This is a genomic window from Brucella sp. IR068 (genome assembly GCF_049065885.1).
In the GTDB taxonomy this organism is placed as follows: Bacteria; Pseudomonadota; Alphaproteobacteria; order Rhizobiales; family Rhizobiaceae; genus Brucella; species Brucella intermedia.
In genome coordinates this window covers 114546-226889 of sequence record NZ_JBAKHE010000007.1, presented here as the reverse complement: position 1 = coordinate 226889, position 112344 = coordinate 114546, and the positions used below count along the sequence as shown (strand labels likewise).

Genomic DNA, 112344 nt, shown 5'->3' with positions numbered 1-112344 from the left:
CTCGCATTCCCGTCGCTGCTGCTGGCGCTGGTTCTGGTGGCGATCCTTGGGCCCGGCCTGATCAATGCCGTTCTGGCGATCACGCTGGTCCTGCTGCCGCACTTCTCGCGTCTCACCCGCGCTGCCGTGATGGCGGAAAAGGAACGCGAATATGTGACCGCGGCCAAGCTTGCCGGTGCAAGCAAGCTGCGCCTGATGTTCAAGACCATTTTGCCGAACTGTCTTGCCCCGCTCGTGGTGCAGGCAACGATGTCGTTCTCCAACGCCATTCTCGATGTTGCAGCTTTGGGCTTTCTGGGCATGGGCGCGCAGCCGCCCACACCCGAATGGGGCACGATGCTTGCATCCGCACGTGAGTTTATCACGAGCGCCTGGTGGATCGTCACGTTCCCCGGCCTTGCGATCCTGATTACTGTTCTCGCCATCAATCTGATCGGCGACGGTCTGCGCGATGCGCTCGACCCGAAGCTCAAGAGGAGCTGACCGATGGCGCTGTTAGAAATCAAGAATCTATCGGTTTCTTTTGACACCTCGACCGGTCCCTTCAAGGCGGTCGACGGGATCGACATTACGGTGGACAAGGGCGAAGTGCTGGCGATTGTCGGCGAATCCGGTTCGGGCAAGTCTGTCGGAATGCTCGCCGTCATGGGCCTCCTGCCCAAGTCAGCGACCGTTACCGCAGATGTCATGACCTTCGACGGTCAGGACTTGCAGGCGATGTCCGACAAGGAACGCCGGAAGATCATCGGCCGCGACATTTCGATGATTTTCCAGGAACCGGTCGCAAGCCTCAATCCCTGCTTCACGGTCGGGTATCAGCTTGAGGAAGTGCTGAAGCAGCATATGGGCATGAACGGCTCGGCAAGCCGTGCCCGCGCCATTGAGCTTCTGGAACTCGTCGGCATTCGCGATGCGGCGGAACGCCTGAAAAGCTTCCCGCATCAGATGTCGGGCGGCCAGTGCCAGCGCGTCATGATCGCGATTGCGATTGCGTGCAATCCCAAGCTCCTCATCGCAGACGAACCGACGACGGCTCTCGACGTGACGATCCAGAAGCAGATTCTCGATCTGCTGATGCGGCTTCAGGTGGAGCACGGCATGGGTCTGATCATGATCACCCACGACATGGGTGTGGTTGCCGAAACGGCGGACCGCGTGATCGTGCAGTACAAGGGCCACAAGATGGAGGATGCCGACGTGCTGTCGCTGTTCTCCGCGCCCAAGCATCCATATACCCGTGCGCTGCTGTCGGCCCTGCCGGAGAATGCGACGGGCGACCGTCTTCCGACGGTGTCCGATTTCGTCTTTGAAAATAATGGTGCGGGAGAAGCGTGATGAGCGAGATTGTTCTCGAGGCGCGCGATATCAAGCGCGATTATCATGTCGGCGGCGGGCTGTTCGGCAAGCCAAAAGTGGTTCATGCCGTCAAGGGCGTGAGCTTCAAGGTCGAGAAGGGCAAGACGCTGGCGATCGTCGGTGAATCGGGTTGCGGCAAGTCCACGCTGGCCCGCATTCTCACCATGATCGATCCACAGACCTCCGGCGAACTGAAGATCGGCGGCAAGGATGTGAACATCGCTCGCGATGGCCTGACGCCCGAAATGCGCCAGAAGGTGCAGATCGTGTTCCAGAACCCCTACGGTTCGCTCAATCCGCGCCAGAAGATCGGCGACGTTCTGGCGGAACCGCTGTTGCTGAACACCAATATGTCTGCGGAAGAGCGCCGTTCCAAGGCCATGCAGATGCTGTTGAAGGTCGGCCTCGGTCGCGAGCACTTCAACCGCTATCCGCATATGTTCTCCGGCGGCCAGCGCCAGCGTATCGCCATTGCGCGCGCGCTGATGCTTAACCCGAAGCTGCTCATTCTGGATGAGCCGGTTTCCGCACTCGACCTTTCGGTGCAGGCCCAGGTCCTCAACCTGCTGGCCGATCTGCAGGAAGAGTTCGGCCTTACCTATGTCTTCATCAGCCATGACCTTTCGGTCGTGCGCTATATCGCCGATGAGGTGATGGTGATGTATTTCGGTGAGGTGGTTGAATACGGCTCGCGCGACGACGTGTTCAACAATCCGCAGCACGATTATACGAAGAAGCTCTTCGCCGCGACGCCGCGTGCGGATGTGGATGCCATCAAGGCACGCGTGGAAGCGCGCGCTGCTGCAAGACAGGCCGCCCATAGCTGACGCGCATCCTGCGCAGCCTGAAATTCGAAAGCCGCACATGAGAATGTGCGGCTTTTTTGTTCACGAAGAGGTTCCGCGCTGCTGATGCCAGGCCAGCGCACGCACAATGTCGTCTGCCGCAATCTTGCCGACCACAGCGCCATTCTCGACGATGCCGACATCGCCGCTGCTGTCCGCCACGGCATTCATCAGTTCGCGCACCAGCGTTTCGCGCCGTGCGGTAGCCGCAAAAGGACGCGGTGCCGCATTGCGATCGAAAGGCACCATGATGTCTCCGGCGCGAAGCACGCCGAGCGGGTTCATATGCGCAACGAAGTCGGCGACATATGCATCGGCGGGCTGCAGAAGAATTTCCTGCGGCGTGCCGCACTGGACGATACGCCCGCCTTCCATGATGGCGATGCGATTGCCGATCTTCATGGCTTCATCGAGATCGTGGCTGACGAAGACGATGGTCTTTTTCAGGCGCGACTGGAAAGCCAGCAATTCGTCCTGCAACCGCGTGCGGATCAGCGGATCGAGGGCCGAGAAAGGCTCGTCCATCAGCAGGATCGGTGCGCCGGTCGCAAAGGCGCGGGCAAGTCCGACGCGCTGCTGCATGCCGCCGGAAAGCTCCCCGACCTTGCGCTTGGCCCAGTCCTGCAAGCCGACGAGTTCGAGCTGGTCGCGGGCCTTGGCGAGGCGCTCGTCCTTGCCCATCCCGGAAATTTCCAGTCCGAAGGCGACGTTTTCCTCGACCGTGCGCCATGGCAGCAGGCCGAACTGCTGGAACACCATGGAAACGAGCTCGGTGCGCAGATGGCGGAGTGTCGCCCGGTCAGCCTTGCCGACATCGATGGCGCGGTCGCCTTCACGCACGAGAACGCGGCCGCGCGAAATCGGATTAAGCCGGTTGATTGCACGAAGAAGGGTCGATTTGCCCGAGCCGGACAGTCCCATGAGAACGAGGATTTCGCCTTCCTCGATGTTGAGCGTGCAATTGTGGACGCCCAGGACGAGATTGGTTTCCGCCTGGATCTGCGAGCGGGTTGCGCCGCGATCCGCCAGCGCCAGCGCGTCGCCGACATTGCTGCCGAAAATGATGCAGACGTCTTCGAGTGCGATGATGGTCATCCGCTTGTTCCTATTTCTCGTTCCCAGCGCGGAAGATGCGATCAAGTATGATTGCAACCACGACGATGATAAAACCTGCTTCGAAGCCGAGAGAAATGTTGACGGAGTTCAGCCCGCGCACCACCGGCACGCCGAGGCCGTCGGCGCCGACAAGCGCGGCGATGACCACCATCGAAAGCGAAAGCATGATCGTCTGGGTCAGGCCCGCGAGGATTTGCGGCATCGCATAGGGCAGTTCGACCTTCCAGAGAAGTTGCGAGCGTGACGCGCCAAAGGCTTCACCCGCCTCGATGAGCGAGGACGGTGTGGAGGAAATGCCGAGCTGCGTCAGGCGGATGGGGGCGGGGATCACGAAGATGACGGTGGCAAGCAGGCCCGGCACCATGCCGATGCCGAAGAAAACAATCGCCGGGATCAGGTAGACGAATGTCGGCAAGGTCTGCATCAGGTCGAGAACCGGACGCATCGCGGCGTAAAGTGCCGGACGATGGGCCGCAGCAATGCCGAGCGGCACGCCGATCGCCATGCAGACAAAACACGATGACAGGACGAGCGTCAGTGTCTTGAGGGTCGGTTCCCAGTATCCCTGATTGATGATGAAGAGGAAACCCAGAACGGTGAGCAGGACGACTGAGATACGACGCTGGATCAGCCAGGCAATGATTGCGAAGATGGCGATCAGCAGCAGTGGATGCGGCAGTTGCAAGAGATACAACAAGCCGTCAATCAGGCCCTGCATGACCGCCGCCAAAGTGTCGAAGAAAAGCCCCAGATGGGTCGTCAGCCAGTCCACCACAGATTTGGCGGTTGGTCCGACAGGAATCTTGTAGTCCGTCAGCCAGTTCAACGATCAAGTCTCCTGCTGCGTGCTTGTGATGAAGGTGCTGGAATGTGCCGGGCCGCGTTTGTCGCAGCCCGGCGGCATAGGAGAATCAAAGGCCGAGCGCCGCCTTGACGGCCGGCAGGCCTTCCTTGCCGTCGACGGTCGTCACGCCTGCGAGCCACTGGTCGAGAACGCCGGGATTGGCCTTGAGCCAGTCCTGTGCGGCTTTCGACGGTTCCTGGCCGTCATCGAGAATCTTGCCCATGATCTCGTTTTCGATATCGAGCTTGAATTCCAGATTGGTGAGGAACTTGCCGACGTTCGGGCATTCCTGCGTGTAGCCGGTGCGCACATTGGTTTCGACCTTGGCGCCGCCGAGATTGGGGCCGAAGAAATCGTCGCCGCCAGTGAGGTAGGCGATTTCGAAACGCTTGTTCATGGGATGCGGTTCCCATGCCAGGAACACGACCGGGTCCTTGCTCTTGATGCTGCGCGCGACCTGCGCCAGCATTCCCTGCTCGGAGGATTCCGCCAGTTCGAAGGATTTGAGACCAAAGGCGTCCTTGTTGATCATGTCGAGGATCAGGCGGTTGCCGTCATTGCCCGGTTCGATGCCGTAGATCTTGCCGCCCAGCTTGTCCTTGAACTTTGCAATGTCCTTGAAGTCCTTGAGGCCTTCGTCATAGGCGTATTTCGGCACGGCGAGGGTGTATTTCGCGCCCGTCAGATTGGTGCGCAGCGTCTCGACGGTCTTGTCGTCCAGATAGGGCTGGAGGTCGGCGCTCATGGACGGGTTCCAGTAGCCGAGGAAGACGTCGATGTCCTTCTTGCTCAGCGACGCATAGGTCACCGGCACGGAGAGAACCTTGATGTCGGTCTTGTAGCCGAGACCTTTGAGGATTTCCGTCGCCACCGCCGTCGTGGAGGTGATGTCGGTCCAGCCGACATCCGAGAAGCGGACGGTCGAGCAGCTTTCGGGTTCGGCGGCGACGGCGTTTGCAGGCGCGCTCAGCATTGCCGTTCCCGTGGCAAGCCCACCCAAGGCAAGCGTAAGCATAAGGGTCGATACGGACTTCATTGTTCTCTCCATTTACCGGGCCGTTTTTACGGATTGATTGTTTTTCCGGTTCCAGCTTTAGCAAACACCAAAGATTTCGCCATTCAAGTACCATAGCGGCGAAAATGTTCTTGATTGCGACGTTGACCGCAGTTTCCGGCGAAAAACCGTTTCGCACCTGATTTGAAACCGCCTTGAAGCTGTTTGTCGCTCATCATTTTCCGGAACCGTCGGCCAGGGGAGGCGGGCAGGATTGCCACGCACTTGGCCGAAGCGGGTTGGCGCCATGTTACGGATCGGCTCCCGGGATTCAACCCTGTCAGCGGAAATTGACGGATAAAATCAGTTGGATGAGTGTTCGAGTGGATTGAATTTGACGTTTGATATCCGTCCGATATAAACCTCGTTTCAAACGTCAAATTCGAAAAATCCACGCGATTCATAAAGTTACCAGTGGTCTGATTCCGACATTTGCTCAGCGCTCATATCCGCGGGACGCAAATGTCGGAATCAGACCATTGGGTTGTCGAAAAGATGAGCACACTCTATTTGAGAACCAGTGGCTTTTTCAGGCTTGGCTGCTTGCGAACGGGACTTGCGATGCATAGGTCCGCGTGCGGTGCAGACGCGGTGCGAAGCCCCGGTTTATGGGGCAAAAGGAAGGATATTTTACAGTGTGGAATGCAGTAAAGGGCGTTTTTTCCTTCCTCGGACGTTTCATCGCGGCGCTTGCCCGCCTGATTGCCATTCCGCTTGGCGGTTTGTGGCGGCTTTTCCTGCGGCTCGGAATTTTGTGGAAAGTTGTAAGCGCGGTCCTCGTGATCGGTCTTGGCGGGCTTTACCTCTATTTCATCTGGCAGACTCAAGCCTGGACGAATTTCGATCCCGATTATCCGGCCAAATACAGCTATCAGAACGCGACAACGCCCGGCGAAGAGGTGAAAGCGGAGGCCGCGCCAGCCGAAGTTCCGTCCACTGCCGCACCGGCAGAACAGCCCGCCACTGCGCCATCAACCGGCCAGAACGGCGATGCCGCAACGGCGAATCAACCGGTTCAGGCGGCGCAATTGCCGTCGTCGGCGCGCAAATGTTCGCGTTCGGCCATTGCTGAAGTTGCTGCCGATCTCACCGATTTCAACGTCAACCAGAATGCATGGATTTCTTCCATGCTGCTCTACAAGCTCGGCTTTTTCGGGCTGGATTGGGACCGCACGCCGTTCCTCGACAACAAGGCTTCGTTCCAGCGCGGCATCAATGCAGCCGTGCGCCGCACGGCAATTGAACTCGTTGATAATATCGGACGCCTCAGAGGCACATCGCAGATCGATGGCGATCTGCAAAAGGCGCGCGGCAATCTGCAGTTTGCCGAAGATTCCTGGTATTTCGGCCTGAGTCCCTTTGGCCCTAAAACGCCGACGCCGAGCTATTACCGTTCGGCGATCAAGGATCTGCGTGCCTTCAACGGGCGGCTGGAAAACTGTCAGGCAACATTCGATGCCCGCGCCGACAATCTGATCCAGTTCGTGGACCGTATCGCGAGCGACCTCGGTTCGACTTCGGCCATCCTCAAGGACCGTGCCGAGAACTACCATGCCGGCTGGTTCGACACGCGCGCGGATGATCGTTTCTGGTTCGCCTATGGCCAGCTTTATGCCTATTACGGCCTGCTGCGTGCAGCACATTCGGATTTCCGCGGCGTTCTGGCCGAAAAGCACCTCGACGGTGTGTGGGACGAGATGGAAAAGCAGATGCGCGCGGCGCTCGACATGCAGCCTTTCATCGTTTCCAACGGCAGCCCCGATGCCTGGTTCACGCCGTCGCATCTGACCACGATGGGCTTCTACATCCTGCGTGTCCGTTCGAACCTCGTCGATGTGAAGCAGGTTCTGGAGCGCTGACGGGCGATGGAACTGCCAGCTACCTTGCGACAGGCGGTGGATGCCGCGCTTGAGGGCGTGGCTCTGGCCGACCTGAAGCGCGCATCCGAAATGCTTTCGCGCCGTTACCGGGCCGAGACGCGCGACGGGCGCATGCATATTTCCGACGATCTTGCCGCGAAAGCCTATCTGGCGGCGCGGCTGCCTGCGACCTATGCGGCGGTCCGCGCCAGTCTGGATAGTGCAGCTGAGGTCTGTCCCGATTTCGCGCCGCAAACCATGCTGGATGTGGGCGCAGGGCCGGGAACGGCGCTTTGGGCGGCCAGGCAGCGCTGGCCCATGCTTCAATCCGCAACCATGATCGAGGCAAGCCCTGCAATCCGTGCAGTGGGAAGCGGCCTTTCGCAAAATAGCGGACTGCCCGATCTTGATTGGCGGGCGGGGGATGTGGTGCGGGAAAAGCTCGATTTTCCACAGGCCGATCTCGTGACCATTGCCTATGTGCTGGACGAGCTTGCGCCTGAAAAGCGGCAGACGCTGATCTCGCGCCTGTGGGCAGCGGCAAAACAGATGCTGGTTATCGTGGAGCCGGGTACACCGGCGGGCTGGCAGCGCATCCTCGATGCACGCCACACGCTCATCGCCGAAGGCGCAATCATTGCGGCGCCCTGTCCGCACCAGCTCGATTGCCCGCTGGCCGCGCCCGACTGGTGCCATTTCTCGCGCCGGGTCGCGCGCTCTCGCATTCATCGTCTGACCAAGGACGCGGAAGTGCCGTGGGAGGATGAGAAATTCATCTATCTTGCTGCGGTGCGCGAGACGGTCAATGATGTGAAGGCGCGAGTGATCGCGCCGACCCGGGTTGGCGGCGGCAAGGTTTCGGTTAAACTGTGCAAGGATGACGGCAGGGCCGAAGAACGTCTCCTGACCAAGCGCGAGGGTGATCTGTTCCGTTGGGCGCGCCGCGCCGACTGGGGCGATGCTTTGATTGAAGAGTGAGCCGGAACCAAAACGATGAAGATCAGTCTGGTCCAGTTACGTCTGCTTGAAGCTGTTGCGGAAACCGGCAGCGTCGGCGCCGCCGCGCGCCGCCTGCGCCTGACGCAATCGGGCGCAAGTCAGGCGATTGCGACACTGGAAAAGATACTCGGGGTCGAGGTGCTGGCACGAAAGCGCGACGGCGCTGCGCTGACGGCATTCGGACAATCGATCCTTGCCGACGCCAAGGCGGCGCTTCAGGCCATCGACCGGATAGAGGTGCAGGCACGGTGTCGTGCTTCAGGCGCGCCCGAACGGCTGCGCGTTGCGGCAATCCCGAGCCAGCTCCAATATGTCCTGCCCGGTCTGCGAAAGACGTTTCAGCGGCTTTATCCCGGCATCGAGTTCAGCGCTTTCGAGGGTGGGCACGATGATGTCAGCCTGTGGGTGCGGGACGGCATTGCTGATCTCGGCATCACCTCGCTGCCGACGCCCGAGCTTGAGGCTCGCGAGGTTGGACGCGAAGAACTGGTCGTGGTGGGCAGACGCGACGATCCCTTCATGCGCAACGACACCGTTGCCGCGGAGGAGCTGCGCAACCGCCAGCTGATCGCGGCTGCGGGCTGCGAGATGATCATCGACCGGATTATCCATGGCGATGGCGAAACGCGCAGCGAGCAGGTGCGCACGCGAGACGTCGCCACGGTGCTGGAAATGGTGCGGCATGGCATCGGCACCACGCTTCTGTCGGAAATCAGCCTGCCGGACGCCGATCTGCACGGATTGCGCGCGCGCCGCCTCAATCCGCCGACCTTCCGCACTGTCTATATCGTCTTTCGGGCCGACAGCCCGGTCAGGCATCTGATCGATCGGTTCTGCGATGTGGCCCTGCAAGCCAGAACCCGGGCGGCATAAGAAATTCTAATATCTCATATCTCGCTTATCCGTGGCGCTCGTCGCGGCCAGGAATGCAATAGTCCGGCGCTATTCCTTTTTCCTGCTGCGAGCGAAAATGACGGCCATCACCGACACCCATCCGACGAGTTCGACTTCCAATACCATACGCGGTCTGGCCTGGGGGCTGTCCGGGGTGCTGGTGTGGTCCGGTTCCTTCGTCCTGACCCGGTTCGGGTTCAAGACCGCCTTGACGCCATTCGACATCATTGCCCTGCGCTTCGGCGTGGCAGGGCTGGTGCTGCTGCCGGTCGTTCTGATGAAAGGGTTCGGCCTTCGCCAGCTTGGCCCGCTCGGCTTCGTGCTTCTGGCTTCCGGTGCAGGCGTTCCCTATGCGCTGCTGACCACCTGCGGCCTGCAATATGCCCCGGCGTCCCATGCGGCGGCGCTTATTCCGGGGCTGATGACTGCGATGGTTGCCATTCTGGGAATGGCGCTTCTGAAGGAACATCTTGCACCGTCGCGGTGGTCCGGGGTCGTGCTGATCGTGATCGGGGCCATGCTGATCGCCGGTCTGTCGCAACTGGGCGGGCCGGAAATGCTCGGGCACCTGTTCTTTTTCGTCGCGGCACTGGTTTGGGCGATCTATGTCATGGTGTTTCGCAAGAAGGGGATGGACGGGCTGCATGCGACCGCCATCGCCGCCGTCACCTCGGCAATCGTCTATCTGCCGATCTACATGATCTTCCTGCCCAAGGGGATGGGCGCGACACCCTGGGGCGATATTGCCCTGCAGGGGTTTTATCAGGGCGTTCTGACCTCGGCCTTCGGCGTATTCGCCTTCAACCGTGCCGTTGTCCTGCTGGGAACGGCTGCGGGGGCAGCGCTATCGGCGCTGATCCCCGTCATTACTCTGGTTCTGGCGCTTGTCCTGCTTGGCGAAGTGCCGGGCTGGACCGACACGCTCGCCGCCTTCCTGATCAGCCTCGGCGTGCTGGCCCTGAACAGGAAGGGCAAGAAACCTGCCGCCTCATGATGCCTGCAAGGCGGGCCTTGCGGCAGGGCGGTTGATGATGAAGACCATGGCAGCGGCGGCAAAGCACATTGCGCCTGCAAGGATCAGGGCCGGGGTGTAGCTGTCATAGTCGGTGCGCACGAGCCCCGCGAAGGCGGCTGCGGCCGCTGCACCGATCTGGTGGCCGGTGAACACCCAGCCAAAGACCAGTCCGGCCTTTTCCGGGCCGAAACGTTCGGCGGCAAGCTTGACCGTCGGCGGCACGGTCGCCACCCAGTCCAGCCCGTAGAAAACGGCGAACAATGCCAGTTCGTAGACGGTGAAGTCGGTAAAGGTCAGGTAGATCAGCGACAGGCCGCGCAGCGCATAGAACCAGAACAGAAGCCAGCGATTGTCGAACCGGTCGGAGAGCCAGCCGGACATGATCGTGCCGATGAGGTCGAAGGCGCCGATCACGGCAAGGATGCCCGCAGCCCCCACCGGAGCGATGCCGAAATCGCCGCAAAGCGTGATCCAGTGCGTCTGAATCAGGCCGTTGGTGGAAAAGCCGCAGACGAAGAAGGTCAGGAACAGGACCCAGAAGGTCGGGGTCGACGATGCTTCGCGCAAGGTGACGAGCGGCGAGGCCAGCATGGCGCCGAAGCTCTTGCGGGGTTCGGGCGCGGGCAGCGGCGCGGTTCGGCCGAACGGTTTCAGGCCGATATCCGCCGGGTGGTCCCGCATAAGGGCGAGAACCAGCACAAGGGCTGCAACAAGGAAACAGATGACGATGGTGAGCGATGTGCGCCAGCCGATCGTCTGGCTGACGCTGGCAAGGATCGGCATGAAGACCAGCTGGCCGGTGGCGTTGCTGGCGGTCATGAGGCCGACGACGAGGCCGCGCCGCTTTTCGAACCAGCGGGCCGCGACGGTTGCGCCAAGCACAAGCGCGGTCATGCCGGTGCCGAGGCCGATCACGATGCCCCAGAGCCCTACCATCTGCCATTCCTCGGTCATGAAAATCGAGCCGACAAGCCCCAGCGAAATCATGATGAGAGCGGCGGCAACCACGCGGCGCAGGCCGAATTGGTTCATGAAGGCAGCGGCGAATGGCCCCATGAGGCCGAAAAGAACGAGGCGAAGCGCCATTGCGAAGGAGATATTCGCGTTGGTCCAGCCGAATTCACGCTGGAGCGGTTCGATCAATATGCCCGCCGATCCCATGGCGGCGGCCGTCGCCAGCATGGTCAGGAAGGTAATGGCGGCGACGATCCATCCGTAATGGATGTTCCTCTGGGCGAGAAAGCTGGCAAGGCGGGCAGAAATCATCTTTGGCGCTTTCGGGTTCAAGCTGGCTCTCGACCAGCCTTGCGTTTGATGGCGAAGCCATTCGCCCTGATCTTTGGTTTCGACGCATCGTGCTTTGCGAAAATCGTCACCGATTTCGGGCCGATGCTGTAGCGGGCGCATGGCTTCAGGTCATTGTTTTCAGTCAAAAGGCGTTTGGTTTTCAGTCAAAAGGCGTTTGGCTTAGCCGAGCGCGCGGAGCAGATGCTGCAATTGCTCCACGCCGTCCTCTCCCAGCCGGGTTTCGATTTCCTCCTGCGCCTGATCCCAGAGCGGGCCGCCGCGCTCAACCAGATCGCGGCCATCAGCCGTGAGCGTGACGCTGGTCTCGCGATGGTCGTCGCTGGCGGCGGGCTCGATCAGGCCCATTCGCTGCAGAACCTTCACATTGCGGCCCATGGTCGAACGGTCCAGCTCCGACAGATGGGCGAGTTCCGTCACCGAGATGGAGCCCGCGCGCCGGATTTTCCGCAGGGTGCTGAACTGGGCGACATTGATGCCAAGCGGAGCCAGCGCGTTGTCGTAAACGCTCGACGTCTTGCGGGCTGCCTGGCGCAGAAGAATGCAGAAACACGGATGTGACATGTTGCGGGTATATACCCGTAAATAATTGTGCGCAAGTTCGAAGTGCGGAACAGGGCATTCGTTGCTTCCATACTGCTGACAGCAACGACGTGTTCAGGAAGGGCTTGTCGCCTACTCAGACGGCGATATAGGCGGTTTCCTTCACTTCCTCCATCACGGCATAGGTGTGCGATTCCCGCACGCCGGGGAGGGAAAGAAGCGCTTCCGAAAGGAAGCGCCGGTAGTGATCCATGTCGGATACGCGGGCCTTGACGAGATAGTCGAAGCCACCCGCAACCATGTGGCATTCCAGGATGTCCGGATTGTTGCGGGTGAAGGTCGAGAAGGTTTCAAAGACTTCCGGCGTGGTGCGGTCGAGCTTGATCTCGATGAAGACCAGCATGGCCCGGTCGAGCATCTTGGGCGAAAGCCGCGCCGAATAGCCTAGAATATACCCTTCGCGGGTCAGTCGCTTGACGCGTTCGGCGGTGGCCGTCTGCGAGAGATTTATGCGATCAGCCAGTTCGGTATTGGTCAGGCGTCCATTCTCCTGAAGGGCGCGCAAAATACTCCTGTCCATCGCATCGAGATTCTTCATCAGTTGTCCCCAATGGCCGTTTATGTGTGACGGCTCTATTCTTGATTTTTGCATATGTGTTTGAGTTGCCACGGAAATGAATCCGAAATCGATCCCCGACGCAAGACGAAACTTGTTGGGTGGTCCTACAAATTTTCGAACTGTTTCGATGAATTGGCCTCAAATGTAAGCATACGTGCAAATAACAATCACAGGTTGCATAATAATCGCGGCTTGTGATAAGGATAAATGTGCATACTGAAAGTCATATTGCACCTGGAAATTTTGGCATGGGGTAAGGGGGGCCGGACTGGGGGAATCGTCGCTTTCCTTCCGTCCCGTTCATCCCCGGTTCTGAGGAAGTCCGGACAGCCCCAAACTGTCCGGATTTCTTTGTGGTGGTTGCTGAACGTGGCGAAGGCTGTGTCGGCGGCGAGCTGGACGGCGCTTTGCGGCCCGATGGCGCGCCCGAATTTTCCGGTTGCAAGGAAACGGATTGAACGCTAACAGTAGCTCCATGAACATTTCGCGCAATATCGTCATCAACGGTTGGTGGTGGGCCCGCTAAAAGCGGCCACGCAGGCATTTGTGCATTTGCGTTCAGGAAACAGGCCGCTGGGATTATCCGGGCGGCCTTTTTGTTTGGCTGTTTGTATAAGACCGGCGGGAGAAACCGGTTTCCGGGAATGTTTGGGAACAGTTGGAGCATGTCCCCGGAAGCGGGAGCCGTTTCTTGGGATCGAGACATGCGTCAAAAACAAATAGATAGAGCATTTTAAACCGGAAATGCTCTCGTTTTGGGATAGCCGATCATGAATGCGAAGATTGCGGATAGCGAGATATTCCAGCACGAGACGGCGGGCGGCATCGTCGTCGAGCGCGTGCGCCACCTCACAGCCTATAAGGGCGCGATCGAGACCTATATCGATGCGCTGAACGAACGGCGCGGTGCGGTGTTCTCGTCCAACTACGAATATCCGGGCCGCTATACGCGATGGGATACGGCCATCGTCGATCCTCCGGTGGTCATCACCTCGCGCGCCCGCACCATGCGCATCGAAGCGCTGAATGCTCGCGGCGTCATTCTGCTTCGTCCCATTCTGGACACGGTAAAGGCGCTGGCCGAAGTGACGGTCGACAAGGCGGAAGAAAACCGCATCGAGCTGACGATTGCCGAGCCGAGCGGCACCTTTACCGAGGAAGAGCGCTCGCGCATGCCTTCGGTCTTCACGGTCCTGCGCGCCATTGTCGGCCTGTTCTTCTCCGAGGAAGACGCCAATCTCGGTCTTTACGGCGCCTTCGGTTACGATCTGGCGTTCCAGTTCGATCCGATCCAGTACAAGCTGAAGCGCCCCGACGATCAGCGCGATCTGGTGCTGTTCATCCCGGACGAAATCTTCGTGGCCGATCATTATGCGGCACGCGCCTGGGTGGATCGTTACGAATTCACCTGCGGCGGTTCTTCCACGCACGGTCTCGCACGTGCGACGCCTGCACGCGCCTTCAAGCCATCGGACGCCAAGCTTGCGCGGGGCGACCACAATCCGGGCGAATATGCGAAGCTGGTCGAGCGCGCCAAGGAGAGCTTCAAGCGCGGCGACCTGTTTGAAGTGGTCCCGGGGCAGACCTTCTACGAGCGCTGCCACACCGCGCCATCGGAGATTTTCCGCCGGTTGAAGACGATCAACCCGTCGCCCTATTCCTTCTTCATCAATCTGGGCGAGAATGAATATCTGGTCGGCGCGTCGCCGGAAATGTTCGTGCGGGTGAACGGCAGGCGTATCGAAACCTGCCCGATTTCAGGCACGATCAAGCGCGGCGAAGACGCGATTTCGGATTCGGAACAGATACTGAAACTGCTGAACTCCAAGAAAGACGAGTCCGAGCTGACCATGTGCTCGGATGTGGATCGCAACGACAAGAGTCGCGTCTGCGAGCCAGGATCGGTGCGCGTCATCGGCCGCCGCCAGATCGAGATGTATTCACGCCTGATCCACACGGTCGATCACATCGAAGGACGGCTTCGCGACGGCATGGATGCCTTTGACGGCTTCCTCAGCCATGCATGGGCCGTGACCGTAACCGGCGCGCCGAAGCTGTGGGCGATGCGCTTTCTGGAGGAAAACGAACGCAGCCCGCGCGCATGGTATGGCGGCGCGATCGGCATGATGCACTTCAACGGCGACATGAATACCGGCCTGACGCTGCGCACCATCCGTGTGAAGGATGGCGTGGCGGAAATCCGCGCGGGTGCAACGCTTCTGTTCGATTCCAATCCGGAAGAGGAAGAGGCCGAAACCGAATTGAAGGCTTCGGCCATGATCGCTGCGGTGCGCGAGGCGCAGAAGAGCAATCATGTCGCCGAGGAGCGCGTAGCGGCGAAGGTGGGAGAGGGCATCTCCATCCTGCTCGTGGATCACGAGGATTCCTTCGTGCACACGCTCGCCAACTATTTCCGCCAGACGGGGGCGACGGTTTCCACCGTGCGCTCGCCAGTGGCGGAAGAGGTGTTCGACAGGATCAAGCCGGACCTCGTGGTCCTGTCGCCCGGACCGGGCACGCCGCAGGACTTCGATTGCAAGGCCACCATCACCAAGGCGCGCAAGCGCGAACTGCCGATCTTTGGTGTCTGCCTTGGTTTGCAGGCGCTCGCCGAAGCCTATGGCGGCACGCTGCGCCAGTTGCGCATTCCGATGCACGGCAAGCCGTCGCGCATCCGCGTGTCGAAGCCGGAGCGGATATTCTCTGGCCTGCCGAAGGAGGTGACGGTCGGGCGCTACCATTCGATCTTCGCCGATCCGGAGCGTCTGCCGGATGATTTTCTGGTGACGGCGGAAACGGAAGATGGTGTCATCATGGCTTTCGAGCACAAGCACGAGCCGGTTGCCGCCGTTCAGTTCCATCCGGAATCGATCATGACGCTTGGCCACAATGCCGGAATGCGCATGATCGAGAATGTGGTGACGCATCTGGCGGGCAAGAACAAGGCTCGCCGCACCAACTACTGACCGAACGCTTCGCGTCGTGATTTCAAGCCAGCCGCGGCCCGCACCGCGGCTGGTTTTTTATGACCTGCCGGCGCTTGCTCATTGCCTGCTCTGGCAACTCATTTGCAACTGTAATGCCTTGCATTTGCAGGAGAAAATTAAATGCCGGAACTGAAAAAACAGGGTACGAAGATTTGCTTTTCTGGGGTATAGAGCGGCGGTGAATTGCTGCCGCATATGCCAGAGGCGTTGTGGATGTGTCCCGGCGCTGGCGCGCATCCGAAAAGTGTGAAACGGTTTCGGATAAGATGTGCGGTTCATGACAAGCAGTTGGAGCGCCGGTCTGTTTCAACCGGATCGAACCGCGCTCCAAGAGTTTTATAGTCGCATTATCCTACGCAAAGCCGCTTCGCACTTTTGCTGGAAATGCTCTGGATCAAGATAATCAAAGGTTCATCATGGACGCGAGTGCAAAGGTTCGGCGGCTTGCCGCTTGGTCTATTCCCATTGCTTTCGGTGTGATGGGCCTGAAATATCTGGCCTATGCGCTGACCGGTTCCGTGGCGCTTTATTCGGATGCACTGGAATCCATCGTCAATGTGATTGCGGCCATCGGCGCATGGTGGGCAATCCGCATGAGCTACAAGCCCGCGGATGGCAATCACCCTTTCGGGCATCACAAGGCCGAATATATTTCGGCTGTCGTGGAAGGCGTCCTGATTACCGTCGCCGCACTCCTGATCTTCCGCGAGGCGTGGTTTGCGCTGGAAACCCCGCGCAAGCTCGATGAACCCTGGCTTGGCCTTGCTATCAACACCGCTGCGGCCGTCATAAACGGCCTGTGGGCGACCTTGCTGATTCGCACCGGCCGCAAGTTCCGCTCGCCCGCGCTGGAAGCCGACGGCAAGCACATCATGACCGATGTTTTCACCTCGGCTGGCGTTCTGGTCGGCCTTGTCGGCGCGGTGGTGACGGGCTGGGCCATACTCGATCCGCTGCTTGCCATACTGGTCGCCATCAACATTCTCTGGCAGGGCTGGCATGTCATCAATTCCTCGGTGCAGGGGCTGATGGATATCGCCGTCGAACCGACCGAGGAAATGCGCATCCGCGACGTGATTTCCGCCAATGCGGGGGGCGCCATCGAAGTTCACGACCTCAAGACGCGCATTGCCGGCCGGGTCACCTTCATCGAGTTTCACCTGGTCGTTGCCGCCGATATGAGCGTCGGCGATGCCCATGTGATTTGCGACCGTATCGAAGATGCCCTGAAGAAGGAGATCGACAGCGCGCGCGTGGTGATCCATGTGGAGCCGGAGGACGAGGCAAAGCTGCCGCCGGGAACCAGCGCTGTGCCATTTGCCTGACTGAAATACTGTCTTGCATGGCGGATAGTGCGCGTGTAAAAGCTTTCCCCATGACGATCAAAAACGCAACATCCATGGAACATTCCGCAGCCGCCTTCGGCGCGCGCGTTGATGTTTGCGTTCTAAACTCGCTTCTTACCCTCGGCCTTAGCGGCGATCGCCGGGCTCGCTGAAAGGAGCGTCCGGCGGTCGATCCCCGGTCGCAGGCCTGTGCTCCTTTCCAGAAAACCCTTATAATTGATCAGTATTATCCGTGCTTGACGGCTTGAATCCGTCGACAGCCGGGAGGAAACGAACATGAATCAATCCGTCACCACGCCGCAATCGAAGTCCGTCTCCGAGCGCAAAGGCATGCCGATTGCAGGCAGCAAATATTCACCTTTCCCGGTTCCGCAGCTCGATGACCGCACCTGGCCATCCAGGCGCATCGAAAAGGCGCCGATCTGGTGTTCGGTCGACCTGCGCGACGGCAATCAGGCCTTGATCGACCCGATGGGCCACGACCGCAAGGAGCGCATGTTCCGCCTGCTGGTCGATATGGGTTTTCCGGAAATCGAAATCGGCTTTCCGTCCGCTTCGCAGACTGATTTCGACTTCTGCCGCTGGGCCATCGAGCATGGCAATGTGCCGGACGAAGTGGACTTGCAGGTGCTGGTGCAGTGCCGTCCCGAACTGATCACGCGGACTTTCGAGGCGCTGGAAGGCGCGAAGTCGCCGATCATCCATTTCTACAATTCCACCAGTGAATTGCAGCGCCGCGTGGTCTTCGCCAAGGATGTAGGCGGTATCAAGCAGATCGCGACCGACGCCGCCAAGATGATCATGGACATGGCTGCCAAGGCAGCCAATTCTACAGATGGCGGTTATCGCTTCCAGTATTCACCGGAAAGCTTCACCGGCACCGAGCTGGATGTGGCGCTGGAAATCTGCAATGCCGTCATCGAGATCGTGAAGCCGACGGTGGACAACAAGCTGATCGTCAATCTGCCCTCGACCGTGGAGATGAACACGCCGAACGTCTATGCCGACCAGATCGAATGGATGTGTCGCAATCTCGACAATCGCGAGAACCTGATCGTCTCGCTGCACCCGCATAATGATCGCGGCACGGGCATCGCCGCCACGGAACTCGGCCTGATGGCGGGTGCCGACCGCGTTGAAGGCACGCTGTTCGGCAATGGCGAACGCACCGGCAATGTGGATGTGGTGACGCTGGCGCTGAACATGTACACGCAGGGCGTGGACCCGGAACTGGACTGCACCGACATCAACCGGATGAAGGAAGTCTATGAATATTCGAACCAGTTGAAGATCGCCGAGCGCCACCCTTATGTCGGCGAACTGGTCTATACGGCTTTCTCAGGCTCGCATCAGGATGCGATCAACAAGGGCATGAAGGCGCGCCGTTCGGCCAATTCGCCTATCTGGGAAGTGCCTTATCTGCCGATCGATCCGCAGGATGTGGGCCGCTCCTACGAAGCGATCATCCGCATCAATTCGCAGTCGGGCAAGGGCGGCATCGCCTATATCCTGCAAGCGGATTACGGCCTGAACCTGCCGCGCAACCTGCAGGTCGAATTCCGCGAGATCATCCAGAACATTACCGATGAAGAAGGCAAGGAACTGCCGTCGAAGCGCATTCACGACGAGTTCCAGAAGCTCTACGTCACGCAGCCCGGCGCACGCATCAAGTTCGTGGATCATCACACCATGCCCGATCCCGAGCAGAAGGGCCGTCGCATTCTCACCGCCGAAATCACCGATAACGGCGTGACCAGGAATATCGAGGGCAAGGGAACCGGCCCCATCGACGGTTTTGTCGATGCGCTGTCCAAATATCTCGGCGTAAAGATGTCGGTCGTCGACTATTCCGAACATTCGCTACAGCAGGGTTCGGACGCTTCGGCCATCTCCTACGTTGAAATGGCTCATCCGGGCGGCAAGCTGTTCGGCGCCGGTATCAACGACAATATCGTCAGTGCTTCACTGGAAGCAATCGTCTCGGCGGCCAACCGGGTGATTGGCCGTTAAGCGAAAACACATAGATTAGAGCGCCGGTCTGATTCAATCAGATGGGCGCTCTATCTCTTTGTTTCGACGCGCATCTTTTCCGATCGAAGCAGAATCAGAAATCAGTCCAGCGGACTGATTTCCCTGCGTAGGCGTTTCAGACTTTTCGGGATGTGCTCCAAACGGCGCCAAGGCGCCGTTTTGTTTTGAAATCAATAAAGAACGCGCTCGTTGAGCTTCGTTATTTTCTCGCTGGCATCGGAAACGCCGTGTTCTTCCATGAGGCAGGACCAGCCGCCCTCAGGCCGCCTGTCGATGCTGAATATGTTGTAGCGGGCGGCGGGTTTGTGACCGCCGAAGTTCTGGCTTGCAGACGGCACGCTGACGACGGGGACCTTGCCGTTCGGTCCGTCTATCTCGTAATGCGTGACAAGATGCGTGTGGCCGTGGAGAACCAGTTCCGCACCATGCTTGCGTATGATCTTCTGGAAACGGCGGATGCCGTAAAGACGTTTGTGCGCGGGCGTCGCGCCATGGATCGGCGGGTGATGGATCATCACGATGCGAAAGAGCCCGCGTGCTCCGGCTTCGTCCAGCATCGCCGCCAGACGCTTGCCTTGCGCAGACCGGAAATCGCCGCTTGCCATGAAAGGGGCCGTCGCACGCGCCGAGGAAACACCGATCAGCGCCACCGGGCCGCGCACGCGCAGATAGGGAAATTGCGGGCGGTTGCCGCTGTTGTCGATGCCGTCGCCGCGCATCCACGGTTCCCATTTCCGGCATGACTTGTCGAGCGCGCCGGGAACATAGGCGTCATGATTGCCGGGGACGACCGAGACATCGTTCGGGTTGCCCAGCCTGGTGAGCCAGTCATGGGCAATATCGATTTCGAGATTGAGCGCCAGATTGACGAGATCGCCCGTCACCGCAATATGATCCGGGGATTGCGCCTGCATGTCGGCAATGAGACTGTCGAGTACGGTTCCGTGCATCGCATTTTTGCGATTGCGCAGCCAGTTTATGTAACCGGTAATGCGCTTCGATGCCAATTCGCGGTATCGCACGCGCGGCAGCGGTGAAAGGTGAATATCGGATATGTGGGCGAGACGGAACATAAGGCCCCGTTTACTGGATAATGTTTAAAATCAAAACCTGTTTAGCGACTTTTTGTTGATGACATTGATGCATTAATACGAAGTAGATTGCTTCGCGGAGAGACGGCATGCGCTTTCGACATTTTATATTTCATACATATTTTTTATTAAGACGCCCAATGACATTAGGAGTAAGGGCCATTGTTTTTGATGAAAAAAAGAATTCGGTTTTCCTGGTAAAACATACCTATGTGCCCGGATGGCAGTTGCCGGGCGGAGGCGTCGAGCGCGGCGAGACTTTTATCGAGACGCTGGAAAAGGAACTGCGCGAGGAATGCAATATCGTGCTGAAAGGCTCCCCCCGGCTTTTCGCGCTTTACAAGAACGCCCATGCATCGCCGCGCGATCATGTGGCACTCTATGTGTGCAGGCAATTCGAGCAGACAGCGCCGCGTTTGCCTGACCGCGAAATTGCCGAATGCGGGTTTTTTCCGCTCGACAATCTGCCGGAGGGAACCACGCCCTCGACGAAACGGCGCCTGCAGGAAGCACTTCACGACCTGGAGCCGCTGCCGATCTGGTGAAGGTGCATCCGCCGCACCCTCACCGTGGCGTGTGGAGTTTTAGAAGCGGTAGGTGATACCCGTGCCGATCAGCCATGGATTGAGCTTGGCCTTGCCGGTCACTTCCGTGCCGCCGATCAGGGTAGCGTCGAATTTCGGCTCCAGGAACAGCTTCTTGACGTCGAAGTTCACGCCCCAATGCTCGTTGAGCATGTAGTCGAAGCCGATCTGCAACGCGCCGCCGAATGCGTTCTTGACCTTCAGATATTCGACGCCGGTCGCATCCTGATTGTAGAACACGGTATAGTTCACGCCTGCACCGACATAAGGCTTGAAGGCGCCGAAATTGGTGAAGTGATATTGCAGCGTTAGCGTGGGCGGCAGAATCCAGGCCTTGCCGATCTTGCCCAGCCCGTCGATCGAACCGGCGCCGTTGATATTGGCATAGGTCGTGCCGAGAATGAGTTCGGCGGCGAAATTGTCGGTGAAGTAGTAGGTGATGTCGAGTTCGGGCGTGATCGACTTGGAATAGTCGAGATCCGAACCTGAAACGCCATTCACATAGCCGGAATTCTGCGGAACGACGCCGAGTGCGCGCACACGAATCTGCCATGGCGACAGGGCTTCCGGCACGGCCTGAATTTCGGACGCGGGCTGGGCTACGATGGCATCTGCGGCAAACGCCGCCGGTGCGGCCAGGGTAAGGGCGATAGCGGCCAGCAATCCTCTTGCGAAGCGGTTCATCTCTCTCTCCTTAAGTCGTGGTCAGTCTTTGAAGTCCTGGGGGAGGTAGTAGTGATGCGTGCAATCTGGACCGCGCAACGAAACGCCCCATTGATCGAAATCAATGGGGCGCGAGAGATTTAAGAGATTGCTGATGTTCTCCCCGGCACTGTTGCAGGAAAAGCGCAGTTGGTCCGGTCGGGCTTTAAAGCCGCTTCACGCTCTTGCTGGAAGTGCTGAGGGGAAGCGATCCCGGTCATGCGGGGCAGCGAAGTCGATTTCCGGTCCAAGCGGCACAACGCCGGTCGGATTGATCGTCTTGTGGCTGCGATAATAATGGCCCTTGATGTGTTCCATGTTCACGGTCGGGGCGACGCCCGGCACCTGATAAAGCTCGCGCGTGTAGTTCCAGAGGTTTGGATAATCGGCAAGGCGACGCAGATTGCACTTGAAATGGCCAACATAGACCGGATCGAAACGCAACAGCGTCGTGAACAGCCGCCAGTCGGCTTCCGTCAGGCGGTCGCCGGTCAGATAGCGCTGGCGGGAAAGTCGTTCCTCAAGCGCATCCAGTGCGGCGAAGAGCTGCCCGAACGCTTCCTCATAGGCTTCCTGCGTGGTGGCGAAACCGGCGCGATAAACCCCGTTGTTGATGTTGGGGTAGATGAAATCGTTGAGCGCATCGATCTCGCCGCGCAGCGCTTCCGGGTAGAAGTCGAGCGAGGCATCGCCGAATTCGTTGAAGGCGGTGTTCAGCATGCGGATGATTTCCGACGATTCGTTGGAGACGATCGTCTGGCGCTCTTTGTCCCACAGGACCGGCACGGTGACGCGGCCGGAATAGTTCGGATCGGCGCGGGTGTAGATCTCGTAAAGACGCTTCGCGCCATAGAGCGCGTCGCCGGTGCTGCCGGTGGCGCCGTGGAAGGTCCAGCCTTCTTCGGCCATCAGAAAATCCACCACGGAAACCGAAATCACGTCTTCCAGCCGTTTCAGCGCGCGGAAAATCAGTGTGCGATGCGCCCATGGGCAGGCATAGGAAACATAGAGGTGATAACGGCCCGGTTCGGCCTTGAAGCCGCCTTCGCCGGTCGGGCCGGCGCTGCCGTCAGCGATCACCCAGTTGCGGAATTGCGATTTTGAACGTTCAAAGCGGCCTTTCGTGCTCTCGGTGTCATACCAGACATCATGCCACTTGCCATCGACCAGAAGTCCCATGCGATTTCTCCTTTTGGCAAGAGAATAGGGCGACAGCCGCCATTTTGCAGCATTACAAGCCGTGAACAGTGCGTAACGGTTCCAAAAAGAACAGTCGAAGCCGCCATTTTGAAAAAAATGGTTTTACCTCTGTCCATTTTGGTGTAATGCAACTTCCAAATTGCGGTCATCCCAATTCCGGCCGCACAGGAGAACGATGTAATGGAAATGCTTTTCATCCGACGATGAAACTTGGACCGCGCCCAAGCGCGGAGTGCATTCCATTGACCTGACGGTCCCCGACTTCTCCTATTGCGATCTTAAGCCCATGCAGCAGCTTGAACTGACCTATGCGCAGGAATGCCCGGCGCACGACATTGAAATCGAAGCCATCAATGCCGAAGCTTTCGGACCGGGACGTTTCACACGTGCCGCGCATTTCATCCGCGAGGGTGGTCCGCACGCGCTCGATCTTTCCTTCGTGGCGCTGATGGGCGGCATCGTGGTCGGCTCGGTGCGGCAGACGCCGGTTGTCGTCGGCAAGACGCCCGCGCTCCTGCTCGGACCGCTTGCCGTCAGGCCTGAATGGAAGAAGCGGGGCATCGGCGGCAGGCTGATGCGCATGTCGCTGGAAGCCGCCGAAAAGGCAGGCCACAAGCTCGTCATTCTCGTCGGCGATGAGCCTTACTACGGTCCGTTCGGCTTCAAGATGGTCGCGCCGGGCTCCATGATCATGCCGGCACCGGTCGATCCGCGCCGGATGCTCGCCTGCGAACTCGCGCCGGGCGCCGTGAATGGCGTCGGCGGCATCGTGCGCCACGCCAACCGGGTGAAATAGAGCATTTCATTAGAAATGCTCTATCTGCTTGTTTTATCGCATGTCTTTAACCCGAAACCGGTTCCCACTTTCGGGAAACATGCTCTAGTTAAAAAGAGGGGAAAGCGAGGGGCGGTTTACCGCCCTTCGCGATACCACATGCTGCCGAAGACCAGAAGCAGGGCAGACAGCGCCAGGAAGCCGGAGAACAGCGGCAGGCGATTGACGCTTTTCAATTGCGTGTCCGAAGTCTCACGCAGGCCGATCCAGTCATTGCCGCTGGCGGCGCGGTTGCCGCTGATGGCCGTGATCGCGGGCACACGGACTGCACTGTCTCCGCTTGCATGGACGCGATGGACCGAGCCGCCCGTTGCCTCGGCAAGCGGTTTCAGGCGATCCGCCGTCGAAATGCTGTCGGCAAATTCCGGCGCATCGATGGGTCCCACATGGGCCAGCGCTTCCAGATCGCCATTCTTCACCCGGAAAATCCCGATCTCTTCCGTCTGCAACGAGCCTTCGAACAGGCCCGGCTTGCTTTGCGCAAGATTGACCTGCAATTCCTTGCCGGAAGGGGTTGTAACGGTTGCCGCACCCGGATTGTCGCCCATGGTCTGGCGACGGATGGAAAGGGCGCGCCCGTTGCCGGAAGCTGTCAGCGCTTCTTCTTCCAGTTCGGGCTCCTGCATCAGCCAGTGGGCGATGCGGCGGTAGAGCGAGGCATAGGGGCCGCCGCCCTCGAAACCGCGCGCCCAAAGCCAGCCCTGATCGGAGAGGAACATGCCGACGCGGCCCTTTCCGACGCGGCTCAACACCAGCAGTGGCTTGTTGTCCGCGCCGCTCATCACCGTTTCGCCCTGCGGCGCGGTAATGTCGATGGTGCGGAACCAGCGGCTCCAGTGCGGCGGCTCCTGATCGCTGCCGTCGAGGCCGCGCGTGACCGGGTGGCGTTTGCCGAGGTCGGTGAGGCGGGGATAGAAGGCCTTTTCCGTCACCGCGCCGGTCGGCATGGCGGGCAGGGCGCTATAGAGCGGCGTGCGGGCAATGGACATTTCGCCTGCATATTCCGGCCCGGCGGCCACCAGAAGCGCGCCGCCATTCTCCACATATTGCGCGATATAATCGTAATAGAGGAGCGGCAGCACATCGCGGTGCTGGTAGCGGTCGAGAATGATGAGATCGAACTCGTTGACCTTGTCCACGAAGAGTTCGCGCGTCGGGAAAGCGATCAGCGACAATTCGTTGATCGGCGTGCCGTCCTGCTTTTCAGGCGGGCGCAGAATGGTGAAGTGGACGAGATCGACGGCGGCATCGGATTTGAGCAGGTTGCGCCATGTGCGCTCGCCATTGTGCGGCTCGCCGGAGACGAGCAGCACGCGCAGGTTTTCGCGAACGCCGTCCACGGTTGCGACGGCGCGATTGTTGGCGTCGGTCACTTCACCGGGAAGGGCTGGCGTGGCGATTTCGACAATGTTCACACCGGCGCGCGGCAGGGTGATGGTCACGGGCGTTTCCTGCCCGACCCGCGCTTCCTCCTCGCTGACGGTTTCGCCATTGACGCGGACCTGAACCGGCGCGGGGCTGCCGAGGCTCTTGCCCTCATCGATCACCGTGAACGACATTTCCAGCGGCTTGCCGCTGATGCCATAGCGCGGCGCCTTGTTGAAGCGGATGCGGCGGTCGAACTCGTCCGGCTTGCCGGTCACAAGCCCATGCAGCGGCGCATCGAAGCCGAGCGCATTCTTGTTGGCGGGAATATCATGCACCTGACCGTCGGTAATCAGAACAGCGCCCGCGACGCGGGAAGGCGGCACGTCGAGAAGCGAACGCGCCAGCGGCCCGAAAAGCCGGGTGGCGTAACCGTCTTCATTCTCGCCGGGCTTGCCCGCCTCCACCACGCGGGTTTCAAACTGCGGCATGGCTGCAAGCTGGTCCTGCACCGCCTTCAAGGCCGCATCCGTGTCGGCACGGCGGCTGCCGAGTTCCTGGCTCTGGCTGCGATCCACCACCACCGAAACCACGCTTTTCAGCGGTTCGCGTTCTTCATTGATAATGACGGGATTGAAAAGAGCGAGTGCAAGCGCTGCCGCAGCCAGAAGGCGGATCAGCCCGCCACGCATCCGCAACGCAATCGTGGCCAGAACCAGCAACGCCAGCGGCACGAGAACGGCAATCAGCCAGGGCGTGGAGAGAAACGGTTCGAATTCGATGTTCATTCTCACCTCCTACCGCCGTTCGCGTTCACGATCAGGGGAAAAGAGAAGCGGGATTGGGCGATGACGTGGCTGCAAAGCATTATGCTAGTTTCCCAGCCGCTCAATGAGGTCCTTGGCGTGGACCTGATCGGACTTGTAGTTGCCGGTCAGCATATACATCACGATGTTCACACCGCCGCGAATGGCATAGATGCGCTGCATCGGGTCGTTCGGCACGGTCGGCAGAAGCGGATTGCCTTGCTCGTCCACGGCCCATGCACCTGCGAAATCATTGGCGGTGATCATGATCGGCGTCACGCCGTCGCCGGTGCGCACGGGGCGCTCGCGGGGCGAGGCATTCGGTGTCGAGGCCTCGACCCACAACGGGCTGCCTTCATAGCGACCGGGGAAATCCGGCATGATGAAGAAGGATTTGGTCAGCACATGATCGTCGGGCACGGGTTCCAGTGGCGGAACATTCATGCCGTCGAGAATGGCGCGCAGGCGCTGGTTGGCGGGTGAGGCGGACGCATCGAGGCTGGCTCCGGCCTGCAACTGGTCGCGCGTGTCGAAAAGCACGGTGCCGCCCTGCTGCATATAGGCATCGACCCTGGCAATCGCTTCCGGGCTTGGCATCGGCGCTTGCGGGTCTATAGGCCAGTAGATCAGCGGATAAAAGGCCAGCTCATCCTTGGCGGGATCGACGCCGACAGGGTCGCCCGGTTCAAGCGCGGTCTTGTCCATCAGCGCGAAGCTTAAACCGCGCAGCCCGGCCTTGCTGATGTCGTCGGTCTGGGCGCTGCCGGTGATGACATAGGCAAGATGCGTCTGCGAGACCGAGTTGACTATCGCCTCGTCTCCCGGCTTGCTGTCGTCATGCACCTGTTGCTGTGTCTTGGACTGGGATTGAGATTGAGATGGGGATGGGGTCTGGGCTTGTGCTTCGCCCATTCCGGACGGAAGAAGGTTGAAGGCAAGCGAACCAGCCAGCAGCACGGCGATGCCTGCGGCCTTGGCGCGCACTTTCATGCGGCGACGGAAGGCACCGCGCAGCCACAGCATCAAAAGCGTATCGAGTGCGAGAAGCATTGCGGCGACCGCAAAGAACGGTCCCGCCAGTGAAATCGACTGGTCGGACGTGTAGGAAGCGGGCACTATTCCGACGGAAAATGCGGGTTGTGCAATCGGTTGCAGCTTGATGTCGGCACCTTCAAAGATGTTGAGCGCTTTCAATCCGTCCTCATTGCCATAGAAACCGGGCGGCGTGTTGATGCTGACGCTCGCCTGCCTGTTCTTCTCGACGATCAGCGGCTTGGCTTCGGATGTGGGCGGGGTCAGCGCGCCGGAAGCCGACAGGAGCTGGTATGGCGGAAGCGAGACCGAGGCCTGCGTGTCCTGCGCGCCGGTCCTCTGTGACAGCGAGACGATGCGGCGCAGCATTTCCACGAACGAACCCGAAATGGGCAGGCTCGACCAGCTTGCATCGGGCGAGATGTGGAACAGGACGATATTGCCGCGCCCGCGCTGTTCACCGGTTACAAGCGGCGTTCCATCCTGAAGAACGGCGTAAGCCTTATCGTTGAGATCGAATGACGGTTCGGCAAGGACCTGTCTTGTGACGGTCACGTCATCGGGAACGGCAAGACCGGCAAAAGGCCCCTTGTCAGGGAAAGCGCGTAATTTCTGCGGCTCCGACCAGGACAGCGTGCCGCCCAGTGCGCGTTCGCCCTTGCGCAGTTTCACTGGCAGAAGCGGGTCGTTATCGCTGGCGCCGGCAAGGCGCGGGCCTGCGAACCGCACCAGCGTGCCGCCATCCTCGATCCATTTGGAAAGCTGTTCGGTGACCGGCTGCGGCAGCGTGCCGATATCGGCCATGATGAGGATCGACGGCTTTGCATCCAGCACTTCCGGCACGGATTGCAGCAAGTCCGCCGAGCGTGGCTCGATCAGATTGACATAGGGCGAAAGCGCCCGGGAAATATAGTGCAGCGGCGAGAGCAGCGGCTGCGCCAGATCACCGTCGCCGCTGGCGATCAGGCCGACAGTGCGCCGTTCCGATCCCGCATCGATCAGCCTTGTCGCGCCTGCCTGTTCGATGCCATCGACACGGATCAGGCGGAAATCGTTGCGAAGCTCCACCGGCAGGTTGAAACGCGCCGTGCCTTCCGCGCTTCCAGGCGTGAAGGAAAGCGGCGCTTCGGCGATGCGGCGTCCCTTGTCGTCATAGGCGGCTGCGGTGAGCGTGCGCGGAGCCGATACGCCTTGCGGGCGGATGGCGATCGCTTCCAGACTGTCAGCCTTGTTGTCGATGCCGGTCAGCGCGAAAATGCGGCTGAGGCCCGCACCATACCAGAGAACGGAGGCGAGATGGCCGGACTTGTCCAGTTCCGCGAAGGTTTGCGCATCGTTTGGCGTAGCCAGCCCGTCGCTCATGAAGGCAAGGCGAAGTTTTGCACCGGCAGGCACGGTTGATGAGAGCCGCTCCAGCGCTGCCTTGCGGTCGACGGGAATAGGGCGCGGTTCCAGCGCCTGCAGGCGTTCTGCGGCGCGCTTGCCGTCATAGGGGCCGATTTCCGCATTGGCCGGTTCCGCCGTGCCTGCGATATAGATCGGCGCGTCGTTGCCTTCCGCATCGGAAATGAGCTTTTCGGCGGCATTAACGCGCTGCTGCCAGTCCTCGGCGGAAGCCCAGCCATTATCGATGACGACGGCGAGCGGCTCATTGCCCGCAAGCGCCACGGGGCGCGGATTCCAGACCGGCGAGGCAAGCGCGAGAATGACGAGCGCGGCGATGAGCAGCCGCAGCAGCGTCATCCACCATGGGCTTTTCGACGGCACTTCCTCGCGCTTGAAGACCTGCGCCAGAATGCGTAGCGGCGGAAAGGTTTCTTCCTGCGGACGCGGCGGCGTCATGCGCAAAAGCCACCAGATGACCGGCAGGGCGATCAATCCTGCAAGGATGAGCGGCGAACCGAAGGCGAGCGGCAGGAAATTCATGTGCTGCTTCCCTTGGTGCTGCTCCCTGTTGCGCTCAGGGCATCGTGAAGACGCGCCAGCGCCTCGGCCGTCGGCCTGTCGGTGCGGTGAACCGTATAGCTCCAGTCAAGCCGCTTGCAGTAATCGATGAGGGTTTCGCGCCGCGCGGTGTAGAGGCGGCGATAGTCCTCCGCATAGGTTTCGGCCCGACCGGCGACGAGCGTCGCGCCGGTTTCGGGATCGCGGAACTCGGTGCGGCCAGAATAGGGAAATGTCTCTTCCGCCGGATCGGCCACTTCCACCAGATGCGCGCGGACGCCGCGTCTGGCGAGGCGGTCGAGAAGATCGCTCAGTTCGTCGAATGGATGCAGGAAGTCTGAAACCAGCACGACTTCCGAAAAGCGGCGTATCTGGCCGATATCCGGCAGCGCCGAAGCGGGCGCGTCGTGCATCAGCGCAGCTGCAAGCCTCTCGGCACCATTGCGGGCCGAAAAGGGTTGGATCAGCTCCGGAAAGGCGATGCGTTCGCCCGAACGCGACAGAAGTTCGGCAAGCGCCAGCGTCAGCACCAGCGAACGCGCTTCCTTGGAAACCGGCGCCATCTGCGAGCGATAGAGCATCGAAGGCGAAAAATCGCACCACAGCCAGACAGTGTGAGCGGATTCCCATTCGCGGTCGCGGACATAGGTATGGTCGTCGCGGGCCGAGCGCCGCCAGTCGATGCGGGCGAGGGATTCGCCCTCGACATAGGGACGGAACTGCCAGAAATTTTCACCCGGGCCGCGTTTGCGCCGTCCGTGCCAGCCATTCATGACGGTATTGACCACGCGCTGCGCTTCCACCAGCAGATCGGGGATAGCAGCGGCCCGCGCGCGGGCGCGGGCAAGCGTCTCCTTGCGATCTGCGGTGGAAACTTCTGCGCCGATCACCATCAGACAGCAGCCTTTACCAGATTGGCGATGACGTCACGAATATGCATGCCATCGGCGCGCGCGGCGAAATTAAGCGCCATGCGGTGCTGTAATACCGGCTCGGCCAGTGCCTTCACGTCGTCAACCGAGGGGGCGAGGCGGCCTTCATAAAGCGCGCGCGCCCTAGCACAGAGCATGAGCGCCTGACTGGCGCGGGGGCCGGGACCCCAGGCGATATGCTTCTTCGCATGGTCGTTGTCGGCGTCAGGTCTTGCGGAGCGCACCAGCTTGAGGATCGCTTCCACGACGCTTTCCGACACGGGCATGCGCCGCACTAGGGTCTGCATTTCGATCAGCCGCTCGGCATTGATGATCTCATAGGCCCTGGCTTCGGAAACGCCGGTCGTCTCCAAGAGAATGCGCCGTTCCGCATCCAGTTCGGGATAGAGAATGTCGACCTGCATCAGGAAGCGGTCGAGCTGGGCTTCCGGCAGCGGATAGGTGCCTTCCTGCTCCAGCGGGTTCTGCGTTGCCAGAACGTGGAATGGCGCTGGCAGGTCGTAGCGCTGGCCCGCGACCGTCACATGATATTCCTGCATGGCCTGCAAAAGGGCGGACTGCGTGCGGGGCGAGGCGCGGTTGATTTCATCGGCCATCAGGAGCTGCGCGAAGATCGGCCCCTTGAGATAGCGGAAGGAGCGCCGCCCGTCGGCATCCTGTTCCATGACTTCCGAGCCGATGATGTCGGAAGGCATCAGGTCGGGCGTGAACTGGATGCGCTGGCCGGAAAGGCCAAGCACGGTTCCAAGCGTTTCGACCAGCTTGGTCTTGGCGAGGCCCGGCACGCCGACGAGGAGCGCATGGCCACCGGCAAGCACGGCGACAAGGGTGCGCTCGATCACGTTTTCCTGACCGAAGATCACGGTGCCGACACTTGCCTTGATGCGGGCGATATCTGCGAGCGCCCGTTCGGCCTCCGCGACGATTTGTTCGGGATTGGCGGTTTCAGGCGTAACGGCAACGCTCATATGGACCTCGCAATGCTCTGGCGGAACTGCTTCTTAAATCGCTATATAATACTGACAAGCCGCGAAAGGGTGACTATTTCATGGCTTTGGGTCTATTTGCGCAGGAATAACCGAGTCGGATGATAAAAAGCACCCCTGAAGGCAAAGACGCGCCGCAAGAATCCATGCGGGACACCGGGACCGCCGGCGGGCTGGAAGCCCTGATCGCGCGCGCCCATGCCGATGCGCAGAGCGGTCCTTCGACCAGGGAGCGCGGAATCCCGCCGGTCGAGCGATGGAATCCGGAATTCTGCGGCGATCTCGACATGGAAATAAAGGCGGACGGCACATGGTTCTACATGGGCACGCCGATCGGCCGCAAACAGCTCGTCAGGCTGTTCTCGACCGTGCTGCGCAAGGATGAGGACGGAAAGACCTATCTGGTCACGCCGGTGGAAAAGGTCGGTATCCGCGTCGAGGACGCGCATTTCATTGCCGTCGAGATGGAGGTTTCCGGCGAAGGAGAGAGGCAGGCGCTCACCTTCCGCACCAATGTCGGCGATGTGGTGACAGCCGATGCGCAGCATCCCTTGCGCTTCGTGGTCGAGCCGGAAAGCGGCGGCCTCAAGCCTTATGTGCTCGTTCGCGGACGGCTGGAGGCGCTGATTGCCCGTTCGGTCATGTATGATCTGGTGGAGCTGGGCGAGGAAATCGAAATCGACGGGGTGCAGACATTTGCGGTCCGCTCCGGCGGCGTGGTCTTTCCGATCATGGCTTCCGATGCGCTGGAGGCAGCATTGCAATGAACGGCTTTCCTGACTTTTCCGCCGGTGATTTTGCCGAGCGGGTCCGGCAGTGGCACCCGGACCACGATGCGGTAACGGGCGATCATTCGCTCAATCCCGATTTCACGCAGGCCATGGTGACGTCGAAGATGCGCGACGCGGCCGTGCTGGTGCCGGTGGTGGATCGCGGATCGGAAGCCACGCTGCTTTTGACGCAGCGCACCGACACATTGCGCAAGCATTCGGGCCAGATCGCCTTTCCGGGCGGGGCAATCGACCCGGAAGACGGCACGGCGGAACGGGCGGCACTGCGCGAGGCCAATGAGGAAATCGGGCTTGCTGCGGATCGCGCCGAGATCATCGGCAATCTGCCGCGCTATCTCACCGGCAGCGGATTTTCGATCACGCCCATCCTCGCGGTGGTGAAAACGCCGTTCGACGTGCATCCCAACCCGGACGAAGTGGCCGATATTTTCGAGGTTCCGCTTTCCTTCCTGATGAATCCGCAGAACCACCGGCGGGAAAGCAGGATGTTCAACGGCAAGGAACGCTTTTATTACGCCATGCCCTATCACGAGCGATTCATCTGGGGGGCAACCGCCGGCATTATTCGCGGACTTTATGAAAGGCTCTACGTTTGAGTATCAATATTTCCGGGAAGGCGGACTGGCTTAAGACAAAGCCGTTGCAGGCCCTGTTCAAGGCGCTGAACCGTGATGGCGGCGAGGTGCGCGTCGTCGGCGGCGCAGTGCGCAACACGCTGCTTGGCACCGGGGTGAGTGACGTGGATCTGGCGACGACGCATGTGCCGGACGAGACCGTCAGGTTGGCGACCGAGGCCGGTTTCAAGCCGGTGCCGACCGGCATCGAGCACGGCACGATAACTGTTGTCGTACAGGGGCATCCGTTCGAGGTGACGACGCTGCGGCAGGACATCGAAACCAATGGCCGTCACGCCAAGGTTGCGTTTGGAACCGACTGGAAGGCCGATGCCGAGCGGCGCGACTTCACCATCAACGCGCTCTATGCGACCGCTGACGGCACGATCATCGATGATGTCGGCGGCCTTGCCGACATAGAAAGCCGGACGCTGCGCTTCATCGGCGATGCGGAGCAGCGCATTCGCGAGGATTACCTGCGCATCCTGCGCTTCTTCCGCTTCTTCGCCTGGTACGGTTCGGGTCGGCCCGAGGCTGAAGGATTGCGCGCCAGCGCGCGGCTGAAGGACGGGCTTTCACAGCTTTCCGCCGAACGGGTCTGGTCGGAACTGAAGAAGCTTCTGTCTGCTCCCGATCCCTCGCGCGCGCTTTTGTGGATGCGCCAGGGCGGCGTGCTGAACCTCATTTTGCCGGAAAGCGAGAAATGGGGCATCGACGCCATTCACGGACTGGTGCGCACCGAGGCCGATCTTGGCTGGCAGGCCGATCCGCTGCTGCGGCTTGAAAGCATCATCCCGCCCGACAGCGTGCGGATGGAAGAGATGGGCAAGCGGCTGAAAATGTCCAATGCCGAAAGGGCGCGGCTCGAAGCCTGGGCGCGCGCCGATGCAGTCAAGCCGGAACTTTCCGAACAGGCGTTGAAGAAGACCATCTATCGCGGCAGCAAGCAGGCCGTGCTCGACCGCATTCGTCTGGCCTATGCCGCGGCGCGGGCCGAGGCCGCAGGCAGCGACGAAGCGATGGTCCGCGCCGGTGGTTTCGCGCGTCTTCTCGAAACTGCCGAACGTTACGATGCGCCGGTCTTTCCCGTCACGGGGGGCGATCTTCTGGCCCTCGGCATCCAGAAGGGGCCGGGGCTGGGCGAGGCCTTGCGGTCGCTTGAAACTTTCTGGATAGACTCCGGTTTTAGCCTTGACCGCACCGCGCTTCTGGACAAACTTGATCGTAGTTAGGGTGCTTCTGCCCTGACTATTCTTTCTCCGGCATTTCCGAACACAAAACCGTGTCTCACTTTTGTTGGAAATGCCGCGAAAATGAACAGCTGACCTCTTGTCGGCAAATTTTCGCTATAGTTTCATTCATTTATGGCTGGGAAGTTTTCAGCGTCATTCTGAAAGAGCGTGAGATGTCCAATCCCGATACATCGATACAAGACAAGGCAGCGGCCGATCCGAAGCAGAAGTTTGGCACCGAGGGCATCGCCGCCATGGACCGGCCGAGCCGCATCACCCGTTTCTTCATGGGGATCGTATCCTGGGCCGAAGGTCTCAACCTGAAATATGCCAGGCTTGGCAATCCGCCGGTCTATGACAACGCGACCTTTCCGTGGGCTGCGGAGATCGAGAAGGAATGGCCGGCCATCCGCAAGGAACTGGACACGATTCTCCTGCGCCAGAGCGAACTGCCTTCCTTTCAGGATATTTCGACCGACGTGAAGACGATCTCGACCGACAATCGCTGGAAGACGTTCTTCCTGCTCGGTTTCGGCGTGAAGTCGGAACAGAACATCAAGGCCTGCCCGGAAACCTGGCGCATCGTCAACAAGATCCCGGGCCTCACGACGGCGATGTTCTCCATCTTCGAGCCGGGCAAGCACCTGCCGCCGCATCGCGGTCCTTATAATGGCGTGCTGCGTCTGCATCTCGGCCTCATCGTGCCGGAGCCGAACGACAAGCTTGCCATCCGCGTGGACAAACAGGTCTGTCACTGGCAGGAAGGCAAGGTGCTGATTTTCGACGATGCCTATGAGCATGAGGCATGGAACCACACGGACAAGACGCGGGTCGTGCTGTTCGTCGATTTCGTGAAACCGCTGAAGTTCCCGGCCCGGTTCGTCAACTGGTGCCTGATGAATCTCGCCATCTTCACGCCCTTCATCAAGGAAGGGCTCGATAACCACAATGAGTGGGAAAAGAAGTTCTACGCGGAAGCCGAAAAGCTTCGTAACCAGCCCAATACCAAGTCTCGTTGAGTCTAGCTCATGGGGAATTGGTTAAGCCCGTGCGGCGATTGAGCATTTTCAGGGCGCGATGCGTCGGCATGCTGGTGCCTGCCATGGAGCCTGAACGGTTTGACACGGGCGCGCGGCGCTTATAAATGAGCAGGAGGGGCTATTGCCCTCCTGTCCTTTGGGCCTCTGAAAGAGGAATTGTTGATGCTGGAGATTGTCGGAAGCCTTTGAGCGTTCCGGACGAAACTGCAAGTAGCGGGCGCTGAAAGCGCCTGACATGCAGGTCCAGGAGCGGAAACGGCATTGGCCGTGGATGGTTCACCATCCGCGAAGGCTGATGCTTGTCATGGTTTCCATCCAGGCATTAACGACAATGAATATCTCACGCATGGAACAGCGCGTGTTGCACGTGCTGGCGCAGGGCGGCTACATCCGCCATCTGCGCGAAGACGGACGCATCTGCGATATCGAATGCTATACCCGGGAAGGCTATCTGCTTTCCGACTGCACGATGGCGGTTTTCCAGCAATTGCGCCGCAAGCGGCTGATCGAATCGCGCATGGGCAGTCCTTATCGCATCTCCTTGAAGGGCCGCGAGAATGTCCGCGCCCAGGCAAACAACCGGTGAAGGAGAGGGACATGCATATTCGCAACGAAACGCCCCAAGACGCCGCAGAAATCCGTCGCCTGACGGATGAGGCATTCTGCAACGCTGCCCATAGCAGCGGGAAGGAAGGGGATATCGTCGATGCGCTGCGCGCCGCAGATGCGCTCACCCTGTCGCTGGTTGCGGAAGAGGACGGGCAGGTTCTGGGTCACGTCGCTTTCTCGCCGGTTCTGGTCGGCGGCGAGGACAAGGGCTGGCATGGGCTTGGTCCCGTTTCGGTCCGCCCGGACCGGCAGGGCGAGGGGATTGGCGGCAAGCTTATCCGCGAGGGCCTTGCGCAGTTGCGCAGCCTCGGCGCTGAAGGCTGCGTCCTTCTGGGTGAACCCGGCTATTACGGGCGCTTCGGCTTCAAGGCCGATGAGCGGCTGAAACTGCCGGGCGTGCCGGCGGAATATTTCCAGTGTCTGGCCTTCGGGCCGGGCATTCCGGAAGGCGACGTCGCCTATCATTCCGCATTTGCAATATGATTGAAGGGCCGGGAAACCGGCCCTTTTTCAATGCTTTACGGCCACTTCACCACGGGCGGCATGGAAGACAGGATGGAATTCACATTGCCGCCGGTCTTGAGGCCGAAGATCGTGCCGCGATCATAAAGCAGGTTGAACTCGACGTAGCGGCCACGGCGGATGAGCTGTTCGTTGCGGTCCGCGTCGGTCCAGTCCTTGTTGAAGTTCTGGCGGACCAGATGCGGATAGACGACCGAAAAGCCGCGTCCCACATCGCGCGTATAGGCAAAATCCGCATCCCAGCCGCCTTTTTCTTCCGGCGAGTGCAGCCAGTCGTAGAAGATGCCGCCAATGCCGCGCGCCTCGTTGCGATGCGGCAGGAAGAAATATTCGTCGCACCACTCCTTCACGCGCCGGTAGTCGACAATGTCCTTGTGCTTGTCGCAGATGAAGCGGAAGGCCTTGTGAAAGGCAAGCGTGTCCGGGTCGTCCTGCGTGCGGCGGCGGTCGAGCACCGGCGTCAGGTCGGCACCGCCGCCGAACCACTGGCGCGTGGTCACCACCATGCGGGTGTTCATGTGGACGGCAGGCACATTCGGGTTTTGCGGATGCGCGATCAGCGAAATGCCGCTTGCCCAGTAACGCGGGTCTTCCTCGGCACCGGGAATCTGCTTGCGGAACTCCGGCGAGAACTCGCCATAGACCGTCGAGACATGGACGCCGACCTTTTCGAAGACGCGGCCATGCATGATCGACATGACCCCGCCGCCGCCGCGGCCTTCATCCTTCTGCCATGGCGTGCGGACGAAGCGTCCGGGTTCGCGATCCGAAAGCGGGCCCTGCAATTCATCTTCAAGTTGTTCATAGCTTGCGCAGATACGGTCGCGCAGTTCCTCGAACCAGCGCTGTGCCGCCTGCTTCTTCTCTTCGATGTCTGCCGGGATGATGGCCGGAATCTCGTCGCGTTGCATTTTCGTGTCCTTCCGGCGCGGCCTGGTGGTGTTTGAAGACCTCGCGCAGCCAGGGTTAGAGCGCATCCCGAAAAGTGCGTGACGTTTTCGGACAAGATGCGCGGTTCAAAATGAATATCTAGAGCGCCGATCCGATTCAGTCAGATCGAAGCGCGCTCTAAATGGATGAACTATTATCGCTTGGCTTAGCAAAGTCCGCCTTCACCGCAAAGCGTGAAGCGCGTGATTGCAAGAGAGTACCGGCCCTCTCCCCAAGAAAAGACTCGTCTTTGGGGTATCGCTAACATATCTTTCTCTACTCAGGGTTTGAAAGGCATTCATTTCCGGGTTCGCCGGGAGGCAAACGCATGGCAGCAACACCGCCCCGTCCACCGCTTGAAGGCCTGCGCAGGCAGCTTGAGAAAAGCCGTGCCCAGAAAAGCGCCAAGCAAAGCACGAAAAGCCGGATGCCGCGCGATGGTTTCGTCCGCGAGACGTTCACCCTGCCGAGGCTGGCGGCGCGCGAAAAGGCGCGCGAGTGGTTCGAGACATTCCCGAAAGCCGCCTACTGGACCGAGATCGAAAGCTGGTGCGAGCGGCCGGACGATGTGATCGAGTTTACCATGCGCCGTCTGGCGACCGCAGATTAAGCAGCGCTTCAATCGCGGCGGTCAAGCCATTGAAACGCGATTCAGATTAGCAGGCAGAAAAGGCGCCCCGGAGGGCGCCTTCGCTTTTTGAATCGTTATTACGTTACGGCTTGGAGTTTCGATCCGATCGGATCGGATTGCGCTTCATCCGAAAGCCGTTTCACACCTTTCGCGATGCGTTCTATTTGCCTGCTGTCTGCGGGGCCTTTTCCCATGCGTTCCAATTCTGGATGATGCTTTCGGCATAGGCCTTGCCGACGCGATAGGCGTTGGTCGTGGCAAGCGGGAAGCCGCCGGAATTGGCGGCAAGCGATTCCGCCGCCGTCTGGTCCTTGCCCTGGCGGTCGAAATTCGACGCGGTGCGCAGCAGCGCGATGCGGTCGAAATCGAGCTTGCCAGCTTCGGCGGCGCGCTTCAGCGCGGTCAGCGTGGCGTTGTCTTCCATCTGCGAGGTGCAATAATCGGCCTTGCCGTCGGTCAGAAGCTTCGACCATTCGGCCATGGCTTCGCCGAGCTTTGCGCCGTGCCAGTAGGTATCGCCCGAGGCCGTATCGCAGATCGTGACCTTTGGCGCGCCGCTAGCAGCCTCTTCCGTGTAATGCTTGCGATATTCCTTCGCCGCGTCGCTATCCAGAAGTTCGACGCCCCGGGTCGTTGCCAGAGCATAATCGGCAAGCTTGCCGTTCAGCTCGAAGACTTCCGTGCCTGCGGCCCATTTCGGCTTTTCGCCGGGCTTTGCCGCGCCGAGGCCGAAGAAGTCCGTGGGCGAGCCTTCCGGCGCTTCCCGAATGTCGATGCGGTGGTTCAAATTGGCGTCGACGGAATATTTCGCCCAATGCGCCGATCCGAGCGTGCCGTGCTTCGGATCGACACCGGCGATGCCCGCGATCACGAAATAGGTGTGGCTCAGATCGAACCTGTCGCTCAGCGCCATGGCTGCCGTCGCGCTTGCGGCATTGGCGAAGCCCATGGCCGTCGTCATGTGGCACAGGCCTTCGGCGGTGCAGTCGACCGTCGGATATTCGGGGTTGAGGCCCGGCAGCTTGATCTTCTGGGTGAACTTTTCGCCTTCAAGCCATGGCTTGGCTTCTTCGCCGAACATGGTGATGACCATCACCTTCGGCGCGATGGGGGTGGCTTCCTTGGCGAAGGCCGGGGCGCTTGCCAGCAGGGACAGGGTGGAAGCGGCGAGAGCGAGGGTGGACAGGTTCATGGAAGAAGCGAGCCTTTCAGACCGGAGGGGGAGATGCTGCCTTGCGAATCCGGTCATTTCGCGAGGTTTTTCCTTTGCCGCAGAGCTTCGCCTGCGGTCATCGCAACCGAAATCGCAAGATTTAGCGAGCGCGCGCCCGGCATCATCGGGATCAGAAGCCGCGCATCGGCGGCATCGTGCACGGTGTCGGGAACGCCCGACGACTCACGCCCGAAGAGCAGGATGTCATTTTCCTGGAACTGGTAATCCGTATAGGGAACCGCCGCCTTGGTGGAGAGCAACACGATGCGGCGTCCGGCCTGCCGGCGCCAGTCCTCGAAGTGGCGCCAGTCCGCATGGCGGGTGAGGGCGGCCTGCTCTAGATAATCCATGCCTGCACGCTTCAGCGAGCGGTCCGAAACATCGAACCCGGCAGGCTCGATCAGGTCGACCGCGAAGCCGAGGCAGGCGGCCATTCGCAGGATGGTTCCCGTATTGCCGGGAATGTCGGGCTGGTAAAGTGCGACGCGCAGTTCCATATGATGCGGGTAGCCGACAAATCGGGCGGCTGCAAGCGTCGAGAACGGTTCCCGCCTCCCGCATCAACATATCCGTTGGCGAGGGAGTGTCCGCAGGACGGGGCTCGTTCCTGCATCACGAAAATATTCCTGTTTTGTTCCTATTCCGTCTTGGAAATCCTGCAAGGTGCCCGTAAAAGGATCGCCATGTTCAGATGGTTTGAAAAACGACTCGAAGCTTATCCCGAAGAACCGCCGCGCGAACCCCCGCGCGGACTGGTAGCCTTTTGCCTTTATTATACCCGCGGCGCATGGCCGTGGATCATCGGCATGGCGATCTTCACCACGCTCATCGCCGTGATCGAAGTGTCGCTCTTTGCCTTCATGGGCAACATTGTCGACTGGCTGTCGCACCAGTCGCGCGAGACTTTCCTCAGCAATGAGGGCTGGCGGCTTGCGCTGATTGCCGGCGTCGTCCTGATCGGCCTGCCGGGTGTGGTGCTGATCCATTCGCTGCTGATCCACCAGACATTGCTCGGCAATTATCCGATGCGCATTCGCTGGCTGATGCACCGTTACCTGATCCGCCAGTCGATGTCGTTCTTCCAGGACGAATTTGCCGGGCGCATCTCCACCAAGCTGATGCAGACTGCTCTTGCCGTTCGCGAAACGGTGATGAAGCTTCTGGACGTGCTCAACTATGTCATCGTCTATTTCGCAGGCACGCTGTTCATTGCGGCGTCTGCGGATCTGGTTCTGATGGTCCCGTTTGCCGTCTGGCTGGTTGCCTACATCCTGCTGCTGCGCTTCTTCATTCCGCGCCTGCGGGTGGTTTCGGAACAGCAGGCTGATGCGCGCTCGCTGATGACGGGCCGCATCGTCGACAGCTATACCAATATCGCGACCGTGAAGCTTTTCTCGCATTCGAGCCGCGAGGAATCCTATGTGCGTGAAAGCCTCGACGGCTTCCTCGGCACCGTGCATCGGCAGATGCGGCTCATCACGATGTTCCATTTCACCCTCTATATGGCGAACTGCATCCTGCTGTTTGCGGTGGGCGCAATCGGCATTCAGCTCTGGATGAACGAAGCGATTACCGTGGGCGCCGTTGCCGTCGGCATCGGTCTGGTGCTGCGCCTCAACGGCATGTCGCAGTGGATCATGTGGGAAATGTCGGCCCTGTTCGAGAATATCGGCACGGTGGAAGACGGCATCACCACGATTGCGCGTTCCCATGAAGTTGTGGACGTTCCCAATGCGCCGGCGTTGCAGGTGACCAGAGGCGAGCTCGACTTCGACCGGATCGGCTTCCACTACGGCAAGGGCAATGGTGTCATCGACAACCTCACCCTCACCATTCAGCCGGGCCAGAAAGTGGGACTGGTCGGACGCTCCGGCGCTGGTAAATCCACGCTGGTCAATCTGCTGCTGCGCTTCTACGATCTGGAGAAGGGCCGCATCCTGATCGACGGGCAGGACATTTCCAGGGTCACGCAGGATTCGCTGCGCGCCAATATCGGCATGGTGACGCAGGACACCTCGCTTCTGCATCGCTCTGTCCGCGAGAACATCATGTATGGGCGGCCGGATGCCACGGAGGAGATGCTCCAGCAGGCGATCCGTCTGGCGCAGGCCGACCAGTTCATTCCGCTGCTGACCGATCCCAAGGGGCGGCAGGGGCTGGATGCGCATGTCGGCGAACGCGGCGTCAAGCTTTCCGGCGGACAGCGCCAGCGCATCGCCATTGCGCGTGTGATGCTGAAGGACGCGCCGATCCTCATTCTGGACGAGGCCACATCGGCGCTCGATTCGGAGGTGGAGGCAGCCATTCAGGACAGCCTCAACACGCTGATGGAAGGCAAGACCGTGATCGCCATCGCGCACCGCCTTTCCACCATCGCGGCGCTGGACCGTCTCGTGGTGATGGACAAGGGGCGCATCGTGGAAGACGGCACGCATGAGGAACTTGTCGCGCTCGGCGGCATTTATGCAAGTCTATGGGCCCGCCAGTCCGGCGGCTTCCTCGGCTTCGATGAAAATACCGAGGATACGCTGGTCAAATAAGGACACAAGCCATTGATGAAAGCGGTTTACAGCCTGTTCGAACGTTGGGTCGATCCCTTTCGTGAACCGGACAGGCTGAGACCGCCTTCAACGACCCTCGGCTTTCTTTGGCATTATGCGCGACAGGCGAAATGGCCGCTGGCGGCTTCCCTTGCCGTCGGCGGATTGCTGCCGCTGGTCGAGGCAGGTCTGTTCTATTTCACCGGCAGGCTGGTCGATATTCTCGATCAGGCGGGCAAGGGCGGCGTCGAGCGAAGCTGGTCAGCGCTTTTGCAGGTGGCAGGGCCCGACCTGCTTTTCATGGGGATCACTGTCCTTGTGATCCGCCTCGTGGTGACGGCAATCAACACGCTGCTGGAAGACCAGACCTTGTCGCCGGGCTTCTACAACATGATCCGCTGGCAGGCGAATTCCTATGTTCTCCGCCAGTCCTACGCCTTCTTCCAGAATGATTTTGCCGGGCGCATTGCCACCAAGGTCTGGCAGGCAGGGCAGGCGGCAGGCGACCTCATCGAAAGCCTCATTCAGGTCGTCTGGTTCATGGCGATCTACAGTATCACAACGCTGTTTCTCGTCGGTCGGCTCGACTGGCGGCTGGCGGCGGCGGTAGTCCTGTGGATCATTGCTTTCGGCTTCATCGCCTGGCGTTATCTGCCACGCATCCGCAAGAATGCCGAGGCCTCTGCGGAGGCGGGATCGATGATCAATGGCCGCATCGTTGACAGCTATTCCAATATCCAGACGATCAAGCTCAATACTGCCGATGACGATGAGCGTTATCTGCGCGATGGTTTCGAGCGGTATCTCGGCGCAATTCTCCCGTTCATGCGTTCGCTCACCGGCGTCCGCGTTTCGCTCACGGCGCTCTCCGGCCTGATGATCGTGACGGTTGCGGCGATAGCCATCGATCTGTGGACACGCAATGCCATCACTGTCGGGCAGGTGTCGTTCACGCTCGGTCTGGTGCTGCGCCTCAACATGCTGCTTGGCCGTCTCATGATGCAGCTCAATGGCATGCTGCGCCAGCTCGGGCTGATCGAAAATTCCATGCGGCTGGTTTCCGCTCCGCTCGGTTTGGAAGACCGGCCCGATGCCAAACCGTTGCAGGTGACGGAGGCGCGCATCGATGTCCGCAACGTCACCTTTCACTATGGCAAGGCCGCGGGCGTTCTCGACAATATCAACCTGACTGTGCGCGGTGGTGAAAGGGTTGGTCTTGTCGGCCATTCCGGCGCGGGCAAGTCCACGCTCGTGAACCTCATCCTGCGTCTCTACGATGTGGAGAAGGGTTCTATCCTTGTCGATGGGCAGGATGTTCGCGATGTCACCCAGACCTCGCTGCGCCGGGCCGTTGCGGTCGTCAGTCAGGAGACCGCATTGCTGCACCGGTCGCTGCGCGACAATATCATGCTGGCGCGAGACGATGCGACCGACGAGGAACTGCTGCAGGCGGCGCGTCAGGCCGAGGCCGACGGGTTCATCGCCAATCTGGAGGATTTTCAGGGGCGGCGCTCTTTCGATGCCTTCGTGGGCGAGCGCGGCGTCAAGCTTTCCGGCGGGCAGCGGCAGCGCATCGCCATCGCGCGCGCCATCCTCAAGGACGCACCGATCCTGATCCTCGATGAAGCGACATCGGCGCTCGATTCGGAGGTGGAAGCTTCCATTCAGGAGAATCTGAAGCGCCTGATGGAGGGGAAGACGGTTATCGCGATCGCCCATCGGCTTTCCACCATCGCGGCGCTGGACAGGCTGGTGGTGATGGACCAGGGCCGCATCGTGGAGGAGGGGACGCATGACGAACTTATCGCCCGCGGCGGCATCTATGCGGGACTTTGGGCCCGCCAGTCGGGCGGGTTCATAGGGCGGAACAGGGAAAGTTGAAAGCTTTCGGCTGCTGCGTCCTTGCCGTGCTTTCCCTGAATTCAGCAGGCAAATCCGCCTGCGACATCGTGCCGTCATAAGGGGTTGGTGTCTGGACAAGCGTTTTTTACACGCATAAACCGGATAGTGAAATGGAGGGAATTTCGTCCTGTGAGCACTTGCGGGACTACTTTTGCGCAAGTGCAAAAGAGGACGAGGGGAGAGTTCAATTGAACATGCAGGTTGAAAAGGAATTGGCACGTGAGCGCACACGACACGGCTGAGCCGACACGGCGTGATTTTTTGTATATTGCGACGGGAATGGCCGGTGTCGTCGGAGTTGCCGGACTGGCCTGGCCGTTTATCGACCAGATGCGTCCGGACGCTTCGACACTCGCGGCTGCGTCCATCGAGGTTGATGTTTCGTCCCTGACGGAAGGAGCATCATTAACTGTTAAATGGCGTGGTAAGCCGGTTTTCATTCGTAACCGCTCCGCCAAGGAAGTCGAGGATGCCAAGACAACCGCTCTTGGTGATCTCAAGGATCCGATCGCGCGTAACGCCAACCTTGCTTCGGACGCGCAGGCGACCGATCTCGCCCGCTCGGCAGGCGAGGGCAAGGAAAACTGGCTGGTGATGATCGGCGTCTGCACCCATCTGGGTTGCGTGCCGCTCGGTGAATCCGGTTCTTTCGGTGGCTGGTTCTGCCCATGCCATGGCTCGACCTATGACACGGCCGGTCGTATCCGCAGCGGTCCGGCGCCGGAAAACATGCACATCCCGCAATATGCGTTCACTTCCGATACGGTCATCAGGATCGGCTAACAGGTCTTGGGGAGAGAAGACATGAGTGGTGGACACTCCACATACACGCCGAAGACCGGCATCGAAAAATGGGTGGACGAACGGCTTCCCTTGCCGCGTCTCGTCTATGATTCTTTCGTGGCCTATCCGACGCCGCGTAACCTGAACTACATGTACACCTTCGGTGGCATTCTGAGCTTCATGCTCATTTCGCAGATCGTTACCGGCATCGTGCTGGCAATGCATTATGCTGCGGATACGGGCATTGCGTTCAATTCCGTCGAAAAGATCATGCGCGACGTCAACTCCGGTTGGCTGCTGCGCTACATGCACTCCAACGGCGCATCCTTCTTCTTCATCGCCGTTTATCTCCATATCGCTCGCGGCCTCTATTACGGTTCCTACAAGGCGCCGCGCGAGCTGTTGTGGATTCTGGGCGTGGTGATCTTCCTTCTCATGATGGCGACCGCCTTCATGGGCTATGTGCTGCCATGGGGCCAGATGTCCTTCTGGGGCGCGACCGTCATCACGGGCTTCTTCACGGCCTTCCCGATCATCGGCGAGCCGATCCAGCAGCTTCTGCTCGGCGGCTTCGCGGTCGACAATCCGACGCTCAACCGCTTCTTCTCGCTGCATTATCTGCTGCCGTTCATGATCGCCGGCGTCGTCATCCTGCACGTCTGGGCGCTGCATGTGACGGGCCAGACCAACCCAACCGGCATTGAAGTCAAGTCCAAGACCGATACGCTGCCGTTCACGCCATATGCGACCATCAAGGACGCTTTCGGCGCGCTCGTCTTCTTCGTGTTCTTCGCCTACTTCATCTTCTACATGCCGAACTTCCTCGGCCATCCGGATAACTACATCCCGGCCGATTCCCTCAAGACGCCTGCCCACATCGTTCCGGAATGGTACTTCCTGCCGTTCTACGCAATGCTGCGCGCCATCACCTTCAATATCGGCCCGATCGATTCGAAGCTCGGCGGCGTTCTGACCATGTTCGGTTCGATCGCAATCCTCTTCGTCGTGCCATGGCTCGATACGTCGAAGGTTCGTTCGGCTGTCTATCGTCCGTGGTTCAAGCTGTTCTTCTGGCTGTTCGTGATCAACGCCATCTTCCTCGGCTGGCTCGGTTCGCGTCCTGCGGAAGGTTCCTACGTCTTCATGGCGCAGCTGGGTACGCTCTACTACTTTGCCTTCTTCATCATCATCATGCCGGTCATCGGCCTGATCGAAACGCCCAAGCGTTTGCCGAACTCGATCACCGAGGCGGTTCTGGAGAAGAGCGGCAAGGCCGAGATTACCCCAGTGGAAATCCCTGTAGAAACTCGGGGCTGAACCAGCGAGAGAGATGAAGGACGTAACAATGAAAAACATCCTCAAGAATTTCGCTGCCTTCGGTATTGTTCCGCTGGTCGCGCTTGGTATCGCCTTCGCCAGTACGGTGGGTGGTGCCTTGGCTGAGGAAGGCGGTAATGCCGCGGAGCCGGAACATTTTCCGATCCACCATCCCAAGCAGGAAAAGTGGAGCTTCGCCGGCCCGTTCGGAACCTATGACAAGGGCCAGCTGCAGCGCGGCCTGAAGGTCTACAAGGAAGTCTGCTCGGCTTGCCATTCGATGAACCTGGTCGCCTTCCGCACGCTGGAAGGCCTCGGTTATTCGCCAGAACAGGTCAAGGCCCTTGCCGCTGAATATGAAGTGCAGGACGGCCCGAACGCGGATGGCGAAATGTTCACCCGCAAGGCGCTTCCGACCGACCACTTCCCGTCGCCATATCCGAACGCGGCTGCGGCTGCGGCGGCAAACAACGGTGCGGCGCCGCCGGACTTCTCGCTGATTGCCAAGGCGCGCGCAGTGGAGCGTGGGTTCCCGCAGTTCATCTTCGATATATTCACGCAATATGCCGAAGGTGGCCCGGATTATATCCATTCCCTGTTGACCGGTTTCGACGAACAGCCGCCGGCAGGCATGCAGATCGCCGAAGGTACGCATTACAATCCGTACTTCATTTCGGCCAAGGCGCTCGCCATGGCGAAGCCGCTCAGCGACGACCAGGTCACCTATGACGACGGTTCGCCGCAGACGGTGGACCAGTATGCACGCGACGTTTCGGCTTTCCTGATGTGGGCTGCCGAGCCGCATCTCGAAGAACGCAAGCGGACCGGCTTCCGGGTCATGGTGTTCCTGATCCTCTTTGCGGGTCTGGTCTATGTCGCCAAGCGTTCGATCTGGTCGGATGTGAAGCACTGACAGGTCAGTCAAGGTTGAAAAATGGGCGCCACGGGCGCCCATTTTTTTGTCCCGGAGCCAGCCGGAATTTGGCCGGGGAAACGAGCACTGGCTGCTTTGCCACAATTAAGCCATGAAAATGTCCGTGCTTCGCCGCAATATTCCTGGCAAAAACAGGCGGTTTCTTTTGCATTTTGCTCGTTTGCGGGTGTAAAGGAGCTTTGCCCCGACTTTGCCTTGATTAGTTTTACCGGCCTGCAGGCCGCCTGAAAGGATGGAAAATGGAATCCGGATTTAAAGCCAGTCTGAAGGATGCGATCCGCACCATTCCGGACTATCCGAAGCCGGGCGTCCAGTTCCGCGACGTGACGACGCTCATGGGCGACGCGCAGGCATTCCGCCGCTCGGTCGACGAACTGGTCTATCCCTATGCAGGCAACAAGGTCGACAAGGTAGCCGGTATCGAGGCGCGAGGCTTCATTCTGGGTGGCGCAATCGCGCACCAGCTTTCCGCCGGTTTCGTGCCGATCCGCAAGAAGGGCAAGCTGCCGCGCGATACGGTGCGCATCGCCTACAGCCTTGAATACGGCATCGACGAAATGGAAATGCATCGCGACGCGATTGAAAAGGGCGAGCGGATCATTCTGGTGGACGACCTGATCGCCACGGGCGGAACCGCGGAAGCGGCGGCGAAGCTCCTGCTTCAGATGGGCGCGGAAATCGTTGCGGCCTGCTTCATCATCGATCTGCCGGATCTGGGTGGCCGCAAGAAGCTCGAAGCGCTCGGCGTGCCGGTGCGCACGCTTGTCGCCTTCGAGGGCGACTGAGTTAATGAAAAAGCCCGGATCGCTCCGGGCTTTGTTGTTTCAGAGGTCTGCTTTTGGTGGCAGCTTCACCATTGCCGCATTGTCGAAGGACAGGACTTCCTCGCCATTCTGGTTATGGGCGTTGGTCGTCATCGTCAGCATCGACCAGCCGGGGCGGGAAGCGAGCGGCCTGATTGTGTGGACCACGCGCTTATAGGTGATCGTATCCCCGGCATAGACCGGCTTCGGCCATTTCAGGTTCTCAAAGCCGGGCGAGGGACCGAATGTCGGCGGTGTTTCGCCGCGCTTCAGGGCGTCCTTCGTTGCCTTCACGATGGAGGCGACGTTGAGCTTCATGAACACTGCCGTCGTGTGCCAGCCGGAAGCGCACAGCCCGCCAAAGACGCTCTTCTTTGCTGCTTCGCTATCGAGATGAAACGGCTGCGGATCGTATTTCCGCGCGAAATCGATGATTTCCTCGGCCGTAAACGTATAGCTGCCGATAATGACGGCCTGTCCGAGATTGTCTTCCAGAAAACTCATGACGCATCTCCCGCAGCCGCATCGTAGTCACGGCGCAACATCATGCATGGATGCTGCATTTCACAGACGCTTTCGCCGCGCTGATTGAACAGTTCATGATGGAACGTCACGAGCCCGATTGCCGGGCGCGACCGGGAAATGCGCTTGTCCTTGATGGTCGTCACGCCGTTCAGCGTATCGCCTGCGAGCACGGGACGCTTCCACCGCGTAAATTCCACGCCGGGACCGCCTTGCGAGGTGGAATCAGTCAGATAGGCATCACAGACCAGCCGCATGATGAGGGAAACGGTGTGCCATCCCGATGCGGCCAGCCCGCCCAGCACGCTGGCCTTGCCCGCTTCCTCGTCCAGATGGAAGGGCTGCGGATCGAACGCGCTGGCAAATTCGATGATTTCTTCCTTGCTGATCGTACGAGGACCGAAGGGAAGGGTCATTCCCGGTTCCATGTCCTCGTAGGCATATTTCGGCAGAGGCTTGCTCACCCTCGATCTCCTCCATACTCATAAAGTGCGATGCACTCACACTGAATCGTACCACGATTTTCCCTCCTCCTGAGGAGGCTCGCGAGCTTGCGAGGGAGCCGTCTCGAAGGAAGAGGGCAGGCACTGTGCGTTTCCCCTCAGCCCTTCGAGAGGCCGTTTTCAACGGCTCCTCAGGGTGAGGGAAAGATAGGCGTCGAGAGTATAGGTGACACCTCCCGGAATCAAAAACTCTCCCACATCACTACACATTATCCAGACGCGAAATCAGTTCACACTTTTGGGAGGCGCGCCTTATAGCAGAGCGGTTCCTGTCCTGACAGAATCGCCGGAACCGCTCTAACTATTTGTTTTATCGCATTATCCAACGCATCGAAGCGGGATAAGAAATCAGTCCGGTGAACTGATTTCCCCGCGTAGACGTTTCACACTTTTGCTGGAAATGCTCTAAATCTCGTTGAGCCTGACTCATCGAGACCTGGTTGAGCCCATGCGGTGATTGAGGATTTTCGGGGCGTGATGCGCTAGCATTCAGCGCCCTGCTATCAGGTATTGAAGCGGAACAGCATCACATCGCCGTCATGGACGATGTATTCCTTGCCTTCGTCCCTCGCTTTTCCAGCTTCCTTCGCGCCGACTTCGCCGTTGTATTTGACGTAGTCTTCATAGGCGATGGTCTGGGCGCGGATGAAGCCGCGCTCGAAATCGGTGTGGATGACACCGGCGGCGGCGGGGGCCTTCGTGCCGCGCTTGATGGTCCAGGCGCGGGTTTCCTTGGGGCCAGCGGTGAAATAGGTGATGAGGTCGAGCAGCTTGTAGCCGGCGCGGATCAGGCGGTCGAGGCCCGGCTCCTCAAGGTCCATGCTTTCCAGATATTCCCTGGCTTCCTCATCGGGAAGCTGCGCGACTTCCGCCTCGATCGCAGCCGAAATGATGACCGTCTGGGCACCCTGTTCCTCGGCCATCTTGCCAACGGCGGCGCTGTATTCGTTGCCCTTCGCAGCATCGCCTTCCGCGACGTTGCAGACATAGAGCACAGGCTTCGAGGTCAGAAGGTTCAGGCCCTTCAGCGTCAGCAGGTCCTCGGGAGAAATGTCCTTCAGCATCAGGCGAACAGGCTGGCCGTTCTGAAGCAGTTCAAGCGCGGCTTCCATCACCGGCAGGACGGTGAGCGCTTCCTTGTCCTTGCCGGTCGCGCGCTTGCGGATCTGCACGATGCGGCGCTCGATGCTTTCGAGGTCCGACAGCATCAGCTCCGTTTCCACCGTCTGGGCATCCGATACGGGATCGATGCGGCCTTCAACGTGGGTAATGTCGTCATCCTCAAAGCAGCGCAGCACATGCACGATGGCATCGACTTCGCGAATATTGGCGAGGAACTGGTTGCCGAGGCCTTCGCCCTTCGAGGCGCCGCGCACGAGGCCCGCAATATCCACGAAGTTGATGCGGGTCGGGATGATTTCCTTCGAACCGGCGATCCTGGCGATTTCGTTCTGGCGCGGGTCCGGAACGGCCACTTCGCCGGTATTCGGCTCGATGGTGCAGAATGGATAGTTCGCGGCCTGTGCGGCGGCCGTTTTGGTCAGCGCGTTGAAAAGCGTCGACTTGCCAACGTTTGGCAGGCCAACGATGCCGCATTTGAAACCCATGATCGTACCTATCAGACTAGAATTTTCTTGGTGTGGCTATGCGTCATAGGACGGCACAGCGTCAATCCTTTTTCCCGAAAAGCCGCTTGAGCATGTCGGCCATCGGGCCGCTTTCGGGAATATTCGGCTTTTTCTGGTTTGGCCGGGCCTGGCGGATATGGCTCTGCACCTTTGCCTTTGCTTCGGGCGGGGCTTTTTCAAGCTGCGCGGGGTCGGCCTTGAAACCGTTGGGACGCTGATTGCCGTCGCCCATGGCGAGCGCAACGCGGTTCATGAAACTGTTGTCCTCGCCGCGGGCGAGCATGGCGACATTATCGGCGACAGCGCCCAGAAGCGTATCCAGCCATTCATTGTCGGCCTTGGCGAAATCGCCGAGAACATAGTTATGCACGAGTTCCTTCGCGCCGGGATGGCCGATGCCAAGCCGCATGCGGCGATAATTCTGGCCGCCGGGGAAGGATTGCATATGGGCGTCGATGGACTTGATGCCGTTATGGCCACCGGAGCCGCCGCCGGTCTTGATGCGCAGCTTGCCGGGATTGAGATCGAGTTCGTCATAGATCACGACGAGATCGGCAGGCGTCAGCTTGTAGAAGCGCATGGCCTCGCCGACAGACTGGCCGGAAAGGTTCATGAAGGTCTGCGGCTTGATGAGCAGCACCTTTTCGCCATCGATCACGCCATCGGCGATCTCGGCCTGAAACTTCTTCTGCCAGTTGGAAAAGCGATGGCGGCGGAATATTTCATCCGCCGCCATGAAACCGATATTGTGCCGGTTATGCGCATATTTGGGGCCCGGATTGCCAAGACCTGCAATGAGCAGCATGGTTTGAGCCCCTAAATAATTACTCGGCGTCCTTGGCTTCTTCCGCAGCGCCTTCCGAGGCAGCTTCTTCCGACTTCAGGCCGGCAGGAGCAGCGATCGTGGCGATGGTGAAGTCGCGATCCTGGATAGCAGGCGTCACGCCCTTCGGCAGCTTGATTGCCGAAATGTGGACGGAGTCGCCGATTTCGAGGCCGGTCAGGTCGACATCGAGTGCTTCCGGAATTGCATTGGCCGGAACGATCAGTTCAACGTCGTGACGAACGATGTTGAGAACGCCGCCGCGCTTGATGCCCGGAGCTGCTTCTTCGTTCTTGAAGTGGACCGGAACATTCACATGGACGACCGACTTCGCGGAAACGCGCAGGAAGTCGACATGCTGCGGGAAGTCACGGACCGGATCCAGCTGGTAGTCCTTCGGGAGGACCTGAATCTTCTTGCCGTCCACTTCGATCGTGGCAACAGTGGTCTTAAAGCCACCGCCATGAATCTTGTAGAAGATCTCCTTGTAGGAGACGGCGATTGCGAGGGGTTCCTGCTTGTCGCCATAGATGACTGCAGGAATCTGGCCGTTGCGACGCAGTTCGCGGGAGGACCCCTTACCAACCCGGGTACGCAGATCGGCCTTGAGCACGTAAGTCTCGCTCATGGCATTTCCTTTCGATGTTACTGGAGTGTCGCCCGCTGTATAATCTGCGCATGATCTTCTCCGAAAACCGGTTTCCACTTTTCGGGACCATGCTTCAACAAACGACATGAAACAGCCCGTATCGTCTGTCACAAGGTGAAAGACCGGACCGCTCCATTCCGCGTTGCCTCCAAGGGTGTCTACGCGGATGGCGGTGCTATAGAGCATAGCGCGCGGCGGTGCAAGTTTTTTGGGTTTGCCTCCCACGGAGGCTGACGGGCGATAGTTGAAAAAGTGATCCCGATGGCCTATATCCGGATCGGTAGCTGAAGCGCGAACTCCAGCTACCGTGTTCTTAGATAAAGAATTGTACCCGCACTGTAGCTCGCCAGCTGGTGCGGGTTTTCTTTATTCTAAGCGTGAATCTAATGGGTATTAACCACATTCAATTCACCTCCGAATAGAGGGCAAAGCCTTTGCATAGGTCGGAGCGACCGGGAGCCCGTTCCAAAAGTCGCCCTGTGCGGCTGCAAATGGCAATTTGTCTGCGTTCCGGTACTCACGTACCATTAAGTACGTTCCGTTCCGGTACTCGAAACTCACCATTTTCGCGCGCACATGCCGCTTTTTGAATCAGGCTCCCATCCTCCCCGACGCGCCCGCTGGATAGTGTGGTGGATTTGAAGTTCCTATAATTTGCATGGCATCAGCGTTCAGGAACTTCAAATCCGTAAACCACACTAGATTCTATATGTTACTAGTGTGGCTTTGAATCCGAAATTCGTACACAGCTTGCTATCGCGTGAGACCAATTTCGGATTCGCCACACTAGACGCTTGCTGCTTTTGCCCCTTGACAGGATTGCTATCAAAACTTCAGGTTGAAATCTACTGCCCGGCACCTGTGGGCATTTGTCTTAACGGGTGGCAATGACAGCCGCAAAAGTGTTAAGCGGGTGCCTGATCGACTGGCCGGTTTTCTGCGCGAGTCGTCTGTTCCTGCAATGTTGAAACAAGGAGGCGAGATGCAGGTCGGTATCGACATGGGTTCTGTTGCTGGAAGCGGTTCTGCCTCGGCAGCGGCGCTTGGCGGCAGCAAGCAGGCCATGCTTGATCTTGAGGAGCTTCTCGCCACGCGCCTGCTCGTGCAGGGCAATTCCGGCTCGGGCAAGTCGCATCTTCTGCGCCGCCTGCTGGAACAGAGCGCGCAATGGGTGCAGCAGTGCATCGTCGATCCCGAAGGGGATTTCGTCACGCTCGCCGATCTCTACGGCCATGTCGTCGTTGATGCCGCCCGCACCGAAGCCGAACTGACCCGCATTGCCGGACGCATCCGCCAGCATCGTGTTTCCGTCGTGCTCAATCTGGAAGGCCTGGACGTCGAGCAGCAGATGCGCTCGGCTGCGGCTTTTCTTGGCGGACTTTTCGATGCCGAACGCGATTATTGGTATCCGATGCTGGTCGTTGTGGACGAAGCGCAGCTTTTTGCGCCTGCCGCCGCCGGTGAAGTGTCGGATGAAGCGCGCAAGCTTTCGCTGGGCGCGATGACCAACCTCATGTGCCGTGGTCGAAAACGCGGTCTTGCCGGGGTTATTGCGACGCAGCGACTGGCGAAGCTCGCCAAGAACGTCGCCGCCGAGGCCTCGAATTTTTTGATGGGGCGCACTTTTCTCGATATCGACATGGCGCGGGCCGCCGACCTTCTCGGCATGGAACGCAAACAAGCTGAAATGTTCCGCGATTTGCAGCGCGGGCATTTTGTGGCGCTTGGGCCCGCCTTGTCGCGCCGTCCATTGCCGATCAAAATCGGCAAGGTGGAAACATCGGCACGGTCTTCTTCGCCGAAACTGATGCCGCTTCCCGATGCGCCCGAAGATGCGCTTGATCTTATCTTCACGCCTGCGCCGCAGGAAATCCGCACCGCTGTGCGCAGGGCTCCGCCACCGCCACCGCCGCCATCGACGGCGGAAATCCTGGCTCAGGTGGCAAAACCCAAACCGGAAGCCGAACCGGTCGAAGCGCCGCTTTTCCCCGGCATCGTGGAAGCCGAACGCGAAGAGCTTCTGGAAAAGGTGATGCGCGAGATCGTGGACGATCCGGAGGCCTCGTTCCGCTCGGTTGCCGTTCTCTATCAGGACTTTCTGGTGCGTTGCCGCATTCACCGCGTTCCGGGCGAACCGCTGGCCCTGCCTGCCTTCCGGCGCAGGCTCGCCGTGGCGCAAGCCAGCATTGAAAGCGATGTCGCCAATGGCGAGACATGGCAGCAGGCGCTTATCCTTTCGGAAAGCCTCACCGACGATGTGCAGGGCGTGTTCCTGATCGTGGCGCAGGCAGCGGTGACGGGTGCGCCTTGCCCGTCCGACGCGGCGCTGGCGCGGGCCTATGGCACGCATTCGTTCAGTCGTGCGCGGCGTCTCCTGACCTATTTCGAAGAGCGCGGGCTTCTGGTCGTGCGCAACGACTTCAAGGGAATGCGCATCGTCAATTTCCCCGATCTTGCCTGTGAGACCGCGCCGGGCGATCCGAATGCGCCGGATGATCTGGCCGAAGAAGGTGCCGCAGCCGAGTAAGCCTGTGAAAACCGTCATGAACCTGTAATGATTGTCAGCAAGAGCTTGGTCGGATCATTCAGGATGACAGCGTGACACAGCCAATAAAGCAGCCGGATTTCAAAGAACTTTTCGCGACATTCGGCAAGATCGGGCTTTTGTCCTTCGGCGGGCCGGCAGCGCAGATCGCCATGTTGCAGCGCGTTCTCGTGGATGAGAAGAAATGGATGGATCAGGAGCGGCTGATCCATGCGCTCAATTTCTGTATGTTGCTGCCCGGGCCGGAAGCCATGCAGCTTGCGACCTATTCCGGCTGGGCTGTGAAAGGCTGGCGCGGCGGCTTGCTGGCCGGGCTTTTGTTCGTGCTGCCCGGCGCTGTCGTCATGCTGGCATTGTCGGCGCTTTATGTCGCCTTCGGGCATGTCGATGTTGTGGCGGGATTGCTGTTCGGCCTCAAGGCTGCGGTGCTGGCCGTGGTCTTTGAGGCGCTCTATCGGATGGCCAGACGGACATTGGCGTCGGGTTTTTCCTATTGCGTGGCGGTCGCGGCATTCATTGCGATAGCGCTTTTGAAACTGCCGTTTCCGCTCGTCGTGCTGCTGGCGGCTGTCGCCGGTGGCCTGCGCCATGCCATTCAGGGAAATAGTGCAGCAACAGTTCTGGGGCAGGCGACACCCGGTGCGCTGCGGGAATTCACGCAGCAGACACTGATCTGGGGCGGGCTGTGGCTTTTGCCTCTGATCGGGCTCTTCCTCGCCTTTGGCGGGGGGCATGTCTTCGTGCAGGAAGCTGCCTTTTTCTCGAAGCTTGCGGCGGTAACGTTCGGCGGCGCTTATGCGGCCCTTTCCTATACGGCGCAGCAGGCGGTCGAGCATTTCGGCTGGATGAAGCCCGGCGAGATGCTGACCGGGCTTGGTCTTGCCGAAACCACGCCGGGACCGCTGATCCTCGTGCTGGTATTCGTCGGCTTCGTGGGGGCGGCGAACCTTTCGGGCCTGTCGCCGCTGCTCGGCGGCTTTTTCGGCGGATTGATCGCGCTGTGGTTTACCTTCGTGCCCTGCTTTCTATGGATACTGGCAGGCGCGCCATTCGTGGAGCGGCTGCGTCAGGTGCGCTGGCTGTCGGCGATGCTGGGCGGCATTACGGCTGCGGTCGTGGGTGTGATTGCCAATCTGGCGCTGTGGTTCTCGCTGCATGTCCTGTTTTCACAGGTCGTGGAGAAGGCTGTCGGTCCCTTCACGCTGCCGCTTCCGGTCTGGAGCACAATAGACAATGCCGCCGTCCTGATCGCAGGCGCGGCGGCATTGTTGCTTGTCGTCTTCAGGATGAACATGCCGCTCGTGCTGTTGCTGGCGGCATGTTTCGGGATCGCCCTCAGGCTGTTGTTTTAGTCGAACAGGCTCGAAACCGACTCTTCCGCTGCCGTGCGGGCAATGGCTTCGCCGATGAGGTCCGAGATCGACAGCACGCGGATGTTCGGCGCGTCGTTGATGGCGGTGGTCGGCTGGATGGAATCGGTGATGACCAGTTCCTTCAGCTTGGACGAGGCGATACGCGCAACCGCGCCGCCGGACAGAACGCCGTGCGTGATATAGGCGGTGACGCTGTTGGCGCCCTTGTTGAGGAGGGCTTCGGCTGCATTGCAGAGCGTGCCGCCGGAATCGACGATATCGTCGAACAGCAGGCAGTCCTTGCCGGAAACATCGCCGATGACGTTCATGACTTCCGACTCACCCGGGCGCTCACGACGCTTGTCGACGATGGCGAGCTGCGCGTCGATGCGCTTTGCGAGCGAACGGGCGCGCACCACGCCGCCGACGTCCGGCGATACGACCATGCAGTTGCCGGTGGCATAATGGGCCTTCACATCGCGGGCGATGACCGGAACGGCGTAGAGGTTGTCGGTCGGGATATCGAAGAAGCCCTGGATCTGACCGGCGTGAAGGTCAAGCGTCAGGACGCGGTTGGCGCCGGCTTCGGTGATGAGGTTGGCGACGAGCTTGGCCGAGATCGGCGTACGCGGGCCGGGCTTGCGGTCCTGGCGGGCATAGCCGAAATAGGGCAGGACTGCGGTGATGCGACGGGCCGAGGAACGGCGGAAGGCATCGATCATGATGAGCAGTTCCATCAGGTGATCGTTTGCCGGGTAGGAGGTCGATTGCAGAACGAATACGTCTTCGCCGCGCACGTTTTCCTGAATCTCTACGAAGATTTCCTGATCGGCGAAGCGACGAACGCTGGCCTTACCGAGCGGAATGTTGAGATATTGAGCAACGGATTCGGCAAGAACCCGGTTGGAGTTGCCTGCGAAAAGTTTCATTCTTTTGCCTCTGACGCCGATGCGGTCGCGGTTTGCAGTCTGGTTGTCGCAAAAGTCCGCCGTAACGGACAATCTCAAAAATTTTAAAGCTGCGTACTTATCTGACGGGATCAAGTACAGCAGCTTGCAAGGTTCTTTCGGATGCGGGGGCTATTGCAAAGAGTCACAGTTATTGCAAGGCCCGAAGGGACACAATTGCTGCAAAAAGGCCGGTATTGCGGCTTTCCCACAGTATGACAGACGGATTCAGCAAAAGATTTCAGTCTTTTGCTGCCGAAGCAAGTTTCTATGCGCGATTTGCCGCAAGCCAGGTCGAATATTCCTGCATGGTGCGGTCGGCGATTGCCTGCATTGCGGAAGCCGGAACGACGCTCCATGAGTCTGCCGCAGCGCCCGGAACTTTCTCCTGACCCTGTATGCGGTGAAGGCGGTTGCCGGACGCATCGAGAACGTCCCAGACGTAGAGAACCGTGGTCTGGTTATCTTCCGAAAGAACGGAGAAATATCCCTTCATCACATAGGCCGCGCCCGTATCATTATTGCCCGCAAGTTCGATGCCCTTTGCCTTGGCGTCATCGTTGATGCGATGGGTCAGCGGCGTCACCACATTGACCGGCGCGCCGACGATGGGGGCGATATGCAGCTTGCCCGGCTTGAGGCCTGCACTGCGCTGCGGCGCCGCTGGCGCGGTGGTTGCGGGCGGGGTGCCGGTTGCGGTTGTTCCGGCGGGTTGCGCGGCGCCGGTCGCCGGGGTGCCGGGCGTCGTGGCCGGTGCAACGGTTTGGCCCGAACTCTGGCCAGAGGCTTGACCCGGGCCCTGATTGCTGCCTTGCACGTTCAGCGCGGATTCAGTGCTGTTGCAGGCAGCGAGGACGCTTGTCAGCATCCCGGCCAGAAACAGCATCGTTGAAAGATGTGCCTTGTTCATGTTCGGCTTCATGCTCCTGAAGGCGCAGGTTCTCTGCGATAGGGCATTTCAGTTCATTCCGTCGACTTTTCCCGACGTGCCGTTTTATCGCCGATTGCGCCTCATTTGACAATCATATCAAGAGAATGGCGGGATAATGGCTGAGCAGCCCCATTTGTTGTGAGATATGTCTGTCCCAGCGTCATGGCGGTCTGCGTATCGGAATCCATGATGATCATATGCGCGAAAAGCGTCATGTCCGGCTGGATGCTTTCCGGATTTCCGGCATAGAACATCTGCGGGTCCATCCATGACGGCGTGAAGCGCGCGCCCACCGAATAACCGCAGGCATTGAGGCGGTGGCGGGTGAGGCCATGCGCCTCCATGGTCCGCGCATGGGCATCGAACACGTCGCCAAATGTCGAGGCGGGCGTCATCGCCGCTTCCACGGCTTCCAGCGCCTCGCGCGCGGCGGCGTAAAGCTCCTGATGATGCGTTGTCGGCTTGCCGACGATCAGCGTGCGCATCATCGGCGCATGGTAATGCCGGAAGACGCCCGACCATTCGAGCGTGAGCTGGTCGTTCTTGTTCAGCTTGCGCCGGCCGGATTTGTAGCGGCAGAGCAGGGCGTCGTCGCCCGAGCCGATGATATATTCGTTCGCCGGATAATCGCCGTCGCCCGCGAAATTGGCGCTCATCATCGCAGCCAGAATATCGGCTTCGCTCGCGCCGCCTTTGGTCAGCTTGATCGCCGCATCAAGCGCATCGTCGCTGAGTTCCGCGGCGCGCTTGGCATAGGCGATTTCGGCAGGGCTCTTCAGCAGGCGCAGGCGATCCACCATGCCGGACGCATCGTAAAGCTTGGCAAAGCTCTGCAACTGTTCGTCCAGCTTGCGGGCATTTGCGCCGGTGAGGCCGTGCGTCTGGTATTCGATGCCGATCCGCGTGCCGAGAAGGTCGAGTTCCGTCAGGACATTGCGCAGGTCCGAAGCCGGATTGGCATTGTCGCGGTCGGTCCAGACCACGATATTCTCGATATTCGACGTATGACGCGCCTGCCGGAGATCGGCGGAGCGGGTCATCAGCACCATGGACCCGTCGGCTTTCACGACGAGGCACTGGAAGAAGCAGAAGCCGAACGTGTCATAGCCGGTCAGCCAGTACATGCTCTCCTGTGCGAACAGCAGAAGGGCATCCAGCTTCTCCTCCTCCATCTTCAAGGTCAGACGGTCGCGACGTGCGGCGAATTCTTCCGGCTCGAAGTGAAGGGCCATGCGGTTCTCCTAATCTTCCTGGGTGGCGGTGTCTTCTATGATGGCAATGGCTGCGATCTGACGCCCGTAATCGGGTTCATTGCGATGGGTGGTGCGCCGGTAGGAATAGAACTGCTCCTCGTCGGCATAGGTGCACTGGCGCAGCGATTCCGCCTGCACACCTGCCTTCGTCAGGCGGTCGGTGATGAACGTCCACAGGTCGAACAGCTTGTGGTCCGCCTTGTCGGATGGGCGGAAATAGGCGGTATAGGCCGGGTCCCTGCCGATGAATTCGGCATAGAATTCCGGTCCTACCTCATAATTGTCGGGGCCGATGGTGGGGCCGAGAACAGCCACGATATTCTCGCGCTTCGCGCCGAGCCCGATCATGGCTTCGATGGTGTTTTCCAGCACGCCGCCGAAAGCGCCGCGCCATCCCGCATGAGCAGAGCCGATGATTCCCGCTTCGTGATCGGCAAACAGCACTGGCCCGCAATCGGCGGAAAGCGCACCGATAGCGATGCCGGGAACATTGGTCACCATGGCGTCGGCCTTCGGGCGCGGGCTGCCGAATGGTTCGGTGACGTGGAGGACATCGGGCGAATGAACCTGATGCACGGTCATGAGATGATCGGGCGCAACGCCGAGGCTTTCGGCTACGCGGCGGCGATTCTCCGCGACCTTTTCCGGTACATCGTTCGATCCGCTTCCGACGTTGAGGCCCGTATAGATGCCATCGGAAACGCCGCCCTTGCGGGTGAAGAAGCCGTGCGCAATCCGCTTCCCGTTCTGTCCGACGGGCTTTTCAAGGAGAGGCGAACGGAGCGGTTGCGGCATGTCGGTCATGGCATTCTTTCGTTAAACGGCGGGATGGTGGGGGAGGTCGGTTGGCTTGTCAATCGAAGCTTTCACTAACATGGGACTGCAAAAGGAATGAGCTTTGTGTCGGAATCGCTGATGGCCAGCACCTTGAACAAGGTTCCCATCTGGTCGGGCGCGGCCAGTCTTTCGACATCCTGCCGGATTTTTTCCTGAAATGCCGCATCCTTGCCCGCGCCCAGCCGTCCGGCGCGATCAATCAGGCCCATTGCGAGCAGAAACTCGCCCTGCGTCATCGTTCCGGTCCTGCAATTGCTGGCGCGTGCCGCCTTCTCCAGCATGTCGAAATCGACATGGCTGGTAAGATCGGCTTCCCCCGGATGGGCGAACACATCGTCAAAACTGTGTTTCAGCATGGCTTGCAGCGTATCGCCGAAACCGGATTCCAGATGGCCGTAATCGATGTTGAGCGCCGCGCCGCGCGTTGTGGCAATACGGCTGGCGATTTCCTGCATCAGGGCCGTGCGCGCCGGGGCCGCTTCGAAGATGGCACCTTCCTCCGCCGTGGCGTGATCTTGCGGAAGGAGAGCCGGATCTATGCCGCCCAGACCGCTGACGAAGTGAAATTCGTCCTTGTCGTCGAGCGAAATCATCCGTTCGACAAAGCGGCCACCCACCTTGACGAACTGGCGGAAAGGAATGGCGTCGAAGAGTTCGTTGGTGACGAGGATCAGGGGCCCGTCAGCTATGTCGGAAAAGCGCTCGAACCAGTCGATTTTTACGCCTGCACCGGCCAGCTTTTCCTTTTGCCTTTCGACAAGGCGCGGGCTGGTTTCGACCATGGCGATGCGGGCAGCGCCAAGCATTTGCGGGGCAAGCCTGCCGATGGTGCGCAGCATGTCGCTCATCAGCGTGCCGCGACCGGGGCCGATCTCGCACAGCACCACATTGTCCGGGCGTCCCAGCGCATCCCATTCGCTGACGCACCAGATGCCGATCAGCTCGCCGAACATCTGGCTCACTTCCGGCGCGGTGATGAAATCGCCGTCACGTCCGAAAGGTTCTCGCGTGGTATAATAGCCAGCCTCGCGGTCGCCGAGGCAGGCGGCCATGTAATCGGCGACGCTGATCGGCCCGGAGGCGGCAATCAGGCGTTTCAGCCGGTCTTTCAGCAATGACTCAGGCATCTTTGGCTGCTGCGCGGTTGGCGCGCCACATGGCCCACAGGCCAATCAGCACCATTGGCACCGAAAGCACCATGCCCATGGTGAGCCAGCCGCCGAGGAGATAGCCAAGCTGGGCGTCCGGCTCGCGGAAGAATTCCACCACGATGCGGCTGAGGCCGTAGCCGGTGACGAATGCGCCTGCGATGAAGCCGGGTTTCTTCAGCTTGCGTCCGACCCAGACGAGCAGGAACAGCACGAAGAAGAGCACGAGACCCTCGAGCAAGGCTTCGTAAAGCTGGCTTGGATGGCGCGGCAACGGGCCGCCATTGGGGAAATAGACCGCCCATGGCACATCGCTGACCCGGCCCCAGAGTTCCGAATTGATGAAATTGGCGACGCGCACGACGCCGAGGCCGACCGGCACGCCGGCGGCAATCGTGTCGAACATGCTCCACACCCTGATGCCGCGTGAGCGGGCAAACAGGATCATGGCGAGCGTCGTGCCCAGAATGCCGCCGTGGAACGACATGCCGCCATCCCAGACCGCCGGAATGGCGAGCGGGTTGGAGATGTAGAAGGAGAAATTATAGAAGAGCACATAGCCGATGCGCCCGCCAAGCACGACGCCGAGCGCGGCCCAGATGACGAAGTCGTCGAGCGCTTCCGGGGCCATGGGCGGCTGGTTGTTCGCCCACAGGCGGTGGCTTCGCAGGAGCTTCTTGCCATACCACCAGGCGAACATGATGCCGACCACATAGCCGAGGCCGTACCAGTGCACTGCCAGCGGCCCGATCCGGAAAATCACCGGATCGATATTGGGGAAGGCGAGCGCCGATACGGGCAGCAACGTCTCAATCATGAAATCACTCCGTTTTGTGAGGGAACATGCTGGACCAGCCCTTGCCGGTCAAGCCGTTCCCGCCGTGCTGCAAATCGCGTTTTGCGGTGCCTGCGGTGCTCATCTACCCTTAAGGCAGCCTTAAGTACATTCGCCTCGGGTTTCCCGATCCCGCAGGAGCCCCTGATTTTGCTTTCGTTGCGCCGAAGCCGATCACTTTCCATAGCCGAGCTTGCATCGGACCCGAGACGGCCCTATTTCAAATTTATGTTTTCAACAGGTCTCTCCTGGAAATAAGGAATGATTGCCATGACCAGCGGACAGAACCGGGTTCTCGATGAACTCGCCAAGCTTGTGACGGATGCGGCAGGCGCTGCGCAGGGCGTGCGCCGCGAAGTGGAAACGGCGTTGCGTTCACAGGGCGAACGGGTGCTCAACACGCTCGACGTGGTGCAGCGCGAAGACTTCGAAGCCGTTCGTGAAATGGCGATCAAGGCGCGCGCCGAAAACAGCGCCCTGCTGGCAAGAATCGAAGCTCTCGAAGCGCGTCTTGCGAAATTCGAAGTCGATTCCGATGCCAAATCGGCAAAATCGGCTTCAACTTCGGCTAAATCCAAAAATAATCCCTGAATATTTATTAACAGGCCGCAAGTGGCAAAAACCCTTGTCTTAGAGTCGGTTAAGGCAAGGGGTGCGGCCCGCCCTTCATATATTTCCACATGCTTTCATGTCTCTTTTTTGAAAAGGGGCTGGCGTTCAGATTCAGCATCAATAGACTGAAAACACTACATGATTCGTAATGTGGTCATGTAGGCGGCGGCGAGGGGCTGTGTGTCAGGTTTCGCGTCTTTCAGGCTGCTTTCCAGTATCAGTTGCGTATGTGCGTGTGCCATTGGGGCGCTTGCATGCCACCGTGCATGCCGGTTCCTCGACCGATCAATTCGTGCCTGTTTTCCTGCGCTTGTTCTTGCGCGGTGACCGGCGCGGGCGGGCAGTTATCTGCACGCCGGGAATTAGGAAACATCTGGGGGCAGATGGTTCCCAGAACAGGAAACGGACATGAGCCTTCTTGAGCTTGAATTCGCACGTGAGGCGCATCCGGTGGATGTGATCGAACAGGTCGCGCATTCAAACGACTGGACGTTCGAGCGGACTGGCGACGACGAAATCGCAATCTCGGTTGCGGGCAACTGGACTGACTATCACATCTCGTTTTCCTGGATGGAGGATTTCGAGGCACTGCATCTGGCCTGCGCATTCGACATCAAGGTGGCCGAGCCGCGCGTCAACGAAGTGATGCGCCTGCTTTCGCTCATCAACGAAAAACTGCTGATGGGCCATTTCGACCTCTGGCAGCAGGAAGGCGCGATCATGTATCGCCAGTCGCTGTTGCTGGCGGGCGGCGCGGAACCGACGAGCCGTCAGGTGGAAGTGCTGCTGTCGGCGGCGCTGGAAGCCTGCGAGGCCTATTTCCAAGCTTTCCAGTTCGTGGTCTGGTCGGGCGTCACGGCCCGCGAGGCGCTGGAAAGTGTGGTGTTCGAGACAGTCGGTCGCGCCTGACTATAAATCAGTTTAATTTTGGCCCGGCGCTCGCGCCGGGTTTTCTGCGAGGCCGGGAGCGCGGGCCGGGGAGTGAAAGAATGAGCGAAGCAACCACCATCAGCTGGGCAGATTTCGAAAAGGTCGATATCCGCAGCGGAACCATCGTGGAAGCCGTGCCATTTCCCGAAGCGCGCAAGCCCGCCTTCAAGCTGAAGATCGATTTCGGCGAAAAGATCGGCGTCAGGAAGTCGTCGGCCCAGATCACGAAGCACTACACGCCCGAGCAACTCATCGGCAAGCAGGTCATGGCTGTGGTGAATTTCCCGCCGCGGCAGATCGGCCCCTTCATGTCGGAAGTGCTGACGCTCGGCATGCCGGACGAGGACGGCGAAGTGGTTCTCGCGGCAATCGACAAGCCGGTGCCGAACGGCGGCAAGCTTTATTGAGAGCACGATGATTTCGCGTTGAGCAACCGCGTCGATCCCTCATCCTGAGGAGGCTTCTGAGCAAGCTCAGGAACCTTTTCAGAATGGAGGCAGAGAGGTAGTTATTGCGTTACGCTATCGATTGAGAAGATGCACTGATTCTGGAACGTGTCCTGCGGTTTCCAGATTTTATCTGCAAGAACAATATTATGAATATTGAGCTGTTTCATCGCTTTCAGCGAATAGGTCCAGCCCTTGCAGTCTTTATATTCGTGATCGAGGCGATCCAGGCCGTATAGGGGCATCATGGGCTCCACGCCCAATGACGAATAGAAACTGAATTCACGGGCTCGTTCTTCGGTTAATGCGCGGTACAGCTTGGCCTTATCAGCGGCTGGCGCTTTTTCAAGCACGTCCGACACTATTTGAAATGCACTGCCATGCCATCCGAGCTGGCTGTCCTTGTCCAGATATTTGATCTTTCCTGCCGGAAAGACATAATTGGCGCAAGAAGAGAAGCAGTGTCGCTTGATATGAACATCCATACCCTTTTTATGGATAAACTCCCCGAGATCCATGCCCGTGTCTACCGGTCCACCTCTGCTGTCGATAACCAGCGTCGTGATCGAAGGATCGTAGAGCTTTTTTAGTTTTTCAAATGAAGCTTGGTTTAGCCAGCCGGTATAATGAATTTCCTTCCCTTGTTTAATGACAGTGGCAGTCGATGAGGTGCCGGAATTGTCGGTCGTCATGGCAGCTGTCGAGAACGATGATGAAGTATAAATTACAAAAAACAAAATTATTTCTTTTTTCAACGGTGAATCCTTGCAGATTAATATTAAATGAAGTCGAATTTTATGAATTACATCAAATATAACGTCTATTCTTGTATAAGAATTACATTAAACTTAGGCCGGAATATGGATGATGGCGCGTAGGCCGCCCAGAGGCGAATCTTCCAGCGAAATGTCGCCGCCGTGGCTGCGCGCGATGTCGCGTGCAATGGCAAGCCCCAGCCCGCCCGTGCCGCCTGAATCCTGCGTTCGCGCTTCATCCAGCCGGACGAATGGCTTGAAGACATCTTCCCGCCGGTCTTCCGGAATGCCCGGTCCGTCATCGTCCACGACGACTTTCAGCCAGCCTTCGACATGCGAAATTGACAGCTCGACATTTTGCGCGTGACGGAAGGCGTTCGATACGAGATTGCTCACCAGACGCGAGAAGGCGTTCGGGCGCACATGAACCTCGCTGTCGCCCTCGACATGATATTTGAAGCCGCGTTCGCGCAGCCGCGCCTCGTTCTCCAGCTTCTCGCAGAGTTTGGTGACATCATAGCTTGCCGTTTCTTCCGAACCTTCGCCGCGCGCAAAGGCAAGATAGCCTTCGAGCATCGTCTGCATGTCGGCGATATCCTGATTGAGCGGCTCGGTGTCGATGGAATGGCCAGCCAGCGCCAGTTGCAGCTTGAAGCGGGTGAGGATGGTGCGCAGGTCGTGGCTGACGCCCGACAGCATGGCCGTGCGCTGCTCGATCTGGCGCTCGATGCGCGAGCGCATCTGGATGAAGGCAATGCCGGCGCGCCGTACTTCCTCGGCCCCGCGCGGATGGAAGCCCTCCGGCATGGGGCGCCCCTTGCCGAAACTTTCCGCCGCCTCGGCAAGCTGCTGGATCGGCTTGATCTGGTTGCGCAGGAAAGCGATGGCGATGATGAGCAGAACGAGCGCGGTGCCGACCATCCAGGTCAGGAAGATGCCCGTATTGGACGCATAGGCCTGGCTGCGCCTTGCAAAGACGCGCAACACCTTGTCCTCGAGCTTGATGCGGATTTCGATGAGATCGGAATCGCCCACCGTATCCACCCAGAAGGGCCGGTTGATCTGGCGGGTGATTTCCTCGCTCAGGAAGTAATCGAGAATGGCGAAGAACGGCTTCGGTCCGGGCGGCGGCAGCGGATCGGGCGGCAGGATCGAAATGTTCAGCGCCAACCGCTGCTGCGAGATGCGGATCAGATTATCGTAGCCCGGTTCCTGCGGATAGGTTTCCAGAATATCGATGATGCCTGCAATATCACGGACGACGGCGGTGGACAGACGTTCCGTCACCATCTGCCAGTGACGCTCCATGAACACATAGGCGATCACGGATTGCAGCAGCACCATCGGTGCGATGATGATGATGAGCGACCGCGCATAAAGCCCCTTGGGCATGGTGCGGGCCAACCAGCGGGAGAATTTTCTCAAGGGCGATTTCATCGTGTCAGGCCCACACTGGCTGCGGCACAAGGGGGGTATTCGGGTCGGTATTCGGGGCGGTGATCGCGCTTCGCGACGGCCTTCGCGGCGTCTGGCGCAGCCGAAAAGTTCTTTTCAGGCTGCGCTTCGCGTTTTGTGAGAATACCATTTCCGATCGCACTATCCCGGCTCTGCCGAATGCTACTCGATGCTCAGCTTGTAGCCGATGCCGCGCACGGTCTGGAGCCAGACCGGATTGGCCGGGTCCTGCTCGATCTTGCGGCGAAGGCGATTGATCTGGACGTCGATCGTGCGCTCGCCGACATCGCCGTCCTGACCGGTCAGCTCGTGACGGGGGATCGTTTCACCGGCGCGCTCCGCGAAGATCGCCATGATGTCCTGTTCGCGATCCGTCAGCTTGATCGTTTCGGAACCCTTCTTCAATTCGCGGCGCGGGATGAAGAAAGTGTAGGGGCCGAACACGATCTGTTCGATCTTCGGCTGCGCCGGAGGCGCGCCGCGCCGTAGGATATTGTTGATGCGAAGCGTCAGCTCGCGGGGATCGAAGGGCTTGGGCAGATAGTCATCGGCGCCAGCGGACAGCCCGTCGATGCGGCTGTCGGTTTCCGACAATGCCGTCAGCATGAGAATGGGAACATTCTTCTGCTCGCGCAGCGAGCGCGTCAGCGAAACGCCGGTTTCGCCCGGCATCATGACGTCGAGGATGAGCAGATCGAAGTCGATGCCTTCCAGCTTGCGGCGCGCTTCAGCGGCGCTGCTAGCCATGGTGACACGGAAACCGCTATTCGTCAGATATTGCGAAAGAAGGCTGCGGATGCGCGTATCGTCATCAACGACGAGGAGATGCGGCGCGTCATCCGAAAGCGTTTTTTCTTCTTCTGCTGCCATGGCGTGTTTCGATCCCGTTCCGATAATTTGACTTCAGCATCCCGGCATCATGCCCGATGCTTTGGCACGCATATTACCGACAGGAATGCGGCACGTCCATTCACTGCCTGCATGCGCCTGTTTTTATGCAATCATTCAGTGTCTGGTCCAAAGCCGCCATGCCCTGCTGCAAATAGCGGCTTTCTGCGCTGCCGAGGCGCATATACTTCAAGTATTGCTCAAGCTGAGCTTGTCGAAACCCGTCATTTTCGCGACGGCCTGACGCTTCTTATTCAGACACTTTCTGCAACGATGCGTAACACTTCGCCTCAGACCTGCCGGGACGACGGATCATCGGCAGAAAACTCGTCGATCTGCGCACGCCGTTCGGGATTGACCATATTATAGAGAAAGCGTTCGATCACCGCGCGGTCCTGCGGGGCGCAATCCTCCAGCGCGCGCGCAATGCGCCGCGACTGCGGAAGGGCCAGCGCCAGCGTCAGCTCGCGGCCGCTCCTTGTCGGATAGAGCTTGCGGTGGCGGCGGTCATGCAGGCCGGTGGCCTGAACGACATGGCCGGTATCGATGAGCTGCTTGAGCACCCGCGACAGGCTTTGCTTCGTTATGCGCAAAACCTCCAGCAGTTCCGCAACCGTCATGCCGGGCTTGCGGTTGATGAAATAGAGGACGCGGTGATGCGCCCGTCCGAATCCGATCTTTTCCAGAATGAGATCAGGGTCGGCGGTGAAATCGCGATAGGAAAAAAACAGAAGTTCGATCACGTTGAGATCGGCCGCCTCCTCAGCCGTCAACGGATTGCTTATATAATTCAGATCGTTCGTCGAATTCACATCTGTGCTCCGTTCTGCCGCGTTAAATATGTCAGCATTATTGACATAATTCAATCGCCCAGATAATTTTCGATAAGCGTGAGCTGGCTTTTTTGGAATAATGTTTGCGCTGACGCGTGCATGAAGGAGGAATAATTGCGCTGGCCTCTTTGCCGCCGTTCGTCTGAACGCGGACGGTGAGAAGAGTACCCGCAATATTCCATCCCGGTGGAGGATTTATTTTCTTTCCATGCATGCTCCGGCTGGATTTCGCGCAATATGTTTGCGTGACCTCAAAGCATTTTGAACAAAAAGGCCAGCAGTTACGCAGAAAAAGGTGGCCGTCTCACCATTTATATCGATTTAACTGGGGAAGACGGGTCGCGGAGAAGTTTGTCCGGTCTGAAATCGGCCTGTAACCGTGTCGAGACAGCGCCGCGAGGAAAGTCAAGGAGCAAGAAAATGGCTGCGATTCCATTCGATCAACGGGACGGATTCATCTGGCTGGACGGAAAATTCGTCGACTGGAAAGATGCGAAAGTCCATGTGCTGACCCATGGCCTGCATTATGCGAGCGCCGTGTTTGAGGGCGAGCGCGCCTATGGCGGCGAGATATTCAAGCTGAACGAGCATACCGAACGCCTGCATGAATCCGCGCGCATTCTCGGTTTCGAGATTCCTTTCAGCGTCGCGGAAATCAATGATGCCTGCCGCGAGCTTCTCGAGAAGCAGGGTTTCGAGGACGCCTATGTGCGCCCGATCGCCTGGCGCGGCTCGGATTCGCTGGGCGTGTCGGCGCAGAACAACCGCATTCATCTGGCCATCGCCATCTGGCAGTGGCCGAGCTATTTCTCGCCGGAAGAAAAGATGAAGGGCATTCGGCTCGACATCGCCGAATATTGCCGTCCGGACCCGCGCACCGCGCCGTCGCGCTCCAAGGCCGCCGGTCTTTACATGATCTGCACGATCTCCAAACATGCCGCCGAAGCCAAGGGCTATGCCGATGCCTTGATGCTCGACTGGCGCGGACAGGTCGCGGAAGCGACCGGCGCGAACGTCTTCTTCGTCAAGGACGGAGCGCTGCACACGCCGAAGCCCGACTGCTTCCTCGACGGCATCACGCGCCGCACGATCATCGATCTTGCCAAGCGTCGCGGCATCGAAGTCATCGAACGGGCAATCATGCCGGAAGAACTTGCCGGTTTCTCCGAATGCTTCCTGTGCGGAACGGCTGCGGAAGTGACGCCGGTTTCGGAAATCGGACAATACCGGTTCAAGCCTTCCGAAATTACAAATGTTCTAATGAATGACTATTCAGCGGAAGTTCAGCCGAAGCGCGCAGCGGCGGAGTAACTGGGTTTTAAACAGAAAAAGAGCGGCCTTCGGGCCGCTTTTTTGTTTTTCCGTCGGTTATTGTTTGACATTGGCAAGTTTCGGCACATGATTTTTTTGCCGGAGTCGCGCTATTCCGGTTTAAAACTCAGATGGGGTGACGATTATGGAAGCTCTACTACCTCTCATTCTTCAGCTGGTCGCTGGCGCGGTTGGCGGCAACATCGCAGGCGCAGTCAAGAATATCAGTCTGGGAACCACGGGTAACACGGTGGCGGGCGGCATCGGTGGTGTCATCCTCGGTCAGCTGCTTCCGATGCTATCCGGCGGCGGTCTCGATTCCGTTCTCAACGGCGTTGTCGGTCAGCTGGCTGGCGGCGGTGTCGGCGGTATCGTACTCACGGCCATTGTCGGCCTGATCAAGAACGCGATGGCCGCCAAGGCCTGATGCACCGCAGAACGTAAGGTTGTGGGGACAACCGGCAAGACGAACTGTCGGGGCGCGTCCCGAAAACCGTGAAGCGGCTTTCGGGGAAGCGTCCCGGTCAAATCCTGGAGAGGGAAAACGGGCGGCGACCAGCCGCCCGTATCTGTTTGGAGCGGTTCCGGTCGAGACGTTCTGTTTGAAGCACAATCTTATCGATCCCCGGGGCGAATTATGTTCTATAGCTTCACCGGACAGGCGGGGCTCTAAGTATTTGTTTTGTCGCATTATCCTACGCATCGAAGGGGGTTAAGAAATCAGTCCAGTGAACTGATTTCCCCGCGTAGACGCTTCGCACTTTTGCTGGAAATGTTCTAGTGTGGGACAGAAAGCGTTTTCCAGACCGTCATTTATGCGGGACGCGCCATAAAGTGGAGTAAGACCAATGGGGCAATTGCAGGCCATCATCGTTCCCGTCACGCCGTTCCAGCAGAACTGCACCATACTGTTCGACAGCGAGACCAAGAAGGGTGTGGTGATCGATCCGGGTGGCGACCTAGACCGCATCCTGGATGCGATTGGATCCCAGGGGGTCGAGGTCGAGGCCATCTGGATCACGCATGGCCATATCGATCACGCCGGGGCTGCGCTCGATCTCAAGGAAGCGCTGGATGTGGACATTATCGGCCCGCACAAGGATGACAAATTCCTGCTCGACAATCTGGCGACGACCGGCCTGAAATACGGCCTTACCGAAGGCGTGCGCAACGTGACGCCGGACCGCTGGCTGAACGAGGGCGACAAGGTTTCCGTTGCCGGACACGAGTTCGAGGTCTTCCACACGCCGGGCCACGCACCGGGGCATGTCGTGTTCTTCAACCCGGAGGCGCGATTCGCCATTGTGGGCGACGTGCTTTTCAACGGCTCGGTCGGGCGCACCGATTTGCCGGGCGGCGATCATGGGGCGCTGATTCGCTCCATCAAGGAAAAGCTGCTGCCGCTTGGCGACGATATCGGCTTCATCTGCGGGCATGGTCCGGGCGGGCGGTTCGGCGAGGAGCGGCGCTCCAATCCGTTCCTGAACGACATCGGCTACGCATAACAGAAAAACCGCAAACAAGAACGGCTACCCTGAGATCAGGGTAGCCGTTCTTCTTATTTTTAGTGGCATTATCTGCGCATCGAAGCGGGACAGGAGACCAGTCCGGTGGACTGGCCAGCTTCAATTCGCGGAGCAGAAGTGATCGCGCCCGTCGTAACCGCGATAGGTGCCGGTGTTCGGATTGAACGACCGGTAACGGTCGGAGCAATACTGATACCAGCCGCGGCTCCATGGCTCATAGCCCGCGCGGTAATAGGTTACCTGGCGCGCCGGGGCTGCCGGATAATAGGCAGGCGGCGGCGGAGGCGGCGCATAGACCGGGGCCGGCTGCACATAGGTCGGCTGCGGCTGGCTCAGCGCGCTGCCGATGAGGGCGCCGGCTGCAAGGCCGATCACGCCTGCGGCAACCGCGTCGCCATGGCCGCGATGCCGGTCGCGGTAGTAGGGACGATCCCAGCCACCACGATTCCAACCATGGCGACCCCAGGAATCTGCCGATGCCGTTGCAAGCGGCGCGGCAACTGCCGCGAGGGATGCCGCTGCCAGAATGGCTGTTTTCGCAAATCGGTTCATTGTTCGCTCCTTCAGAAGCTCGACTGCAATGTCTGCGATACGTTGGCCGAAGGGGCACGTATCGTTTGTGAATAAGTGATTAACTCTTTCGACATGAATGGAGGCTGAACAATGGTGAAGGGCTGCGGAAAACGCCCGTTTTCCGGTAAATTACGCGCAGTATCTGTAATATTTCGCGCTTGAACGAATACCTCTAAGAAACCAGACGGGGCGCCGCGCAGGCAATAAAAAACCCCGGCAGAAGCCGGGGCAAGTGGTAGGTTCTTTAATGAACGATCAACCGGTAACGGTGATGTTCACGGCCTTCGGGCCCTTGCCGCGACGATCCGGTTCCGTCTCGTAGGAAACCTTCTGATTGTCTGCGAGGCCTGTGAGGCCAGAAGCCTGTACCGCGGAGATGTGTACGAAGATATCTGCGCCACCGTCGTCCGGCTTGATGAAACCGAAACCTTTTTCGGTATTGAAGAATTTGACCTGTCCGGTCTGTGCCATGGGATCCGTTCCTTTTCCTTGGCGCCACCGCTCCTGTGGAGACGGTGGTATTACTATTTCTGCCAAGCGCACCACACACCCGGCAGAGGGTTATGCAGGCAGTTCTCGACATTGGGAAGGAACCGATCATTGCCGAAGGGGAGCCTTCGACCCGGAACTTATAGCGGCCCCGGCACGCCGTTCTTCCAGTCTTCCATTTGTTCGCTAAATGCCCGAACAGATGGAGACTGATCTATGAAGCGGTATTTGGCAAGCAAATTCTTTGGGGTCGACATGATTGGTTATCTTCGAACCGGTATCGTTTGATTTTTTTACGATTGTTTCAAGAAAATCCTCGGTTGAATCCCAAAACAGAACAGGGTTTCCCTAATATATCGCTGATTTAGCAGGTACTGACCGTGTTTTTCTCATCGGTTGCGTAAAACTATGCATGCGCCGCCGGCGGCGCGAAGTTTTGTGCAAATGCCATCGGCTTCCCCGCGGCTGTCGGCGCCGATGCGCACTGCATAGATGCCGCGACGTCCCATTGGCGTGCGTATGCGGCTGACGACCGGCTCGTGGCCTGAAAGCACGGCGCTGAACTGCCTGCGCAGGCGGGTCCATTGATTGACGGCGGCGCTGCGGCGGAAATTGCCCGCAACCTGTATGCCCCAGGGTTTTGGCTTGACGCGCGACATCGGAATGGTGGCGCTGCGGACGATCGGCAGGCGCTTGCAGGCGTCGTGAAAGGCGAGCTTGGGATCGAGCGGCCGGTTCATGATCTCCTTGCCGGCGGCGAAGTCGTCGGCAGGGGCGCCGGTAATGTCCAGCACGTAATTTTCGGTCTCGAGCGGCAGAAAGCCGCCGGACCGCATCCAGCTGGAAACGCGCCCCGCGCCTGCATTATAGGCGGCGGCTGCAAGGCCCCAATTGCCGAACGCGCCTTTCAGGTCGCGCAGGAAGCTCGCCGAGGCGGGAATGGCCTGCTCGATATCGAATGGATCGGCGAGCCCCCGCTCCCTGGCGGTATAGGGCATGAATTGCGCAATGCCTTCGGCGCCGACCGGGCTCACCGCTTTGTGGTCGAACCGGCTTTCCTTCCAGATCAGCCGCGCGAAGAAGTCACGCGGGATTCCGTGGGCGTCTGCATTGGCGCCGATGAGCTGGCAGATGCGGCCCACGGTCGGCGTCTTCTTCTCCGGGGGCAGGGGCGGCGCATAGACCGGCGGGGTCGGCTCACTGGCTGCATGGGAGGAAATGACGCCGAGAGGCAGGCTGAAAAGCTGCGAAACGAGGATAACCGCTATGCTGTGCCTGTAACGATTCATGCTGCCTGTTCCGCCCCTCAACTTCGGCCAAGGTAACCTATATGGGCGGGTTGTCGATATGGTCCGCAAGGTTTTGCACTTTCGCGAAAGGACTTGCCCTTATTGAAGGCTGCGCCATCTTAGGGGGCGGGACAAAGGGAGAGGAAAATGCAATTTCATCGTTTCAGAAAACTGTCCGTGCTCGCGGGCCTGCTGCTTCTTGCCGGTTGCGTTGCGGAAGGCGGGGTGGATCATCGTCCGCCGCTGCGCCCCGGACCGTCACAGCCGCCGCGAATCTGCCCGATGAACTATGCGCCGGTCTGCGCGCAGCGCGGATCGTCGCGTCAAACCTTCAGCAATTCGTGCCAGGCGCGTGCAGAGGGCTATCGCGTCATTTCGAACGGTCGCTGCTCATCGAGGCCGGGGCCGGGCTGGGGCGGCGCAGGCGGAATGCATCCGCCGCACCAGGGCAACAGGCCGGGCAGGCCGGGAGCAGGCGCATGCACGCGGGAGTTCATGCCGGTTTGCGCGCAACGCGGCAATGACAGGCGAACCTTCCCGAACCGTTGCGAAGCCGACCGCGCAGGCTATCGCATCATGAGCAGCGGGCAGTGTAGGTAACGACTGGCTCAATGGAAGGGGCGGCAGGTGCCGCCCTTTTTAGGCCGCTTCCTGAACAGAGGACGCTGATTCCTTCACCGGCTTGCCAAACCGGTCGATATTGGCGTCGCCCCATTTCTTCAATGCGAGCAGGATCGGCTCGATGCTGCGGCCGAGCGGAGAAAGGCTGTATTCCACCTTCGGCGGCACCTGCGCATAGACCTTGCGCTCGATAAGCCCGTCTTCTTCCAGTTCGCGCAGCTGGTTGGTCAACATGCGCTGGGTGACGCTCGGTATCTGTCGCCTCAACTCGTTGAACCGAAGCGTGCCGCCCATGAGATGAAAGAGCACGACGCTCTTCCATTTTCCGTCGATCAGGCTGATGGCGGCTTCCACCGCACAGCCGGGACTGCAGTCGAAGCGGGAATGCCGGGCTTTGGCCATTCCGGTATCCTTTTTATACCAAGTGTAAATATCGACACTATAGGCGATATTTGTGCGTATTTCTAAATTGGGAACGTAGTCTAATATTTGGTCCATAGCAAATGGAGCAAAGACGATGAAAGCTGTTGCCTATCAGAACGCCGGTGAACTGGATCGCACCGATTCGCTTGTCGACGTGACATTGGACAAGCCGGTTGCCGCCGGGCGCGATCTGCTGGTTCAGGTGGAGGCGATTTCCGTGAACCCGGTCGATTACAAGATCCGTAGCGGCGTTTCACCGGACGCCGGCCAATGGAAGGTGCTTGGCTGGGATGCTGTCGGCACCGTCGTCGAAACCGGCGATCAGGTTCGGGATTTCAAGCCCGGCGACAGGGTATGGTATGCAGGCTCCCTGACCCGTCCGGGGGCCAATAGCGAATTCCATCTGGTCGATGAACGCATCGCCGGGCGCAAACCGGCATCGCTGTCCAACGGCGAAGCCGCCGCCCTGCCGCTGACCTCCATTACCGCATGGGAAATGCTGTTCGACAGGCTGGACGTGCGCAGGCCGGTCGCCGGTGCGGCGAATGCAATCCTCATCATCGGCGGCGCGGGCGGCGTGGGCTCGATCGCGATCCAGCTGGCGCGCGCACTGACTGACCTGACGGTGATAGCGACCGCATCGCGGCCCGAAACGCAAGACTGGGTCAGGCAGCTTGGCGCGCATCACGTCATCGACCACCGCAAGCCGCTGGCCGAACAGGTTGAAGCTCTGGGGATTGGCGCACCGGCCTTCGTCTTTTCGACGACGCAGACGCTGGATCATCTTTCCGAAATCGTCAGGCTCATAGCTCCGCAGGGCCGTTTCGGGCTGATCGACGATCCGGACAAGCTCGACATCATGCCCTTCAAGCGCAAGTCCGTGTCGGTGCACTGGGAACTGATGTTCACGCGCCCGATCTATCAGACCGCAGATATGGCGGAGCAGGGCAGACTGCTGAACGAAGTCGCGAAACTGGTCGATGAAGGCAAGATCAGGACAACGCTGACGGAAGTCCTTTCCCCGATCAGTGCCGCCAATCTCAAGGCGGCGCATGGGGTGCTGGAAAGCGGCAAGGCAAAGGGCAAGGTCGTGCTGGAAGGCTGGTGAGCCTTCCGGCACATTATCGATCCTCGTTCACTCGGGTCGGATTATGCTCTAACGCCCCGGTCGGCCTGTCTTGCCGGGGCGGCGCTTCTTGCGCGCTGTTTCTGCCGGGTCTTCGTAAGACCCGATGCCCGCGCGCTCACGGCGGATCGCCGCATCGTTGCCGCCAGATGGCACTTCCGTCCGCTTCACGGTCATCTCGTCGAGCGTGTTCTTGCGGAATAGCGGTTTTGCCATGTCCGTGCCCGGTCCCATATCGTCAAGCGACGGCTTCTGGAACAGGGACGGCTTGCCAAGCGGGCGCGTCGTATCGGCGCCCATTTCATCGAGCGTCGGCTTGCGGAAGCGCGAATTGCCGGTGGGCTTGCCCTTGTTGCGGCTCGCCCCCGCGTCGCCCGCCTCGAACTCGCGTGCCAGCGGATCGTCGGCGATGGCCAGTTCCGTCTCGCGCAGGCGCTTGATCTCGTCGCGCAGGCGCGCGGCCTTTTCGAAGTCGAGATCGGCGGCGGCGTCGCGCATCTGCTTTTCCAGATGCTCCAGATGGGCGGCAAGGTTGTTGCCCATCATCGCGCCTTCTTCCGCAAAGCCCGAAATATCCGCGCGGACATGATCGCGCTCGTAAACCGAGCCGAGGATATCCGAGATATTCTTCTTCACCGAAGCAGGCGTGATGCCGTGCTCTTCATTATAGGCGACCTGCTTTTCGCGGCGGCGGCTGGTTTCATCCATCGCGCGCTGCATGGAGCCGGTAATATTGTCGGCATAGAGAATGACCTTGCCGTCAACGTTACGCGCCGCACGGCCGATGGTCTGGATGAGCGAGGTTTCCGAACGCAGGAAACCTTCCTTGTCGGCGTCGAGGATGGCGACGAAGCCGCATTCGGGAATGTCGAGACCTTCGCGCAGCAGGTTGATGCCGACCAGCACGTCGAAGGCGCCAAGCCGCAGGTCGCGGATGATCTCGATGCGCTCCAGCGTGTCGATGTCGGAGTGCATGTAGCGCACGCGCACGCCCTGTTCATGCAGATATTCGGTCAGGTCTTCCGCCATGCGCTTGGTCAGCACGGTGACCAGCGTGCGATAGCCCTTCTGCGCGGTTTCGCGGATTTCGCCCAGCACGTCGTCGACCTGCGTCTTGGCAGGACGGATTTCGACCGGCGGATCGATCAGCCCGGTCGGGCGGATGACCTGTTCTGCGAACACGCCGCCCGCTTCTTCCATTTCCCAGTTGCCCGGCGTTGCCGAAACGGCAATGGTCTGCGGGCGCATGGCGTCCCACTCCTCGAAGCGGAGCGGGCGGTTGTCCATGCAGGAGGGCAGGCGAAAGCCATATTCGGCAAGCGTCGCCTTGCGGCGGAAGTCGCCGCGATACATGCCGCCGATTTGCGGAACCGTGACGTGGCTTTCATCGATGAAAACCAGCGCATTGTCGGGAATATATTCAAACAGCGTCGGCGGCGGCTCGCCGGGATTACGGCCCGTGAGATAGCGCGAATAGTTTTCGATGCCCGCGCAGGAGCCGGTCGCTTCCAGCATTTCGAGGTCGAATGTCGTGCGCTGGTCGAGGCGCTGCGCTTCCAGCAGGCGACCGGCGCGGGTCAGTTCGTCAAGGCGGTGCTTCAGCTCCTCCTTGATCGACTTGATCGCCTGATTGAGCGTCGGGCGCGGCGTCACATAGTGCGAGTTCGCGTAGATCTTCACCGATTTCAGGTCGCCGGTCTTCTGGCCGGTCAGCGGGTCGAACTCGGTGATGGACTCGATCTCGTCGCCGAAAAGGGAAATGCGCCAGGCGCGATCTTCCAGGTGGGCCGGGAATAGTTCGATCGTGTCGCCGCGCACGCGGAACGAGCCGCGCACGAAATTGATGTCCTGCCGCTTGTATTGCTGGGCCACGAGATCGGCGAGCAGCTGGCGCTGGTCGAGCCGGTCACCGATCTTCATCTCGAAGGTCATGGCCGTATAGGTTTCGACCGAACCGATACCGTAGATGCACGACACGGAGGCGACGATGATCACGTCGTCACGCTCAAGCAGCGCACGGGTGGCCGAGTGGCGCATCCGGTCGATCTGCTCGTTGATGGAGGATTCCTTCTCGATATAGGTATCCGAGCGCGGCACATAGGCTTCCGGCTGGTAATAATCGTAGTAGGAAACGAAATATTCGACGGCGTTGTTCGGGAAGAAGCTCTTGAACTCGCCGTAAAGCTGCGCGGCCAGGGTCTTGTTGGGCGCGAGGATCAGGGCAGGGCGCTGTGTCCGCTGGATGACCTGCGCCATGGTGAAGGTCTTGCCCGAGCCGGTGACGCCGAGCAGAACCTGCGTGCGGTCGTTGTTTTCCAGCCCTTCCACCAGATCGCGGATTGCAGTCGGCTGGTCGCCGGACGGCTCGAAGCTGGTTTCCATCTCGATGGCGATGCCGCCTTCGGATTTTTCCGGGCGGGCGGGGCGGTGCGGGGTCCACAGCTCGCCATTCTTGAACAGCGGATTGCCGGAGGCGATCAGGTCCGACAGGGCCTGAACCGTGGCGGTCGCGCCGGATGGGTTCAGACCGGCTGCGTCTTCAAGGCTGATGTCGAGACCGGCAACAGGGTTGAGGCCCGCCGCCGCGCGTTCCTTCGCCGAAGCCGCGCCGCCCATCGACGTGCCGCGGCCTGTGCGCGACGCTTCCTTGCTGCGCTCGGGAATCTTCTTGGGTTGTTTTGGATTTTTTGCGCGCGGCTTGGCCGCCTCGTCGCCGATCTCCTTCGCCCAATCAGCAATTGAACCGGATAGGGGCGCGTCGGAAAACCCGGCCTGTGGCGCTTCACCGAAGCCGCCAGCCTTGTCTTGCGAATCCTGGGAATGTTTGTCTTTTGAGGAAGCCATGACCCTATATTGTTACCGCATGTCTTAAGCGGAAAACCGGTTTCCACTTTTCTGCGACATGCTTCCAATATGGAATTTCAGCGTCCAAATGAAAAGGGCGCCGAGGCGAAATCCTCGGCGCCCTCAACATATCCGGCCAAGGCTCCTGACAGAAGGCTGTCAGGAGGCGACCATTTTGCGGATGGCTTTACAGCCTGCCGCCCATGCGTATGCGCGGGCCGGGACCGAAGCCGCGACCGAAACCGGGATGATAGCCCGGACGATCCGTCCAGTGCGGACGCGGCGGACCCCAGTTCGACTGGCAATTGCGACCGATGCAGCCATTATAGATGTTGCCGCCGCCGCCCCAGCCGCGATAGGGGCCAGGACCCCAATAGCGGTCGTTGTTGGCCGACAGTGCCGACCCGATGGCGATGCCTGCGATGAGCGGTATGCCCACGGCTGCGGCGGTCGATCCGAAATTGTCGTTGGTCGTGTAGCCGTTGCCCGTCTGGATGGCGATATAGCTTGATGCCGCCCAGCCGGTCACGCCGCCGTAACTCACCTGACACCAGCCATAGCCGCTGGTGCAGCCCCCGACGGTAACTCCAACGCCGTTCGGGATCGTCCCGATGGTTCCATACTGGGTGCCGGGACCGGTGCGCAGATTAACTGTCGAGGTGACGATGGCCGATGATGCATAAGCATTTGCTGAAACAAGGAATGCTAGTGTAAATATGGAAGCTTTCACCGATAGGTTCATTTATCGTTCCTCTAATATACTTTCCATCATTACTTATAGCATGACCGATACTATTCCGGATCATCACGGATAATCAATTTCAATTCATGATTAATTATTGCCAACCTTTTAGGTTCATCCTGATTCTAACGGTTTAGAGCGTATTGCGCGGTACTTTTCTTCCGGGCGGCCTTGTCTCATATTAGCGGCCGACTCTCTCAAGCACTCAAGGAACGACATTGATGAATACTGACAATGAGCCGAACGGCACGCTGACCATCCGCGTTTCCGCCATGCCGAAGGACGCCAATTCGGCCTATGATATTTTCGGCGGCTGGGTGATGGCGCAGATGGACATGGCTGCGGGCATCCGTTCCGCCGAGCGCGCCAAGGGCCGCACGGTCACTGCGGCGGTGCGCGAAATGGCGTTCGCCCGGCCGGTAAAGATCGGCGACACGCTCTGTGTATATACGGATATAACGCGGGTAGGCCGCACGTCCATCACGCTCAGGGTCGAGGCGTGGGCGAAGCGCTATCTCAGCGACAGGCGCGATCTCGTCACCCATGCCGAGTTCGTGATGGTTTCGCTGGACGAGAACGGCAAGCCGACGCCAGTTCCGCCGGAAGAATGAACCGATGATGAAAGGAAGCCCGGCGCAGGCCATGCCTGTAAGGCCGGGCTTTTTCTATTTGCAGGCGCGATAGCCGCTGCGGCGCTGCATCAGGTCGAAATGGAAGTGATCGGCATGTTCCGGGTTGTAGCCGGGGCCGAGAACCGTCGTGAAATAGCCGCAGGCATCGGAGCGGACGCTGTTGAGCAGGCCTTTTTCGCGGAAGGCGAAGAAGCCGGGCTTGCGCACCATGATGTTCTTGCCGTTGTTCAGCACGATCTTGGTGACGTCGATAGCGTTGCCGCGTGAATGTTCCGACATTTTCGCGCCGCGACGATGGTTCATCGTGCGGCAGGAATAGCCTCCGGCATTGTAGATCGTGCTCACGCCTGACAGGTATCGCAGGCGCGAGGCGGGTTGCAGGTCGCCCTTGATCCAGCGGGCGAAGGCCTCCGTCACCTGGCAGTTCAGCGTCGCCGCCGGCTTGAACGCGATGGAGCCGCTGTTGAAACCCGATACTTCGATGGGGTTTTCGATATGGCAGGAGCTGCTGCGATAGATGGTAGGCTTTTCCCTGAAGACGACGCCCAGCCTTTTCAGGCGTGTGCGGCAGGCGGCTTCCGCATTGGACATCGTATAGATGTTTTCGGCAGCCGTGACCGGGTTTTGAACGGGGGCCGTGAAGCCGTAGTCGCCGGAATATTGCGGCCGGTTCTGCGGCGCGGATTGCGCGACGTGGTTTTCCTCCTCTTCGGCAAGCCCGACGACGCGCTCTTCCTGCGGTTGCTGCATGACAGGCGCAGCCATGACCGGGGCGGCACTCGCCACCGGGGCTTCGGGCACCATTACGTCGGAATTGCCGACGCTGGCCTGCGGACGCGGCGCGCTTTCGCCGGAGCAGCCTGCGACAAGGGCCAGCAGCATGATCGATAAAGAGGGGGCCAGACCTCGCAACCGGGAGCGCTGGCGGCTGACTGGAGGGGTGGCGGACAACGCAGAACTCATGTCCATACCTTTTCTTCAGGAGACCAGACCGATGGCGTTCCCTGAATATTAGCCTGCAAGCGTAAAGGAAGAGTCAGCGCCCGCGTTAAGGGCTGTGGCGTAAACGGGGCAGGCGCAAACGGCAGGATTGGCAAAATGCCGCCGTTGTTTTATCACCGTGCGGCGGTTTCGGGCCATGCCGCAGACAACATCCTCCCGGTCCCTGAAGTCATTTCCATGTCAGCACTGATTTCGCCAAGCGTCCTGCCGATCCTGCTTCTCATCGGCTCCAACGTTTTCATGACATTCGCCTGGTACGGGCATCTGAAATTCACCAGCACGCCGCTCATCACCGTCATCTTCATCAGCTGGGGTATCGCGCTGATCGAATATTGCATGGCGGTCCCGGCCAACCGCATCGGGCATGAGGTCTATTCGGCGGCACAGCTCAAGACCATACAGGAGGTCATCACGCTGGTGATCTTCAGCCTGTTCTCGGTGTTCTACCTCAAGGAAGCCTTTACCTGGCACCATCTGCTGGGCTTTGCGCTCATCGCAGGCGGGGCGGCTCTGATTTTCAAGGCCTGATGGAAATCACTCGGCGGCAGCAAGCGCGGGCTTGCGCTTCCAGAACATGGGAATGAGTTCGACGGCCATCATGGCGGAGAAGATCAGTCCGCAGCCGATAAGGCCGATGAAGGTCACTCGTTCGCCGAGGAAGAGGGCGCCGAACAGGGCCGCGAAGAGCGCTTCCGAGGCGAGGAAGATCGCTGCCTGCGCCGAGGTGGTATAGCGCTGCCCGATGGCCTGCAAGGTGAAGGCGACGCCGGACGAGAAAACGCCGGTGAAGAGGATTTCCTTCCAGGTGAGCGCGATGGCGGTCCAGTTGAGGTCTTCAACCATGGAAGCGATGGCAAGCCCTGCAACGGCGCTGGTTGCGAACTGGACGCAGCTCAGCGTTATCGGCCGCGCGGCGCGGTTTGCCTTGCCGATTAAAACCACCTGCAATGCCCAGAACACGGCGCCGCCGATGACCAGCAGGTCACCCTGCTTGAGCGCCGTCAGCGTGCCGCCGGAAAGCAGGAAGATGCCTGCAAGGCAGGCCGCCGCACTGGGCCAGACGACGGGATGCGGCCATGTGCGAAACAGGATGACGCCAAGTACCGGCACCATCACGACATAAAGCCCGGTCAGAAAACCGGCATTGGTGACGGATGTGGTGATGAGCCCGATCTGCTGGAGGACGAGCCCGATGAACAGGCTCAGGCCGATGACCATGAAGAAGAGATAATCCGACCGGCGGAGGGCGATCTTCGCGCGGCGTCCTTCCGCCACGGCCCAGGGCAGGACGGTGAGCGAGGCGATTGCCGAGCGGATGCCGATGAACAGAAACGGTCCGATGCTGGCCATTGCCGTCGATTGCGCGACGAAACCCATGCCCCAGATGGCGCCCGCCAGAAGCAGCAGCATGTTGGCCTGTACGCGCGTCATTCTTACCTCGGTTCGATCTTTTTCAGCCGACATGCTATAGGCAATATTGTGGGCAGGCGGCAAGGGAACTTCCGATTCTGCGACATTCATGCATGATCTGATTCTGCTCAGTGCGCTTTCCATCGGCGGAGGTCTTATGCTTTCCTTCTATCGTGAATCCTCTGTTGGTACCGCTGTCGTGGCGTCGGCTGCCGCAACGATGCTGTTTGTGGCAGGCGGGGAATCGCAGGCGGCTTTCAAGACGGTTCGGGACACGCAGGTTCTGTGTGATTTCGCGCAGAACTGCACATTGAGCCTGACGCCGGTCGCAAGCGAGGGAGCGCCGGGGCTCTTGGCATCTTTCGCAGCAGCCAGCCGGGGTCGAAACCGGTCTTGCGGCTTTCCTATGTCGATCCGTCCCGGAAAGCCGGCAAGCTGGAGATTTCCGTCGACGGCCAGCCGCTGCTCGGCGTCGATGTCTCGGCCCTGAAGGCAGAGGACGAACAGCTTGATTATGCGGGCGATATTGCCAAAGCGCTTGAAGGAATGAAGAACGGCCAGAAGTTGCAGCTGAAACTGGCCGGAAAGACGTTCACCTATTCGCTTTCCGGGCGTCGGCGGGCTGATCTATGTGGATGAGCAGCAATCGCGCGATGGCACGGTAGAGGCATTGCAGGTCAAGGGCAGCAAGCCCGCGCCCGTGCCGCCGGTGCTCAAGCTGATTGAAACGGTTGGCCAGATACCGGCTGAAATCCGCAAGGATTTTTCCGATGAAGCCGCGGTTTGCGGTGGCGCAAGCCCGGAGACGTTCCGCAGCGCGGGCGGTTTCGAGACGAAGATTGCCGATGGGCTCGATCTGATCGGCCTGCCATGCGGATCGTCGGGCGCCTATAATCAGCCCTACGCCTTCTACAGCCGCCATGAAAACAGGATCGTGCCGATTTCCCTGCCAACCATTTCCGACGACGGCCCGACAGTGACCGATACGGCATGGAACATCGACTGGAACCAGAAATCATTGACGCTGACGGCTTTCTTCAAAGGCCGGGGACTTGGTGATTGCGGCATTTACGATGTCTGGAAAGCCACCGACAGCGGCGAGGGCCGGGTGCGTTTCGTGCTGGTGCAGGAGCGCTCAAAAGGCGATTGCGATGGTAATTATGCGGGAGGCCCGGAGAAATGGCCGGCGAGCTGGCCAGTCAAGCCGAAATAGCGCACGCGAGAAAGCGTCGCTTTTGCAGAGAGTTGACAGGGACATATTTTTCCGCGTGAAATGATTGATGGAAATGCTATAGTTCTGTGAATGGTTATTCGAACGGTTCCGAGGCGGATGTTTCGGTGACCGTTTTCTTTTTGTGTCTCGGAGGTTGGAAGCCTCCGAAAAGCGCCTCGCACTATCCAAGCATTGCGCGAGGTGAGGCGGGCAAATCAAACTGCCGGTGCGTGCAGGGCCTCGGGGAGAGGCGAAGCGCCGGATGAAGGAAAGGACTGGGTATGGAAAAGTTCCCTATGACCCCTGGCGGTTTCGAAAAGCTCAAGGAAGAGCTGCGCTGGCGCCAGCAATCGGAGCGCCCTCGGATTATTGAGGCAATTGCCGAAGCGCGTGCGCATGGCGACCTGTCCGAAAACGCCGAATATCATGCTGCGAAAGAAGCCCAGAGCCTGAATGAAGGCCGTATCAACGAGCTGGAAGATCTGGTTGCGCGCGCGGAAGTCATCGACGTTTCCAAGCTGTCGGGCGACCGCATCAAGTTCGGCGCGACCGTCACCATGATCGACGAAGATACGGAAGAAGAGAAAATCTACCAGATCGTCGGCGATCAGGAAGCCGATGTGAAGGAAGGTCGCATTTCCATTTCATCGCCGATTGCGCGCGCGCTGATCGGCAAGGGCGAAGGCGATACCATCGAAGTCAACGCACCCGGCGGTTCGCGCTCCTACGAAATCGTCGGCCTGAAGTTCGTCTGATTTTCATGAAAGTCCCGGTTCAGGATGTCGAGGTGGTGGCGCCCAATTTCAAGCGCCGCCTATCCGGGGTCACATCGACGATCGTTCAGCTCATCCCCTTGCAGCGTGCAAAGGGCCTGAACATCGCGACGATGGGGCCGGGCCTGCCCGACACGCTCCCGCATCTTGGCTGGGGCGCGTTGTTATCCTTCTGGTCGAAGCCGCGAACGAAGCCGTTTCGCATCTGGCACGCGCGGCGCAATATCGAAATGCTCGCCGGGATTTTCATGCGCGATGTGCTGCGCATGAAACTGCGGCTGATCTTCACCTCGGCCGCACAGCGGGACCACAAGCCTTTCACCAAATGGCTCATCCGCCGCATGAATGCGGTGATTGCAACGAGTGGCCGCTCGGGAAGCTTTCTCCAGGTGCCGCACGATGTCATCATGCACGGCGTGGATTTGCAGCGGTTTCATCCGCCGGTTGGCGATGACGATAGTTTCGCGGCGTCCGGCCTGCCCGGAAAATATGCCGTCGGCTGCTTCGGTCGCGTGCGTTCCTCCAAGGGAACAGACCTTTTTGTCGATGCGATGGTTGCGCTCCTGCCGAAATATCCGGACTGGACGGCGATCATTACCGGGCGAACGACCGCTGAGCACCAGTCTTTCGAAGACGCACTGAAGGCGAAGATCGCGGCTGCGGGTTTGCAGGACCGTATCCTCATCCTGGGCGAAGTGCCCGACATTCGGGTCTGGTATCGCCGGTTGACGCTTTATGTTGCGCCTTCGCGCAATGAGGGTTTCGGGCTGACGCCGCTCGAAGCCATGGCCTCGCAAACGGCAGTCGTTGCCAGCGATGCAGGAGCCTATGCGGAAATGATCGTGGAAGGCACTGGAACATCGGTTGCAGCCGGCGACGGGGAAGCCCTGCGCAAGGCTATCGAGCCGTATCTGGCCGATCCGGCATTGGCCGAACGCGACGGCGAAAATGCTCTCAGGCATGTTCGCGCCACGTTTCCGCTCGAAAAGGAAGCCGCTGCAATCAGCGGTGTTTACGAGCGCGTATTCGCCGGGAAATAATCTCGAGCCTGTTCCAGAAGTCGTCCTGTGTGGCTGCAAATGGCGCTTTTCTGCGTTCCGGTGCTTATGTACGTTCAGTACATTGCGCTCCGGTACTCGAAAATCACCATTTTCGCACACACATGCCGCTTTTTGTTTCAGGCTCTTAGAGAATCATCAGCGGTTCGTCCTTGACCGGACGAATGGTCAGCGCGGTACGCACGGAATCCACGTTGGGAGCCGCGGTCAGTTCCTCGATCACGAAGGTCTGGAACGTGTTGAGATCACGCGCGACGCAATGGAGCAGAAAGTCAGATTCGCCCGAAACCATCCAGGCGCGGCGTACCAGCGGCCATTGCTTGGTTTTTTCGGCAAATGCCTTGAGGTCGGCATCGGCCTGGCGATGAAGGCCGACCGAGCAGAACGCAACGAGGTCCTGTCCTAGCGAATTGCCGTTGAGAATGGCGCGATAACCCCGGATGACGCCGCTTTCTTCAAGCTTGCGCACGCGGCGAAGGCAGGGCGGGGCCGAAATGCCGACGCGTTCGGCCAGCTCGACATTGGTGATGCGCCCGTTGTTCTGGAGCTCCCGAAGGATTTTCCAATCGATTTCATCCAGATCGGCCTTGATCGGCATGCGTAACTCCGCGCGCAAGGAAATTTCATTCCGGGGTAATTATAGAACATTCGTCGCCATCGTGGCGCAATCTAATCCTGCTCATATCAAATGAAACAGGCGGATGTAAACCGCTTAACGCTCGGTCAACGCACCCAGAAAGCGCGTGTGAACAGGATATACACCGTCACCAGCTCCAGACGTCCGACCAGCATCAGGAATGAAAGCACCCACAGCGCCGGATCGTGAATGGTGGAAAAGTTGCCGACGGGACCGATCGTGTCGCCGAAACCGGGTCCGACATTGGAAAGCGCCGTCAGCGCCCCGGTGAAGGCCGAGACGAAATCGAGGCCCAACGAGGCGAGCAGCACCGCGCCGATGACGAGCGACGCACAATAGAGGAACAGGTAGAGCAGCACGTTCTGCGCGATATCGCCGGAAATCTCCGAGGTGCCGTAGCGGATCTTGATGACCGCATGCGGCATGATGAGCCGGGCGAGATTGGCCTGTGTCAGGCTCCACAGGATGATGAGGCGGTTCATCTTGATGCCGCCGGAGGTGGAACCGGCACAACCGCCGAGGAACGAAGCGAGAAAGAAAATTCCGATCGCAGGCGGTCCCCAGAGCGAATAATCTTCGGTGGCATAGCCTGTCGTGGTCATGACCGACACGAAGTGGAACGAAGCGGAAATCAGCGCATCGCCGAACGGCACATCGGAGCCGAGCCGCAGCACCACCGCAAGCGCAAAGCTGAAACCGATGGCGATTGCGAAGAACAGTTTTACCTGCGGATCGGCGAGCGATTCCATGCGGCGCGGCATGAAGGCCTTGATGTAAAGCACGAAGGGGAGGGCCGAGAGCGCCATGAAGATGGTGGAGACGACCAGCAGCAGCCGGTTTCCCTCATAGAAACCGATCGAGCTGTCATGCGTGGAAAAACCTGCTGTCGCCACGGTCGTCAGGCCATGATTGATGGCGTCGAAAACGGTCATGCCGACTGCGAAATAGGCGATGATGCAGGCCGCAGTCAGGCTGAGATAGGCGAGTATGATGCCGAGCGCTATCTGGTTCATGCGGGGGAGAATTTTTTCCGACTTGTCGGAATTCTCCATATGAAAGAGCGCAAGTCCGCCCGCCCGCAGCGAGGGCAGCAACAGAAGGGCGAGGCCGATAAAGCCGACGCCTCCGATCCAGCAGAGGATCGAGCGCCACAGGAGAATGCCGCGCTGCATGTTGTCGAGGCCGGTGAGCGCCGTCGCGCCCGTGGACGTGACGCCCGACATGGCCTCGAAGAAGGCGGTGGCGTAGCTGATCGGCAGGTGCGAAAAATAAAGGGGGATCGAGCCGAGGAAGCTTGCGGTGAGCCAGAGGCAGGCCGTCAGCAGAAAACCGAGGCGCGGCGTGAAGCGCATGGTCTGGTTCTGGGTGGCCAGCAGAAACAGCGCAGACAATGCGCCTGTAGCCGCAGCCGAGCGGACGAAGATCAGCCAGTCGTCGCTTCCGTCGCGCAGGTCGATCGCCGCAGGCAGAAGCATGGCCGCCGCCATGATGAGGCCGAAACGCGCGCAGATATTGGCGACTGTCTTGTAAATGGCGGCCGGCTCCGGGTTTGGGCGAATTATTCCTATATCAAGCTTGTTTAGCGTGAGATCGATCCACCCGCAACGTGCTGGCGTGAAAGGGTTTGCTCAAAAGGTCACAAGCTGTGGCTAAAGCTCGGCAAATCCCTGTGGAAGCTTGCAAACATCCGGGGGCAGACCTACCTTGGCCATAATATCGGGGCATTGGCCGGACAGGATTGCGGAAGCGATTCTGGTGGGCCGGAAACCCACCGCTTTAAATCGATTTTAAAGTGCGCCCAAAAATGTGGAACAGTTTGGGTGCGCGTGAAAACCAACATGAGGAGCGCCGGTCCCGCTTGAAGGCCGCAGCGCTCCGGGACCGGAGAGAACTTCATGTCACAGCGTCATGCGCCAGTCATTGTCATCGGCTCGGGTCCTGCTGGTTATACTGCGGCGATTTATGCCGCCCGCGCCATGCTGAAGCCAATCGTGATTGCCGGGCTGCAGCAGGGCGGTCAGCTGATGATCACCACCGACGTGGAAAACTATCCGGGCTATGCCGATCCGGTGCAGGGACCATGGATGATGGACCAGATGGCGACGCAGGCGCAGAATGTCGGCGCGGAGATCGTCCACGACATCATCACCGAGGTCGAAACGACGGTGCGTCCTTTCCGCCTGAAAGGTGATTCCGGCACGGTCTATACCTGCGACGCCCTGATTATTGCGACGGGCGCACAGGCCAAGTGGCTTGGCCTCGACAGCGAGCAGACCTTCATGGGCGGCGGTGTTTCGGCCTGCGCGACCTGCGACGGTTTCTTCTATCGCGGCAAGGATGTGGTCGTCGTCGGCGGCGGCAATACCGCGGTCGAGGAAGCGCTTTACCTTTCGCATATCGCCAAGAGCGTGACGGTCGTGCATCGCCGCGACGGGTTCCGGGCGGAGAAGATCATGCAGGACCGGCTGCTTTCGCGCCAGAACGTCTCGGTCGTCTGGAACAGCGTGATCGACGAAATCCTCGGCACGGAGGCAAAGCCGCCCATGGGCGCGACCGTGACCGGCGTGCGCCTCAAGAATGTCGTGACCGGCGAAACGCAGGAACTCGATACGCATGGCGTTTTTGTCGCCATCGGCCACGCACCGGCGGTTTCTTTGTTCGAGGGCAAACTCAAGCAGAAGCCGAACGGCTATCTATGGACCGCGCCCGATTCGACGGCTACCGACGTTCCGGGCATTTTCGCTGCGGGCGACGTCACCGACGATATCTATCGTCAGGCCGTGACAGCCGCCGGCATGGGTTGCATGGCAGCTCTTGAAGCCGAGCGCTGGCTCGCCGCACAGGAACCGCTGCACGAAGCGGCGGAATAGGGCTTTCCACGCCAAAAGCGGGAGGCGGTCTTGCCTAAGCTGAATGCGGTCAAAACAATGAGAGGGGATAATCGTGGTCGCTCCGCTCGACTGGGATAAACTGCGCATTTTTCATGCTGCGGCTGAAGCGGGGTCGTTCACCCACGCAGCCCAGACATTGCATCTGTCGCAATCGGCTATTTCGCGTCAGGTCAGCGCGCTTGAGCAGGATGTCGGCGTCCCGCTGTTTCATCGTCATGCGCGCGGTCTGATCCTGACCGAGCAGGGCGAAACGCTCTATCGCACGGCGCATGACGTGCTGATGAAGCTCGAAAACGTTCGCTCGAAGCTTGCCGAGAGCAAGGAAAAGCCGACAGGCCGCCTGCGCGTCACGACGACCGTTGGTCTTGGTTCCGGCTGGCTGATCGAGCGCATTCAGGAATTCGTCGAGCTTTACCCCGATATCCAGCTCCAGCTGATCCTCGACAATGAGGAACTGGACCTGACGATGCGTCATGCGGATTGCGCCATCCGGTTGCGGCAGCCGCAGCAGCCCGACCTGATCCAGCGTCGGCTGTTCACGGTGCATATGCATGTCTATGCGTCGGCGGGCTATGTCTCGAAATATGGCAAGCTCAACTCCATAGACGAGATCGACCAGCACCGCGTCGTGACCTTCGGTGAACCGGCGCCGAGCTATCTGACGGGCCTCAACTGGCTGGAGATCGCCGGACGCACTGACGGCAGCTCCCGCATCCCGGCATTGCAGGTCAACAATCTGCTGTCGATTCGCCGCGCCGTGCAGCGGGGCGTCGGCATCGCTGTCCTGCCCGACTATATGGCGGACAAGGAATCCGGCCTGGTGCAGCTTCTGCCCGAACTGGAAGAAATACCGTCCTTCGATACGTTCTTCTGCTATCCGGAAGCCTTGAAGAACTCCGCGAAACTGCACGCCTTCCGCGACTTCCTGTTCTCGAAGGCCCGCAACTGGACCTATTGATTGCAGCTTGTGATTCAAAAAAGGCCGCGCTGGCAATCAGCGCGGCCTTTTGTTTTTTGGTGATGGCCGATTACTTGCGCGGCAGCAGGCGCTGGACTTCCTTTGAGGCGTCGGCAAGGGCGTCTTCCGGGGGGGCGGACTGTTCGACGACGCGAGAAAGATTGTCCACGATGGTCTGCGTCACCTTCACGCCGTTGGAACCGGGGAATGCATACCACGGGATCATCAGCGACATCTGGCTCAGACCAGCCTTGAAGAGCGGATTTTCCTCATAGAACTTGCCGAGATATTCGTCGGACTTCGCGGCCAGCTCGTTGTTCGGCACGTAGCCGGTGCCGGGAACGACGACGGACGCGCCATAGGGCCCGGCGGCAAACTTGGCGAATTTCCACGCCGCATCCTGCTTGCCCTGATCTTCGGTCAGGATGACGACCGCATTGCCGCCGGTTGGCAGGCGACCCTTTTCGGCGTTGATGAGCGGGATCTTCGCCGTGCGAAGATCGAACTTGTCGCCGACATTCTTGATCGTGTTGCGCAGCGCGCCGGTGGTCTGGAACGAGAAGCCGACCTTGCCAGCCGCGAAAGCCTGCTCGCCCGCCGCCTTTGTCAGAACCGGCATGCCGCCTTCCTTCACCATGCGGTCGATGAGCTTGAAGGCTTCGAGCCCCTCCGGTCCGTTGAAGGCGACCTTCTTCTCGTCTTCGGTCAGCATGGTGCCGCCCGCGCCGAACAGCAGCGCGGAGAACATCCAGTCGTCGCCCTGCCAGCGGAAATCGATGCCCTCATTACCGTTGCCGAGCGCCTTGATCTTGCCGCCCAGTTCAATCACTTCGTCCCAGGTGGTGGGGGGATTGTCGGGATTGCCGCCTGCCGCCTTCAGAAGATCGGCATTGTAATACATGATCGGATTGGAGGTTGCGAAAGCAAGACCGACCTGACGGTCGCCGACGCGGGCGAGGCTCAGCAGGTGATCTGTGAAGCCCTGCGCTTCCATATCAGTTTCTTTTTCGACCAGCGGCTTCATGTCTACGCCGATATTGCGCTCCGCCAGCACGCGCAGGCGGTTCAGACCGGTGAAGGTGATATCCGGCATTTCCGACGTTCCGGCCTGACGCATGATCGTCTGGATGCCTTCTTCGTAGGTTGCCGACGGGCTGACGAAGTTGATCTTGATGTCCGGATTTTCTTCCATGAACTTCTTGGAGATGTCGGCCATGACATCCTTGAAGAAACCCGGCATCGGGTAGTGTACGTTCAGCGTCGTGTCGGCAAGGGCGGGCGAGCCGAAGGCCGTTGCCATGGCCAGAGCGGCGAGGGCGCCGGAAAAGCGTTTCATGTTTGAACTCCTGTGGAGGATTGTGGGAAGAATTCAGCCCTTGAGGCCGGTTAGGGTGATGCCTTCGATGAAGCGGCGCTGGGCGGCGAGAAATGCCAGCAGCAGCGGCAGGGTGATGATGAGGGTTGCCGCCATCAGCGCCCCGTAATCGTCGCCCGCTTCCGCAGCGCGGAAATAAAGGAGGCCGAGCGGCGGCGTGGCGCGTTCCATGCCGTTGACGACGATCAGCGGCCAGAACAGGTCGTTCCAGTGGGCGACAACGGAGAAGATCGAGAAGGCCGTAATCGCAGGCCATGCATTGGGCACGATCACCCGCATGACGATGCCGGCTTCCGACATGCCGTCGAGACGAGCGGCGCTGATGAGATCGTCCGGCATGGCGCGGAAGAACTGCAGAAACAGGAATATGCCGAAGACCGAGATGAAGAACGGTGCGCTGAGGGCAAAGTAGCTGTTGAGCACGCCGAGCTGATTGAAGCCGACATAGAAGGGCAGTGCCGTGGCATGGATCGGCACCAGCAGGCCGAGCATGACCATCATCATCATGATGCGCTGGCCGCGGAAGTTGAGCTTTGCCATGGCGTAGGCGCAGGGGATGGCGACCACGACCTGGATGACCAGCACGAGCGCGCAGACAACCACGCCGTTGAACAGCAGAAGCCCCATCGGCACGCGGCTCATCGCCTTGGCGAGATTGTCCCAGAGCGCCCAGTTGTGCGGTATCAGCGACAGCGAGGACGAGAATATGTCCTGCTGCGATTTTGCTGCCGTGGACAGCATGAAGATATAGGGCGCGAGGAAAAGCAGTGCACCCAGCGACAGAAGTCCAAGACGGAAAGAACGAGCCAATGTCATCCGGGTATCCTCAATAATGGGTGCGGCGGTCCAGCACGCGGAATTGCAGCATCATCAGGATCACGAGGACCGCGAGAAAGATCACCGTCATGGCGGAGGCATAGCCGACGCGCAGATAGACGAAACCTTCCTGATAGATGGTCCAGAGCAGGACTTCCGAAGCCTTGTTCGGGCCGCCTTCGGTCAGCGTCTTGACCGTCTCGAAGACCTTCACGGCGTTGATGATGCTGATCGTCGTGACGAAAAGCGTGGTGGGGCCGAGCAGGGGCCATGTGACCAGCCGGAAGCGCTCCCAGCCGTTTTTCACGCCGTCCACTTCGGCCGCCGAATAGAGTTCTCGCGGGATGGCGGTGAGACCGGCCAGAAACAGCACCATGTTGAAGCCGACGCTTTGCCAGATGCCGATAAGCGCGAGGCTGAACAGAACCGTATCGCTGGAACCGAGCCAGTTGGGACCGGCAATGCCGATCATGCCCAGCATGGCGTTGACGGGGCCGAGCGTCGGGTGCAGCAGATACTGCCAGACGGTTGCCATGGCGACGAGCAGCGAGGCGACCGGCAGGAAATAGACGGTGCGGAAGAAGGATTTGCCGCGAACTTCGCCTTCGATGAGGAGCGCCACGCCGAGGCCGAGGAAAACGGAAGCGGGTGCCACGATGGCGGTATAGATGGCAGTGTTCTTCAGCGAGATCAGAAATGTCCGGTCGCTGAACAGTTCGGCGTAGTTTTCCAGCCCGATGAATTCGAAACCGTCATAACCAAGCTCGAAATTGGTAAGGCTCCAGAAGATGACGGCGGCAGTCGGCAGGAGAATGAGCAGCACCGTCAAGATGATCGCCGGAGCCGCAAGTTTCCAGGCAAGCCGTTCTTCACGGCGGCGGGCTTCCTCAGCCGCCGTCCGTGCGCTGGTGGCCGCGGGAGCGGAGATCGCGACATCAGACATGGGCCGCAGCCTTTTCCGGCGATGCCGTCTTGACGATATTTCCGGCGGGTTGGCGCAGGCGCAGGCCATCTTCCCCGAAGAGATAGGCGTGGCTGGCATCGAAATGCAGGCCGACCGGGAGGCCAACGACGATATCGCGGGCTTCTTCGGGCGCAAGCTTCACGGTGAGGTCCTGCGGGGAGCCGGGAGCCTTGAGGTAGACGAGCACTTCCGAGCCGAGAAACTCGATCCGCGAGACCGTGCCGGCAATGCCCGTCTTGTCGTGCGGCTTGAGCTGGAAATGTTCGGGACGAATGCCGATGCGGATAGTGGTGCCGGAATGGGCGGCGACATCCTGCAGGATGGCGCGACCGGCAAAATGCACCATGCCGTTATCGCTGACCAAGGCTTCCAGAATATTGATGCGCGGCGTGCCGATGAATTGCGCGACCTCGATATGGCGGGGATCGTTATAGATCGCGGTCGGCGTGTCGATCTGCAGCAGCTTGCCGCCCATCATCACCGCAACGCGGTCGGCCATGCTGAGCGCTTCGGCCTGATCGTGGGTCACATAGATGGTGGGAACACCGGCGCGGCGATGCAGTTCGACGATTTCGGCCCGGGTGTGGACGCGCAGATTGGCGTCGAGGTTCGACAGCGGCTCATCCATCAGGAATGCGCCCGGCTGGCGCACGAGCGCCCGGGCAAGGGCGACGCGCTGGCGCTGGCCGCCCGACATCTGGCCCGGCTTGCGGTCGAGCAGATGGTCGATCCTGAGGCTGGTCGCGGTTGCCTTGACCTGTTTCTGGATGGCGGCGCGTTTGCGCCGCTGGCCGGGCAGGAAGCTGCCTACCATCGGCAGGCGTTCCACGGCGGTCAGGTCACGCATGGCAAGCGGCACCGCAATGTTCTGTGCCGCCGTCAGATGGGGATAGAGCGCATAGGACTGGAAAACCATGGCGATGTTCCGGTCGGCGGGATGCGCGCCGGTTATGTTGCGTCCCGCAAGCTCGACGCTTCCCTCATCCGCATGGTCGAGACCGGCGAGAATGCGCAAAAGCGTGCTCTTGCCGCAACCCGAAGGGCCGACAAGGGCGATGAATTCGCCTTCTGCCGCTTCGATGGAAATACCATCGAGAATGCGATTGCCTCCGTAGGATTTGCCGATGTCGCGAAGGACGAGCGTGCTCACTGGCTTGCCTCCTCGGTGACCTTCTCGCCGTCGCCCGTGTGGTGCGGATAGACTTCGTGCACCACATCGTCGATGACATAGGGGGTCAGCTCGTCGATGCGGACAATGCTGCTCGTGGCGACTTCATCGAGGTCGTGAATTGCAGCGCCGAGTATGCGCTCGCCGGGCAGGTCGCGCTCCATCGGGCCGACGATGAAGGCGGCGGCAGGCGCCCAGACATAGTTCGTGCCGAAGGCGTCGCCCGACCAGGCGCGGTGCAGGTGGCCGCTGGCGTGAAGCTGCACATTGTACTGCGCGAAGAGATCATAGAGGCGCTGGCGCGGGGCAGGGCGGATGCCCCAATAACCGCTGTCGCCCTCATCCGGATCGTCTACAAAGAGCGGCTTGTGGGCGAAGACGGCGACCGGCTTGCCGTCGCTGTTCTTCAATTCGTCCTCGAGCCACTGGAACTGTTCGGCTTCTTCGGCTTCACCGGAACCGATGACGAGGCTGTTGAGGCCGATAATGCGCCAGTTTCCGAAATTTTCCGCCCAGCGGTCCGGGCCGATATGTCGGCGCCAGCGCATCAGGCGCTGCGCATTGACGGGCTGGTGGCTTTCGGGAAGATGACCGATGTCGTGATTGCCCGGAAGGGTGAGGACACGCGCGGGAAGTTCGTTGAGGCAGGCGCGGCAGAACAGAAGGTCGGCCTCCACGTCAGCACCATCGACCGTCAGGTCGCCGGTGTGGATGATGAGATCGGGCTTCTGCTGGTCGATCCAGGCAACGAGCGGTTCCCAGTTGCGGTTGAAGTGCGGCTTGATGGGGCTGAGGTGAGTGTCTGTAATCTGAACGATCCGCACGGGTACGCTCCTTCTGGGGTCTGTCTGTGGGGGCAGCGCTTTTTCACGCGCCGCACATGCGCCAGGCGCGTCATGCGCGGCGTCTTGCCGGGGCTTTTAGGCTCGTTATGTGACAGGCCCGCTGCATTGCAGTGACAGTTGCGTGACATCTGCTTCGGGCGACTCAAAAAGGGTGATTTGCCAAATTTGCGGGCATTGCCATGTCGCCGATGCCCATGCTTTAGGCGGTTGATTTGCCCATTATAATATTACGAAGTAATTCTGTTCGGATTAACCAGATGATTTCAAAGGATTTTCTTGCCTGGTCAAGACATGCGTAAAACGCATAGCTGCATTGCGCTAAAGTCTCATTGCAAAAACAATGGGCAACAGGCATATAAAGGTCATCTCAGCGCTGCGTTTCCTCCTCCCATTTGCGCGGGCTGAGTGTTCCCCTCTGGAGGTTTGCCTCGAAGGCACCTTCAAAACTCAAAGCCAGACATTTGTCTGGCTTTTTTTTTGGCTTTTCGCCGGGCCGGGTGACGCATTGCAACGATAGCCAGATGTTTTTCGCGCTCAACTGTCGCTTTTGACAGGTCCGGGAAGCCGGGCGCGCCCGCCACGGCATGTCTCAAATTGCGGATATGAAAAAGGGGCCTTTCGGCCCCTTGGTATGCTTTGCTCTGACTGTTTGTTCTGTCGCATTATCCTACGCAAAACCGCTACGCACTTTTGCTGGAAATGCTCTAGCGCAGGCTGGCGCAGAAGCGCTGGATGCGGGTGCAGGCTTCTTCAAGCAGCGCATCCGACGTCGCATAGGAAATGCGGAAGTTCGGTCCGAGGCCGAATGCCGAACCGTGCACGACGGCGACGCCTTCGGCTTCCAGCAATTCGGTGACGAAATCTTCGTCGGTCTCGATGACCTTGCCAGCTTCCGTCTTCTTGCCGATCAGGTCAGCGCAGGACGGATAGACGTAGAACGCACCTTCAGGTGTAGGGCACTTGATGCCCTTGGCCTGGTTGAGCATCGAGACGACCAGATCGCGGCGGGCCTGGAAGATCTTCTTGTTTTCCGGGATGAAGTCCTGGGTGCCGTTGAGGGCCTCGACTGCGGCCCACTGTGCGATAGAGCAGGCGCCGGAGGTCTGCTGGCCCTGAACCATGTCCATGGCCTTGATGAGCTGCAGCGGTCCGGCTGCGTAGCCGATGCGCCAGCCGGTCATGGCATAGGCCTTCGACACGCCGTTCATGGTGAGCGTGCGGTCGTAGAGCGAAGGCTCGACCTGAGCAGGCGTGGTGAAGACGAAATCGCCATAGACCAGATGCTCATACATGTCGTCGGTCAGAATCCAGACATGCGGATGACGAACCAGAACCTCGGTCAGGGACTTCAGTTCTGCTTCCGTATAAGCCGCGCCGGTCGGGTTCGACGGCGAGTTGAAGATGAGCCACTTGGTCTTCGGCGTGATCGCCTTTTCCAGATCGGCTGCGGTCAGCTTGAAATTGTCTTCGATCTTCGTGTTGATGAAAACCGGGTTGCCGCCGTTGATCGCCACCATTTCAGGATAGCTGACCCAGTAGGGGGCAGGGATGATGACTTCATCGCCGGGGTTCAGCGTCGCCATGAAGGCGTTGAACAGGATCTGCTTGCCACCGGTGCCGACGATCGTCTGTTCCGGCTTGTAGTCGAGGCCGTTTTCGCGCTTGAACTTGGCAACGATGGCCTGACGCAGCTCGGGGATACCGGCTACAGGCGTGTACTTTGTTTCGCCGCGATTGATGGCGTCGATAGCCGCCTGCTTGATATTTTCCGGCGTGTCGAAGTCGGGCTCGCCCGCACCGAGACCAATCACGTCCTTGCCCTTGGCTTTCAGTTCACGTGCTTTCTGGCTGACCGCGATGGTCGCAGAAGGCTTAACACGGGAAAGGGCGTCGGCGAGAAATGCCATGATAGATCTCCATAAATGGCAGGCTCTGTTAACCGGCACCGGGCGCGGTCCGGTTTTGCGGATTTTCTATGTCCCATCGGCGCGGGAAGCGCAACAGATGGATTGAGAATTCGTCCGCAATTGCCGGATTTCGCGCAAATGTGTTGCCGAAACGAACAGATCCATCAGCAATGCTGACATATTAGCGCAAAGAAACTGATTGGACAGGAAGCTGGCGGGCAGGAATATTGCGGCAAAACAGGAGACGACCATGCTGACGCTTTATGAACACGCCGATTCCGGCAATTGCTACAAGCCTCGCCTGCTTCTGGCGAAGATCGGCAAGCCCTTTCGGCACGTCGCGGTTTCCTCGCTTGATGGATCGACGCGGACGCCGGAATATCTGGCCAGGAACCCGAACGGCAAGGTTCCGCTGCTGGAACTGGAAGACGGTCGTTTCCTCGCGGAATCGAACGCCATTCTCCTGCATCTGGCGGAGGGGACGCCCCTGTTGCCGCAAGACCCCTATGAGCGCGCTCTGGTCTATCAATGGCTGTTCTTCGAGCAATACAGCCATGAGCCTTATATCGCGGTGCGCCGTGCCTTGATGGTCTATCCGCAGCGGTCACGTGATGCGACGCCGGAGCGTCTCGCTTCCACGCTGGCTGGCGGCGAAAAGGCGCTGACCGTGATGGAAACCCAGTTGGAGAAAACGCCGTTCATCGCCGGTCACACTTATACGGTGGCCGATATCGCGCTCTATGCCTATACGCACGAAGCGCATCGGGGCGGTTTCGACATGCAGCGATATCCCGCCGTGCGTGCATGGTTGGAGCGTGTCGCCAGCGACAAGGGCCATGTGCCGCTCGAGTGGCTGCCTTAAGATCCTATCCTGCCATCAGGTCGCGCAGGCTGCGCGTGGCCATCAACTTGTAAGCCGCTATCAGCGCATCGCATTCGCTTTCCGAAACCTCGACGGCGATGCGCATGGTGGATTCGCCGAAATGCATCAGCAGGAACGCGGTTTCGTCCAGTTGAGGCGGCAGCTTGCCGGGGGCGATCCGGCGGATCGTATCGGCCAGCAGCTGGCCGTTCTGCCTGCTCTCAGCAATTTCCAGCTTTGACAGGGACTTGTCTGTCTGCGTGGCCGACCAGATGTCGCGCATTGCCGGTTCCAGCCGCATCAGGCCCAGATATTCATCGATCAATCCATTGAAGGCGACGATCAGCTCTTCTGCCGAATTGGCGGTCGCGAGCCCTTCGGCGATACACTGGCGCGATTGCGCATTGGAGCTTTCAAACAGGTAGCGGATCAGGGCGCTCTTGTCGGGGAAATACTGATAGAGCGCGCCAATGGAAATACCGGCCTGCTGAGCGATCTCACTCATCCTCAGACTGTCGCTGCCTTTGGCGGCGATCAGCGCCGTGGCGCATTCTGCGATGCGACGGATCTTTTCCTGCGCGCGGCTCTGGCTGGGCGTGCGGCGGAGGACAGGGGCGCTGGTGGCCTCTGCTTGCCCGGCGGAATTCTGCTTCATGACCGACTCACATATTTCGCTCTTGACAGAATATGAGGATTACTCACATATTGCAAATATGAGGGTTACTCATATTCTGAGGGCTGGAAGGTGAACAGGTATCGTGCGGATAAAGCTGCCGCCGAAGACAGAGGGAGGACAGTCATGACGACGGGTTTTCAGTTGCTGGTTCTGCTGGCGGCATGGGGCAGCGCCATTACAGGCGGCATTTTCTATGCGTTCTCAAGTTTTGTGATGGCCGCGCTGGCGCGCATTCCGGCGAGCGCGGGCATGATGGCGATGCAGTCAATCAACATCACCGTGCTCAACGGCACGTTCTTCGCCGCCTTTTTCGGCACCGCATTGCTGTGCCTCGCGATTATCGTACTGGGATTGATGGGCTTCGGGGGCCTGTCGACGTGGGCGATGACCGGCGCTGCCGTCTATCTCGTCGGCACTATCGGCGTCACGATGGTTCTCAACGTGCCGCTGAACAACCAGCTTGCCGTGATGGACGTCAATGCCGCTGCGTCCGCCGACGCCTGGCTCGCTTATGTGCGCGACTGGACCTTGTGGAATCACGTCCGCACCATTGCCGCGCTGGTCGCAGCGCTCATTCTTGGCGCAAGCGCGATGGGGCGGGGCTGAACGGAACGGCGGACAAACAAAAAAGGCGGGCCCGAGGACCCGCCTTTTTCGTTATATTCTGACGATCAGGCTGCGACGAGGTTGTCTGCAGACGAACGGCCGGAACGGCGGTCCTGAACGATTTCGTAAGAAACCTTCTGACCTTCGTCGAGCGTGGCAAGGCCAGCGCGCTGAACGGCGGAGATGTGAACGAATACGTCCGTGCCGCCCTGGTCAGGCTGGATGAAGCCGAAGCCCTTGGTCGTGTTGAACCACTTAACTGTTCCCGTAGCCATGGGAATGTCCTTTGTAACATAGTAATTTTTAAGTCCGTATGCTTCGCACACGTGCCCGTGAATCGAATTTATGGACAGGAGATCGTCAGGAAGCACGGCGGGCCGCACGGGTCGCAAAGTCACTCGACCGAAAAATCGATGCGCTAACTATATGCGACAAATTTGACCAATACAAGATAGATAGAATGCGAGCTAGAAACTGATTTTACTGATGCTTTCAGCCATTCCGAGGCCCAGCCGGTTTTGCGCGCTCCTGCGGTCGAGCCAGAACAGCCGAAACAGGATCGGGGCGCCGCCGTCACACGGCGACATTTCGTAGTGATCCCAGGTTTCAGGCATCGGGGTGTTCAATTTCAGGTGGAAGCAATGGCGGCGGCGCAACCCCCTGGAGCCCCTTTCCGGATAGTCGTAATCGACGGTTTCGAGGCGGATCATGCCATCGCTGTGGAGAAGCCCCGTTTCTTCGGCGAATTCGCGATAGGCGGCGGCGAGAATATCTTCTCCCGCGTCGACCGTGCCGCCCGGCACCTGTAGCGGCGTTTCGGGAAAATCCGGTTCTTCAAATACCAGAAGGCGGTCGTTCCAGGTCGCATAAATGAGCACTTTGTCGATGGGCTTGATCGTGACAGCCATGGATTGCTTTCCGGCAGGGGTCGGGGTCCGGCCATCATTGCAGCGAAAGCCTGCCGGTAAAACCCGCATATTGTTGTGAGATGTATCCGCTCTCCTGCGCAAAAAAATTTGCCGATCTCCAATCTTTGACTTCCGCGTGAAGCCGGAATCGCCAGAACCGCTCTATGTATTTGTGGTGACGCATTTCCCAACGCAAAACCGGTTCCCACTTTTGCTGGAAATGCTCTAATGAGTATCTGCAAATTCGAGCGGGCCACGGGTAGCGAGGCAGGAAATGACGTCTGAACCAGACAAGGACAAGACGAAGCAGAGCGCACCCGGGAAGGAGCGCCGCCGCAAGAAGCCCAGACGCAGCGTCACGGAACGCCTGCGCAAAAGTTCCGCCAAGCTGATCGGCGGCACGCCGTCGCGCGATGGGACCGATCTTTTTTCACAGATTTCGATGATGGTCGGGGCTTTTCTGGTCTCGCCGGTGCGCAACACGCTGATTGCGCTCGGGGCCGGGATTTTCGCTCTTGTCGTGCTGATCGCCATCGGACAGGTGGCCATCAATCGCTGGAACGAACCGTTCTACGATGCCCTTGCCCGTCGGGATTTACAGGCTTTCTTCCATCAATTGATGGTGTTCTTCGGGATTGCAGGCGCTCTTCTGCTTCTCAACGTATCGCAGACCTGGCTCAACCAGATGTTCAAGCTCAAGATGCGCGAGGGGCTGGCGCGCGATCTGGTAGGGCAATGGCTGGCGCCGGGCAGGGCCTTCCGCCTCGCCAATGCGGGCGAGATCGGCATCAACCCGGATCAGCGCCTGCATGAAGATGCGCGGCACTTTGCGGAAATGTCGTGCGATCTGGGGATTAACCTGCTCCAGTCGACCGTCATTCTGGTGAGTTTCGTCGGCGTTCTGTGGTCGCTGTCGAGCGGTTTCGTGTTTCATGTCGCGGGCTACAGTTTCTCCATCCCCGGCTACATGGTCTGGGCCGTCATCCTTTATGCGGCTTCCGCCTCCTGGCTCACGTGGATCGTGGGACGCAGCCTGGTGAACATCAACGCCAACCGCTATGCGCGCGAGGCGGATTTCCGTGCATCGCTGATGCGGGTCAATGAACATCTGGACGCCATCACCCTGTCCCGCGGCGAGGGGGATGAGAGACGCCGCCTCGATCTGGACATCGATGCGGTTCTGGGCGCGATCCGCAAGATCGTCTATGCAACCACGCGGCTGACTTGGGTGACGGCAGGTTATGGCTGGCTGACGATCGTGGCGCCGATCCTCGTTGCAGCACCGGTCTATTTCGGTGGCGGGCTCACGTTCGGCGGGCTGATGATGGCGGTCGGCGCATTCACGCAGGTGCATAATGCGCTGCGCTGGTTCGTCGACAATTTCGGTGCGATTGCCGACTGGCGGGCGACGCTGCTTCGCGTCGCGAGTTTTCGTCAGGCGGTGCTGCACATGGATGCGCTTGGCCATCTGGACCGGCAGATCGACCTTGCAACGAATGACGATGACAGGCTGACGCTGGACAATGTTTCCATCGCCGCGCCCGACCAGTGCCTGAAGCTTTCCCGCAAGGCCTTTTCGGTCAAGCCCGGCGAGCGGGTGCTGGTGACTGGCGGGACCGAGACACAGAGAACGCTCCTCTTCCGCGCATTGGGCGGGCTTTGGCCATGGGGCGAGGGGAGGATCGGCATGCCGGCTGGCGACGGCGTGGCCTTCATGCCGCGCGCGCCCTACTTCCCGCCGGGCAATCTCAAAGGCGTCATCGTCTATCCGCTCGATATCAAGAAGTTTTCCGAACAGGATCTGGAGAACGTTCTGCGGCGGGCCGGGCTTGAGCGTCTGGCCACCAGTCTTGACCACGCTGCACGCTGGGATCGCGTCCTGACGGACGATGAGCGCCAGTGTATAGCTTTCGCCCGCCTGATCCTGCAGAAACCGCAGTGGATCGTCATCGATGGCGCGCTCGATGGCCTCGATGCCGAAGCCTACGACCGGATTCGCGACATGCTGAATACCGAGCTGAAAGATGCAGCCGTCATTCATCTTGGCAAGCCGCATCTGCATGACGGGCTTTTTACCCAGCAGATCAGTCTGGAAGACGACCCTTCGGGAAAGCCTCTCGAGGTGCGGGCCGTGAAAACGGCATGAAAAGCCGCCGGTCGCCCGGCGGCTTTTCAACTTTCATGAGTTAGAACGGTTCCGGTTAAAACGGAGTCGTTGAAACTGCTCTAACTATTTGTTTTGTCGCATTTGCCTCACGCAAAACCGCTTCGCACTTTTGCTGGAAATGCTCTATGCGGTCAGCGGAAGTAATCCTGAAGCGGACGAACTTCCAGCGAGCCTGCCTTGAGGGCTGCGATGGCTTCGGCAGCGGCTTCCGCTCCGGCCATCGTCGTATAGTAAGGCAGCTTCTGCATCAGCGTTGCGCGGCGGATCGACTTGGAGTCGGAAACGGCACTTGCGCTGTCCGTCGTGTTGAAGACCAGATGAATCTGGCGATTGCGGATCGCGTCTTCCACATGCGGACGGCCTTCGATGACCTTGTTGATCTTGGTCGATTCGACGCCGTTTGCTTCGAGGAACTTTTGCGTTCCGCCGGTCGCCATGACCTTGAAGCCGATGCTTGCCAGCAGGCGAACGGGGCCGAGCACGCGTTCCTTGTCCTCATCGCGGACCGATACGAAGACCGTGCCTTCACGCGGCAGTTCCACGCCGGCACCAAGCTGTGCCTTTGCGAAGGCCAGAGCATAGTCGTAGTCGAGACCCATGACTTCGCCGGTCGAGCGCATTTCAGGTCCGAGCAGCGTGTCGACGCCGGGGAAGCGAGCAAACGGGAACACGGCTTCCTTGACCGCGATATGCGGACGGGAAGGCGTCTTCGGCTTGCCGCCATAGGCGCCGAGTGCTGCCTCGAGGCTTTCACCAGCCATGATGCGGGCTGCGACCTTGGCAATCGGCGTGCCGACCGTCTTGGCGACGAAGGGAACCGTGCGCGATGCACGCGGATTGACTTCGAGAATGAAGATTTCGCCGTCCTTGATGGCGAACTGCACATTCATCAGCCCGCCCACATGAAGCGCCTTGGCAAGCGCTGCCGTCTGGCGTTCCAGTTCGGCGACGATTTCAGCCGAAAGCGTGTGCACCGGCAGCGAGCAGGCGCTGTCGCCCGAGTGGATGCCGGCTTCCTCGATATGCTCCATGATGCCGGCGACAAAGCTGTCCTTGCCGTCGCAGAGGCAATCGACGTCTACTTCGATGGCTTCGGTCAGATAGGTGTCGAACAGGAGCGGGTTCTTGCCGAGCAACGTGTTGATCTGGCCGGTCTTGTCGTTCGGGTACTTGGCCTTGATGTCTTCGGGCACCAGTTCCGGCACAGTATCGAGCAGATAGTTCTGCAACGAACGCTCATCATGGATGATCTGCATGGCGCGGCCACCCAGAACATAGGACGGGCGCACGACAAGCGGGAAGCCGAGATCGGCGGCGACGAGGCGGGCCTGTTCGACCGAATAGGCGATGCCGTTCTTCGGCTGATTGAGATCGAGCTTGATCAGCAGCTTCTGGAAGCGGTCGCGGTCTTCGGCAAGGTCGATGGCGTCCGGCGAGGTGCCGAGGATCGGAATGCCTGCCTTTTCAAGCGCATTGGCGAGTTTCAGCGGGGTCTGACCGCCAAACTGAACGATGACGCCGTGGAGCGTGCCCTTTTCCTGCTCGACGCGCAGGATTTCCAGCACGTCTTCCGCGGTCAGCGGTTCGAAATAGAGACGGTCCGAGGTGTCGTAGTCGGTCGAAACCGTTTCCGGGTTGCAGTTGACCATGATGGCTTCGTAATCGGCATCGCCGAGCGCGAAGGCTGCATGGCAGCAGCAATAATCGAACTCGATGCCCTGACCGATACGGTTCGGACCGCCGCCGAGAATGACGACCTTCTTGCGATCCGACACTTCGGCTTCGCAGCGCGGCTGGCCGACGAAAGGCGTTTCGTAGGTCGAGTACATATAGGCGGTCGGCGAGGCGAATTCGGCGGCGCAGGTGTCGATGCGCTTGTAGACCGGATGCACGTCGAGATCGGCGCGCAGCTTGGCCACGTCTTCGGCGTCCTTGCCGGTCAGGCTTGCAAGGCGCGCATCGGAGAAGCCCATGGCCTTCAGCATGCGCAGGTTTTCAGCGTCCTGCGGCAGGCCATGCTCGCGAATGCGCTCTTCGGTCTTTACGATGGCTTCGATCTGTTCGAGGAACCATGGATCGATCTTCGATGCGTCATGCACCTGTTCGGTGGTGAGGCCAAGGCGCATTGCCTGCGCCACCATGCGCAGACGATCCGGCGTCGGCGTGCCGATAGCGGCGCGGATGGCGTTCTTTTCGTCGCCTTCCTCGATATTGGGAATGGCGATTTCATCGAGACCCGTCAGGCCGGTTTCGAGGCCGCGCAGTGCCTTCTGCAAGCTTTCCTGGAAGGTACGGCCAATGGCCATCACTTCACCGACCGACTTCATGGCGGTGGTCAGGATCGGCGAGGAACCGGGGAATTTCTCGAAGGCGAAACGCGGGATCTTGGTAACGACATAGTCGATCGACGGCTCGAAGGAGGCTGGCGTTGCACCGCCGGTAATGTCGTTGTCGAGTTCATCGAGCGTGTAGCCGACGGCAAGCTTGGCTGCGACCTTGGCGATCGGGAAGCCGGTTGCCTTGGAAGCCAGCGCCGAAGAACGCGACACGCGCGGGTTCATTTCGATGACGATCATGCGGCCATTGGCCGGATTGATCGCGAACTGGACGTTGGAGCCGCCGGTTTCGACGCCGATCTCGCGCAGCACCGCAATCGAGGCGTTGCGCATGATCTGGTATTCCTTGTCGGTCAAGGTCAGCGCAGGCGCAACCGTGATCGAGTCGCCCGTGTGGACGCCCATCGGATCGAGGTTTTCAATCGAGCAGATGATGATGCAGTTATCCGCCTTGTCGCGGACGACTTCCATTTCATATTCTTTCCAGCCCAGAACCGACTCTTCGATCAGAACTTCGGTCGTCGGCGAGGCATCCAGGCCGCGTTCGATGATTTCAAAGAATTCCTGGCGGTTATAGGCAATGCCGCCGCCGGTGCCGCCGAGCGTGAAGCTCGGGCGGATGATGGCGGGAAGGCCGACCACGTCGAGTGCCTGCGCTGCCTTTGCAAGCGCATGGCTCATATAGCGCTGCTTGCGTTCCACTTCGCCGAGCTGCCATTCGGTTTCCAGCTTGTCGAGCGCCTTGTCGAGATCGTCGCCGGAGAACTGCGCCTTCACTTCGGCGCGCTTGGCTTCGTGGCGCTTGCGGTCCTCGTCCTTGATTTCGGTCGCGTTGGCGAGCATCGAGCCCGGCGTGTCGAGGCCGATCTTCTGCATCGCCTCGCGGAAGAGCGCGCGATCTTCCGCCTTGTCGATGGCTTCCGCATTGGCGCCGATCATCTCAACGTTATAACGTTCAAGAACACCCATGCGGCGCAGCGACAATGCGGTGTTGAGCGCGGTCTGGCCGCCCATGGTGGGCAGGATCGCGTCCGGGCGTTCCTTGGCGATGATCTTGGCCACGACTTCCGGCGTGATCGGCTCGATATAGGTCGCATCGGCCAGATCGGGATCGGTCATGATCGTGGCGGGGTTGGAGTTGACGAGGATGATGCGGTAGCCTTCCTCTTTCAACGCCTTGCAGGCCTGCGTGCCGGAATAGTCGAACTCGCAAGCCTGGCCGATGACAATGGGGCCCGCGCCGATAATCAGGATCGATTTGATATCTGTACGTTTCGGCATGAGCTCATCCTATCTTCTTCGCGCGCATGATCTTGTCCCGAAACCGGTTCCCACTTTCGAGAGACATGCTTCTTAGCCTGCCAGAAAAGCCCGCACGGTTTTCCGGCGGGTTGGCAGCTTATGAATTCTGTGGGCTAAGCGGGCCTTATAGGCAATCATTTCGATAAGCGGAACCCCACAAATCGTTTTATTTCAAAGAAAGTGGGGGCATTCACGAAAATTCTGCTTTCTCCGTGGATGTTATAACCGAACCAAAGCGTTCGCGCGCTGATTTCCCGCTCGCGCGGCTGACCGGCAGCAGCGTGCCGTCCTTCGTCAGCAGGCTGAGACCGCCATTGGCCTTGCGCAATTCTGCAACGTGCCGGTCGGCAACCCAGTGCGAGCGATGAATCTGAAGCCCGCTCGTATTGCCGACCTCATTCACGGCATCGGAAAAGCGGAGAAGGAGAAGTTCTTCTCCCCGGCTGGTGACGATCCTTGTGTAGTGATCTTCCGCGGAAAGACGCAGAATCGCGCCGCGATTGCCGGGTTTCAGCCGGGCGAGCAATGGCGGCGGCGTGTCGGCAATATTTCTCGGGACGGATTCCAGCTCACGGCGCAGCGTCATGTAGGCGAGAATGCAGAAAAGGGCGCTGAGGGGCAAGGCGACCGAGGCGTTGGCGAGAACCGCACTCGCCGTGGGCGTTCTGCCCGAAAAGCCCCAGTCGATAAACCCGATCCAGAGTCCGATCGGGAGGGCTGCCACGACAGCGCCGGCCATCATGCGGGCAAAGGCATGCTTGAAAAATGGTTCAAGAAAAGCATCTGCCAGAACAGAAAAGGCGATTGCGGTTGACCAACCGATAAACTGCACCGAGAGCCAGTAAAAGAAGCGAACCGCAACCGGCATGGACTGGTCCGTCCCGAAGGGGCCGGTAACGGTGAAGATCAGCACGACGACGAAGAAGGTGCCCCACAGGCGCGGCGCACGAATGATGGTCGACAATTCGCGAAGCGCGAATTGCAACAAGCCTCCGGTCACGTAGTTTTCCTGCATTTGACGCCGTTTCGATTGAGGTGAGCGCAGTCTTGTTGAAAGCGACAGGAAATTCAACAGGAACGCTGCGATGAACTTCGAACCGCTTCTTCATGCACCGCTTGCCATTCAGATCCATGTCGCGACTGTCGTGCCCGCCGCCATCATCGGCCTTGTCATCTTCATGCGCCGCAAGGGTACGAGACTGCACAAGGCGCTGGGGCGCCTTTGGGTGACGCTGATGGTCGCAACAGCGATCTCCAGCTTTTTCATTCACCAGATCAATCTCATAGGCGGCTTCAGCCCGATACATCTTCTTTCGATACTGGTGCTGTCGGGGTGCGCACGCGCCGTCATTGCTGCCCGGACAGGACAGATAGAGGCACATCGCAGGATCATGAGAAGCGTCTATCTCGGCGGAATTCCCGGAGCAGGGTTCTTTGCGTTCATGCCCGGACGCATCATGAACGAGGTTGCGTTTCCTTATGGATGGAGGTCGCCATTTCTTTTGGCCTGCCTTCTGCTGGCTCTCCTTGCGGCGGGTTTCGCCTATCGAAGCCGAACGGGTTTTCTTGTGAGCAAACTATTGCGAAAGAGTCTTCGTTTGTGATTGACGCTGCCATTTACTTTTTATGTTGCCGTGCCAACTCTTTATGCGACAATTACAGGTATAGTTTGGTGCCGCTTCGTTAAGGGCGGCACGGTGCACGGGAGTTGGTCAATGCGCTGGCAAGGCCGTAGGCAAAGCGACAATGTTGAAGATCTGCGCGGAGAGCAGGGCGGTGGTGCAGGCGGCGGCTTCGGTCGCGGCGGGGGCCTCGGCGGTCCGGGATTTCGAATCGTCCGTGGCGGCGGGATTTCAGGCATCCTCATTCTGGTGGTGATGTTCTTCGTGCTGCGCGCAGTGGGCATCGATCCGCTGCCAATCCTGTTCGGTGACGGCAGCATGGGGCCGAGCGTGACGCAGCAGGCCGACCAGTCGGGACGGACGGTTGCCGAAGGCGGCAATGTTGCCAATGACGAGACGACGCAGTTTGCCCGCACCATCCTTGCCGAGACGGAAGACGTGTGGAGCGGCATTTTCCAATCGCGCGGCCAGACCTATACCAAGCCGACGATGGTGCTGTTTTCGGGACAGGTTCGTTCGGCCTGCGGTTTTGCATCTGCGGCTTCAGGGCCGTTTTACTGCCCCGGCGACCGCAAGCTCTACATCGATCTGAGCTTCTATAACGAATTGGCCAACCGCTTCGGGGCTTCCGGCGATTTTGCGCGTGCCTATGTTCTGGCGCATGAGGTCGGGCACCATGTGCAGAACCTGCTCGGCATCCTGCCGAAGTTCAACCAGATGCGCCAGCAGATGAGCGAAGCACAGGCAAACCAGATGTCGGTTCGCGTCGAGCTTCAGGCCGATTGCTTCGCCGGTGTGTGGGGCTACTACACGGAGCAGAAGGGCATTCTGGAGTCGGGCGACCTGGAAAGTGCGCTCAATGCGGCCCACCAGATCGGCGACGATACGCTGCAACGCCGCAGTCAGGGTTATGTCGTGCCTGAAAGCTTCAACCACGGCACCTCGGCCCAGCGTGCCAAATGGTTCCAGCGCGGTTTCGACAGCGGAAAGCTGGAATCATGCGATACGTTCAGCGGTGACGTTTAAGATCGTTTCGATATTGCGGAAAAGGCGGTTTCGGCCGCCGTTTTCTTTATCCGGCCGAATTCCATTTTCTTTTTGTCGAAACCGGGGAATATTCGCCTTGTCGTGAAATAATTTTCCAGATAAATGCTTTTCGACCGGCGCGGCCCTTTTCCCGATTTGCAAGCGTGACGCTCAGTTTTGAGCGGCGATGGCGCGCGAGTTCTCCAATCAACACAATTTATGACTGTTCCACCTCGTGCGTCGTGGAGCATATTTCAGGTGTCCCATGCATGATCCCCAGTTTGTACGGCGGGGCTTGTTACTCGTCTTTATGACATTGTTTCTCGACATTATCGGCATTGCGATCATCATGCCGGTTCTGCCGACTTTTCTCGAAGAGCTGACCGGCGCGGATATCAGCACCGCTGCCGTCGATGGCGGCTGGCTCCTGCTGGTCTATGCCGGAATGCAATTCCTGTTCGCCCCGATGATCGGGAATCTGAGCGACCGTTTCGGGCGGCGCCCGGTGCTGCTCGCCTCGATCTTCACCTTCGCGCTCGACAATCTGATCTGCGCGCTCGCAACCACCTACTGGATGCTGTTTGTCGGCCGTATTCTGGCGGGTATCAGCGGAGCGAGCTTCGCGACGGCTTCGGCCTACATCGCCGATGTGAGCGATGACAGCAATCGCGCGCGCAATTTCGGCCTGATCGGCATTGCCTTCGGTGTCGGCTTTGCGCTCGGTCCGGTTCTGGGCGGCCTGCTGGGCGAGTTCGGCCCGCGCGTTCCGTTCTACGGTGCGGCGTTCCTGTCGTTCATCAACTTCATTCTGGCTTATTTCCTTTTGCCGGAAACGTTGAAGCGTGAAAACCGGCGCTCGTTCCAATTCGCCCGCGCCAATCCGCTGGGAGCACTCAAGCAGATGCGGAACTATCCGGGCATCGGCTGGGTCGTGCTGGTCTTCTTCCTGTTCTGGCTGGCCCATGCCGTCTATCCGTCCGTCTGGGCGTTTGTCGGTGCTTATCGCTATAACTGGAGCGAAGCGCAGATCGGCTTTTCGCTCGGGCTTTTCGGCATTGGCGCGGCATTCGTCATGGCGCTGGTTCTGCCACGGGTCCTGCCGATACTGGGTGAAAAGCGCACGGCGATGACCGGTGTGCTGTTCTCCTGTCTGGGGCTGATCGGCTACGCCATCGCATGGGAGGGATGGATGGTTTATGCCGTCATCTTCCTGACGGCGCTGGAAGGTCTGGCCGATCCGCCGCTGCGCAGCATCGCGGCAGGCAAGGTTCCGCCTTCGGCGCAAGGCGAATTGCAGGGCGCACTGACAAGCGTGTCGAGCATTACGACCATCATCGGCCCGCTCATCTTCACGCAGTTGTTCGCGATTTTCACCGGCAAGAATGCGCCGTTCGTTTTCGCGGGCATGCCCTATGCCGTGGGCGCCGGGCTGGTCTTTCTGGCGCTGGTCATCGTGGTGGCGCGGGTGCGGCCTACCGCACCGGCCAGACTGTCGGAGGTCTGATTGATACAAAAAGAAAGGCCGGAGTTTTGCTCCGGCCTTTTCGTTTGATGGTTCATGCGCAGCGTTCAAGCCGCCTGTTCGCGTTCCGGAAGCGGCGCCTGGCCCTTCTTTTCGCGGATCAGATTGATGAAACGGCGGAACAGATAGTGCGAATCCTGCGGGCCGGGCGATGCTTCCGGATGGTGCTGCACCGAGAAGACCGGCTTGCCGACAACGCGCAGGCCGCAATTGGTGCCGTCGAAGAGCGAGACGTGCGTCTCCTCGACATTTTCCGGCAGCGAGTCGGAATCGACCGCGAAACCGTGGTTCATCGAGACGATCTCGACCTTGCCGGTCGTGTAGTCCTTCACCGGATGGTTGGCGCCGTGATGGCCCTGATGCATCTTTTCGGTGCGTCCGCCAAGCGCGAGCGCCAGCATCTGGTGACCGAGGCAGATGCCGAAGACTGGAAGTTCGGTTTCGACAAGCTTCTTGATGGTCGGCACGGCATATTCGCCGGTCGCTGCCGGGTCGCCGGGGCCGTTGGAGAGAAAGACGCCATCCGGATTGTGGGCCAGAACGTCCTCAGCCGTCGCGGTCGCAGGCAGAACGGTGACTTTTGCGCCGAGGCCGGTGAGCAGGCGCAGGATGTTGCGCTTCACGCCGAAATCGAGCGCCACCACGTGATATTCCGGGGCTTCCTGTTCGCCGTAGCCATCTGCGAGCGTCCATGGCGTTTCCTTCCATGTGAGGCTCTGGCCAACCGTGACGTCCTTGGCGAGATCGAGGTTTTCGAGGCCGCTCCACGCGGCAGCGCGCGCCTTGAGTGCATCAAGGTCGAAATTGCCGCTCGGGTCATGCGCGATGACCGCGTTCTGGGCACCGCGCTCGCGAATGAGCGAAGTCAGCGCGCGGGTGTCGATGCCGGCGAGCGCGATGATGCCGCGATGCTTCAGCCAGGCGTCGAGATCTTCTTTTGCGCGGAAATTTGACGGCGAGGTGATGTCGGCCTTGAAGATTGCGCCGACCGCGCCGTGCCGGTTGGCGGGCGTCAGGTCTTCGACGTCTTCGGCATTGGTGCCGACATTGCCGATATGCGGGAAGGTGAAGGTGACGATCTGTCCGGCATAGGATGGATCGGTCAGGATTTCCTCGTAACCGGTCAGCGCCGTGTTGAACACGACTTCGGCTTCGACCGCGCCAACTGCGCCGAGGCCCTTGCCTTCGATCACGGTTCCGTCCGCAAGAACCAGGATGGCGGTTCGCTTCTCGACAGTCCAGGGTGCTGTTTTCGGTGTCGTTTCTGTCATGGTCTGCACTCCTGTTTGTTAGCCGCACGCCAGCGTGTGCTGTTATTTCGTTACCAGTTAGTGCACCGGACTGATGGAATCAAATCGAGGCTCTAACTGTTTGTTTGCATGCATGTCTTTGCCCCAAAACCGGTTCCCGCCTTTGGGCGACATGCATTAGCGGCACGCGTTCGCGTTTCACCCCGCCACCGGTAAGGTAGCTTGAAAGATGAAGCGTCAAGGGTCATATATGCGCCAAAAGGCAGCGGGGATTTCAAACCTCCCGCCGCGAGCACGTGCCGATGTCCTGCTAAGCCTTGAGCAATAGAGAAACTTGAAGGCCGGGTCAATCGTCCGAAGCGGGGCTTTCCCGAAATAATGACGATAATCGTCGCATTATTTCTCGGGATGCCGGTTCGGACAGCTCGGCGTTTCTGCTCGCTTGCTGTATAGATGCACGAAACGAACAACACAGAACAAACACCGTCAGGAGAGACGTTATGCTTCGCCAGGAGATTTCCCAGGCCCTCACGACCGCGCTGAAAGCACAGGAAAAGCGCCGCATGTCGACGCTGCGGCTGATCCTGGCTGCGGTAAAGGACCGAGACATCGCCAATCGCACCGCTGGCAAGGACCCTGTCGGGGACGAAGAATTGCTGGGCATCCTCGGCAAGATGGTCAAGCAGCGTGAAGAATCCGCCCGCATCTACGAGGAAGGCAGCCGTATCGAGCTGGCCGAAGCAGAGCGTGAGGAAATCGCGATCATTTCCGAGTTCCTGCCGCAGCAGATGTCGGACGACGAGATCAAGCAGGCCTGTGCGGATGTAATTGCTGAAATCGGCGCGCAGGGCCTGCGCGACATGGGCAAGTGCATGGCGGTCCTGAAGGAGCGTTATGCCGGCAAGATGGATTTCACCAAGGCCAGCGCCATCGTGAAATCGCTTTTGCAGTGAAAGCGTAAGGCCTGAAGGCTTTCGGCTTTTGATTCAGCCCTCGCTCTGGCGAGGGCTTTTCTTTGTGCTATGCATGGCGAAGGCCAACCAATCACCGGATGCTGACTGATGAAAACAGCTTTGCTTGTCATAGATGTTCAAAACGACATTGTGGCCGGGATGGGCACGCCGGAACGGCAGCCCGCTATCGACCGGGCCCTTGATGAGATCGTCATGCGGCTGCGCGGCTTGCAGGAGAAGGCGCGGCAGGCCGGAATTCCGGTCGTCATGGTTCAGCATGACGGCGGCCCGGGGGACGAGCTGGAAGAAGGCACGGCGGGATGGGAAATCCGCAAGGAGCTTTCCTTGCAACCGGGCGACGTTCTCGTCGAAAAGCGGAGTTGCGATTCTTTCCACGAAACGGACCTTCAAACCGTTCTGGAACAGCGGAATATCTCGCATCTCGTCGTCGGCGGCTGCCAGACGCAATATTGCGTCGACACCACCGTCCGGCGCGCCGTTTCTCTCGGTTACGACGTCACGTTGATCGGGGATGCGCACACGACCGGCGACACCGCCAGCCTGCAATTCGCGGATATCGTTGCGCATCACAATGAAACATTGAGCGGTTTCAGGGCGGGAAATGCTCGCGTGCGGGTGCGTACGGCTGCGGATATTTCCTTTTGAGGCTTGACGCCATGCGGCAGCAGGCATGACCTGCCGCCGCTGGACCGGTGGTCAGCTCTGCTTGGCGGTCTTGAGGCGCGTATCGCTGAGCAGCCCCTGTTCCTCAAGCACGGGGTAGGCCATCGACGCCAGAAGCGAGTTGATCTGCTTGAGGTCGCGGATCGTGTCGAGATGGATGGAGCTCGTCTCGATGCTGCGGGTCGCGCCTTCGCGCAGGCGCGTGAAGTGCCGCATGCTCGTCTGCTTTTCCAGTTCGCGCAACTGGTCCTTTTCCTGCACAAGCTGGCGGGCGGTGCGGCCATCGCGTGAAACGATGACGTTGAATGCCATATGAGCATTGGCCAGAACCATGGCGTGGAAATGGCTGAGTTCCTTCCAGCCTTCCTCGGTGAATTCCAGCTGGTGGTCCATCTTCTTCTGGACATGCGCCAGCATGTTGCGGACGATGATGTCGCCCACCTGTTCGAGCTTTACGCAGGCTCCCAGCAGTTCCTGCATCCGCAGGGACTCGAAATCCGACAGTTCATGGGTTGCGAGCCTGGTCAGGTAGAGCTTGATCGCGGCGTGCTTCTTGTCCACCCGGTCGTCCAGCGCCGCGAGTTCGTTGATCCGCGCCTGATCGGGCTTTTCGTAAAGCTCGATAATGCGGCGCAGCATGACCTCGATCGTGTCGCAGACACCCACCACCTCGCGGGTTGCATTGGCGAGCGCCTGTGAAGGCCGGTCGAGCACGGCGGCGTCGAGCGCGCTGTATTCCTCGGTCGCCAGCGGCTGAGCAGGCGCATTGCTGTCGGCGTTGAGGTGCACAAGCGCTTCGGTCGCCCGCAGCAGGAGGCCGGAAAGCGGGATGCCTGCAATCATTACGATGACGTTGAACAGGATATGCGCATTGACCACCTGCGACACCGGATCGGCGCCGAGGAAGGCGACCGATGGCTTGAAGGTCTGGTAGAGCACCAGCATGACGAGCGATCCGGCACCGCGCATCAGGAGATTGCCGAGCGGTACGACGCGGGTTTCAGGCGGGGCATGACGGGTCAGGATCGGCGCGATGATCGACGAACCCAGATTGACGCCGAGAACCATCACCACGGCAAGTTCTGGCTGGATCAGCCCGCGTGACGCGAACGTGGTGAGGAGGATGACGGCGGCAACGCTTGAATGAAACAGCCATGTCATCAGCGCTGCAAGCAGATAGGCGGTGATCGGATCGCCGGATAGATAATCGACGATGACCGGCAGCAATTCGCTTTGCCGCAGCGGTTCCGTGGCCTGTCCGGTCATTTCCAGCGACATGATGAGAAGGCCGATGCCGACCAGAATACGTCCGATCTGCCGCCAGTCGCGGCGCTCGGTCGTCATGAAGATGCCGGTGCCGATGACGAGGCAGAGGGGCACTAGGAGCGTGAGGTCGTAGCTCAGAATCTTGACGACGAGGGCGGAACCAAGCTCTCCGCCGCGCACGGCCATGAGGCCCGCGATGCCGCTGACAAAACCTGACCCGACAAAAGAACCGACGAGAAGCGTAACCGCAGTCGAGCTTTGCAGCGCGACAGCAAGGGCCAGGCCAAAGGCAACGGAAAGCAGCGGATTCTGCATCTGGTTGCGCAGGCGTCTGCGCAGCCGGTCGCCATAGGCGCGTTCCACCCCGGTCCGCACCATGCGTGTCGCCCATAGCAGGAGGGCAACTGCACCGGCCAGATGCAAAAGGACTACAGAACCATTCACGGCAAAATCCCTTCGGGTTGGAGGTGAATATCTGTGATTAAGCTAACGCAACAAATGAAGAAAAAATATGTTCCGGCTAATCAA

General features: G+C 59.6%; 104 protein-coding genes and 3 pseudogenes (1 of these 107 cut by a window edge). 52 read left to right on the top strand and 55 right to left on the bottom strand.

Features of this window, described 5'->3' with window-relative positions; translation table 11 throughout:
- The 3 genes in view from ACOWVS_RS14160 to ACOWVS_RS14150 are tightly spaced (at most 3 nt apart) and all read left to right on the top strand, a layout consistent with a single transcriptional unit that may run on beyond the window.
- Window positions 1-483, top strand: partial view of an ABC transporter permease subunit gene (locus tag ACOWVS_RS14160; RefSeq protein WP_006467376.1) — the 3' portion only. It extends 426 nt beyond the left edge of the window; only the last 483 of its 909 coding nucleotides appear in the window; its start codon lies off the left edge, out of view; its stop codon occupies window positions 481-483.
- Between the two features lie 3 nt (window positions 484-486).
- On the top strand, window positions 487-1335 hold the full coding sequence (locus ACOWVS_RS14155) for an ABC transporter ATP-binding protein (protein WP_006467375.1): 849 nt from the start codon (window positions 487-489) through the stop codon (window positions 1333-1335).
- Window positions 1335-2183 carry a dipeptide ABC transporter ATP-binding protein gene (locus ACOWVS_RS14150; RefSeq protein ID WP_006472712.1) on the top strand — a complete coding sequence of 283 codons (849 nt, stop codon included), beginning with the start codon at window positions 1335-1337 and terminating at the stop codon, window positions 2181-2183. The genes ACOWVS_RS14155 and ACOWVS_RS14150 overlap by 1 nt, the downstream gene beginning before the upstream one ends.
- Window positions 2184-2243: 60 nt before the next feature.
- Here ACOWVS_RS14150 and choV read toward each other — a convergent pair whose 3' ends face one another.
- From choV to ACOWVS_RS14135, 3 genes are all read right to left on the bottom strand, one after another.
- On the bottom strand, window positions 2244-3296 hold the full coding sequence (choV, locus tag ACOWVS_RS14145; protein ID WP_063882108.1) for a choline ABC transporter ATP-binding protein: 1053 nt from the start codon (window positions 3294-3296) through the stop codon (window positions 2244-2246).
- A 10-nt stretch (window positions 3297-3306) separates the two neighbouring features.
- A complete protein-coding gene (choW, locus tag ACOWVS_RS14140; protein ID WP_063620708.1) occupies window positions 3307-4143 on the bottom strand; it encodes a choline ABC transporter permease subunit in 837 nt (278 codons plus the stop codon).
- A gap of 85 nt (window positions 4144-4228) precedes the next feature.
- The gene (locus ACOWVS_RS14135) at window positions 4229-5197 is read right to left on the bottom strand and encodes a choline ABC transporter substrate-binding protein (RefSeq protein ID WP_006472714.1); all 969 of its coding nucleotides are present in this window, start codon (window positions 5195-5197) and stop codon (window positions 4229-4231) included.
- 626 nt (window positions 5198-5823) lie between these two features.
- Here ACOWVS_RS14135 and ACOWVS_RS14130 point away from each other — a divergent pair.
- From ACOWVS_RS14130 to ACOWVS_RS14115, 4 genes are all read left to right on the top strand, one after another.
- Entirely contained in the window at window positions 5824-7074 is a 1251-nt protein-coding gene (locus tag ACOWVS_RS14130) for a DUF2333 family protein (RefSeq protein WP_063620710.1), read from the top strand.
- A gap of 6 nt (window positions 7075-7080) precedes the next feature.
- Window positions 7081-8052 (top strand): small ribosomal subunit Rsm22 family protein, encoded by a 972-nt coding sequence (locus tag ACOWVS_RS14125; RefSeq protein WP_075042001.1) that lies wholly within the window; start codon window positions 7081-7083, stop codon window positions 8050-8052.
- A gap of 15 nt (window positions 8053-8067) precedes the next feature.
- Window positions 8068-8946, top strand: coding sequence for a LysR family transcriptional regulator (locus ACOWVS_RS14120; RefSeq protein ID WP_075042002.1), 879 nt, complete (start codon window positions 8068-8070; stop codon window positions 8944-8946).
- Window positions 8947-9043: 97 nt separating this feature from the next.
- Window positions 9044-9961, top strand: coding sequence for a DMT family transporter (locus ACOWVS_RS14115; RefSeq protein ID WP_075042014.1), 918 nt, complete (start codon window positions 9044-9046; stop codon window positions 9959-9961).
- Here the strand turns inward: ACOWVS_RS14115 and ACOWVS_RS14110 are convergent.
- The 4 genes and pseudogenes from ACOWVS_RS14110 to ACOWVS_RS14095 all read right to left on the bottom strand — a co-directional run bounded on the left by ACOWVS_RS14110 (window position 9956) and on the right by ACOWVS_RS14095 (window position 13221).
- On the bottom strand, window positions 9956-11248 hold the full coding sequence (locus ACOWVS_RS14110; RefSeq protein WP_075042013.1) for an MFS transporter: 1293 nt from the start codon (window positions 11246-11248) through the stop codon (window positions 9956-9958). The two genes, ACOWVS_RS14115 and ACOWVS_RS14110, sit on opposite strands and share 6 nt — an antisense overlap.
- A 201-nt stretch (window positions 11249-11449) precedes the next feature.
- Entirely contained in the window at window positions 11450-11851 is a 402-nt protein-coding gene (locus ACOWVS_RS14105; protein WP_006472718.1) for a MarR family winged helix-turn-helix transcriptional regulator, read from the bottom strand.
- A 115-nt stretch (window positions 11852-11966) separates the two neighbouring features.
- Window positions 11967-12428, bottom strand: coding sequence for an Lrp/AsnC ligand binding domain-containing protein (locus tag ACOWVS_RS14100; protein WP_006472719.1), 462 nt, complete (start codon window positions 12426-12428; stop codon window positions 11967-11969).
- A gap of 521 nt (window positions 12429-12949) precedes the next feature.
- Window positions 12950-13221, bottom strand: a pseudogene (locus tag ACOWVS_RS14095) (hypothetical protein).
- Between ACOWVS_RS14095 and ACOWVS_RS14090 the strand changes: the two are divergent.
- From ACOWVS_RS14090 to leuA, 3 genes are all read left to right on the top strand, one after another.
- Window positions 13220-15415, top strand: coding sequence for an anthranilate synthase component I (locus ACOWVS_RS14090; protein WP_075042004.1), 2196 nt, complete (start codon window positions 13220-13222; stop codon window positions 15413-15415). The pseudogene ACOWVS_RS14095 and the gene ACOWVS_RS14090 overlap by 2 nt on opposite strands.
- Before the next feature lie 437 nt (window positions 15416-15852).
- Window positions 15853-16761, top strand: a complete 909-nt coding sequence (locus tag ACOWVS_RS14085; protein ID WP_021586993.1) for a cation diffusion facilitator family transporter — start codon at window positions 15853-15855, stop codon at window positions 16759-16761.
- A gap of 297 nt (window positions 16762-17058) precedes the next feature.
- Window positions 17059-18792, top strand: a complete 1734-nt coding sequence (gene leuA, locus ACOWVS_RS14080) for a 2-isopropylmalate synthase (RefSeq protein WP_021586991.1) — start codon at window positions 17059-17061, stop codon at window positions 18790-18792.
- Window positions 18793-18983: 191 nt separating this feature from the next.
- Here leuA and ACOWVS_RS14075 read toward each other — a convergent pair whose 3' ends face one another.
- A complete protein-coding gene (locus ACOWVS_RS14075; protein ID WP_021586990.1) occupies window positions 18984-19886 on the bottom strand; it encodes a metallophosphoesterase family protein in 903 nt (300 codons plus the stop codon).
- Window positions 19887-19993: 107 nt separating this feature from the next.
- Between ACOWVS_RS14075 and ACOWVS_RS14070 the strand changes: the two genes are divergently transcribed.
- Window positions 19994-20449, top strand: coding sequence for an NUDIX domain-containing protein (locus ACOWVS_RS14070; protein ID WP_006467358.1), 456 nt, complete (start codon window positions 19994-19996; stop codon window positions 20447-20449).
- A gap of 39 nt (window positions 20450-20488) precedes the next feature.
- On the opposite strand, the gene ACOWVS_RS14065 is transcribed toward ACOWVS_RS14070, so the two are convergent.
- Both ACOWVS_RS14065 and ACOWVS_RS14060 read right to left on the bottom strand, forming a co-directional pair.
- Complete coding sequence (locus tag ACOWVS_RS14065; RefSeq protein ID WP_021586988.1) at window positions 20489-21172, bottom strand: OmpW/AlkL family protein; 684 nt, start codon at window positions 21170-21172, stop codon at window positions 20489-20491.
- 195 nt (window positions 21173-21367) lie between these two features.
- Window positions 21368-22369 (bottom strand): glutathione S-transferase family protein, encoded by a 1002-nt coding sequence (locus ACOWVS_RS14060; RefSeq protein WP_021586987.1) that lies wholly within the window; start codon window positions 22367-22369, stop codon window positions 21368-21370.
- 307 nt (window positions 22370-22676) lie between these two features.
- On the opposite strand from ACOWVS_RS14060, the gene ACOWVS_RS14055 reads away from it, so the two are divergent.
- The gene (locus ACOWVS_RS14055; RefSeq protein ID WP_025090528.1) at window positions 22677-23186 is read left to right on the top strand and encodes a GNAT family N-acetyltransferase; all 510 of its coding nucleotides are present in this window, start codon (window positions 22677-22679) and stop codon (window positions 23184-23186) included.
- Between the two features lie 116 nt (window positions 23187-23302).
- On the opposite strand, the gene ACOWVS_RS14050 is transcribed toward ACOWVS_RS14055, so the two are convergent.
- The 4 genes from ACOWVS_RS14050 to ACOWVS_RS14035 all read right to left on the bottom strand — a co-directional run bounded on the left by ACOWVS_RS14050 (window position 23303) and on the right by ACOWVS_RS14035 (window position 30272).
- Window positions 23303-25378 (bottom strand): membrane protein, encoded by a 2076-nt coding sequence (locus tag ACOWVS_RS14050; RefSeq protein WP_021586985.1) that lies wholly within the window; start codon window positions 25376-25378, stop codon window positions 23303-23305.
- 84 nt (window positions 25379-25462) lie between these two features.
- Window positions 25463-28354 (bottom strand): DUF4159 domain-containing protein, encoded by a 2892-nt coding sequence (locus tag ACOWVS_RS14045; protein WP_021586984.1) that lies wholly within the window; start codon window positions 28352-28354, stop codon window positions 25463-25465.
- Window positions 28351-29265, bottom strand: coding sequence for a DUF58 domain-containing protein (locus ACOWVS_RS14040; RefSeq protein WP_021586983.1), 915 nt, complete (start codon window positions 29263-29265; stop codon window positions 28351-28353). The genes ACOWVS_RS14045 and ACOWVS_RS14040 overlap by 4 nt, the downstream gene beginning before the upstream one ends.
- A complete protein-coding gene (locus tag ACOWVS_RS14035; protein WP_006467351.1) occupies window positions 29265-30272 on the bottom strand; it encodes an AAA family ATPase in 1008 nt (335 codons plus the stop codon). Before ACOWVS_RS14035 ends, ACOWVS_RS14040 begins: the two co-directional genes overlap by 1 nt.
- A 119-nt stretch (window positions 30273-30391) precedes the next feature.
- Here ACOWVS_RS14035 and ACOWVS_RS14030 point away from each other — a divergent pair, with 119 nt between their 5' ends.
- From ACOWVS_RS14030 to ACOWVS_RS14005, 6 genes are all read left to right on the top strand, one after another.
- On the top strand, window positions 30392-31057 hold the full coding sequence (locus ACOWVS_RS14030; protein ID WP_021586982.1) for a DUF1285 domain-containing protein: 666 nt from the start codon (window positions 30392-30394) through the stop codon (window positions 31055-31057).
- Complete coding sequence (locus ACOWVS_RS14025; protein ID WP_021586981.1) at window positions 31054-31677, top strand: CoA pyrophosphatase; 624 nt, start codon at window positions 31054-31056, stop codon at window positions 31675-31677. Before ACOWVS_RS14030 ends, ACOWVS_RS14025 begins: the two co-directional genes overlap by 4 nt.
- The gene (locus ACOWVS_RS14020) at window positions 31674-32927 is read left to right on the top strand and encodes a CCA tRNA nucleotidyltransferase (RefSeq protein WP_021586980.1); all 1254 of its coding nucleotides are present in this window, start codon (window positions 31674-31676) and stop codon (window positions 32925-32927) included. The genes ACOWVS_RS14025 and ACOWVS_RS14020 overlap by 4 nt, the downstream gene beginning before the upstream one ends.
- A gap of 173 nt (window positions 32928-33100) precedes the next feature.
- On the top strand, window positions 33101-33946 hold the full coding sequence (locus ACOWVS_RS14015) for an aspartyl/asparaginyl beta-hydroxylase domain-containing protein (protein WP_006472723.1): 846 nt from the start codon (window positions 33101-33103) through the stop codon (window positions 33944-33946).
- 352 nt (window positions 33947-34298) lie between these two features.
- Window positions 34299-34553 (top strand): YjhX family toxin, encoded by a 255-nt coding sequence (locus ACOWVS_RS14010; protein WP_025090527.1) that lies wholly within the window; start codon window positions 34299-34301, stop codon window positions 34551-34553.
- Window positions 34554-34564: 11 nt separating this feature from the next.
- Window positions 34565-35059, top strand: coding sequence for a GNAT family N-acetyltransferase (locus ACOWVS_RS14005; protein ID WP_021586978.1), 495 nt, complete (start codon window positions 34565-34567; stop codon window positions 35057-35059).
- A gap of 35 nt (window positions 35060-35094) precedes the next feature.
- On the opposite strand, the gene hemF is transcribed toward ACOWVS_RS14005, so the two are convergent.
- Window positions 35095-36009 (bottom strand): oxygen-dependent coproporphyrinogen oxidase, encoded by a 915-nt coding sequence (gene hemF, locus ACOWVS_RS14000; RefSeq protein ID WP_021586977.1) that lies wholly within the window; start codon window positions 36007-36009, stop codon window positions 35095-35097.
- 347 nt (window positions 36010-36356) lie between these two features.
- On the opposite strand from hemF, the gene ACOWVS_RS13995 reads away from it, so the two are divergent.
- Window positions 36357-36638 carry a hypothetical protein gene (locus tag ACOWVS_RS13995; protein WP_006467342.1) on the top strand — a complete coding sequence of 94 codons (282 nt, stop codon included), beginning with the start codon at window positions 36357-36359 and terminating at the stop codon, window positions 36636-36638.
- A 181-nt stretch (window positions 36639-36819) separates the two neighbouring features.
- On the opposite strand, the gene ACOWVS_RS13990 is transcribed toward ACOWVS_RS13995, so the two are convergent.
- Window positions 36820-37851, bottom strand: coding sequence for a purine-nucleoside phosphorylase (locus tag ACOWVS_RS13990; RefSeq protein ID WP_025090526.1), 1032 nt, complete (start codon window positions 37849-37851; stop codon window positions 36820-36822).
- Window positions 37852-37904: 53 nt separating this feature from the next.
- On the bottom strand, window positions 37905-38369 hold the full coding sequence (locus ACOWVS_RS13985; RefSeq protein ID WP_021586975.1) for a tRNA (cytidine(34)-2'-O)-methyltransferase: 465 nt from the start codon (window positions 38367-38369) through the stop codon (window positions 37905-37907).
- 186 nt (window positions 38370-38555) lie between these two features.
- On the opposite strand from ACOWVS_RS13985, the gene ACOWVS_RS13980 reads away from it, so the two are divergent.
- From ACOWVS_RS13980 to ACOWVS_RS13950, 7 genes are all read left to right on the top strand, one after another.
- Window positions 38556-40412, top strand: coding sequence for an ABC transporter ATP-binding protein (locus ACOWVS_RS13980; RefSeq protein ID WP_021586974.1), 1857 nt, complete (start codon window positions 38556-38558; stop codon window positions 40410-40412).
- Between the two features lie 15 nt (window positions 40413-40427).
- Window positions 40428-42293 carry an ABC transporter ATP-binding protein gene (locus tag ACOWVS_RS13975; protein ID WP_021586973.1) on the top strand — a complete coding sequence of 622 codons (1866 nt, stop codon included), beginning with the start codon at window positions 40428-40430 and terminating at the stop codon, window positions 42291-42293.
- 240 nt (window positions 42294-42533) lie between these two features.
- The gene (gene petA / locus ACOWVS_RS13970; RefSeq protein ID WP_022569054.1) at window positions 42534-43097 is read left to right on the top strand and encodes a ubiquinol-cytochrome c reductase iron-sulfur subunit; all 564 of its coding nucleotides are present in this window, start codon (window positions 42534-42536) and stop codon (window positions 43095-43097) included.
- Window positions 43098-43118: 21 nt separating this feature from the next.
- The gene (locus ACOWVS_RS13965) at window positions 43119-44414 is read left to right on the top strand and encodes a cytochrome b (protein ID WP_006472729.1); all 1296 of its coding nucleotides are present in this window, start codon (window positions 43119-43121) and stop codon (window positions 44412-44414) included.
- A 28-nt stretch (window positions 44415-44442) separates the two neighbouring features.
- Window positions 44443-45327: a cytochrome c1 gene (locus ACOWVS_RS13960; protein ID WP_021586971.1), complete on the top strand. Its 885-nt coding sequence runs from the start codon at window positions 44443-44445 to the stop codon at window positions 45325-45327.
- A 21-nt stretch (window positions 45328-45348) separates the two neighbouring features.
- On the top strand, window positions 45349-45576 hold the full coding sequence (locus ACOWVS_RS13955; RefSeq protein ID WP_128005735.1) for a hypothetical protein: 228 nt from the start codon (window positions 45349-45351) through the stop codon (window positions 45574-45576).
- A gap of 11 nt (window positions 45577-45587) precedes the next feature.
- The gene (locus ACOWVS_RS13950; RefSeq protein ID WP_010659612.1) at window positions 45588-46133 is read left to right on the top strand and encodes an adenine phosphoribosyltransferase; all 546 of its coding nucleotides are present in this window, start codon (window positions 45588-45590) and stop codon (window positions 46131-46133) included.
- 39 nt (window positions 46134-46172) lie between these two features.
- Here the strand turns inward: ACOWVS_RS13950 and ACOWVS_RS13945 are convergent, their stop codons facing one another.
- The 5 genes from ACOWVS_RS13945 to ACOWVS_RS13925 all read right to left on the bottom strand — a co-directional run bounded on the left by ACOWVS_RS13945 (window position 46173) and on the right by ACOWVS_RS13925 (window position 50255).
- On the bottom strand, window positions 46173-46655 hold the full coding sequence (locus ACOWVS_RS13945) for a MaoC family dehydratase (protein WP_021586970.1): 483 nt from the start codon (window positions 46653-46655) through the stop codon (window positions 46173-46175).
- A complete protein-coding gene (locus tag ACOWVS_RS13940) occupies window positions 46652-47137 on the bottom strand; it encodes a MaoC family dehydratase (protein ID WP_006467333.1) in 486 nt (161 codons plus the stop codon). Before ACOWVS_RS13940 ends, ACOWVS_RS13945 begins: the two co-directional genes overlap by 4 nt.
- 542 nt (window positions 47138-47679) lie before the next feature.
- A complete protein-coding gene (gene ychF, locus ACOWVS_RS13935; RefSeq protein ID WP_021586969.1) occupies window positions 47680-48783 on the bottom strand; it encodes a redox-regulated ATPase YchF in 1104 nt (367 codons plus the stop codon).
- 61 nt (window positions 48784-48844) lie between these two features.
- A complete protein-coding gene (gene pth / locus ACOWVS_RS13930; protein ID WP_021586968.1) occupies window positions 48845-49609 on the bottom strand; it encodes an aminoacyl-tRNA hydrolase in 765 nt (254 codons plus the stop codon).
- Window positions 49610-49628: 19 nt separating this feature from the next.
- On the bottom strand, window positions 49629-50255 hold the full coding sequence (locus tag ACOWVS_RS13925) for a 50S ribosomal protein L25/general stress protein Ctc (RefSeq protein WP_006472730.1): 627 nt from the start codon (window positions 50253-50255) through the stop codon (window positions 49629-49631).
- Between the two features lie 1003 nt (window positions 50256-51258).
- Here ACOWVS_RS13925 and ACOWVS_RS13920 point away from each other — a divergent pair.
- Both ACOWVS_RS13920 and chrA read left to right on the top strand, forming a co-directional pair.
- Window positions 51259-52803, top strand: a complete 1545-nt coding sequence (locus tag ACOWVS_RS13920; protein ID WP_021586967.1) for an ATP-binding protein — start codon at window positions 51259-51261, stop codon at window positions 52801-52803.
- 71 nt (window positions 52804-52874) lie between these two features.
- On the top strand, window positions 52875-54173 hold the full coding sequence (gene chrA / locus ACOWVS_RS13915) for a chromate efflux transporter (protein ID WP_021586966.1): 1299 nt from the start codon (window positions 52875-52877) through the stop codon (window positions 54171-54173).
- Here the strand turns inward: chrA and ACOWVS_RS13910 are convergent.
- The 6 genes from ACOWVS_RS13910 to lgt form a co-directional block, all read right to left on the bottom strand.
- Window positions 54170-55102 carry a ribose-phosphate pyrophosphokinase gene (locus tag ACOWVS_RS13910; RefSeq protein WP_021586965.1) on the bottom strand — a complete coding sequence of 311 codons (933 nt, stop codon included), beginning with the start codon at window positions 55100-55102 and terminating at the stop codon, window positions 54170-54172. The genes chrA and ACOWVS_RS13910 overlap by 4 nt on opposite strands.
- A gap of 286 nt (window positions 55103-55388) precedes the next feature.
- The gene (locus ACOWVS_RS13905; protein ID WP_036592919.1) at window positions 55389-56042 is read right to left on the bottom strand and encodes a hypothetical protein; all 654 of its coding nucleotides are present in this window, start codon (window positions 56040-56042) and stop codon (window positions 55389-55391) included.
- 89 nt (window positions 56043-56131) lie between these two features.
- The gene (locus ACOWVS_RS13900; protein WP_021586962.1) at window positions 56132-57283 is read right to left on the bottom strand and encodes a M24 family metallopeptidase; all 1152 of its coding nucleotides are present in this window, start codon (window positions 57281-57283) and stop codon (window positions 56132-56134) included.
- Window positions 57284-57292: 9 nt separating this feature from the next.
- Window positions 57293-58108, bottom strand: a complete 816-nt coding sequence (gene pgeF / locus ACOWVS_RS13895) for a peptidoglycan editing factor PgeF (RefSeq protein ID WP_021586961.1) — start codon at window positions 58106-58108, stop codon at window positions 57293-57295.
- A 65-nt stretch (window positions 58109-58173) separates the two neighbouring features.
- Window positions 58174-59268 carry a class I SAM-dependent methyltransferase gene (locus ACOWVS_RS13890; protein ID WP_021586960.1) on the bottom strand — a complete coding sequence of 365 codons (1095 nt, stop codon included), beginning with the start codon at window positions 59266-59268 and terminating at the stop codon, window positions 58174-58176.
- Window positions 59261-60106: a prolipoprotein diacylglyceryl transferase gene (lgt, locus tag ACOWVS_RS13885; protein ID WP_021586959.1), complete on the bottom strand. Its 846-nt coding sequence runs from the start codon at window positions 60104-60106 to the stop codon at window positions 59261-59263. The genes ACOWVS_RS13890 and lgt overlap by 8 nt, the downstream gene beginning before the upstream one ends.
- Before the next feature lie 288 nt (window positions 60107-60394).
- Between lgt and ACOWVS_RS13880 the strand changes: the two genes are divergently transcribed.
- The 3 genes from ACOWVS_RS13880 to ACOWVS_RS13870 all read left to right on the top strand — a co-directional run bounded on the left by ACOWVS_RS13880 (window position 60395) and on the right by ACOWVS_RS13870 (window position 62073).
- The gene (locus tag ACOWVS_RS13880; RefSeq protein ID WP_006471915.1) at window positions 60395-60715 is read left to right on the top strand and encodes an accessory factor UbiK family protein; all 321 of its coding nucleotides are present in this window, start codon (window positions 60395-60397) and stop codon (window positions 60713-60715) included.
- Window positions 60716-61144: 429 nt separating this feature from the next.
- A complete protein-coding gene (locus tag ACOWVS_RS13875) occupies window positions 61145-61645 on the top strand; it encodes a YbjN domain-containing protein (RefSeq protein ID WP_006467319.1) in 501 nt (166 codons plus the stop codon).
- An 80-nt stretch (window positions 61646-61725) separates the two neighbouring features.
- Window positions 61726-62073 (top strand): tRNA-binding protein, encoded by a 348-nt coding sequence (locus tag ACOWVS_RS13870; RefSeq protein ID WP_021586958.1) that lies wholly within the window; start codon window positions 61726-61728, stop codon window positions 62071-62073.
- Window positions 62074-62174: 101 nt separating this feature from the next.
- Here the strand turns inward: ACOWVS_RS13870 and ACOWVS_RS13865 are convergent, their stop codons facing one another.
- The 4 genes from ACOWVS_RS13865 to ACOWVS_RS13850 all read right to left on the bottom strand — a co-directional run bounded on the left by ACOWVS_RS13865 (window position 62175) and on the right by ACOWVS_RS13850 (window position 66022).
- The gene (locus ACOWVS_RS13865; protein WP_128005737.1) at window positions 62175-62867 is read right to left on the bottom strand and encodes a hypothetical protein; all 693 of its coding nucleotides are present in this window, start codon (window positions 62865-62867) and stop codon (window positions 62175-62177) included.
- A 93-nt stretch (window positions 62868-62960) separates the two neighbouring features.
- A complete protein-coding gene (locus tag ACOWVS_RS13860; RefSeq protein ID WP_006471914.1) occupies window positions 62961-64304 on the bottom strand; it encodes an ATP-binding protein in 1344 nt (447 codons plus the stop codon).
- A gap of 180 nt (window positions 64305-64484) precedes the next feature.
- Window positions 64485-65192, bottom strand: coding sequence for a response regulator (locus ACOWVS_RS13855; protein WP_075042006.1), 708 nt, complete (start codon window positions 65190-65192; stop codon window positions 64485-64487).
- Window positions 65193-65500: 308 nt separating this feature from the next.
- Window positions 65501-66022 (bottom strand): MarR family winged helix-turn-helix transcriptional regulator, encoded by a 522-nt coding sequence (locus ACOWVS_RS13850; protein WP_006471913.1) that lies wholly within the window; start codon window positions 66020-66022, stop codon window positions 65501-65503.
- Window positions 66023-66463: 441 nt separating this feature from the next.
- Between ACOWVS_RS13850 and ACOWVS_RS13845 the strand changes: the two genes are divergently transcribed.
- From ACOWVS_RS13845 to ACOWVS_RS13835, 3 genes are all read left to right on the top strand, one after another.
- Window positions 66464-67354, top strand: coding sequence for a branched-chain amino acid aminotransferase (locus tag ACOWVS_RS13845; RefSeq protein WP_021586952.1), 891 nt, complete (start codon window positions 66464-66466; stop codon window positions 67352-67354).
- Between the two features lie 145 nt (window positions 67355-67499).
- Window positions 67500-67781, top strand: coding sequence for a hypothetical protein (locus tag ACOWVS_RS13840; protein WP_006471911.1), 282 nt, complete (start codon window positions 67500-67502; stop codon window positions 67779-67781).
- A gap of 421 nt (window positions 67782-68202) precedes the next feature.
- Entirely contained in the window at window positions 68203-68859 is a 657-nt protein-coding gene (locus tag ACOWVS_RS13835; protein ID WP_025090524.1) for an MBL fold metallo-hydrolase, read from the top strand.
- Window positions 68860-68979: 120 nt separating this feature from the next.
- Here ACOWVS_RS13835 and ACOWVS_RS13830 read toward each other — a convergent pair whose 3' ends face one another.
- From ACOWVS_RS13830 to ACOWVS_RS13820, 3 genes are all read right to left on the bottom strand, one after another.
- Window positions 68980-69432 (bottom strand): BA14K family protein, encoded by a 453-nt coding sequence (locus tag ACOWVS_RS13830; protein WP_006467309.1) that lies wholly within the window; start codon window positions 69430-69432, stop codon window positions 68980-68982.
- A 276-nt stretch (window positions 69433-69708) separates the two neighbouring features.
- The gene (locus ACOWVS_RS13825) at window positions 69709-69924 is read right to left on the bottom strand and encodes a cold-shock protein (protein ID WP_006471910.1); all 216 of its coding nucleotides are present in this window, start codon (window positions 69922-69924) and stop codon (window positions 69709-69711) included.
- A gap of 407 nt (window positions 69925-70331) precedes the next feature.
- Window positions 70332-71231: an SPOR domain-containing protein gene (locus ACOWVS_RS13820; RefSeq protein ID WP_021586950.1), complete on the bottom strand. Its 900-nt coding sequence runs from the start codon at window positions 71229-71231 to the stop codon at window positions 70332-70334.
- A gap of 147 nt (window positions 71232-71378) precedes the next feature.
- Between ACOWVS_RS13820 and ACOWVS_RS13815 the strand changes: the two genes are divergently transcribed.
- Window positions 71379-71831 (top strand): Kazal-type serine protease inhibitor family protein, encoded by a 453-nt coding sequence (locus ACOWVS_RS13815; protein WP_006467306.1) that lies wholly within the window; start codon window positions 71379-71381, stop codon window positions 71829-71831.
- Window positions 71832-71870: 39 nt separating this feature from the next.
- Here ACOWVS_RS13815 and ACOWVS_RS13810 read toward each other — a convergent pair whose 3' ends face one another.
- Entirely contained in the window at window positions 71871-72254 is a 384-nt protein-coding gene (locus tag ACOWVS_RS13810) for a winged helix-turn-helix transcriptional regulator (RefSeq protein WP_006471908.1), read from the bottom strand.
- A 115-nt stretch (window positions 72255-72369) separates the two neighbouring features.
- Here ACOWVS_RS13810 and ACOWVS_RS13805 point away from each other — a divergent pair, with 115 nt between their 5' ends.
- On the top strand, window positions 72370-73383 hold the full coding sequence (locus tag ACOWVS_RS13805; protein WP_021586949.1) for a zinc-binding alcohol dehydrogenase family protein: 1014 nt from the start codon (window positions 72370-72372) through the stop codon (window positions 73381-73383).
- Window positions 73384-73431: 48 nt separating this feature from the next.
- On the opposite strand, the gene uvrB is transcribed toward ACOWVS_RS13805, so the two are convergent.
- Entirely contained in the window at window positions 73432-76245 is a 2814-nt protein-coding gene (gene uvrB, locus ACOWVS_RS13800) for an excinuclease ABC subunit UvrB (RefSeq protein ID WP_025090523.1), read from the bottom strand.
- 187 nt (window positions 76246-76432) lie between these two features.
- Entirely contained in the window at window positions 76433-76987 is a 555-nt protein-coding gene (locus ACOWVS_RS13795) for an SH3 domain-containing protein (RefSeq protein ID WP_075042007.1), read from the bottom strand.
- A gap of 221 nt (window positions 76988-77208) precedes the next feature.
- On the opposite strand from ACOWVS_RS13795, the gene ACOWVS_RS13790 reads away from it, so the two are divergent.
- The gene (locus tag ACOWVS_RS13790; RefSeq protein ID WP_006471907.1) at window positions 77209-77598 is read left to right on the top strand and encodes an acyl-CoA thioesterase; all 390 of its coding nucleotides are present in this window, start codon (window positions 77209-77211) and stop codon (window positions 77596-77598) included.
- A gap of 54 nt (window positions 77599-77652) precedes the next feature.
- On the opposite strand, the gene ACOWVS_RS13785 is transcribed toward ACOWVS_RS13790, so the two are convergent.
- Window positions 77653-78582: an extensin family protein gene (locus tag ACOWVS_RS13785; protein WP_075042015.1), complete on the bottom strand. Its 930-nt coding sequence runs from the start codon at window positions 78580-78582 to the stop codon at window positions 77653-77655.
- Window positions 78583-78798: 216 nt separating this feature from the next.
- Here ACOWVS_RS13785 and ACOWVS_RS13780 point away from each other — a divergent pair, with 216 nt between their 5' ends.
- On the top strand, window positions 78799-79149 hold the full coding sequence (locus tag ACOWVS_RS13780; RefSeq protein WP_006471905.1) for a DMT family protein: 351 nt from the start codon (window positions 78799-78801) through the stop codon (window positions 79147-79149).
- A 6-nt stretch (window positions 79150-79155) separates the two neighbouring features.
- Here the strand turns inward: ACOWVS_RS13780 and ACOWVS_RS13775 are convergent, their stop codons facing one another.
- Window positions 79156-80052, bottom strand: coding sequence for a DMT family transporter (locus tag ACOWVS_RS13775; protein ID WP_025090521.1), 897 nt, complete (start codon window positions 80050-80052; stop codon window positions 79156-79158).
- A 136-nt stretch (window positions 80053-80188) separates the two neighbouring features.
- Between ACOWVS_RS13775 and ACOWVS_RS13770 the strand changes: the two are divergent.
- From ACOWVS_RS13770 to ACOWVS_RS13755, 4 genes and pseudogenes are all read left to right on the top strand, one after another.
- A pseudogene (locus ACOWVS_RS13770) lies at window positions 80189-81244 on the top strand (DUF1176 domain-containing protein).
- A 281-nt stretch (window positions 81245-81525) separates the two neighbouring features.
- A complete protein-coding gene (gene greA / locus ACOWVS_RS13765; protein ID WP_006467294.1) occupies window positions 81526-81999 on the top strand; it encodes a transcription elongation factor GreA in 474 nt (157 codons plus the stop codon).
- A gap of 5 nt (window positions 82000-82004) precedes the next feature.
- Entirely contained in the window at window positions 82005-83057 is a 1053-nt protein-coding gene (locus ACOWVS_RS13760; RefSeq protein ID WP_021586940.1) for a glycosyltransferase family 4 protein, read from the top strand.
- Between the two features lie 39 nt (window positions 83058-83096).
- A pseudogene (locus ACOWVS_RS13755) lies at window positions 83097-83219 on the top strand (flagellar basal body P-ring protein FlgI); the annotation flags it as partial.
- Here ACOWVS_RS13755 and ACOWVS_RS13750 read toward each other — a convergent pair.
- Together ACOWVS_RS13750 and ACOWVS_RS13745 are read right to left on the bottom strand one after the other, a co-directional pair.
- Window positions 83203-83673 (bottom strand): Lrp/AsnC family transcriptional regulator, encoded by a 471-nt coding sequence (locus ACOWVS_RS13750; RefSeq protein WP_006471903.1) that lies wholly within the window; start codon window positions 83671-83673, stop codon window positions 83203-83205. The pseudogene ACOWVS_RS13755 and the gene ACOWVS_RS13750 sit on opposite strands and share 17 nt — an antisense overlap.
- 125 nt (window positions 83674-83798) lie before the next feature.
- A complete protein-coding gene (locus ACOWVS_RS13745; protein ID WP_025090520.1) occupies window positions 83799-85199 on the bottom strand; it encodes a TrkH family potassium uptake protein in 1401 nt (466 codons plus the stop codon).
- 408 nt (window positions 85200-85607) lie between these two features.
- Here ACOWVS_RS13745 and trxB point away from each other — a divergent pair, with 408 nt between their 5' ends.
- Together trxB and ACOWVS_RS13735 are read left to right on the top strand one after the other, a co-directional pair.
- Window positions 85608-86582 carry a thioredoxin-disulfide reductase gene (gene trxB / locus ACOWVS_RS13740; protein ID WP_021586938.1) on the top strand — a complete coding sequence of 325 codons (975 nt, stop codon included), beginning with the start codon at window positions 85608-85610 and terminating at the stop codon, window positions 86580-86582.
- A 73-nt stretch (window positions 86583-86655) separates the two neighbouring features.
- Window positions 86656-87561, top strand: coding sequence for a LysR family transcriptional regulator (locus tag ACOWVS_RS13735; RefSeq protein ID WP_006467289.1), 906 nt, complete (start codon window positions 86656-86658; stop codon window positions 87559-87561).
- A 70-nt stretch (window positions 87562-87631) separates the two neighbouring features.
- Here ACOWVS_RS13735 and ACOWVS_RS13730 read toward each other — a convergent pair whose 3' ends face one another.
- The 6 genes from ACOWVS_RS13730 to ACOWVS_RS13705 all read right to left on the bottom strand — a co-directional run bounded on the left by ACOWVS_RS13730 (window position 87632) and on the right by ACOWVS_RS13705 (window position 94636).
- A complete protein-coding gene (locus ACOWVS_RS13730) occupies window positions 87632-88897 on the bottom strand; it encodes an ABC transporter substrate-binding protein (RefSeq protein ID WP_021586937.1) in 1266 nt (421 codons plus the stop codon).
- A gap of 33 nt (window positions 88898-88930) precedes the next feature.
- The gene (locus ACOWVS_RS13725; RefSeq protein ID WP_021586936.1) at window positions 88931-89752 is read right to left on the bottom strand and encodes a carbohydrate ABC transporter permease; all 822 of its coding nucleotides are present in this window, start codon (window positions 89750-89752) and stop codon (window positions 88931-88933) included.
- Window positions 89753-89762: 10 nt separating this feature from the next.
- A complete protein-coding gene (locus ACOWVS_RS13720) occupies window positions 89763-90695 on the bottom strand; it encodes a carbohydrate ABC transporter permease (protein ID WP_021586935.1) in 933 nt (310 codons plus the stop codon).
- Window positions 90688-91866 (bottom strand): ABC transporter ATP-binding protein, encoded by a 1179-nt coding sequence (locus ACOWVS_RS13715; protein ID WP_021586934.1) that lies wholly within the window; start codon window positions 91864-91866, stop codon window positions 90688-90690. The genes ACOWVS_RS13720 and ACOWVS_RS13715 overlap by 8 nt, the downstream gene beginning before the upstream one ends.
- Window positions 91863-92708: a metallophosphoesterase family protein gene (locus ACOWVS_RS13710; protein ID WP_006467284.1), complete on the bottom strand. Its 846-nt coding sequence runs from the start codon at window positions 92706-92708 to the stop codon at window positions 91863-91865. The genes ACOWVS_RS13715 and ACOWVS_RS13710 overlap by 4 nt, the downstream gene beginning before the upstream one ends.
- A gap of 725 nt (window positions 92709-93433) precedes the next feature.
- Complete coding sequence (locus ACOWVS_RS13705; protein ID WP_021586932.1) at window positions 93434-94636, bottom strand: pyridoxal phosphate-dependent aminotransferase; 1203 nt, start codon at window positions 94634-94636, stop codon at window positions 93434-93436.
- Between the two features lie 250 nt (window positions 94637-94886).
- Here ACOWVS_RS13705 and ACOWVS_RS13700 point away from each other — a divergent pair, with 250 nt between their 5' ends.
- Window positions 94887-95498, top strand: a complete 612-nt coding sequence (locus ACOWVS_RS13700) for a glutathione S-transferase family protein (RefSeq protein ID WP_021586931.1) — start codon at window positions 94887-94889, stop codon at window positions 95496-95498.
- Between the two features lie 4 nt (window positions 95499-95502).
- Here ACOWVS_RS13700 and ACOWVS_RS13695 read toward each other — a convergent pair whose 3' ends face one another.
- Window positions 95503-96153 (bottom strand): TetR/AcrR family transcriptional regulator, encoded by a 651-nt coding sequence (locus tag ACOWVS_RS13695; RefSeq protein ID WP_021586930.1) that lies wholly within the window; start codon window positions 96151-96153, stop codon window positions 95503-95505.
- A 144-nt stretch (window positions 96154-96297) separates the two neighbouring features.
- Here ACOWVS_RS13695 and ACOWVS_RS13690 point away from each other — a divergent pair, with 144 nt between their 5' ends.
- Entirely contained in the window at window positions 96298-96780 is a 483-nt protein-coding gene (locus tag ACOWVS_RS13690) for a DUF1772 domain-containing protein (RefSeq protein ID WP_021586929.1), read from the top strand.
- Between the two features lie 65 nt (window positions 96781-96845).
- On the opposite strand, the gene ACOWVS_RS13685 is transcribed toward ACOWVS_RS13690, so the two are convergent.
- Both ACOWVS_RS13685 and ACOWVS_RS13680 read right to left on the bottom strand, forming a co-directional pair.
- A complete protein-coding gene (locus tag ACOWVS_RS13685; protein ID WP_006471898.1) occupies window positions 96846-97055 on the bottom strand; it encodes a cold-shock protein in 210 nt (69 codons plus the stop codon).
- Between the two features lie 192 nt (window positions 97056-97247).
- Complete coding sequence (locus tag ACOWVS_RS13680) at window positions 97248-97688, bottom strand: NUDIX hydrolase (protein WP_075042008.1); 441 nt, start codon at window positions 97686-97688, stop codon at window positions 97248-97250.
- A gap of 274 nt (window positions 97689-97962) precedes the next feature.
- On the opposite strand from ACOWVS_RS13680, the gene ACOWVS_RS13675 reads away from it, so the two are divergent.
- On the top strand, window positions 97963-99834 hold the full coding sequence (locus tag ACOWVS_RS13675; protein ID WP_021586927.1) for an ABC transporter ATP-binding protein/permease: 1872 nt from the start codon (window positions 97963-97965) through the stop codon (window positions 99832-99834).
- Window positions 99835-99986: 152 nt separating this feature from the next.
- On the opposite strand, the gene carB is transcribed toward ACOWVS_RS13675, so the two are convergent.
- Window positions 99987-103472, bottom strand: a complete 3486-nt coding sequence (carB, locus tag ACOWVS_RS13670) for a carbamoyl-phosphate synthase large subunit (protein ID WP_021586926.1) — start codon at window positions 103470-103472, stop codon at window positions 99987-99989.
- A gap of 211 nt (window positions 103473-103683) precedes the next feature.
- Window positions 103684-104508 (bottom strand): LytTR family DNA-binding domain-containing protein, encoded by an 825-nt coding sequence (locus ACOWVS_RS13665; RefSeq protein ID WP_021586925.1) that lies wholly within the window; start codon window positions 104506-104508, stop codon window positions 103684-103686.
- A gap of 70 nt (window positions 104509-104578) precedes the next feature.
- Between ACOWVS_RS13665 and ACOWVS_RS13660 the strand changes: the two genes are divergently transcribed.
- From ACOWVS_RS13660 to ACOWVS_RS13650, 3 genes are all read left to right on the top strand, one after another.
- Window positions 104579-105097 (top strand): DUF2306 domain-containing protein, encoded by a 519-nt coding sequence (locus tag ACOWVS_RS13660; protein ID WP_021586924.1) that lies wholly within the window; start codon window positions 104579-104581, stop codon window positions 105095-105097.
- Window positions 105098-105208: 111 nt separating this feature from the next.
- Entirely contained in the window at window positions 105209-106141 is a 933-nt protein-coding gene (locus ACOWVS_RS13655) for a neutral zinc metallopeptidase (RefSeq protein WP_006471647.1), read from the top strand.
- 265 nt (window positions 106142-106406) lie between these two features.
- The gene (locus ACOWVS_RS13650) at window positions 106407-107645 is read left to right on the top strand and encodes a TCR/Tet family MFS transporter (protein ID WP_025090515.1); all 1239 of its coding nucleotides are present in this window, start codon (window positions 106407-106409) and stop codon (window positions 107643-107645) included.
- Window positions 107646-107710: 65 nt separating this feature from the next.
- Here the strand turns inward: ACOWVS_RS13650 and carA are convergent, their stop codons facing one another.
- Window positions 107711-108934, bottom strand: a complete 1224-nt coding sequence (gene carA / locus ACOWVS_RS13645) for a glutamine-hydrolyzing carbamoyl-phosphate synthase small subunit (RefSeq protein ID WP_021586922.1) — start codon at window positions 108932-108934, stop codon at window positions 107711-107713.
- 479 nt (window positions 108935-109413) lie between these two features.
- Here carA and ACOWVS_RS13640 point away from each other — a divergent pair, with 479 nt between their 5' ends.
- Window positions 109414-109866, top strand: coding sequence for a GatB/YqeY domain-containing protein (locus ACOWVS_RS13640; RefSeq protein ID WP_021586921.1), 453 nt, complete (start codon window positions 109414-109416; stop codon window positions 109864-109866).
- 108 nt (window positions 109867-109974) lie between these two features.
- Complete coding sequence (locus ACOWVS_RS13635; protein WP_025090514.1) at window positions 109975-110532, top strand: cysteine hydrolase family protein; 558 nt, start codon at window positions 109975-109977, stop codon at window positions 110530-110532.
- Between the two features lie 51 nt (window positions 110533-110583).
- On the opposite strand, the gene ACOWVS_RS13630 is transcribed toward ACOWVS_RS13635, so the two are convergent.
- Entirely contained in the window at window positions 110584-112260 is a 1677-nt protein-coding gene (locus ACOWVS_RS13630) for a Na/Pi cotransporter family protein (RefSeq protein WP_075042009.1), read from the bottom strand.
- Window positions 112261-112344: the final 84 nt, after the last annotated feature.

Excerpts from the sequence above, each read along its gene's own strand:
- ACOWVS_RS14155 (WP_006467375.1), top strand. The coding sequence starts at position 487 with ATGGCGCTGTTAGAAATCAAGAATCTATCGGTTTCTTTTGACACCTCG.
- ACOWVS_RS14150 (WP_006472712.1), top strand. The coding sequence starts at position 1,335 with ATGAGCGAGATTGTTCTCGAGGCGCGCGATATCAAGCGCGATTATCAT.
- choV (WP_063882108.1), bottom strand. The coding sequence starts at position 3,296 with ATGACCATCATCGCACTCGAAGACGTCTGCATCATTTTCGGCAGCAAT.
- ACOWVS_RS14135 (WP_006472714.1), bottom strand. The coding sequence starts at position 5,197 with ATGAAGTCCGTATCGACCCTTATGCTTACGCTTGCCTTGGGTGGGCTT.
- ACOWVS_RS14130 (WP_063620710.1), top strand. The coding sequence starts at position 5,824 with ATGGGGCAAAAGGAAGGATATTTTACAGTGTGGAATGCAGTAAAGGGC.
- ACOWVS_RS14125 (WP_075042001.1), top strand. The coding sequence starts at position 7,081 with ATGGAACTGCCAGCTACCTTGCGACAGGCGGTGGATGCCGCGCTTGAG.
- ACOWVS_RS14120 (WP_075042002.1), top strand. The coding sequence starts at position 8,068 with ATGAAGATCAGTCTGGTCCAGTTACGTCTGCTTGAAGCTGTTGCGGAA.
- ACOWVS_RS14115 (WP_075042014.1), top strand. The coding sequence starts at position 9,044 with ATGACGGCCATCACCGACACCCATCCGACGAGTTCGACTTCCAATACC.
- ACOWVS_RS14110 (WP_075042013.1), bottom strand. The coding sequence starts at position 11,248 with ATGATTTCTGCCCGCCTTGCCAGCTTTCTCGCCCAGAGGAACATCCAT.
- ACOWVS_RS14105 (WP_006472718.1), bottom strand. The coding sequence starts at position 11,851 with ATGTCACATCCGTGTTTCTGCATTCTTCTGCGCCAGGCAGCCCGCAAG.
- ACOWVS_RS14100 (WP_006472719.1), bottom strand. The coding sequence starts at position 12,428 with ATGAAGAATCTCGATGCGATGGACAGGAGTATTTTGCGCGCCCTTCAG.
- ACOWVS_RS14090 (WP_075042004.1), top strand. The coding sequence starts at position 13,220 with ATGAATGCGAAGATTGCGGATAGCGAGATATTCCAGCACGAGACGGCG.
- ACOWVS_RS14085 (WP_021586993.1), top strand. The coding sequence starts at position 15,853 with ATGGACGCGAGTGCAAAGGTTCGGCGGCTTGCCGCTTGGTCTATTCCC.
- leuA (WP_021586991.1), top strand. The coding sequence starts at position 17,059 with ATGAATCAATCCGTCACCACGCCGCAATCGAAGTCCGTCTCCGAGCGC.
- ACOWVS_RS14075 (WP_021586990.1), bottom strand. The coding sequence starts at position 19,886 with ATGTTCCGTCTCGCCCACATATCCGATATTCACCTTTCACCGCTGCCG.
- ACOWVS_RS14070 (WP_006467358.1), top strand. The coding sequence starts at position 19,994 with ATGCGCTTTCGACATTTTATATTTCATACATATTTTTTATTAAGACGC.
- ACOWVS_RS14065 (WP_021586988.1), bottom strand. The coding sequence starts at position 21,172 with ATGAACCGCTTCGCAAGAGGATTGCTGGCCGCTATCGCCCTTACCCTG.
- ACOWVS_RS14060 (WP_021586987.1), bottom strand. The coding sequence starts at position 22,369 with ATGGGACTTCTGGTCGATGGCAAGTGGCATGATGTCTGGTATGACACC.
- ACOWVS_RS14055 (WP_025090528.1), top strand. The coding sequence starts at position 22,677 with ATGCAGCAGCTTGAACTGACCTATGCGCAGGAATGCCCGGCGCACGAC.
- ACOWVS_RS14050 (WP_021586985.1), bottom strand. The coding sequence starts at position 25,378 with ATGAACATCGAATTCGAACCGTTTCTCTCCACGCCCTGGCTGATTGCC.
- ACOWVS_RS14045 (WP_021586984.1), bottom strand. The coding sequence starts at position 28,354 with ATGAATTTCCTGCCGCTCGCCTTCGGTTCGCCGCTCATCCTTGCAGGA.
- ACOWVS_RS14040 (WP_021586983.1), bottom strand. The coding sequence starts at position 29,265 with ATGGTGATCGGCGCAGAAGTTTCCACCGCAGATCGCAAGGAGACGCTT.
- ACOWVS_RS14035 (WP_006467351.1), bottom strand. The coding sequence starts at position 30,272 with ATGAGCGTTGCCGTTACGCCTGAAACCGCCAATCCCGAACAAATCGTC.
- ACOWVS_RS14030 (WP_021586982.1), top strand. The coding sequence starts at position 30,392 with ATGATAAAAAGCACCCCTGAAGGCAAAGACGCGCCGCAAGAATCCATG.
- ACOWVS_RS14025 (WP_021586981.1), top strand. The coding sequence starts at position 31,054 with ATGAACGGCTTTCCTGACTTTTCCGCCGGTGATTTTGCCGAGCGGGTC.
- ACOWVS_RS14015 (WP_006472723.1), top strand. The coding sequence starts at position 33,101 with ATGTCCAATCCCGATACATCGATACAAGACAAGGCAGCGGCCGATCCG.
- ACOWVS_RS14010 (WP_025090527.1), top strand. The coding sequence starts at position 34,299 with ATGAATATCTCACGCATGGAACAGCGCGTGTTGCACGTGCTGGCGCAG.
- ACOWVS_RS14005 (WP_021586978.1), top strand. The coding sequence starts at position 34,565 with ATGCATATTCGCAACGAAACGCCCCAAGACGCCGCAGAAATCCGTCGC.
- hemF (WP_021586977.1), bottom strand. The coding sequence starts at position 36,009 with ATGCAACGCGACGAGATTCCGGCCATCATCCCGGCAGACATCGAAGAG.
- ACOWVS_RS13995 (WP_006467342.1), top strand. The coding sequence starts at position 36,357 with ATGGCAGCAACACCGCCCCGTCCACCGCTTGAAGGCCTGCGCAGGCAG.
- ACOWVS_RS13990 (WP_025090526.1), bottom strand. The coding sequence starts at position 37,851 with ATGAACCTGTCCACCCTCGCTCTCGCCGCTTCCACCCTGTCCCTGCTG.
- ACOWVS_RS13985 (WP_021586975.1), bottom strand. The coding sequence starts at position 38,369 with ATGGAACTGCGCGTCGCACTTTACCAGCCCGACATTCCCGGCAATACG.
- ACOWVS_RS13980 (WP_021586974.1), top strand. The coding sequence starts at position 38,556 with ATGTTCAGATGGTTTGAAAAACGACTCGAAGCTTATCCCGAAGAACCG.
- ACOWVS_RS13975 (WP_021586973.1), top strand. The coding sequence starts at position 40,428 with ATGAAAGCGGTTTACAGCCTGTTCGAACGTTGGGTCGATCCCTTTCGT.
- ACOWVS_RS13965 (WP_006472729.1), top strand. The coding sequence starts at position 43,119 with ATGAGTGGTGGACACTCCACATACACGCCGAAGACCGGCATCGAAAAA.
- ACOWVS_RS13960 (WP_021586971.1), top strand. The coding sequence starts at position 44,443 with ATGAAAAACATCCTCAAGAATTTCGCTGCCTTCGGTATTGTTCCGCTG.
- ACOWVS_RS13955 (WP_128005735.1), top strand. The coding sequence starts at position 45,349 with ATGGGCGCCACGGGCGCCCATTTTTTTGTCCCGGAGCCAGCCGGAATT.
- ACOWVS_RS13950 (WP_010659612.1), top strand. The coding sequence starts at position 45,588 with ATGGAATCCGGATTTAAAGCCAGTCTGAAGGATGCGATCCGCACCATT.
- ACOWVS_RS13945 (WP_021586970.1), bottom strand. The coding sequence starts at position 46,655 with ATGAGTTTTCTGGAAGACAATCTCGGACAGGCCGTCATTATCGGCAGC.
- ychF (WP_021586969.1), bottom strand. The coding sequence starts at position 48,783 with ATGGGTTTCAAATGCGGCATCGTTGGCCTGCCAAACGTTGGCAAGTCG.
- pth (WP_021586968.1), bottom strand. The coding sequence starts at position 49,609 with ATGCTGCTCATTGCAGGTCTTGGCAATCCGGGCCCCAAATATGCGCAT.
- ACOWVS_RS13925 (WP_006472730.1), bottom strand. The coding sequence starts at position 50,255 with ATGAGCGAGACTTACGTGCTCAAGGCCGATCTGCGTACCCGGGTTGGT.
- ACOWVS_RS13920 (WP_021586967.1), top strand. The coding sequence starts at position 51,259 with ATGCAGGTCGGTATCGACATGGGTTCTGTTGCTGGAAGCGGTTCTGCC.
- ACOWVS_RS13910 (WP_021586965.1), bottom strand. The coding sequence starts at position 55,102 with ATGAAACTTTTCGCAGGCAACTCCAACCGGGTTCTTGCCGAATCCGTT.
- ACOWVS_RS13905 (WP_036592919.1), bottom strand. The coding sequence starts at position 56,042 with ATGAAGCCGAACATGAACAAGGCACATCTTTCAACGATGCTGTTTCTG.
- ACOWVS_RS13900 (WP_021586962.1), bottom strand. The coding sequence starts at position 57,283 with ATGGCCCTTCACTTCGAGCCGGAAGAATTCGCCGCACGTCGCGACCGT.
- pgeF (WP_021586961.1), bottom strand. The coding sequence starts at position 58,108 with ATGACCGACATGCCGCAACCGCTCCGTTCGCCTCTCCTTGAAAAGCCC.
- ACOWVS_RS13890 (WP_021586960.1), bottom strand. The coding sequence starts at position 59,268 with ATGCCTGAGTCATTGCTGAAAGACCGGCTGAAACGCCTGATTGCCGCC.
- lgt (WP_021586959.1), bottom strand. The coding sequence starts at position 60,106 with ATGATTGAGACGTTGCTGCCCGTATCGGCGCTCGCCTTCCCCAATATC.
- ACOWVS_RS13880 (WP_006471915.1), top strand. The coding sequence starts at position 60,395 with ATGACCAGCGGACAGAACCGGGTTCTCGATGAACTCGCCAAGCTTGTG.
- ACOWVS_RS13875 (WP_006467319.1), top strand. The coding sequence starts at position 61,145 with ATGAGCCTTCTTGAGCTTGAATTCGCACGTGAGGCGCATCCGGTGGAT.
- ACOWVS_RS13870 (WP_021586958.1), top strand. The coding sequence starts at position 61,726 with ATGAGCGAAGCAACCACCATCAGCTGGGCAGATTTCGAAAAGGTCGAT.
- ACOWVS_RS13860 (WP_006471914.1), bottom strand. The coding sequence starts at position 64,304 with ATGAAATCGCCCTTGAGAAAATTCTCCCGCTGGTTGGCCCGCACCATG.
- ACOWVS_RS13855 (WP_075042006.1), bottom strand. The coding sequence starts at position 65,192 with ATGGCAGCAGAAGAAGAAAAAACGCTTTCGGATGACGCGCCGCATCTC.
- ACOWVS_RS13845 (WP_021586952.1), top strand. The coding sequence starts at position 66,464 with ATGGCTGCGATTCCATTCGATCAACGGGACGGATTCATCTGGCTGGAC.
- ACOWVS_RS13840 (WP_006471911.1), top strand. The coding sequence starts at position 67,500 with ATGGAAGCTCTACTACCTCTCATTCTTCAGCTGGTCGCTGGCGCGGTT.
- ACOWVS_RS13835 (WP_025090524.1), top strand. The coding sequence starts at position 68,203 with ATGGGGCAATTGCAGGCCATCATCGTTCCCGTCACGCCGTTCCAGCAG.
- ACOWVS_RS13830 (WP_006467309.1), bottom strand. The coding sequence starts at position 69,432 with ATGAACCGATTTGCGAAAACAGCCATTCTGGCAGCGGCATCCCTCGCG.
- ACOWVS_RS13825 (WP_006471910.1), bottom strand. The coding sequence starts at position 69,924 with ATGGCACAGACCGGACAGGTCAAATTCTTCAATACCGAAAAAGGTTTC.
- ACOWVS_RS13820 (WP_021586950.1), bottom strand. The coding sequence starts at position 71,231 with ATGAATCGTTACAGGCACAGCATAGCGGTTATCCTCGTTTCGCAGCTT.
- ACOWVS_RS13815 (WP_006467306.1), top strand. The coding sequence starts at position 71,379 with ATGCAATTTCATCGTTTCAGAAAACTGTCCGTGCTCGCGGGCCTGCTG.
- ACOWVS_RS13810 (WP_006471908.1), bottom strand. The coding sequence starts at position 72,254 with ATGGCCAAAGCCCGGCATTCCCGCTTCGACTGCAGTCCCGGCTGTGCG.
- ACOWVS_RS13805 (WP_021586949.1), top strand. The coding sequence starts at position 72,370 with ATGAAAGCTGTTGCCTATCAGAACGCCGGTGAACTGGATCGCACCGAT.
- uvrB (WP_025090523.1), bottom strand. The coding sequence starts at position 76,245 with ATGGCTTCCTCAAAAGACAAACATTCCCAGGATTCGCAAGACAAGGCT.
- ACOWVS_RS13795 (WP_075042007.1), bottom strand. The coding sequence starts at position 76,987 with ATGAACCTATCGGTGAAAGCTTCCATATTTACACTAGCATTCCTTGTT.
- ACOWVS_RS13790 (WP_006471907.1), top strand. The coding sequence starts at position 77,209 with ATGAATACTGACAATGAGCCGAACGGCACGCTGACCATCCGCGTTTCC.
- ACOWVS_RS13785 (WP_075042015.1), bottom strand. The coding sequence starts at position 78,582 with ATGAGTTCTGCGTTGTCCGCCACCCCTCCAGTCAGCCGCCAGCGCTCC.
- ACOWVS_RS13780 (WP_006471905.1), top strand. The coding sequence starts at position 78,799 with ATGTCAGCACTGATTTCGCCAAGCGTCCTGCCGATCCTGCTTCTCATC.
- ACOWVS_RS13775 (WP_025090521.1), bottom strand. The coding sequence starts at position 80,052 with ATGACGCGCGTACAGGCCAACATGCTGCTGCTTCTGGCGGGCGCCATC.
- greA (WP_006467294.1), top strand. The coding sequence starts at position 81,526 with ATGGAAAAGTTCCCTATGACCCCTGGCGGTTTCGAAAAGCTCAAGGAA.
- ACOWVS_RS13760 (WP_021586940.1), top strand. The coding sequence starts at position 82,005 with ATGAAAGTCCCGGTTCAGGATGTCGAGGTGGTGGCGCCCAATTTCAAG.
- ACOWVS_RS13750 (WP_006471903.1), bottom strand. The coding sequence starts at position 83,673 with ATGCCGATCAAGGCCGATCTGGATGAAATCGATTGGAAAATCCTTCGG.
- ACOWVS_RS13745 (WP_025090520.1), bottom strand. The coding sequence starts at position 85,199 with ATGGCGGCGGCCATGCTTCTGCCTGCGGCGATCGACCTGCGCGACGGA.
- trxB (WP_021586938.1), top strand. The coding sequence starts at position 85,608 with ATGTCACAGCGTCATGCGCCAGTCATTGTCATCGGCTCGGGTCCTGCT.
- ACOWVS_RS13730 (WP_021586937.1), bottom strand. The coding sequence starts at position 88,897 with ATGAAACGCTTTTCCGGCGCCCTCGCCGCTCTGGCCATGGCAACGGCC.
- ACOWVS_RS13725 (WP_021586936.1), bottom strand. The coding sequence starts at position 89,752 with ATGACATTGGCTCGTTCTTTCCGTCTTGGACTTCTGTCGCTGGGTGCA.
- ACOWVS_RS13720 (WP_021586935.1), bottom strand. The coding sequence starts at position 90,695 with ATGTCTGATGTCGCGATCTCCGCTCCCGCGGCCACCAGCGCACGGACG.
- ACOWVS_RS13705 (WP_021586932.1), bottom strand. The coding sequence starts at position 94,636 with ATGGCATTTCTCGCCGACGCCCTTTCCCGTGTTAAGCCTTCTGCGACC.
- ACOWVS_RS13700 (WP_021586931.1), top strand. The coding sequence starts at position 94,887 with ATGCTGACGCTTTATGAACACGCCGATTCCGGCAATTGCTACAAGCCT.
- ACOWVS_RS13695 (WP_021586930.1), bottom strand. The coding sequence starts at position 96,153 with ATGAAGCAGAATTCCGCCGGGCAAGCAGAGGCCACCAGCGCCCCTGTC.
- ACOWVS_RS13690 (WP_021586929.1), top strand. The coding sequence starts at position 96,298 with ATGACGACGGGTTTTCAGTTGCTGGTTCTGCTGGCGGCATGGGGCAGC.
- ACOWVS_RS13685 (WP_006471898.1), bottom strand. The coding sequence starts at position 97,055 with ATGGCTACGGGAACAGTTAAGTGGTTCAACACGACCAAGGGCTTCGGC.
- ACOWVS_RS13680 (WP_075042008.1), bottom strand. The coding sequence starts at position 97,688 with ATGGCTGTCACGATCAAGCCCATCGACAAAGTGCTCATTTATGCGACC.
- ACOWVS_RS13675 (WP_021586927.1), top strand. The coding sequence starts at position 97,963 with ATGACGTCTGAACCAGACAAGGACAAGACGAAGCAGAGCGCACCCGGG.
- carB (WP_021586926.1), bottom strand. The coding sequence starts at position 103,472 with ATGCCGAAACGTACAGATATCAAATCGATCCTGATTATCGGCGCGGGC.
- ACOWVS_RS13665 (WP_021586925.1), bottom strand. The coding sequence starts at position 104,508 with ATGCAGGAAAACTACGTGACCGGAGGCTTGTTGCAATTCGCGCTTCGC.
- ACOWVS_RS13660 (WP_021586924.1), top strand. The coding sequence starts at position 104,579 with ATGAACTTCGAACCGCTTCTTCATGCACCGCTTGCCATTCAGATCCAT.
- ACOWVS_RS13655 (WP_006471647.1), top strand. The coding sequence starts at position 105,209 with ATGCGCTGGCAAGGCCGTAGGCAAAGCGACAATGTTGAAGATCTGCGC.
- ACOWVS_RS13650 (WP_025090515.1), top strand. The coding sequence starts at position 106,407 with ATGCATGATCCCCAGTTTGTACGGCGGGGCTTGTTACTCGTCTTTATG.
- carA (WP_021586922.1), bottom strand. The coding sequence starts at position 108,934 with ATGACAGAAACGACACCGAAAACAGCACCCTGGACTGTCGAGAAGCGA.
- ACOWVS_RS13640 (WP_021586921.1), top strand. The coding sequence starts at position 109,414 with ATGCTTCGCCAGGAGATTTCCCAGGCCCTCACGACCGCGCTGAAAGCA.
- ACOWVS_RS13635 (WP_025090514.1), top strand. The coding sequence starts at position 109,975 with ATGAAAACAGCTTTGCTTGTCATAGATGTTCAAAACGACATTGTGGCC.